Source organism: Pseudomonas sp. VD-NE ins (genome assembly GCF_031882575.1).
Classification (GTDB): Bacteria; Pseudomonadota; Gammaproteobacteria; order Pseudomonadales; family Pseudomonadaceae; genus Aquipseudomonas; species Aquipseudomonas fluorescens_BZ.
In genome coordinates, this window is the sequence record NZ_CP134772.1 from 6,073,999 (window position 1) to 6,189,341 (window position 115,343).

The following is a 115,343-nucleotide window of genomic DNA, read 5'->3' on the forward strand; positions in this document are numbered from 1 at the left end:
CCTCTCTCACCGAAGCGCTGCCGGAACATCCCGTGCCCGACCGAGTGTGGCAAGGCATTACCGCGCGGATCGAACCGCAAGTGCTGCATGTGCCCGAGAAGCGGCCGTTCTGGAACTGGCTACGGGTTACCGCTGCGCTGTGTTCGATCGTGTTGCTGGTCTTCCTCGGCTCGCTGTACAACCGCGACGACGCCCGCTACCGCGCCACCCTGCTGACCGCCGATGCGCAACCGGCGCTGAAGGTCGAAGCGCATGCGGATTACCTGCAAGTCGAGCCGTTGACGCTGGAGGCGGTTGATGCGGATCGCAGCCTTGAACTGTGGGCGATTCCGGCTGATGGAAAACCGATCTCGCTGGGGGTGATTCCGGCGGGGGGCAAAGGCAAGGTTGAGCTGAGCGAGGTGCAGAAAGCGTTGATCGGTAAACCGATTGCGCTGGCAGTAAGTCTTGAGCCTAAAGGTGGTTCGCCGACCGGGCAGCCGACTGGACCGGTTCTTTATCAGGGTGCTTTGGCAGCCCTCTAATTGCCAAGATCAAAAGATCGCAGCCTTCGGCAGCTCCTACATAAATCCCGTGTAGGAGCTGCCGAAGGCTGCGATCTTTTAGGCCATTTAGTGGCTTGACGAGCAAATCAATATTTCAAAATCATCTAGATACCTGTCAGATCTGACAGTAGGCGCCACTCATCATCCACGCGAACATTGCGGCTCCCATTTAAGTAACGGAGTACAAAATATGAAGATGAAAGTTGTCTCAGGTGTCCTGATGACGCTGGTCATGATGAGCACCGCCTATGCAGCTACTTGTCCAACAATCTCGGTGAGCCACTCCCAAGATGCCGAGGATTTCACCTTCACGTCTGCACGCCTCAAAGACAAAAATACTGCCAACTCGGTTGTCATTTGCCGGTATGAAGGCAAAAACAACGTCGGGGTGTCGGCCGGTTACAGGAATGACACCCCAGTTAAAGCCACTGGAAGCGGTTGGACAAATGATGAATGTGCCACGGCTGACGGTGACGCCAGCAAATGCGCATTCAAAGAAAAGAAAAAGTAAGGACCAAAAAAAGGCAATCCACCGGATTGCCCTTTTTTAAGTCGTACAACTTACGCCGCGCTGAACAACTTATGCGGATCAATCACAAACTTCTTCGGCACGCCCGCATCGAACTCGCCATACCCTTCCGGCGCCTGATCGAGGCTGATCACCTGCACGCCCACCACTTCGGCGATGTTGATGCGATCCCACATGATCGCCTGCATCAGTTGGCGGTTGTACTTCATCACTGGCGTCTGGCCAGTGTGGAAGCTATGCGACTTGGCCCAGCCCAGACCGAAGCGAATGCTCAGGCTGCCCATTTTCGCAGCGGCATCGACAGCACCCGGATCTTCGGTGACGTACAGGCCGGGGATACCGATCTTGCCAGCCACACGCACCACGCCCATCAGCGAGTTGAGCACAGTGGCTGGCGCTTCGGCTTTGACGCCGTCGTGGCCGTGGCCGCGTGCTTCGAAACCAACGCAGTCCACTGCGCAATCCACTTCCGGCTCGCCCAGCAATGCGGCGATCTGTTCGTGCAGCGGGGTGTCCTTGGACAGGTCGACGATTTCAAAACCTTGAGCCTTGGCGTGAGCCAGGCGGATGGTGTTGACGTCGCCGACGATCACCACCGCCGCCCCCAATAGACGCGCAGAAGCGGCAGCGGCCAGACCGACCGGACCGGCGCCGGCAATGTAAACGGTGCTGCCCGGACCAACGCCGGCAGTGACGGCGCCGTGGTAACCGGTCGGGAGGATGTCGGAGAGGCAGGTCAGGTCGCGGATTTTCTCCATGGCCTTGTCGCGGTCCGGCAGTTTCAGCAGGTTGAAGTCGGCGTACGGCACCAGCACGTACTCGGCCTGGCCACCGGTCCAGTCGCCCATGTCGACGTAACCGTAAGCACCGCCAGCTCGGGCCGGGTTGACGGTCAGGCAGACGCCGGTGTGTTGCTCTTTGCAGGAACGGCAGCGCCCGCAAGCCACGTTGAACGGTACGGAGACCAGGTCACCGATTTTCAGGTTCTCGACGTCGGAGCCTTTCTCGATCACCTCACCGGTGATCTCGTGGCCCAGCACCAGACCGGTCTGCGCCGTGGTACGGCCGCGCACCATGTGTTGGTCGGAGCCGCAGATGTTGGTAGAAACTACTTTGAGAATGACCCCGTGCTCGATCTTGCGACCGCGCGGGTCCTGCATTTTCGGATAGTCGATTTTCTGTACTTCGACCTTGCCAGCGCCGAGATACACCACACCACGATTGCCAGACATGCTTTCACCTCGCTGTTGTTTTTATGGAACCGCGTTGCCCAGGCAGGCAGCGCGTTGAGTGCTCGGGTACAGATGCTGTTTCTTGTGTTGCCTGTCAGGGCCTCATCGCTGGCAAGCCAGCTCCCACAGGGATTTGTGTCGTTTACAGAATTTGAATTCAACACCGAATCCTGTGGGAGCTGGCTTGCCAGCGATGGCGATCTAAAGAACGACCGTACGATTGGCGTTCAAAAACACCCTTCTTTCGATGTGATACCCAACCGCCCGCGCTAACGTCAGACCTTCAATATCGCGCCCCTTGGCAATCAGATCCTCAGGGTAATGACTGTGATCCACCGCCTCGACGCCCTGGGCAATGATCGGCCCTTCATCGAGGTCGTTATTGATGTAATGCGCTGTCGCGCCAACCAGTTTCACGCCCTTGTTGTAGGCCTGGTGATACGGCTTGGCGCCCTTGAAACCCGGCAGCAGCGAGTGATGAATGTTGATCGCCTTGCCATCGAGCTTGCGACACAGCTCCGGCGACAACACCTGCATATAGCGGGCGAGGATTACCAGTTCAGCGCCGGACTCTTCGATCACCTGCCACACCTGACGCTCCTGCGACGGTTTGTCGTTGGGGTCGAGGGGGAAATGGTAGTAGGGAATCTGGTGCCAGTCGGCCAGCGGTTTGAGGTCCGGGTGATTGGAGACCACCGCCGCGACGTCCATCGACAACTGGCCAATGCGCTGGCGGTAGAGCAAGTCGTTGAGGCAGTGATCGGCCTTGGAGACCATGATCACCACCTTTGGCCGGTAGTTCGGCGCGGTCAGTTCGAAGATCATGCCAAAGGCCTGGCCGCGTTCGGCGAGGCCGGCGCGGAAGGATTGTTCGTCGAAGCCGTCGGGCTGACGGAATTCCACGCGAATGAAAAAACGCCCGGAGAGGCGGTCATCGAACGAATGGTGCTCGGTGACGTAGCAGCCCTGCTCGAACAGAAAACGCGTGACCGCGTCCACGGTGCCGAGGACGCTGGGGCAGTCGGCGGTCAGAATCCATGTGTCTGGGGCGCGGCTCATGGTGCGGTGACTCCTGTTCTTTGTGCGGGGTGTCAGGTTTTTCCCTCACCCTAGCCCTCTCCCAGAGGGAGAGGGGACTGACCGAGGTGTTCTCTCGTGTTACGCCGACCTGAAATACCGAGCCGAATTCAAGCTCTGGAAAATCTATCGCGAGCCAGGCTCGGCTGTTGAAATCGCCCGAGATCGGCTCCCTTTCCCCCTCGCCCCCTTGGGGGCGGTCCGACGTTTCGGGAGGGCTGGGGTGAGGGGGTGGCTCTTGATCTTTTTCAGGCCTGAACGCTCAACCCGTACTCAGCCGAAGCATCCTGCAACCACAACCACCAGTAATCCGAAAAACTGCGACGAATCAGCAATTCCCAAGTGTCTTCAGCGGTATGCCGAATCATCAGTTGCGACTTGGCGAACACCGTGCCGACCGCTTTCCCGACCGGGAAGTTGTTCGGGTGCACGTCATAGCTGGTCGACTTCATCAGCACCTGACGTACATTCGGCCCGCTCAGTTCGAGCACTTGCTGGCCGCCGCTGACGTTGACGATCGCGATGTGCAGATCGCCCAGGGCTTCACGCAGTTTCTGTTCGGCGGCGAATTCCTCACCGCTCGGCACGATCAGCAGCCACTCATCCGGGCCCATCCATTGCAGGCTGGTTTCGCCTTTGACGATGACGCTCAGCGCGCCGGGCAATTCAATGCCCAGCGCTTTATGTACGCCAGCGGCGAAAGCGGCATCGTGGCCATCGCCACGAATGGTCAGATGGCCGAGGAGTTTCTTTTCACGCACGATCACGCCGGCGTTCTTGCGACCCTTGCCGACCAGGCTGGCGAGGTCGGCATGGTGCAGCGACGACTCGGCACGGGCACCGGTGGTCGGGCGTTGTTGGTAAACATTGGCTGTGGTCATAAAGCACCTTCCTGAATTCTGTTGGTTCCTGCGGTGGCTGATCTGCCGCTTTCGCGAGCAGGCTCGCTCCCACAGGGGAACGCGGTCGAATGTGGGAGCGAGCCTGCTCGCGAATAGCCGCCCGCCCACAGTTCTTGAGGCCGTCAGATGTTCTGGCGATCACCCTTCGGATCGAAGAACACCGAAGAAACGATTTCCGCCTCGATCACGCTGCCATCGGCCAGCGGTGCAAACACCCGCTCACCGAGGCGCTTCAGACCGCCCTTGACCACACCCATGGCAAACGAATAACCGAGGGAGTTGTGCGCGTAACTGGAAGTCACGTGGCCAACCATGGTCATCGGAATCGCCTGCTTGGTGTTGAACACCAACTGCGCACCTTCCGGCAACCACACGTTCGGATCGATCGGCTTCAGACCGACCAGTTGCTTACGTTGATCTTTCACGCAGTCTTCACGGTTCATGCCGCGTTGGCCGATCCACGAGAACGGTTTGGTGCGACCCACGCACCAGCCCATGTTCAAGTCGTCCGGGGTCATCGAGCCGTCAGTGTCCTGACCGACAATGATGAAACCCTTCTCGGCGCGCAGTACGTGCATGGTTTCAGTGCCGTAAGGGGTCAGGTTGTACTGCTTGCCCGCCTCGACGATTTTCTCCAGCACGCCCATCGCGTAGTCGGCCTGCACGTTGACTTCGTACGACAGCTCACCGGTGAACGAGATGCGGAACACCCGCGCCGGCACACCGCCGACCAGACCTTCTTTCCAGGTCATGAACGGGAACGCTTCGTTGCTCAAATCAATGTCAGTCACAGCACTGAGCAGCTTGCGGCTGTTCGGCCCGGACAGGGTCATGGTCGCCCAGTGGTCGGTGACGGAGGTGAAGTAAACCTTCATGTCCGGCCATTCGGTCTGGTGGTACAGCTCCAGCCATTGCAGCACGCGAGCCGCGCCGCCGGTGGTGGTGGTCATGACGAAATGGTTGTCCGCCAGGCACGCCGTCACGCCGTCGTCGAAGACCATGCCGTCTTCTTTGCACATCAAACCGTAGCGAGCCTTGCCCACGTCGAGCTTGGTCCAGGCGTTGGTGTACACGCGGTTGAGGAACTCGCGGGCATCCGGGCCTTGAATGTCGATCTTGCCGAGGGTCGAGGCGTCGAGCAGGCCGACGCTGTCGCGCACGGCTTTACATTCACGCTTGACGGCGGCATGCAGGTCTTCACCGTTTTTCGGGAAGTACCATGGACGCTTCCACTGACCGACGTCTTCAAACTCGGCGCCGTTCTTCACATGCCAGGCATGCAGCGCGGTGTGACGCACCGGTTCGAAGATGTGCCCACAGTGACGACCGGCCACGGCGCCGAAAGTCACCGGCGTGTAGTTCGGACGAAACATCGTGGTGCCCATCTGCGGGATGGTCACGTTCAGCGAACGCGCGGCGATGGCCAGACCGTTGACGTTGCCGAGCTTGCCCTGATCGGTGCCGAAGCCCAGCGCGGTGTAGCGTTTGACGTGCTCGACCGACTCGAAACCCTCGCGGGTTGCCAGTTCGATCGCCGCAGCGGTCACGTCGTTTTGCAGGTCGACGAATTGCTTCGGCGCCCGTGCGGTGTTCTTTTCGTGCGGCACCTGGAACAGCGCCAGCATCGGTTCTTCGTGACGGCTCAGGGCTTTTGGCAGCACGCCCTCAACGGTCTGGAAACCGGCTTCAGCGGCAGCACGCACGCCGCCTTCAAAACCGTCGGCGAGCGAATCACCGAGACCGTAAACGCCGTTGATACCACCGACGCACACGCGTTTCTGCGGAGCTTCGCCCGGTACGAAACCAAGGATATCTTCGCGCCAGGTCGGCTTGCCACCGAGGTGCGAAGCCAAGTGAACCACCGGGCTGTAACCACCGGAACTGGCAACCACATCGCAATCAAGCCATTCGCCTGGACTGGTCACGGCGTGCGCTTTGACGTCAATCGCAGCAACGCGGGCAGCGGTCACACGCTTGCTGCCACGGGCTTCGATCACGGCACTGCCAGTGAGAATCCGAATGCCTTTGGCGCGTGCTTCTTCCACCAATGCACCACGCGGATTGCTGCGCGCATCGGCGATGGCCACCACTTGCAGACTGGCGTCGAGCCAGTCCAGAGCAACGCGGTACGCGTGATCGTTGTTGGTGCTGAGGACAAGCTTCTTGCCCGGTGCTACGCCGTAGCGACGCACGTAAGTCGACACCGCACCGGCAAGCATGTTGCCCGGCACGTCGTTGTTGCCGTAGACCAGCGGACGCTCGCAAGCACCGGTCGCCAGCACGACACGCTTGGCGCGCACACGGTGAATGCGCTGACGTACCTGACCGATTGGCGCGCGGTCACCGAGGTGATCGGTAAGACGTTCGTGAATAGTCAGGAAGTTGTGGTCGTGGTAACCGTTGACCGTGGCGCGCGGCAACAGCAGCACGTCCGGGGTGTTCTTCAGTTCAGTGATGACACTGGCGACCCAGTCCATCGCCGGTTTGCCGTCGAGGCTTTCGCGCGAATCGAGCAGGCTGCCGCCGAACTCTTCCTGCTCATCGGCAAGGATCACTCGGGCACCGCTGCGTGCTGCGGCCAAGGCAGCGGCGAGACCGGCCGGGCCAGCGCCGACGATCAGCACGTCGCAGTGCTGGTTCATGTAGTCGTAGGTGTCCGGATCGTTCTCGGTCGGCGAACGGCCCAGACCGGCAGCCTTGCGAATGTACTTCTCGTAAGTCATCCAGAACGATTGCGGGTACATGAAGGTTTTGTAGTAGAAACCCGGCGGCATCAGCTTGCCGCCGACCTTGCCGAGAATGCCCATCATGTCGTTGTTGACGCTCGGCCAACCGTTGGTGCTGGTCGCAACCAGACCTTGATACAGCGCCTGTTGCGTGGCGCGCACGTTGGGGATCTGCGTGGCTTCGGTGGCACCGATCTGCAGCACTGCGTTCGGCTCTTCGGCACCGGCGGCGAAAATGCCACGAGGACGCGAGTACTTGAAGCTGCGGCCGATGATGTCGACGCCGTTGGCGATCAGCGCGGCGGCCAGCGAGTCACCCTCGAAGCCTTTGTAGCTCTGACCGTTGAAGGTGAAGCTCAGCACTTTGTTGCGGTCGATCCGTCCACCGTTGGACAGGCGATTGGTCTGGCTCATACCTTCTCTCCCAGCGCCGTCGTGGCTGTTTTCGCCGAATCAGCCTTGTCGGTGAATTGCGGCTTGGTGCCGATCTTGTAGGTTTCGAGAATCTCGTAGGTCACGGTGTCGCGGGTGACGTTGAAGTACTGACGGCAACCGGCAACGTGATCCCACAGCTCGTGGTGCAGACCGCGCGGGTTGTCGCGGAAGAACATGTAGTCGCCCCACTCCTCGTCGGTGCAGGCGCCTGGATCGAGCGGGCGCGGAATGTGCGCCTGACCGGATGCGTGGAATTCCTCTTCGGAGCGCAGTTCGCCGCAGTGAGGACAGAAGATATGCAACATGGGGATTTCTCCTGTTAGTGGGCAACCGCAGCAGCGCCGTGTTCATCGATCAACGCACCGTTGTGGAAACGGTCGATGGAGAAAGGTGCGGCCAACGGGTGCATTTCACCCTTGGCCAGACTCGCGGCAAATACGTTGCCCGAGCCAGGTGTGGCCTTGAAGCCGCCGGTGCCCCAACCGCAGTTGAAGAACATGTTCGGGACCGGGGTTTTCGAAATGATCGGGCAAGCGTCCGGCGTGGTGTCGACGATGCCGCCCCACTGGCGGTTCATGCGTACGCGGGACAGCACCGGGAACATCTCGACGATGGCCTGAATGGTGTGTTCGATCACCGGGTAGGAACCACGCTGGCCGTAGCCGTTGTAGCCGTCGATACCGGCGCCGATCACCAGGTCGCCCTTGTCGGACTGGCTGATGTAACCGTGCACGGCGTTGGACATGATCACGCTGTCGATAATCGGTTTGATCGGTTCCGACACCAGCGCTTGCAGCGGGTGGGATTCGATCGGCAGACGGAAACCGGCGAGTTTGGCCATGTGCCCGGAGTTACCGGCAGTGACCACACCGACGCGCTTGGCGCCGATGAAACCCTTGTTGGTTTCAACACCGATGCACACGCCGTTTTCCTTGCGGAAACCGATCACCTCGGTCTGTTGGATCAAGTCCACGCCCAAGGCATCGGCGGCACGGGCAAAGCCCCACGCCACGGCATCGTGACGGGCGACGCCGCCGCGACGCTGAACGGTGGCGCCCAACACTGGGTAGCGGGTATTTTTCGAGCAGTCGAGGTACGGAATCTCGTCAGCCACTTGCTTGGCGTTGAGCAGTTCGCCATCGACGCCGTTGAGGCGGTTGGCGCTGACCCGACGCTCGGAATCACGGATGTCCTGCAGGGTGTGGCACAGGTTGTAGACGCCACGCTGGGAGAACATCACGTTGTAGTTGAGGTCCTGCGACAGGCCTTCCCACAATTTCATCGCGTGTTCGTAGAGGTGCGCCGACTCGTCCCACAAATAGTTGGAGCGAACGATGGTAGTGTTGCGCGCGGTGTTACCACCGCCCAGCCAGCCCTTTTCGACCACGGCGACGTTGGTGATGCCGTGTTCTTTTGCCAAGTAGTAGGCAGTCGCCAGACCGTGCCCGCCGCCGCCGACGATGACCACGTCGTAGACCTTTTTCGGCGTCGGCGTGCGCCACATGCGCTGCCAGTTTTCGTGGTGGCTGAGGGAGTGTTTGAAGAGGCCGAAGCCCGAATAGCGTTGCATAGTCAGTTACTCCAGAACACTCAGCGATAAACCGGGAAGTCTGCGCACAGGGCCGACACTTGCTGGGCAACATTGGCCTCGACATCGGCATCACCGAGGTTGTCGAGGATGTCGCAGATCCAGCCAGCCAACACTTCGCACTGGGTCACCTTGAAACCGCGAGTAGTGACGGCCGGGGTGCCGATGCGCAGGCCCGAGGTCACGAACGGCGATTGCGGGTCGTTCGGCACGGCGTTCTTGTTGACGGTGATGTGCGCACGACCAAGGGCGGCGTCGGCGTCTTTGCCGGTCAGGCCCTGACGGATCAGGCTGACCAGGAACAAATGGTTGTCGGTGCCGCCGGACACTACATCGTAGCCACGTTTGATAAACACGCTGGCCATCGCCTGAGCGTTGTCGATCACTTGTTGCTGATAAGCCTTGAAGCCTGGTTCCAGCGCTTCTTTGAAGCACACCGCTTTACCGGCGATGACGTGCATCAGCGGGCCGCCCTGAGCGCCGGGGAACACGGCAGCGTTGAGCTTCTTCTCGATCTCTTCGTTGGACTTGGCCAGGATCAGTCCGCCACGTGGACCGCGCAGGGTTTTGTGCGTGGTGGTGGTGACCACGTCGGCGTACGGCAGCGGGTTCGGGTACAGACCGGCGGCGACCAGACCGGCAACGTGGGCCATGTCGACAAACAGCAGCGCACCGACTTTGTCAGCGATCTGACGGAAGCGCGGGAAATCCAGCGTCTTCGAGTAAGCGGAGAAACCGGCGACGATCATTTTCGGCTTGGATTCGACGGCCAGACGCTCGACTTCGTCGTAATCGATCAGCCCGGTGTCGGTGTTGATGCCGTACTGCACGGCGTTGTAGAGCTTGCCCGAAGACGACACTTTGGCGCCGTGGGTCAGGTGACCGCCGTGGGCCAGGCTCATGCCGAGGATGGTGTCGCCCGGCTGGATCAGCGCCAGGTACACGGCGCTGTTGGCCGACGAACCGGAGTGTGGCTGGACGTTGGCGTAATCGGCGCCGAACAGTTGCTTGGCGCGTTCGATGGCCAGCGCTTCGACTTTATCGACGTGCTCGCAGCCACCGTAGTAGCGCTTGCCCGGGTAGCCTTCGGCGTATTTGTTGGTCAGGCCGCTGCCTTGCGCTTGCATCACGCGTTTGCTGGTGTAGTTCTCCGACGCGATCAGCTCGATGTGATCTTCCTGACGTTGCTCCTCGGCATTCATCGCCGCCAGCAGTGCATCGTCGTAACCCTGGATCTGGTCTTGCTTGCTGAACATCGCGTCTCTCCCAGCGGCATCTGTGCGCCATTCGTCTCGGTAAGGCACTGGCAATGAAGGCAGTGCCCTTTGATGCCGATGGTATGACCGGCGCAGACAGCTCAAATGCCTGCGCGCGCCACGCAAAGGTGCGTTTACGACATGGCTGGAAATGCCATTGCCAGACTCGATCTCGAAAACACTGGAGAACCCTGTGGGAGCTGGCTTGCCAGCGATGGCGGCGGCACATCCGGCATTGATGGTGGCTGACCCACCGCTATCGCTGGCAAGCCAGCTCCCACAGAGTTATGCGGCGACCTGGCGGATAAGTAGCAGCAGAAGAAAATGCGCGGGATAAAGGGCGTAGCCCCAGCGCCGCATCGGTGGCGGCTGAAGATGTCGCGCATGTCGCAACAGGAACATTCCGAGCAGTGGCGCAAACAGACAGGTGGCAATACCAAGGATCGCAACGCTACTGCCGAACTTCGCCGAGTCGTACAGGACTTGCCATTGATTGGCAGCGAGACAGATCAATCCCGGTAGCAAGCTGAAATACCACGGAAGGCGAAATACCAGCAGCATCGCCAGCGGCAGCAGAACCCCGAAGAAGCCGAACATCAGTCGCTCCGGGAAAACAGCGGCCAACACCAGCGCAGCGACGCCCAGCAATCGCGATATGATCAAGGGATCCTGCCACCCCCGCGCCACCAACAACCCCAACGCCAGCGTCGGCATCACGTTCAACGTATCGGGATCAGGAATGTACAGTCGATAGGGAATCTCACTCACCGCACTGAACAGCAACAACCAGCCCAGATACCGCCACTCCATCCTCCGCGAACCATCGCGCGCCAGGTTCGCCGCCATCGCCAGACAAAACCACGGAAACGCCAACCGCCCCGGCACATACAACCAATCGGCGGAGAACCCGACATATCGCAGGTGATCGAGCAACATGCTCAACAGCGCCAGCCACTTGAGCAGATCCAGCGCGCCGTCGCGTTTAGTCAGGTGCATAATCGGCCTGCGTCCATGTAATGTTCTGACAGCGACATCCCGTGTGCTCCCCGGAAGATCTTCGGTAAAGTGCGCACCATCATTGACCACGAGCCTTCACAAGAGTCTCGACCACGGAAGCCGGCCATGACCGACAAGAGCCAACAATTCGCCAGCGACAACTACTCCGGTATCTGCCCTGAAGCCTGGGCTGCGATGGAGCAGGCCAACCACGGCCACCAGCGCGCGTATGGCGACGATGAATGGACCGCACGCGCGGCCGACCATTTCCGCAAACTGTTCGAAACCGACTGCGAAGTGTTCTTCGCCTTCAACGGCACCGCCGCCAACTCGCTGGCCCTGTCGTCGCTGTGCCAGAGTTACCACAGCGTGATCTGCTCGGAAACCGCCCACGTCGAAACCGACGAATGCGGCGCCCCGGAATTCTTCTCCAACGGCTCGAAACTGCTGATCGCCGGCACTGAAAACGGCAAGATCACCCCGCAATCGATCCGCGAAGTCGCCCTCAAGCGTCAGGATATTCACTACCCGAAACCGCGCGTTGTAACGCTGACTCAAGCCACTGAAGTCGGCAGCGTCTACACCCCGGAAGAAGTCCGCGCCATCAGCGCGACTTGCAAGGAACTCGGCCTGCACCTGCACATGGACGGCGCGCGCTTCTCCAACGCCTGCGCCTTCCTCGGCTGCTCGCCAGCCGATCTGACCTGGAAGGCTGGTGTTGACGTGCTGTGCTTTGGCGGCACGAAAAACGGCATGGCCGTGGGTGAAGCGATCCTGTTCTTCAACCACAAACTGGCGGAAGACTTCGACTATCGCTGCAAACAGGCCGGGCAACTGGCGTCGAAAATGCGCTTCCTCTCGGCGCCGTGGGTCGGCATCCTCGAAAACGACGCCTGGCTTAAATACGCCCGTCACGCCAACCACTGCGCGCAATTGCTGGCGGAACTGGTCAGCGACATTCCCGGCGTCGAACTGATGTTTCCGGTTCAGGCCAACGGCGTGTTCCTGCAACTGTCGGAACCGGCCATCGCCGCACTGACCGCGAAGAACTGGCGCTTCTACACCTTCATCGGCAAGGGCGGCGCGCGCTTCATGTGTTCCTGGGACACCGAAGAAGAACGCGTCCGCGAACTGGCCCGCGACATCCGCGAAGTCATGTCCGCCTGACCTGACTCCCGCGCACTGATCGTTCCCACGCTCCGCGTGGGAATGCCTCTCGGGACGCTCCGCGTTCCAGCCCCACCACAGACGTAAAGCTGAGCACCGCTATGACGCGGAGCGTCAGTGGCTGCATTCCCACGCGGAGCGTGGGAACGATCTTCGGTCGGGAATGATTTTTCCCACCGGCACTTCAGACTTCTCTGCTAGCGCGACCACTTCGTCCGCCTCACCCTGATCGTTCCCACGCTCCGCGTGGTAACGCATCCCGGGACGCTCCGCGTTCCATTCCCGTCGCACCACAAGATTCAAGGAAGAATCCCATGGGCCGCAGCCGCTACACCCTTACCGAAACTGACAAGCCGCATTTCCTGACCTGCACGGTCATGGAGTGGTTGCCGCTGTTCATCCGCCCCTACATCGTCGACCACCTGCTCAACTGCTGGCGTTATCAACAGACTCATCATGACTTGAAGCTGTACGGCTTCGTGATTCTGGAAAACCATCTTCACTTCGTCGCCCAAGCGCCCGACCTGAGTAAATGCCTGAGTCAGTTCAAGTCATTCACCGCTCGAAAGATTATTGATGACCTGCAAAGCAAAGGCGCTGACAAGGCTCTGCAACGGCTGCGCTTCAGCAAACGTGCACACAAGCAGGATCGCGCGTACCAGCTGTGGCAGGAAGGTTCTCACTCAGAGATGGTTTATAGCGAATCGGTCATGCGCCAGAAGCTTGAATACATCCACAACAATCCAGTGAAACGCGGATATGTGGACTTGCCGGAGCATTGGCGTTATTCGAGCGCCAGGAACTACGCGGGTATGGAGGGACTGATCGAGGTTCAGTGCTGGTATTGAAATGGGACGCAGAGCGTCCCGGGCTGCATTCCCACGCAGAGCGTAGGAACGATCAGATCTGACTCCACCCCACAGATCGTTCCCACGCTCCGCGTGGGAACGATCAAACGCCTTCCTTCTGCCCTGAAAGACTTGGTCTACATTGTCTGTCGAGCCCTCCGCTCACATAACAATAAGCAGGAGCATCGGCATGTCGTTACAAGGCAAAACCCTGTTCATCACCGGCGCCAGCCGTGGCATTGGCCGTGAGATTGCGCTGCGCGCCGCCAGGGACGGGGCCAACATCGTGATTGCGGCGAAGAGCGCCGAACCCCACGCCAAACTGCCCGGGACCATCCACAGCGTCGCCGCCGAAGTGGAAGCGGCGGGTGGCAAGGCCTTGGCGTTGCAACTGGATGTGCGTGATGAAGAAGCTGTGCGCAAAGCGCTCGCGCAGGCCAATGAGCACTTCGGCGGCATCGATGCGCTGGTGAACAACGCCGGGGCAATCAAGCTCACGGGTGTGCAACACATCGAACTCAAGCGTTTCGACCTGATGCACCAGATCAACACCCGCGCGGTGTTGCTCTGCAGCCAGGCCGCCCTGCCCTACCTGAAGAAATCCGGCGGGCACATTATCAACCTGTCGCCGCCGCTGAACATGGCGAACAAATGGTTTGCGCAGTTCAGCCCTTACACCGTGACCAAGTACGGCATGAGCATGCTGACGCTGGGGATGAGTGAGGAATTTGCCAGTTATGGGATCAGTGTGAATTCGTTGTGGCCGCAGACGATGATTGCTACGGCGGCGATTGAGTTTCAGTTGGGGAATCGGGAGTCGTTCAAGCAGGCGCGCCTGCCTTCGATCATGGCGGATGCGGCGCATGTGATTCTGGATAGTAGTGGACGGCAGATTACCGGGCGGTTGTTGATCGATGAGGAGATTTTGCGGGAGAGCGGCGTGACTGAGTTCGGTCAATATCGCTTTGATGGAGAAAGCGAGGCGGCACTAATGCCGGATTTGTTTATCGACTGAAAAGCCCCTCACCCTAGCCCTCTCCCAGAGGGAGAGGGAACTGATTGGGGGATATTTGAGAATTGCGCCGACCTGAATCTGCTTTGCCGAATCCATAGTCGACTCGATATCTCAAGTCGGTGTACCTCGTGAAAACAACTCGGTCAGTCCCTCTTCAAAAGAGAGAAGGGACTGATTGGGGGATATTTGAGAATTACGCCGACCTGAATCTGCTTTGCCGAATCCATAATCGACTCGATATCTCAAGTCGGTGTACCTCGTGAAAACAACTCGGTCAGTCCCTCTTCAAAAGAGAGAAGGGACTGATTGGGGGATATTTGAGAATTGCGCCGACCTGAATCTGCTTTGCCGAATCCATAATCGATAAGGTCTTTCAGGTCGATGTAGAACGCCAGGCACCTCCGTCGGCCCCCTCTCCCTCCGGGAGAGGGCTGGGGTGAGGGTTTACCAATCAGAAATCGATACGCACATCCCCTTTAGGCACACTGCAGCACGACAAGATAAACCCTTCGGCCTCATCGTCCTCGGTAATCCCGCCGTTGTGCTCCATCTCCACCTCGCCTCCCAGCTTCAACACCTTGCACGTTCCACAAATCCCCATCCCGCAGGCTTTCGGAATCATCAGCCCCAGCTTGGCCGCCGCCGCGTGCACGGTCTCACCCGGTGCCACACGAATGCTCTTGCCGGAGGAGGTGAATTCGACCTGATGCAGATCCGCCGCATCGATTTCCGGCGCGTCGGCTGCCTGCTCCGCCTGCTCCACCGCATCAGCACGGGCTTCCGGCGGCGTGGCACCGAACGATTCCTCGTGATAACGCGACATGTCGTACCCGGCCACTTCCAGCAACCGCTTGACCGCGTTCATGTACGGCGTCGGCCCGCAGCAGAACACCTCGCGCTCGAGGAAGTCCGGCACCATCAGTTCCAGCATCTTGTGATTCAGATACCCGCGATACCCGGCCCACGGTTCACCCAAGCCATGCTTTTCACAAATCAGATGCAGACTGAAGTTATCGATTCGCGACGCCATGTGCTCCAGCTCGCGGTGGTAGATGATGTCTTTCGGCGAGCGCGCGCTGTGGATAAAGGTCATGTCGACATTGGCGTTGGTGTCGTAAAACCAGCGCGCCATCGACATGCACGGCGTGATACCGACGCCGCCGCTCAGATACAGTACTTTCGGGCTCGGGAAATCGATGGCATTGAACAGCCCGACCGGCCCGTGCACCGCCAATTCCTGGCCTTCATGCAAGGTGTCGTGCAGCCAGTTGGAAACCTTGCCGCCCGGCACCCGTTTGATCGTCACCGAAAAGCTGTACGGCACCGACGGCGAACTGGAGATCGTGTACGAGCGCATGATCGGCTGGCCTTCGATTTCCAGCTCCAGGGTGACGAACTGCCCGGGCTTGAAGAAGAACAGGATCGGCTGGTCGGCCATAAAGCAGAAGGTGCGCACGTCCCAGGTTTCCTGGATGACTTTGACGCAACGGACGATGTGTCGGCCATTGGCCCAGGTCTGGGTGGTGACCGGATTCAGGAAGCTGTTGGACATGCTGTTCTCCACGGCCGACTGTCGGCCTTCATGTGGCGATTCTGCGTATAGCGCAGACCGCCCGTTTACCTATCCGCGACATCGGCATACTTATCGCGACCAGCCCCCAACCACCGGGGGTTGCGCGTCGGGAACAGATTGCACCATGTCGCCCATGGATAAGGTTCCGCCCTGCGCCGGCCCCACACTCGCCCCAACACCAAGACAGATTCTTTACACCTTGCGTAGCAACTGTTAGCAGCACACCTGATCAGCCACTTTTCGCCGGCCACGCAGATGGCCATGAGGATCACATCGATGGACGTCACCGCAAAAATCAGCCTGGGCGATCCGCTGGAACCCGCACGCAAGGCCACCGCACAAATGCTCCAGGAGCGCGAGCGGACGTTTTCGCTGCCGCAACCGTTTTACAGCGATGAGCGGCTGTTCGATATCGACATGCAGGAGATCTTCCAGAAAGAGTGGTTGATCGCCGGCATGACCTGCGAGATCCCGGCCAAGGGCAACTACCTGACGCTGCAGATCGGCAAGAACCCGATCATCGTCATTCGTGGCGCCGAGGGCGTGGTGCATGCGTTCCACAACGTCTGCCGCCACCGTGGTTCGCGCCTGTGCACCAGTGAAAAAGGCAAGGTCGCCAAACTGGTCTGCCACTACCACCAGTGGACGTACGAGCTGGACGGTCGCCTGCTGTTCGCCGGCACCGAAATGGGTGCCGACTTCGACATGAAGCAGTACGGCCTCAAACCGGTGAACGTGAAGACGGCCGGCGGCTACATCTTCATCAGCCTGGCCGAGAATCCACCGGCCATTGATGACTTCCTGTCGACGCTGAACCATTACATGGAACCGTACGACATGGAGAACACCAAGGTGGCGATCACCACCACCTTGATGGAAAAGGCCAACTGGAAACTGGTGCTGGAAAACAACCGCGAGTGCTACCACTGCAACGCGTCGCACCCGGAACTGCTGAAAACCCTGCTTGAATGGGACGACGTCACCGATCCGCGCGCCGATCAGGCGTTCAAGGATCACGTTGCTGCGTCCGCTGCTGCCTGGGAAGCCGAGAAGATCCCTTACGCTCACGCCAGCTTCGGCCTGCGCAACCGCATCGTACGCATGCCGCTGCTCAAGGGCACCGTGTCGATGACCCTCGACGGCAAACAGGGCTGCGCGAAACTGATGGGCCGGATCAAGAACCCGGATCTGGGTTCGATGCGCATCCTGCACCTGCCGCACTCGTGGAACCACTGCATGGGCGACCACATCATCGTCTTCACCGTGTGGCCGATCAGCGCGCAGGAAACCATGGTCACCACCAAGTGGATCGTGCACAAGGACGCGGTTGAGGGCGTGGATTACGACGTGGATCGTATGCGTCAGGTGTGGGATGCGACCAACGATCAGGATCGTCGTCTGGCCGAAGAGAACCAGCGCGGAATCAACTCCACCGCCTATCAGCCAGGGCCTTACTCCAAGACTTATGAGTTTGGCGTGGTCAACTTCGTTGATTGGTACAGCGAGCGCCTGTTGAGCAACCTCGGCGCCGAGCCGGCGCCGTACCTCAAAGGCGTCCCTGTCCAAGGCTAGAAAAACAGCTTCGAGATGATCGTTCCCACGCTCTGCGTGGGAATGCAGCCCGGGACGCTCTGCGTCCCAAAAGGCCGAACGCGGGGCGTCCGTTGAAGCGTTCCCACGCAGAGCGTGGGAACGATCAGTCAGTGTGATGACCACCTCATCGATCCATCCTCGCCAATAAACTCCTCAAATATCTCCTCCCCCACCAACCTGATTTTCGCGTACCCGTTCAACACCCGCAGCGGATACGCCGGGTCATTGGCATCCTGCGTCTCCGACCACAACACCCGTGAATGCCCGTTCAGCTCACTGGAATTGCCATACGGAATCGCCCCGTGCCCGGCACAACGCGCATGCAAACCACCCTGCTGCGCATAGACGATCCCGTTGTGCAGATGCCCCCAATACCAATAATCCGGCTCCCGGCCCAACGCATCGCACACCGGTTGATACAGCGCGGTCTTGTTGTGCCCGGAAATATCGAAGCCCTGATGATGGCTGAGCACCATGAGTTTCTTGCGTTTCGGCAGGCCTTTCATCCACTGGATCTGCGGCTCGTTCAAGGTGCCGTCCATGTACAGGTTCATCGCGTCCGACGCGTAGGCAGAATCCAGCCCGACCACCAGCCAGTCATCGTTGATCAAGGCGAAATAGCTGGTGCCCTGCTGCCCCGGAAAACGCTTGGCCAGTTCCTTGAAATAACCGTGGGCGCCGCTGTACATCTCGTGGTTGGAGTTGAGGGTGAATGAGCCATGGGTGCCCATGGGCCAACCGGCCATGTCGACGTCTTCCTGAGAATGACTGCCGGCGTAATACACATCGCCCAAATGAACAGTGAAATCGGCCTGAGCCAGTTGCATCTGATTGGCCACCGACACCGCCGGCGCGTGACTGTCGAACGGCCCGGTGCCCCAGTCGCCAGCGATCGCCAGGGTCACCTCGCGATCCATCTGCACCACCGCCGGGTCGGTGCCGAACGTCGCGTGATGGCGCAGGTTCTCGATCCACTTGAGCAATGCCTCACTCCACAACAGATCGAGCAATTCCCACTTGCGACAGCCGAGCAGGGTGCCGTCCTTCAGCACCCGGGTCGCCAGTTGATCGGGCGATTGCGGCAATGGCGTGGCATTGCCGATGCGCAGGATCGACAAGCCGTGGGACAACTCCCACGGCACCGCAGGCTCGTCGTCCGGCAACTCGCCATTTTTCAGCACGTACTGCGCCTGATCGTGCCCACGCTGCAACAGCTTGATGATCGCCTGAAACTCCTGCGGTTCCAGCTCGCTGATGAGCTTCATCCAAGCCATTTCCATGCGCGTGAACAAGCCGTGAATGCGCACTTTGACCTTGTCGTACTCGTGTTCCCAATGACTGACCAGTGACATGGCGTAATCCTCTCTCCGTAAGGGTTCACAGGGTTTTCATGAATTCGATCAGCGCGCGTTTGTCGTCGTCCGACAGGGTTGTGCCGTACAGGTGACCGCTGTTGTGGTTACCCTCCAGCCGCGTGTCGTATTTGAAGTCGGCCGAAGCTTTGGCCTGGGCGCCGCTGGTGACGAAACCGACGTTGACCGGGTCGTAGACATCGGAACCGGTGATGAACACCTGCGGACGTTTGTCCGGCGGTTGCAGCAAGTCCCACAGCGTCGGCACTGAGCCGTTGTGCAGGTAAGGCGCGCGCAGCCAGACACCGTCGGTGGGCGTGTTGCTGTAGCTCTGGGTCTTGCGATAGGCGCCGAAGTCGAACGGCGGTTTCTTGAAGGAATGGAACGCGGCGACCAGACCGGTGGTGAACGAGTCCAGCCGATGCGGATCGGTGCCGAGCTGGTCGATATTAGTGGTGACCTGACCGGTATCGGCACGACCAAAGTCATGACAAGCCGCGCAGTTGGCCTCCCAGATCGGTTTGCCCTGCGCGACTTTCGCTTGATCCAGCGCCCACGGCCACGCCGGTGCCTTGTGCCCGAGCAGCCAGTTGGTCACGCGATTGAAGCTCGGCGGCAGCACCGATTCCGGTGTCGCGCCCACGGCCATCGCGGCGGCGTAGTTACGTTCGTGGATCTTGTTGTTATTGCCGTCCCAGTGCAGGTACATCGATTCGCGCGGTTTCTGGTTCCACACTTGCGGCAGGTCGACAGTGCCAATGGTCGAGTCATCCGGGAAGCCGAACACCACCATTTTCGTCGGGTTGAAGGTGTCGGTTCGGCCCGGGCCCTGTTGCGGACGCAGCTTCTGCCAGGCGTAGGCCTGCTTCTGCTTGAGCAAGGCGCTTTTGGCCATCGGCATGATCAGGTAGCGGTTGTAGATTTTTTCGAAGAAGCCCAACTGGAACTTGCTGTTGATCGCCGTCATCACCGCGTCGGTGGTGAATTTCGGATCGCTGGCGCAATCGTAGGCGAACCACTGAAACGCTTGCAGTTGCAGGGTATTGGCCGGTGCGCTCGGGACATTGACGGCGACGTCGCTGGCATTCGCGCGGTAGGAACCGGTGTGGCACAGCGCGCAGTTCGGCTCGACAGTCGGGTAGCCGATCTGCCGTTTGGCCATGCCGATCGGCAGGTCCTTGCCGTTTTCGAAAAGGAAGCCGAACACCTCCCAGCCACCGGGTTTGGGCATTTTCTCCGGACACATCTGCGGCAAGACGGCGAACAGGTAATACGGGATGCGCGCTTCGATGCCGAGACCGATGGCGGCGTACTTGTAGTGGTCTTCGTCGGAGGCGTATTCCTGCTCCGGCACCACCCGCAGCATCTGATACCAGGCTTCGTAACCGATAAAACCGAGCACCGCGACCACCACCAGCGTGCCGACCTTGAAGGCGTGGCTTTGCCATTGCCGCGCCCACGCCGCACGCCATTCGCGCCAGCCATCGCAGAGCAGCGCCCACGGCCGGTTCTCCGGCGTGGTGCCCAAGTACAGCAGAATGCCAAGGATCAGAAAGAAGCTCAGATCACCCATCAGCATCGGCACGAACACCGAGCCCTGGATGCTGGTGTTGATCAAATAAATCCAGAACACCACAGCGATCAACCGCGTCAGCACACACAGCCAGGAATGCACCACGTAACGCGGCGCGTTGAAGCCCGACGGCATGTAAAACACGCTGATGCCGACCAGCAGCATTCCGGCGTTTTCCAGCCATGGGTCGGAGAGTTGCGGCGGCAGCCCGACCACCGATGTCAGCAACCCCGGCGCGAACAGCGCAGGGATGGCGAACACCATGTTCATCGCAATGCCTATCCAGATGAAGCGTTGAAACCAGCGGATGTAGCTGTCCATGTCATCCATTTCCTTGTGCAGACCGGAGAGATGTAGCGCCTGACCTTCAGCTATCGCTGGCAAGCCAGCTCCCACAGGGAAAGTGGTGCCTTTGTGGGAGCTGGCTTGCCAGCGATGCAGTCGACTCGGTTTCAAGTCAGCCGAGGGCAGTTTTCTCCAGGTGTTCAAGGATGATCGGATAGACATCGACCACCGCGTTCTTGCCGAACATGCAGTCGATGTGGCCGTAGCCCGGCACCACTTGTCGGCTGTAACGCTCTGGCCCGTGCATGTCGCACAAACGCTGGTAGGTCTTGAGAGTGCTTTCCGGCAAATAGCACTGGTTGTCGGCGCCACTGATAAAGCAGATCGGCATCGTCAGACGATCAAAGTGCGGCATGTACACATCGTTGCCTTTGAAATCCACCAGATGCCCTTTGCGCACGATCAGCGCCAGATGCTCAAACGTCTCGATGTTCGACTCGCCGAACAACTCGTGCAGGTTGTCGTGCAGGGTTTCGTTGAGGGTGTCGTGGCGATACAGCGACGCGTACATGAAGGTGATGCGGTGGCACACCGGGTTAGTGCAATAGCCCTGCGCTTCGATCCGCGCGTAGCCGTTAAGCGCTTTGTCGTAGAGTTTGTTGAACCAGTTTTCCTTGCTGTCGGCGTAAGCGGTCATCGACTTGATGCCGATGGCATCAAGCATGCCCGGCAAATGCAATCCGGCCTTCAACCCCGTCGCCGTGGCGACCACGGTGTCAGCGGCAATCTGCGAGCAGACCACCGAACGCACGCCCTGCAAACCGGCGAGCAGTGACATGAAAAACGTCGTCGCGCCGTAGCAATGCACCACGCACTGCACGTCTTTGGCGTTGGTCTCTTGCTGAATCTGCCCGATGGCAGCCTTGAAGTCGTATTGGGCGATCTGGTCGCCGTTCCATTCCTTCTTGCTCGCCGGCAGCAGAATGCTCACACGGAAATCCAGCAGCCAGACGTCGTAATCGTGCTTGCACAGGTACTCCAACAGGTTGGTCTGAATGGTGTCGGTGGAAAAGATATTCGAACCCACGCCCAGGCCATGTACCAGCATCACCGGGCCTTTGCTGCCGGCCTGATAACGAGTCAGGCGCAACTCGACACCGTCCTCGGTGGGGAAGAAATGCACCGCTGGCGTCGGCGCATCCAGCGGCCGTTTCAAGCGTGGCGGCGCATCGGGGTTGAAGTAGATATCCCCGGCAAACACCCCGCCATAGCTTTCCCAGAGAATCCCCGCGAAGAATTTGCCAAAGCGCGCCAGCCCTTCGATTCGCTCACGTTCGTTGCGCGCGTTGAGGACTTTCATGGTGGTCATCTGCTTGGCGAAATCGGTCGGATGAATGTGCATCACCCCGGAGCCGATCACCTCGCCAGTCTTGTCCGGCCCGCGATACAGCGTCACGTACAGCGTGCTGGTGTCGTGCCAGATGTTCAGCACGCCGTTGTCTTCCGGCACCGTTTTAAAGGCGCTGAAGAAATAGTCGTTACCGTCCTCGGCGGTGAGTTTCATGTCGTATTTCATGTGGCGCGTATCGACCTGTTGCTCGAATTGCTCGAACAGGTTGAACACACCGTTGCTCGCGGTCAGCGGCTGCGGTGACAGCGCTGGGGCGATCACCGTGCCGACGATGGTCGCCGCATGCTCGGGTTCCTTGATCATCCGGTTCATGTCGTTGGCGGTGATAGTCAGGGTGAAATCGATCGGTGAGTTATCCGCTTCGCCGCGTTTGGCCGCCGCTTCGTAGACTTTCAGATCGGTGCTTTGCGCAGCGGTGAAGGCGCGAGAGAAATAGCCCTTCATGGTTTCGGTGAACTGCACGCCGAGGGTTGGCGGCGCAACCGGTTTGCGCGGGGCCGACGGCAGTGTGTAGTCGATCTGCCAGCCACGGTCGGCGGCGAGCAGGCCCATGTTGCGTTCACTCACGGCAGAAATCGTCAGCAGCGGATTGACCGCCAGCGACGTCGGAATCACTGCGCCATCGGTCACGTACAAGTTGGCGTAAACATCCGTGCCGCTGGCACCGCTGAACACCTGCCCCTTGTGATTGACCACGCCTTGCGCCGCATCTTCGCCCATCACGCAACCGCCCAGCGGGTGCACCGAGACGATGCTGTGCCTGAGCAGTTTGGTCCAGATCGGATTCTCTACCCACACGCCACCGAGCGCTTTGGTGCTCTGCTGCAAACGCTCGTTGCCGAGTTTGAAGTTCTCCTGCTCGCCAACGCCCGGCCAGTCGATTCGCAACTGATCCTTGTTGTCGAGGACCATCCGCCCCTGGCCGCTGTCGTGGCTCATGATCAGGTAAGTCTGCATGTTGTGTAGCGCGCCGTAATACGGGCCGCGCAGGAAGCTTTCCGCTTCGCGTTCCTTGTACTTCACCTTGGCGCTGAAACTGTCATCGGTGGCCACGCCGATCATCTCGGCAAACCCGGCCATCGCCGGCACCATTGGCCGACCGAGGGCGCCGGGGATCGAGCCTTCCTCGATGACCATGCGGCTGCGCCAGTCGCCTTCGGTGCGCATGTCGATGACCGAGGTAATGCACGGGCCGACCGGGTGCAGTTCCTTGGCCGGGTGCGCGCCGAAACCGATGCCGTTGATGGTCTGCTCGCAGTTGTGGCCGAAGCCGAGGATGTCGCCATTGCCGCTCATGTTTTCGCCGAGCTGGCCAGACATCACCACGCCTTTGTCGCGTGAACGCAGGAGGATTTCGGTCGAGCCAAGCGTGCCGGCGGAGACTACAACGATATCGGCCTTCACAAACAACGTCGGCGCGCTGAACATCTCGCGACCACTGTCCAGATACTGGAAGTGCACGATCCAGCCATCGCCATCACGCTCCAGATGCCGTACTTCGGCCTGGCAGAAAATCTCCGCGCCGTGGTTCCAGGCGTCAGGCAGGTAGTTCATCAGCGTGGTGTTCTTGGCCTTGTTGTTACAGCCCGAAACGCAGTCGCCGCACTGGTTGCACGGCAGTTGCTCAACGCCGACATGGTTGAGGTTGTTCGGCAGTTTGTCGAAGGTCACGTTGATCGGCGGCTTGTAGAAATGCGCGCCTTGCTTGAGGTAATCCGCGGATTTCTTGTTGGCATCGAGTTTGGGCAGGGTCGGCGAAGTGCTCGGGTAAGGATTGGGTTTGAGCATCTCCCGGGCGCGCGCGTAACCGTCCTTGAGCAGCGTGTCGCGGTGTTCGCGCACCGCTTGCGGCCAGCGCGGGTCATCGAATACGCCGGGCTCCGGCTCGAGGGCAACGTTGGCATTGATCAGCGACGTGCCGCCGAGGCCGCAACCGACCACGACGTTCTGCTGGGCGTTGACGTGCAAGTCGAACAGCCCGGTGCGCGAGCCGATATGGCCATCCGGGTCATGCACCTGCAGTTCTTCAGTCGCGGCGATCATGGTGTTGGGGTATTCGCCGGGCTGGATTTCCCGACCGCGTTCGAGCAGGCACACACGCTTGCCGGCACGGGACAGGCGCGAGGCAGCAATGCCGCCGCCGTAGCCTGAGCCGATAACGATCACATCGTAGTGTTCCTTGATCTCGCTGATGGGCGTTGCGATCCGTGTCATGAGGTGGTTCCTCTAATCAGGCAGATGGGGCAACTCTGCGGTTGCCTGCAATCAATGGGCGAACGGGCACCTGGCCACCGGATGAAGTCCGGCGACAGCACAGCGGTCTGGCGGGTGTGGCGCGCTACAGGCGAGCGTGCTGATTGGCGGCGCGCCGGAGCGTGCGCTTGCGTGGCGAGGGCGGAGGGCGGTGCGGCTGGCTATCCATCATGCGTTCTCCCAGAACCAGATGTGGATAAGTGACGGCTGTCCTTGTGCCATTGCAGTGAAGACAGCGCAGGAATCGAAGTCAAGGCAATGCCTTAGAACTGTATGAAATCTGATCAAGTGCCGTTTGGACTATGGCGGGCGGGGTTTGCAGGGTTTGACGAACAAGTTATCCACATAGCCACCCACAGCAAATGGGGGTAACTGTGGATGACTGGAAAAATAACTCGCTGATTTGTGAAGAAAAATCGTGACTTATCCAGAAGGACGGTTTGTCGGACGCATTGGTTGTTTTTTAATCACATCTCCGTAAGCCACGTTGTTCATGGCCTGTAGCGGATGGCGAACACGTTATCCACAGAAGCGCCAACAGAGATCGGGGGTAACTTTGCCTTGTCTGTGGAAAAGCGTTGCAGGCTGTGTGAAATCGGGGTTTGTGTGGGGGTTTTCCATGGAAACAGACGAATTGACTGTTTTTTGATCACATCTTCGCACGCCACGTTTTGTATGGCTTTCAGACGATAGCGAACATCTTATCCACAGAAGCGCCAACAGAGATTGGGGGCAACTTGTTCAGTTATCCTGCCGAAAAAGCTCTGAAAATCCGTGACTTATGCTGGTTGTTTTTTGATCGGATGGCTGTAGGGCTTGATTGGCGTGGGGTCTAGAGAGGGGCGAACATGTTATCCACAGATCCGCCAACAGGGATTGTGGGTAAACCGCTTCCCTCACCCCAGCCCTCTCCCAAAGGGAGAGGGAGCCGACCGAGGTGTATTGGAAATTACAGTGACCTGCAAATTATGCGGTGACCTTGGCTGGGCCAAACTTGAGTTCGCGAAAATCTTTCAGGTCGATGTAACGCTTGAGTACGCCACCGTAGGTCCCCTCTCCCTCTGGGAGAGGGAGCCGACCGAGGTGTATTGGAAAAGTACAGTGACCTGCAAATTATGCGGTGACCTTGGCTGGGCCAAACTTGAGTTCGCGAAAATCTTTCAGGTCGATGTAACGCTTGAGTACACCACCGTAGGTCCCCTCTCCCTCTGGGAGAGGGAGCCGACCGAGGTGTATTGGAAAAGTACAGTGACCTGCAAATTATGCGGTGACCTTGGCTGGGCCAAACTTGAGTTCGCGAAAATCTTTCAGGTCGATGGAACGCTTGAGTACGCCACCGTAGATCCCCTCTCCCTTTGGGAGAGGGCTAGGGTGAGGGGCTTTTCAGCGGACAACGCCTTCTTCAATCAGCAACTTGAGGATCGCTTCAGCACCAGCCTCTGCGGTAACCCCCTTGAGCACTTGCCCCCCGCCACCACTGGCCTTGGCCGTCGCAGCCTTCATCCGATCCGCCCCGCTTTTGGCCTTGATCACCTTCAAGCGTTTCGGCCGTGGCTTGGCCGCTTGCAAAGTGGAGACCGCGAGCAACTCATCGTCCACCACTTCGACGTCTTCAGCCTGCAAGACCCCGCGTCGCGCGGGACCATACGCACTCTGCCGAGGCTTCGGCGCAGCGTTATCCACAGTCGCCACAAACGGCAGTTTCACCTTCAACCGGCGCCGCTGTCCGCGCGGCAAGGCTTGCAGCACCAACGCCGAGCCGTCGTTGATCGACTCAACCTGCGCCAGTCCGACCACCAACGGCCAGCCCAGTCCTTCGGCGAGCAAAAACGGCAACATCCCCGAACCTTCACCGGTTTCCGCTTGGCTGCCGGTCAGGACAACTTGCGCACCGGCATCGCGCAGATACGCGGTCAGCGCCGGCAGCGCATCGGCGCCAGCCGGTTGCTCCAGCACGTGCATCTGCTCAAGGCCCATGCCCAGATAGGCGCGCAACGCTGGTTCCGCAATGTCACCGGCATGCAGCACTTGCAGGTTTTCCCCAGCCAGTTGCAGGCCCAGTTCAACGGCGCGCGCATCCTGATCAGCTCGGCGTGGCCGGCCGGAAGTCGGGTGAGCGCCGATGGAAACCAGACTGATAACTTTCGTGTTCATAGCGTTTCCTTAAGCCGCATCGCGCTTGGCTTCGTTGCGGTAAGCCGCGACCGCTTCGATCAACGCCTGCAGAATCTCTGCGCTCTCGCCGATTACCGACAAATCGGCACGCTTGATCATGTCGCAACCCGGATCGAGATTGATTGCCACCACCTTGTCGCAGGCACCGATGCCTTGCAGGTGCTGAATCGCGCCAGAGATACCCACCGCGACATACACCCGCGCGGTGACCCAGGTGCCGGACGCGCCGACCTGACGATCACGGGCCATGAAGCCATCGTCCACTGCAACGCGGGAAGCGCCTTCGGTAGCACCGAGTGCCGCCGCCGTTTCGTGGAACAGCGCCCAGTCCTTGACCCCATTGCCGCCGGAGAAAATGAACTCCGCTTCGGCCATCGGAATTGCTGCCGGGTCGACCGCCACAGCGCCAAGATCTTCGATCCGCGACAAGCTACGCGCGACACTTGTGGATAACTCCACATGCAAGGCTTCATGTCGGGTTTCGCTGACCGGCTCGGCGCATTCGGCCGCAGCCAGAATCAACCGTGCGACGGGACGGGCAAGGTCTTGCAGCCCGGCGCCCGCACGGCCAATGCATTCCTGATCCTTGACCTGCCAGACCCGTGTGGCCGGGCGCTCGCCCAGTGCAGCGGCAAAACGGCGGCCGAGTTCGCCACCACCGCTGCGGCTATCCGGCAGCAGCCAATGACGTGGGTTGAACTGGTTATCCACAGCACGCAGGCCTTGCACGCGTTGTTCCGGTGCATAACCGCTGAACTGTTCGCCTTCGAGCACCAGCAAGCGATCAACGCCTGCGGTGGCGAAAGCGTTTTCCTTGTGCTCGCCAAAGACCACCGCCAACACCGCGCCGTCCTGGCCGGCGAGTTGATGGGCAAGGCCGAGCAAGTCGCGGTCGTGGCTGCTCAAGCGGCCGCCGACCATGTCCGGCACCACACAGATGTAAAACGCCGGGGCCGGCACCTGATGCAGCGGCAATTGCACTTCAACCGTGGCTGAACGTTTGACCGCCCCGCCCTGTTGCGCGCCGCTGCGGTCGATACGTTTGATGCCGTTAGGGCCGATAAAACCGATGCCGTGCAGGTTCTTGCGGATGATGCCGTTGGGACCCATCCAGCTGTGTTGTGCCGGTTGCATCGCCGCGTGCAGCGGGTGCAGGCGGTTACGCGCAATCCATTCGGCGCGCGGGTCGCGGCGGATAATGTCGCTCATCAGTGGGCCTCCGCAGGTTCACGTTTGGCCGGGGTGGCAGGCTTGCTTGGCGCAGCGTCTTCAAGCAACGCGTCGGCCACCAGTTCGGCGATGTCCTTGATCAGCGGACGCGGTTCGACCACGCCTTCGAGCATCGCCGTGCACTGTGGACAACCCACGGCCACCAGTTCGGCGCCGGTCTCGCGGATGTCTTCCATGCGCATATCGGGAATCCGCTGTTTACCCGGAATATCAGTGATCGGCGCCCCGCCACCGCCGCCGCAGCAGCGCGAACGGAAGCCGGAACGTTGCATCTCTTTGACTTCTATGCCGAGGGCACGCAGCACTTCGCGCGGCGCTTCGTACTCGCCGTTGTAGCGACCGAGGTAGCACGGATCGTGGTAGGTCACGCTGTTGCCTTTGTGCTCTCCGAGATTGAGCGCGCCGGCCTGGATGATTTCCGCCATATAGGTGCTGTGGTGCTGCACCAGATAGTTGCCGTCGAACGCGCCGTATTCGTTTTTCAACACATGAAAGCTGTGAGGATCGCAGGTGACAATGCGGTTGAAGCTGTATTTGGCCAGGGTCTGGATGTTGCGTTTGGCGAGCAACTGGAAGGTCGCTTCATCGCCGAGACGCCGGGCTACATCGCCGCTGTCGCGTTCTTCGAGACCGAGTACGGCGAAGTCGACTTTTGCCGCTTTCAGCACTTTGACGAAGGCGCGCAGGGTGCGCTGGTTACGCATGTCGAAGGCACCGTCGCCGACCCAGAACAGTACGTCGGTGGATTTTTTTTCGCTGAGCAGATTGAGGTTCAGATCCGCCGCCCAGTTCATCCGTCCGCCCGGGGCAAAACCGCCGGGGTTGTCGGTGGCGATCAGGTTTTCGAGGACTTCGGCGCCCTTGTTCGGCGTCGCGCCTTTTTCCAGGGTCAGGTGACGGCGCATGTCGACGATGGCGTCGACGTGCTCGATCATCATCGGGCATTCCTCGACACAGGCGCGGCAGGTGGTGCACGACCACAGGGTTTCGGCGTCGACCAGACCGTTGACGATGGGTTGATGGGGATTGCCTGAGTGTTCGCCGATGGGTTTGCCGGGATAAGGACTGCCGGCAAACTTGGCATCGGTGCCGCCAGCGAGGCCGACGACCATGTCCTGAATCAGTTTTTTCGGGTTCAGCGGCTGGCCGGCAGCGAAGGCCGGGCACGCCGCTTCGCACTTGCCGCACTGCACGCAGGCGTCGAAACCGAGCAACTGGTTCCAGGTGAAATCTTTGGGTTTTTCCACGCCCAGCGGCGCGCTCGGATCATTCAGATCCAGCGGTTTCAAACCGGTGGAGCGACCGCCGCCAAAACGCTCGGCGCGACGGTGCCAGGCCAGGTGCAAGGCACCAGCGAAGGCGTGCTTCATTGGCCCGCCCCAGGTCATGCCGAAGAACAGTTCCGACACGCCCCACAGCACACCGATCCCGAGGATCGCCGCGAGCACCCAGCCACCGAAGTTCTCCGGCAGAATCCCGGCCACCGGCAAGGTCAGCAGGAAGAACGACGCCGAGAACGCCAGCAGGCTCTTCGGCAGGCGCATCCACGGGCCTTTCGACAGCCGCGCCGGCGGGTTGCGCCGACGCAGGTAGACGAAGATCGCTCCGACGAACATCACCGCCGTCATCAGCAGCAAGGCGTAACCGAGGATGCGGTTATGCAGGCCGAAACCGTGGACCAGCAGCGCCAGCACAATCGACGCCACCGCACCGCCGGCCGTGGCCACGTGGGTGTTGGCGATGTACTTGTCCCGCGCCACGACATGGTGCAAGTCGACCATGTAGCGCTTGGGCATGGCCAACAGGCCGCCGATCAGATCGACCTTCGAGGCCCGGCCCCGACGCCACATGGCCACCCGCCGCAGCGCGCCGAGGACACCAAGGCCCAGAGCGGCGAACAACAGGATTGGAAGAAGGGTGTTCAACATCAGAGTCACCTCTGGCGAGGTGCAAGCTACAAGCTACAAGCTGCAAGAAAGAGCAGCAAAATCTGCCGGGCTTTTACTTGCGGCTTGAAGCTTATGGCTCGCAGCTGAGCCGTCAAAAATCCTTACAGAGCCGGAGTGCGTCATAAATGGCGGCGTGGGTGTTGCGCTGCGCCACGCAGTCGCCGATGCGGAACAGCAAGTAGCCGTCGCCGGTGGTGCTCAACGAGGGCTGCGGTTTGATTGCGAACAAGGCTTCGACGTCGATCTGGCCCTTGTTGCGCGAACCCTCTTTGAGCGCGTAGTAGATTTCCTCATCCGGACGCACGCCGTTTTCCACCACCACTTGATCGACCACCCGCTCCTCTTTGGCGCCGGTGTATTCGTTCTCCAGCACCGCGACCAGTTTGTCGCCTTCGCGGTAGACCTTCTCCAGCATCATGTCGCCGGTCATGATCACTTCTTTCGGGTACATGCTGCGGTAGTAGGTCGGGAACGACGTACCGCCGATGGCCACGCCCGGTTTGATGTCGTCGGTGACGATCTCGACCTGGCTGCCCTTGTCGGCAAGGAAGTCCGCGACCGACATCCCGGTGAACTCGCAAATGGTGTCGTAGACCAGCACGTTCTTGCCCGGCGCGACCTTGCCGTCGAGCACGTCCCAGCTGCTGACCACCAGCCCTTCGGCGGCGCCCCAGTGTTCGTTCTGTTCCAGGTACGGATGCCCGCCGACCGCCAGCACCACCACGTCCGGACGCAAGTCCATGATGGTCTCGGCATCGGCCGCCGTGCCCAGGCGCAAATCGACTTTCAGTCGCGCCAGTTCCAGCTGGAACCAGCGGGTGATACCGGCGATCTGGTCACGTTGCGGCGCTTTCGACGCCGTGGTGATCTGTCCGCCGATGAATTCTTTCTTCTCGAACAGGGTCACGTCGTGGCCACGTTCGGCGGCAACGCGGGCCGCTTCCATCCCGGCAGGGCCGGCACCAACAATCACAACCTTGCGTTTCGGCCCGGTGGATTTCTCGATGATGTGCGGCACGCCCATGTATTCACGGGACGTCGCGGCGTTCTGGATGCACAACACGTCGAGGCCTTGATACTGGCGGTCGATGCAATAGTTGGCGCCGACGCACTGTTTGATCTGGTCGATCTGGCCCATCTTGATCTTGGCGATCAGGTGCGGGTCAGCGATGTGCGCGCGGGTCATGCCGACCATGTCGACGTAACCGCCTTCAAGAATGCGCGTGGCCTGGTTCGGGTCCTTGATGTTCTGTGCGTGCAGCACCGGCACCTTGACCACTTCCTTGATCCCGGCGGCCAGATGCAGGAACGGCTCCGGTGGATAACTCATGTTCGGAATCACGTTGGCCAGGGTGTTGTGAGTGTCACAACCCGAGCCGACGACGCCGATGAAATCGAGCATGCCGGTGTCGTCGTAATACTTGGCGATCTGCTTCATGTCCTCGTGGGACAAGCCGTCCGGGTGGAACTCGTCACCGCACAGACGCATGCCCACGCAAAAGTCGTCACCGACCTCGGCGCGCACGGCTTTCAACACTTCCAGACCGAACTTCATCCGGCCTTCGAAGGTGCCGCCCCATTCGTCGGTACGCTTGTTGACGCGCGGGCTCCAGAACTGGTCGATCATGTGCTGGTGCACGGCGGACAGCTCAACGCCGTCAAGACCACCGGCCTTGGCCCGGCGCGCGGCCTGGGCGTAGTTGCCGATGACCCGCCAGATTTCTTCCGGCTCGATGGTTTTGCAAGTGGCGCGGTGTACCGGTTCACGGATGCCTGACGGCGACATCAGGGTCGGCCAGTTGAAGCCGTCCCAGCGCGAGCGACGGCCCATGTGGGTAATCTGAATCATGATCTTGGCGCCATGCTTGTGCATGGCGTCGGCCAGATTCTGGAAGTGCGGAATGATCCGGTCAGTCGACAGGTTGACCGAACTCCACCATTCCTGCGGGCTGTCGACGGCCACCACGGAGGAACCACCACAGATCGCCAGGCCGATGCCGCCCTTGGCTTTCTCTTCGTAATACTTGACGTAGCGGTCGGTGGTCATGCCGCCGTCCGTCGCGTAGACCTCGGCGTGCGCGGTGCTGAGCACGCGGTTGCGGATGGTCAGTTTGCCGATCTGGATCGGCTGGAACATTGCTTCGAAAGCCATGGCGGGTTCCTCGACTTACAACGGCTTGACGGTGAACAGGCCGTCGTCGTGGCCTTCTTCGGAGCCACCGTAGACTTGCTCGGCGACGGTGCGAATCTTGCTGCCGCGAGCCTCAAGAATCTGATCCATGGCCCCGGCAAACCAACCGGTGAACATGTAGTCGACCTTGCGCCCAACCTTGCCGTAGACGTAGACGAATGCCGAGTGTTCGAGCTTGACGCTCGCGGTGCCTTTGTCGAGGTCGATGTCCTGAATCTTGAACAGGCCCCAGCCGCGTTGCGACAGGCGCTTCATGTAGTGCTCGAACACCGCGACGCCTTCCAGGCCGTGGCATTCAGCTTCTTTCTCGCACCAGTGCCAGGCGGATTTGTAGCCGGCCTTGTAGAGGATCTCGGCGTAGGCGTCAGCACCCAAAACTTCCTCGATGCCCATGTGGTTATTCACGAAGAAGTGACGCGGCACGTAGAGCATTGGCAGGGCGTCGGAGGTCCAGACACCGGTCTCGCTGTCGACTTCGATTGGCAATTGCGGGGCGATCTTGGCCATGGAAACTTAACTCCAGAAAAATAGTGGATTCAGTGGTGACCGCTGCCCTCACCCCAGCCCTCTCCCACAGGAGAGGGGGCAGTTCGGCGGCGGTCTTGAGTCAGCGTTACTCGCCCCAGACGTCCTTGAGGACGTTGACCCAGTTCTCGCCCATGATCTTGCGCACGACGCGCTCGGGATGGCCGCGTTTGAGCAGGGTTTCGGTCAGGTTCGGGAACTCGCCGACGGTGCGGATGCCCAGCGGGTTGATGATCTTGCCGAAGCTGGTCAGACGGCGGGCGTAGCCCTTGTCGTGGGTCAGGTATTCGAAGAAGTCCTGGCCATGGCCTTGGGTGAAGTCGGTGCCGATGCCGATGGCGTCTTCGCCGACGATGTTCATGGTGTATTCGATCGCCTCGGCGTAGTCGTCGATGGTCGAATCAATGCCTTTGGCGAGGAACGGCGCGAACATGGTCACGCCGACGAAACCGCCGTGGTCGGCAATGAACTTCAGTTCTGCATCGGACTTGTTGCGCGGGTGCTCTTTGAGCCCCGACGGCAGGCAGTGGGAATAGCAGACCGGTTTTTTCGATTCGAGGATGACTTCTTCGGAAGTCTTGGAACCGACGTGGGACAGGTCGCACATGACGCCGACGCGGTTCATCTCGGCGACGATCTCGCGACCGAAACCCGACAGGCCGCCGTCACGCTCGTAGCAGCCGGTGCCGACCAGATTCTGGGTGTTGTAGCACATCTGCACGATGCCGACGCCGAGCTGCTTGAACACCTCGACATAGCCGATCTGGTCTTCAAACGCGTGGGCGTTCTGGAAGCCGAAGAGGATGCCGGTCTTGCCCTGCTCCTTGGCGCGACGGATGTCGACGGTGGTGCGCACCGGCATCACCAGGTCGCTGTTCTCGCGGATCAGCTTCTGGCTGGCAGCGATGTTGTTCACGGTCGCCTGAAAGCCTTCCCACACCGACACAGTGCAGTTGGCCGCCGTCAGACCGCCCTTGCGCATGTCTTCGAACAGCTCGCGGTTCCATTTGGCAATGATCAGACCGTCGATAACGATGCTGTCGGCGTGTAATTCGGCTGGGCTCATCAGGCGTCCCCTTATTGGCGATTCATGCGCCGAATCGTCTGCCGGCGCTTTGGGGCCAGCATATGCCTCGGTGCCGGGGCGACCGGGTGCAAAAACGACAGGGGAATTGCCGAAAGCGTCAATCCGCGACAAAGGGTCGCCAGACGCTCCGATCAGCTACCTGTTCAAGCCCGCAAGCTTGAGCCAGAATCTCCGGCATATTGGAAACACCACTGGATTAGAGCGGCGACAACAATGAAATCGATCTTCCTGGCTTTGGCTTTGATTGCGACCGGCGTACACGCCGCCGAAGAATCCGACAACAACCCCTGCGACGCCGTCGAAAACGACGTCCAGACCCTGGAATGCTCGACCTACAGCCGCACTACTGCCGAAGACCTGCTCAAGGACAACTACGCCAGCCTGACCGAACGCATGCAGACGGCGTATGGCAAGAACGCCACGCAATTGGCTGATATCACCGCCAAACTCAAGACCGCCCAGCAACAATGGCTGAAGACGCGGGACGCGGATTGCGCGGTGGAGGCGTTTCCGGCGACGGCGGGCAGCAAGGCATTCACGATTGCGCAGAATGACTGCGTGGCGCGGATGAGTGATGAACGGTCGGAGTTTTTGGAGTCGATTGGGCAGGAGTGATTCTGACCACTCGTAACATGCCGTCAATTATTGTTGATTGGCCTTGGGAGAAATATAAGCAAAGATTCTGAAATCTTATAAAAGACTTATATTTCTCCGAAAATGAAGTTATCCACAGATATACAAATCATCAACGACGCCGAGGGCAACCCCGCCTTCGTGGTCATTCCCTATGCGCAATATATTGCGCAAAAAATGCAGCCCGACCTGATACCCCATGAGGTCGTCAGTCGGATGGTCGATGGGGCAACACCGATCCGTGCCTGGCGTGAACACCTCAACCTGACTCAGGAAGACGTCGCCAATCGCATGGGTATTTCGCAACCGGCGTTTGCCCAGCAGGAAAGAGTCGCCAAGCCACGCAAGGCCACTCGCGAGAAAATTGCATCGGCGTTCGGCATCACCGCCAATCAGCTTGAGCTGTAAGCTGCCCTCTTCACTTCAAGGAATTTCCCATGAACATCTGCGGCATTGAAATCAAAGGCAGCGAAGCGATCATCGCCGTGGCCGCTCTCGACGGTTCGACCCTGAGCCACATTCCCCTTGCCACCAAGAAAATCGCCCTCGAAGACGATGACGAAGCGGCCAACGTGAAGCTGTTCGCGGCACAGGTAGCGTCGTTTGTGCGGGAGAATTCGGTTGACCGGATTGCGATCAAGAAGCGCAGCAAGAAGGGTGAATTTGCCGGCGGGCCGACGACGTTCAAGATTGAAGGGATTTTGCAGTTGCTCGATGGGTGTGAGGTGACGCTATTGTCGCCGCAGACGATCAATGCGCAGGCGAAGAAGCATAATTTCGAGCTGCCGGGGACGTTGAACAAGTATCAGCATGAGGCTTACAAGGCTGCGTGTTCGGCGCTGGTGAAGAAGTAACCAACAGCAAGATCAAAAGATCGCAGCCTTCGGCAGCTCCTACATTGGAATGCATTTCCCTGTAGGAGCTGCCGAAGGCTGCGATCTTTTGATTTTATGCCTGGGCGGTACGCCGGTCTTCGCGGGGGCAGCGGGCGAAACGTGCACGGTAGCTGCGGGTGAAGTAGGACGGTGATTCGAAGCCGCAGGCGATGCTGACTTCAAGCACGCTCATGTCGGTCTGGCGCAATAACTGCCGGGCTTTTTCCAGGCGCAGGCGCAGGTAGAAATTGCTCGGCGTGTCGTTCAGGTGCAGCCGAAACAAGCGCTCCAATTGCCGCCGCGTCACCTTGATCGATTCTGCCAATTGCAAAGTAGTCAGCGGCGGTTCGCTGTGTTGCTCCATCTCGCCGATCACCTGCACCAGTTTCTTGTTATTGATGCCGTAACGCGTGGCGACTTCCATGCGCTGGTGATCTTTGCGCGGACGGATGCGCCCCAGCACAAACTGCTCGCTGACCTGAATCGCCAGTTGCGGGCCGTGGGCCTGGGCGATCAGATCGAGCATTAAATCGATGGACGCGGTGCCGCCCGCCGAGGTGATGCGCCGACGGTCGATCTCGAACAGCTCTTGGGTCACGCTGAGCTGTGGATAAGACTCCTTGAACGCGTCGATGGCTTCCCAGTGCAAGGTCAGGCGATGGCCATCGAGCAGGCCCGCTTCAGCGAGGACAAAGCTGCCGGTGTCGATGGCACCGAGGGTTACGCCTTCGTTATCCAGCCGCCGCAACCAGTGTTCAAGGGTTGGCGTGGCGAACTTCAGCGGTTCAAACCCGGCCACCACCAACAACGTCGCGCCTTTCTTCAACGGCTCCAGCGCCGCGTCGGCGTTGACCGACATGCCGTTGCTCGCCAGCACCGCCCCGCCGTCGGCACTCAACACATGCCAGCGATACAACTCGCCACGAAAGCGGTTGGCCACACGCAGCGGTTCAATTGCAGAGATAAAGCCAATGGCGGAGAACCCCGGCATCAGCAAAAAGTAGAAATCCTGGGACATGTGCGCACTCGATTCGCGGGTAACGAGAGGGAGGGGAGCGTGGCTCGTTGATACGCCGATTGTCGTCAGCGTTCAAGCGCACAGGTCGCTACAGTGCAAATGCCAGTCGCCGCAGTGCGCTTTCACGGGGGCACAGCTGCGTAACTTTGCATCACCGGCGCATCAGACGCCGGGAACCACAATAAACGACCTGCCGAGGAACCCGACATGAAACGACTGATCAGCAGCTGTGTTCTTGCACTCAGCGGTACCGCTTTCTTCAGCGCCAGCGTCATGGCCGCCGAACCCGCCTCGTGCCAGAACGTGCGCATGGGCGTGGTCAACTGGACCGACGTGATCGCCACCAGTGCCATGACCCAGGTCCTGCTCGACGGCCTCGGCTACAACACCAAACAAACCAGCGCTTCCCAGCAAATTATCTTCGCCGGGATCCGCGATCAGCGCCTGGACCTGTTCCTCGGTTACTGGAACCCGTTGATGACCCAGACCATTACGCCGTTCGTCGACGCCAATCAGGTCAAAGTCCTCGAAGCGCCAAGCCTGAAAGATGCCCGTGCGACCCTCGCCGTGCCGACTTACCTGGCGGACAAGGGCCTGAAAACCTTCGCCGACATTGCCAAATTCGAGAAGGAACTGGGCGGCAAGATCTATGGCATCGAACCGGGTTCGGGCGCCAACACGCAGATCAAGGCAATGATCGCCAAGAACCAGTTTGGCCTCGGCAAGTTCCAGTTGGTCGAGTCCAGCGAGGCCGGCATGCTTGCTGCCGTCGACCGCGCCGTGCGCCGCAAGGAAGCCGTGGTGTTCTTCGGCTGGGCGCCGCACCCGATGAACGTCAACGTCAAGATGACTTATCTGACCGGCAGCGACGACGCCCTCGGCCCGAACGAAGGCATGGCCACCGTGTGGACAGTGACCGCGCCGAAATACGCCGAGCAGTGCCCGAACGTTGGTCGCCTGCTGACCAACCTGACGTTCACCGCCGAAGACGAGAGCCGGATGATGCAACCGCTGCTCGACCACAAGGACGCCTTCGAATCGGCCAGGCAATGGCTCAAGGATCACCCCGAAGACAAGCAGCGCTGGCTTGAGGGTGTGACCACGTTCGATGGCAAACCGGCGGCTGAAAACCTGCAGCTGACCAGCAAATAACCCTCTCATTTAAAAGCCCCTCACCCTAGCCCTCTCCCAAGGGGAGAGGGAACCGGACGAAGCTTCGCAACCCCGAAACGGGCTGCGGACAGATCCATCACGCCTGAAGGAAACCGCACCATGAACCACGACGTCATCATCACCTGCGCACTCACCGGTGCTGGCGACACGACCGCCAAGAGCCCGCACGTGCCGGTCACCCCGAAACAGATCGCAGCGGCGGCCGTTGAAGCGGCCAAGGCCGGCGCCACAGTCGTGCACTGCCATGTGCGCGATCCGCAGACCGGCAAGTTCAGCCGCGACGTGGCGCTGTACCGCGAAGTGATGGAGCGCATCCGCGAGGCGGACGTCGACATCATCGTCAACCTCACCGCCGGCATGGGCGGCGATCTGGAGATCGGCGCTGGCGAGAACCCGATGGAGTTCGGCCCGAACACCGATCTGGTCGGCCCGTTGACTCGTCTCGCCCACGTCGAAGAATTGCTGCCGGAAATCTGCACCCTCGATTGCGGCACCCTTAACTTCGGCGATGGCGACACCATTTACGTCTCCACCCCGGCGCAATTGCGCGCGGGTGCAAAGCGCATTACCGAGCTGGGTGTGAAGGCTGAACTGGAGATTTTCGACACCGGTCACCTGTGGTTCGCCAAGCAGATGATCAAAGAAGGGTTGCTGGATAACCCGCTGTTCCAGCTGTGCCTGGGCATCCCGTGGGGCGCACCGGCGGATACCACCACGATGAAAGCCATGGTCGATAACCTGCCCGCCGATGCGGTGTGGGCCGGGTTTGGGATTGGCCGGATGCAGATGCCGATGGCGGCGCAAGCGGTGTTGCTGGGCGGCAACGTGCGGGTCGGGCTGGAGGACAACCTGTGGCTGGACAAAGGCGTGCTGGCAACCAACGGCCAACTGGTCGAGCGCGCCACCGAGATTCTCAGCCGCCTCGGCGCCCGCGTGCTGACCCCGGCAGAGGGTCGCAAAAAAATGGGCCTGACCCAGCGCGGTTAAACCATCACTCATTTCCCCTGTGGGAGCGAGCCTGCTCGCGAAGAGGCCCGTACATCCGAAGCATGTTCATCAGCAGAGCCACCGCTTTCGCGAGCAGGCTCGCTCCCACAGTTGATCCCCGAACTATTCAGGAATGTCGCCATGAGCTTTATCACCGAAATCAAAACCTTCGCCGCGCTGGGCAGCGGTGTCATCGGCAGCGGCTGGGTTGCCCGCGCCCTCGCCCACGGTCTGGAAGTGGTGGCCTGGGACCCGGCACCCGGCGCCGAAGCGGCGCTGCGCAAACGCGTGGCCAATGCCTGGGGCGCGCTGGAGAAAAACGGTCTGGCACCGGGCGCTTCGCAGGATCGCCTGCGCTTTGTCGCGACCATCGAAGAGTGCGTGCGCGATGCCGACTTCATTCAGGAAAGCGCCCCGGAACGTCTGGAACTGAAACTCGATCTGCACAGCAAAATCAGCGCCGCGGCCAAACCCAATGCCTTGATTGGATCGAGTACTTCCGGCCTGCTGCCGAGCGAGTTCTACGAGAGTTCGACGCACCCGGAACGCTGCGTGGTCGGTCACCCGTTCAACCCGGTTTATCTGCTGCCGCTGGTGGAAGTGGTCGGTGGCAAGAACACCGCGCCGGAAGCTGTGCAAGCGGCGATGAAAGTCTACGAATCTCTCGGCATGCGTCCGTTGCATGTGCGCAAGGAAGTGCCGGGGTTTATCGCTGACCGCTTGCTTGAAGCGTTATGGCGTGAGGCGCTGCACCTGGTCAACGACGGTGTGGCGACTACTGGCGAGATCGACGATGCGATTCGGTTTGGTGCTGGTCTGCGCTGGTCGTTCATGGGCACGTTCCTGACTTATACGCTGGCCGGTGGTGATGCGGGCATGCGCCACTTCATGTCGCAATTCGGCCCGGCGTTGCAGTTGCCGTGGACGTATCTGCCAGCGCCGGAACTGACTGACAAGTTGATTGATGATGTGGTCGATGGCACCAGTGATCAGCTCGGCCGCCACAGCATTTCGGCGCTGGAACGCTATCGTGATGATTGCTTGCTGGCGGTGCTTGAGGCGGTGAAGACCACCAAGGAGAAGCATGGAATGAGTTTCAGCGAATGATGTGTCTGGCATGACATCGCTGCCCTCACCCTAGCCCTCTCCCGGAGGGAGAGGGGACCAACCGCGGTGTTTATGCGAGCTGCACCGACCTGATCTATCGAGCCGAACTCAAGTTTTGAAAGGCCCCCGATCTGCTCCCTTTCCCCCTCTCCCCCCTGGGGGAGAGGGCTGGGGTGAGGGGGTAGCTCTTGATCTTAACGACCCGCCAACTGCCGGAACCCAATCATGCCCACCCTCACCACCTACCAAACCAGAATCATCCCCGACTGGGTCGACTACAACGGCCACCTGCGTGACGCCTTCTACCTGCTGATTTTCAGCTACGCCACCGACGCCCTGATGGACCGCCTCGGTATGGACAGCAGCAACCGCGAAGCCAGCGGCCACTCACTGTTCACCCTCGAACTGCACCTCAACTATCTACACGAAGTGAAACTCGACACCGAGGTCGAAGTGCACACGCAAATCATCGGTCACGACAGCAAGCGCCTGCACCTCTATCACAGCCTGCACAAGGTTGGAGAGGATCAGGAGCTGGCCGGCAACGAACAAATGCTCTTGCACGTCGACCTCGCCGGCCCACGCTCGGCGCCGTTCGGTGCGCAAACCTTGAGCCGCCTGCAAAACATCGTCGCCGAGCAAAAAGACCTGCCCGCTCCCGCTTACATCGGCCGCGTTATCGCGTTGCCGTCTGCAAGGTAAATCCATCGATCGCAAGGAGCCGCCATGAACACCGCTGCCGCTGTTGCCGACTTCCGTACTTATCCGTTGATCAGCGCGCTTAGTGGCGTGCAGAGCCTGGCGGATCGCGTTGCCATCCAATGGGCTGACGGTCGCATCAGTCCGTTTCACCACGTCTGGTTGCGGGATAACTGCCCGTGTGAACGTTGCGTCTACAACGTCACCCGTGAGCAGGTGTTCGAGATCGTCGATGCCGCTGAAGACCTCAAGCCTGCCGCTGCGTATATCGACACCGATGGCTGCCTGCGCATCGATTGGCAGGACGGCCACCTCAGCCGTTTCGATCCCGGTTGGTTGCGCGCTCACGCCTATGACGACGAATCCCGCGCCGAACGCCTGGCCGGCAAACCCAAGCCTTATCTGTGGCGCAGCGATTTGCAGTTGCCGGTGTTCGACTATTCGGCGCTGATGAACGACAACGCCGCGTTGCTGCAATGGCTGCTCGCCGTACGCGACATTGGCCTGACGCAAGTGCACGGCGTGCCCACCGAACCCGGCTCGCTGAAACTTATCGCGCAGCGCATTTCCTTTATCCGCGAAAGCAATTTCGGCGTGCTGTTCAACGTGCAATCCAAGGCCGATGCCGACAGCAATGCCTACACCGCTTTCAACCTGCCGTTGCACACCGATCTGCCCACCCGCGAGCTGCAACCGGGGCTGCAATTTCTGCATTGCCTGGTGAATGACGCCGAAGGCGGCGAAAGCATTTTTGTCGATGGTTTTGCGATTGCCGATGCGCTGCGCAGTGAGGATCCGGCAGCGTTTCAGGCGCTGTGTGAAATCCCCGTGGAGTTTCGCAACAAGGATCGTCACAGCGATTATCGCTGCCTGGCGCCGATTATTGCTTTGGATGCCTTGGGTCGCGTGGCGGAAATTCGTATGGCGAATTTTTTGCGCGGGGCGTTTGATGCGTCGATGGAGCAGATGCCGTTGTTGTATCGGGCTTATCGGCGGTTTATTGCGATGACGCGCGAGCCACGGTTTCGGCTGATGCAGCGGCTCAACCCCGGTGAGCTGTGGTGCTTCGATAACCGCCGCACGTTGCATGCGCGCAACGCGTTTGATCCCGCCACGGGAGCACGACATTTTCAGGGTTGCTATGTCGATCGGGATGAGTTGTTGTCGGGCATCCTCGTGTTGCAAAGATAGACCGCGTTATCGTTCATCGCGGGCAAGCCCGCTCCCACAGGGTTCGGCGGCGTTTCACAAATATGCGACCAGACTCGAAACTTGTGGGAGCTGGCTTGCCAGCGATGACGTCGGCAGGAACAACAAATCTCTGACTGATTCACAGCCAAAAAAAAGCCCCGATGCAAGCCGTGACAGGATCGGGGCAGAGGGTACTGTTGAGGAGCTGCCAAGCGAGGGTGACCAAACCTTCGTGTTGCAAGCTGAGTTCAGTGTGCCCACTCCCTTGAGCGGCGAGTTAGCCGAAAGCGACCTGTTCATAGCCGTCGCAGCCACTGCGACAAAACGCCCTTGCCGTGCTCCCGCATGGCTACCAGAATCGAGCCACGACCTCCGTTACCGAAGAAGGATGCGCGTCATGATGTATGCCGATTTGATCGATCAGGAAGATTTGTTGGGCCAGCTCAAGGCGTTGGGTATTCAAGTGCCCAGTGGCACGACCGCCGATCAGGCTTGCGAGTGCGCTGTGCGCGGTCTGGATAATGTTCGCGCGTTTGAACTGCGCAAGATGGTCAAGGACATGTACACCAGCGGCGCCAGCATCCAGCCGGCGGTGCGTCAGGCGATCGACAAACAATTACTGCCGGCATTGGCGGACTATCAGCAAAGCCATAGCGCCTGACAGCAGATCAAAAGATCGCAGCCTTCGGCAGCTCCTACATTGGAACGCATATCCCTGTAGGAGCTGCCGCAGGCTGCGATCTTTTGCCTTACAGCCTTACGCTGGCAAACGTCGATTCATTACGCGCCTGACTCAACGCCGACATCGGCCCCGACAGCGGCGACATCACGATCGCCTGCGGCAGCGGCAGCATCGCCACTTGCTGGGTGGTGTTGGAGCCTACGCGCTCGTCACGCGGCGGAATGCCGAAGTACTCGCGGTAACACTTGGAGAAGTGCGGCGTGGAGACGAAACCACACACCGACGCCACTTCGATGATCGACATCGGCGTTTGCTTGAGCAGTTGTCGCGCGCGGATCAGGCGCAGCTTCAAGTAATAGCGCGACGGCGAGCAGTGCAGGTATTTCTGGAACAACCGCTCCAGCTGTCGACGCGACACGGCGACGTAAACCGCCAATTCGTCGAGGTCGATCGGCTCTTCGAGGTTGGCTTCCATCAGCGCGACGATTTCCTGCAGCTTCGGCTGGTTGGTGCCGAGCATGTGCTTGAGCGGCACGCGCTGGTGATCCTGTTCGTTGCGGATACGTTCGTAGACGAACATCTCCGAGATCGCGGCGGACAGTTCACGGCCGTGATCGCGGCTGATCAGGTGCAGCATCATGTCCAGCGGCGCGGTGCCGCCGGAGCTGGTGAAACGGTTACGGTCGAGGGTGAACAAACGGGTGCTCATGGCCACGCGCGGGAAAGCTTCCTGCATCGCCGCCAGACATTCCCAGTGCACGCTGCAATCGAAACCGTCGAGCAACCCGGCGCAAGCCAGCGCCCAACTGCCGGTGCACACGGCGCCGAGGCGCTTGGACTGTCGCGCCTGGCTTTGCAGCCATGAAACGTGTTCGCGGGTGACAGTGCGTTGGATACCGATACCACCGCAGACGATCACAGTGTCCAGTGGTGGCGCTTTGTGCATGGAGGCATCTGGTGTGATTTGCAAACCGTCACTGGCCCACACCTGGCCGCCATCGACGGTAAGGGTGCTCCAGCGATACAGCTCGCGACCGGACAATTGGTTGGCCATGCGTAGAGGTTCTACTGCGGAGGCCAGAGAAATCAGCGTGAAATTGTCCAGCAGCAGAAAGCCGATGGATTGAGGCGCACGGTTCTGGGGTTGGGCCCCGGAGTTGAACGACGTCATCGCGGTATCTCCTCACACAAAGCGGGTGATGGCCTCAGGCGGAGGCTCTTGTTATTGCCAGCGTTCTCGCGTGGGAGACGGGCTTTGTTATGACAGAGCAATTGCCATGCCTAAAATTGAATGGCTGTTCAATAACTCCTGAAAACGACGTCGCGACGTGTCTATACGAGCCGTCCGACGAAAGGTGTTTCGAAGTGCCATTAGTGTTGCTGAGCGCCCTGCCCCGAGGCGTGTGAGCAAATCGGTAGCACTTGTGGGAACTGGCCTGCGCGCAGTTTGTGGGGAGTGTCACCGCAAGCACGGGTGACGGACGGTAGGGGGTGCTGAATGCATGTAACAGCTGGGAAAGACTCTTATCTGTTTGCGACGCGCTAAAAGGTGGCGTGATTTATTGTCTGTGTTCACTTGATGAGCAATTTTGACTGGTCTGGCCCCATCGCTGGCAAGTCGAATCGTCGCACCGCAGCGCCCACATGGATTTTCTGTGTGATCAAGATATCTGTATCACCTCGGAACCTGTGGGAGCTGGCTTGCCAGCGATGGGGGCAACGCGGTCTCAGCACTCCACAGCACTGACCGCCAATCCACCACGCGATGTCTCTTTATACTTGTCATGCATGTCAGCACCGGTATCACGCATGGTGCGGATCACCCGGTCCAGCGAGATAAAATGCTGACCATCGCCGCGCAACGCCATCTGCGCCGCGTTGATGGCTTTCACCGCGGCGATCGCATTGCGCTCGATGCACGGCACTTGCACCAGGCCACCGACCGGATCGCAGGTCAGCCCAAGGTTATGCTCCAGGCCAATCTCCGCTGCGTTGCACAACTGCTCCGGCGTGGCGCCGAGAATCTCCGCCAGCCCCGCCGCCGCCATTGCGCAAGCCGAACCGACCTCACCCTGACAGCCAACCTCAGCGCCCGAGATCGACGCATTCTTCTTGCACAGAATCCCCACCGCCGCCGCACCGAGGAAGTAGTCGACCACGTTGGCGTCCGTCACCGCTTCGCTGAACTTCATAAAGTAATGCAACACCGCCGGAATGATCCCCGCCGCGCCATTGGTCGGCGCCGTGACCATGCGCCCGCCCGCCGCGTTCTCTTCATTAACCGCCAGGGCGAACAAGTTGACCCACTCCATGGCACTGAGGGTCGAGCCGATCACATTGGGCTTGCCCAATTCCTGAAGACTGCGGTGCAACTTCGCCGCACGCCGGCGCACATTCAAACCGCCGGGCAGGATGCCTTCGTGCTTGAGCCCCTGCTCGACGCAATCCTGCATCGCCCGCCACAGTTTCATCAGCCCGGCGCGAATCTCTTCTTCACTGCGCCAGACCTTTTCGTTGGCCATCATCAGTTCGGCGACGCGCAGGTTGTTCTTTTTGCACAGTTCCAGCAGCTCGACCGCGCTGGAAAAGTCGTAAGGCAGTTCAGTGCGATCCAGATCGACCACACCACTGGACGCTTGCGCTTGATCCACGACAAAGCCGCCGCCCACCGAATAGTAGGTGTCGCGGTGCAACTCGCCGTGATCGCCCTCGGCAACAATCGTCATCGCATTGGGGTGGAACGGCAGGTTCTCGTCGATCAGGCGCATGTCCCGCGCCCAGACAAACGGCACCGACAAGCGACCATCCAATAACAGTGTGTGAGTTTCACGCAGGGCCTGGATGCGCGGGCCGATCTGCGACGGGTCGATTGCGTCCGGCCACTCGCCCATCAAACCCATGATCACCGCGTTGTCGCTGCCGTGCCCAATACCCGTGGCCGACAGCGATCCGAACAATTGCACCTCTATACGGCGCACCTGTTCCAGCTGGTGCTTGTCCCGTAGCGACTCGACGAACAGCGCCGCGGCGCGCATGGGCCCGACGGTGTGGGAACTGGAAGGGCCGATGCCGATTTTGAACAGGTCGAAAACGCTGATAGCCATTGCTGCAGAGCTCCTGAGGATGCCGGTCCGGGGCGTGAAGCGCCCGCTGGCGGAGCTGCTACGCTCAAGCTGCGATCCGCCGGAATGCCCGCATCATCAGGCTTTTGTCGGAGCGCACGGCGTCTGACACCGACGCACTCATGTCCACCAGCGCCGCGCGGTTTTCGCCCCGGTTTTTCGCCGTTTTTATACGGTTCAGATGGCCATTGGGGGCTGAAAAAAGCTGTAAGCGACGTCACTGACACTGGATGCGACCATCCCTGTACTGGATACGACCCCCCCTGTAGGCGTCAGATTTTCACTGGTACATGATCGTTATGACTCGATTGCAAGGCGCCGTGGTAGAGCTGTCTCCAGAACGCCATCCAACCGCAACCTATAAGTGCGGTGGTCCACAGTCGGAACACTGCCAAAAAAAACACCAAGGAGTCCATCCATGAAAGGTTCCCCGTCGTTGTTGTTGGCCGCCATGCTGAGTCTGCCGTTACTGGCGCAAGCTGCAGAACCGGCGCAATGCAGTACCGTTAACTTCTCCGATGTCGGCTGGACTGACATCACCGCGACCACCGCCACCACCTCCGTTGTCCTCAACGCCCTCGGCTACAAGACCAAGACCACCATGATCTCCGTGCCCGTGACCTACAAGTCGCTGGCCGACGGCAAGAACATGGACGTGTTCCTCGGCAACTGGATGCCGACCATGGAAAACGACATCAAGGCCTACCGCGACGCTGGCACCGTGGAAACCGTGCGCACCAACCTCAAGGGCGCCAAGTACACCCTCGCCGTGCCGCAAGCCCTGTATGACAAAGGTCTGCATGACTTCGCCGACATCGCCAAATTCAAGAAAGAGCTCGACGGCAAGATCTACGGCATCGAGCCTGGCAACGACGGCAACCGGCTGATCCAAAGCATGATCGACAAGGACGCCTTCGGCCTGAAAACCGCCGGTTTCAAAGTGGTTGAATCATCGGAAGCGGGCATGCTTTCGCAAGTTGATCGCGCGCAAAAACGCGACACCGCCGTAGTCTTCCTCGGCTGGGCGCCACACCCGATGAACAAGCGCTTCAAGATTCAATACCTGACCGGTGGCGATGATTTCTTCGGCCCCGATTTCGGTGCTGCGACCGTGGCGACCAACACCCGCAAGGGTTACGCCGAGGAATGCAGCAACGTCGGTCAGTTACTGAAGAACCTGGAGTTCAACGTCGACATGGAAAGCGAACTGATGGGCAACATCCTCGACGACAAGATGAAGCCTGACGCGGCCGCCAAGGCCTGGCTGAAAAAGAATCCACAAGTGCTCGATACCTGGCTCGCTGGCGTGACCACCATTGACGGTAAACCTGGCCTGGAGGCCGTGAAAGCCAAGCTTCAGTAATCGCTTATGCCGGGTGGGCTCGCCCACCCAGGCTGTTTATTTCCTCGCATGCGGACGTTCACTACCATGCTGATTGATCAGAAAATACCTCTAGGCCAGTACATCGCGGGCTTCGTTGAATGGTTGACGCAACACGGCGCCAGCACTTTCGACGCAATCGCCGTGACACTGGAAACGATGATCCACGGCGTGACGTTTGCGCTCACCTGGTTCAACCCTTTTGTCTTGATCGGCCTCATCGCCCTGCTCGCGCATTTCATCCAGCGCAAATGGGGATTGACCGTTTTCGTCATCGCTTCCTTTCTGCTGATCCTCAATCTGGGGTACTGGCAGGAAACCATGGAAACCCTCGCCCAGGTCATGTTCGCGACCCTGGTCTGCGTGGTCATCGGCGTGCCGTTGGGCATCGTCGCCGCGCACAAACCGATGTTCTACACTTTAATGCGTCCGGTACTCGATCTGATGCAGACCGTACCGACCTTCGTTTACCTCATTCCTACCCTGACCCTCTTCGGGCTGGGTGTGGTACCGGGCCTGATCTCCACGGTGGTGTTCGCCATCGCTGCGCCGATCCGCCTGACCTACCTGGGCATCCGCGATGTCCCGCAAGAACTGATGGACGCCGGCAAGGCCTTCGGCTGCTCGCGTCGCCAACTGCTCTCACGGATCGAACTGCCTCACGCCATGCCGAGCATCGCGGCCGGCATCACCCAGTGCATCATGCTGTCGTTGTCGATGGTGGTGATCGCCGCGCTGGTGGGCGCCGACGGACTCGGCAAACCGGTGGTCAACGCACTGAACACTGCTGATATCGCCTTGGGCTTCGAAGCGGGCCTGGCGATCGTACTGCTGGCGATCATGCTCGACCGTATCTGCAAACAACCCGACGCTAAAGTAGGGGGTGACGCATGAGCATAATTCGCTTCGAAGACGTCGACGTAATCTTCTCCAAAGACCCGCGCGAGGCGCTCAAGCTGCTGGATCAGGGCATGACCCGCAACGAGATCCTGAAGAAGACCGGACAGATCGTCGGCGTGGAAAAAGCCACGCTGGACATCAACAAGGGCGAGATCTGCGTGCTGATGGGCTTGTCCGGTTCGGGCAAGTCGAGCCTGCTGCGCTGCATCAACGGCCTCAACACCGTGAGCCGCGGCAAGCTGTTCGTCGAGCATGAAAACCGCCAGATCGACATCGCCTCCTGCACCCCGGCCGAGCTGAAAATGATGCGCACCAAACGCATCGCCATGGTGTTCCAGAAGTTCGCCCTGATGCCGTGGCTGACGGTACGCGAGAACATCAGTTTCGGTCTGGAAATGCAGGGTCGTCCGGAGAAGGAACGCAAGAAGCTGGTCGATGAAAAACTCGAACTGGTTGGCCTGACCCAATGGCGCAACAAGAAGCCTGACGAACTCTCCGGCGGCATGCAGCAGCGTGTCGGTCTGGCGCGGGCGCTGGCGATGGATGCCGACATTCTGTTGATGGACGAACCGTTCTCGGCGCTCGATCCGCTGATCCGTCAAGGCCTGCAGGATGAACTGCTGGAACTGCAACGCAAGCTGAGCAAGACCATTGTCTTTGTGAGTCACGACCTCGACGAGGCGCTGAAACTCGGTAGCCGCATCGCGATCATGAAGGACGGCCGGATCATCCAGTACAGCGTGCCGGAAGAGATCGTGCTGAACCCGGCGGACGACTATGTGCGTACGTTCGTGGCGCACACCAATCCGCTCAATGTGCTCTGCGGTCGCAGCCTGATGCGCACACTGGACAAGTGCAAACGCATCAACGGTTCGGTGTGCCTGGATCCGGGCGGCGATTCGTGGCTGGATCTGGCCGAAGGCAACACCATCAAAGGCGCGCGGCAGAATGGTTCGGTGCTGAACCTGCAGAACTGGGCACCGGGGCAAGCGGTGGAGGGCCTGGAGCGCAAGCCGACGCTGGTGGATTCGAACATTGGTATGCGCGATGCGCTGCAGATTCGTTATCAGACCGGCAACAAGCTGGTGCTGCACGATGACAATCACGTGGTGGGGATTCTGGGCGACAGTGAGCTGTATCACGCGCTGCTGGGCAAGAATCTCGGGTAATGCGCCAGGTGGGATAACAAAAAGGGATCGCGGTGAGCGATCCCTTTTTGTTGGGTCAGGGAAAAGCCCCTCACCCTAGCCCTCTCCCAGAGGGAGAGGGGACTGACCGGGGGATGCTGCAGATCTACACCGACCTGATCTTGCTTCACCGAATCCATAATCGACTCGATCTTTCAAGTCGGCGTATAGCGCAAGACACCTCGGTCAGCTCCCTCTCCCTCCGGGCGGTCCGACGTTGCGGGTGGGTTGGGGTGAGGGGGTTGTGGCTGGCATTGAAATATTGAGTCGAACTCAGGCATTGAAAAGCCCCCGATCTGCTCCCTTTCCCCCTCTCCCTTAGGGAGAGGGCTGGGGTGAGGGGGCTTTTGACTTTAGCTATACACCCGGCCAAGGAGCTGCCGATGGCTTTCAAACTGATCGAGCACATCGCGTGTGATCTGATCCTGCGTGAAGCCCATCAGGTCGTAATCCTGGCTGCCGTTGTGCAGATACACCTCGGCGCGATAGTAACGCTGGCGCGCTTCATCGGACTGCGCCGATTCGGTCGGGGTCGCCAGATAGCCGTCCAGGCTGACTTCGTAAACGAAAGGGTTGCCCTCTTCCATCTCGACGCGCACACCCATGCAGCGCTTGGATTTACCCAACAACGTCTGCACTTCCAGACCCTGCGCACGCATTTGCGCGGTGGCATCTTCCAGCGCCGGGCTGACCTGCTTGTCCATAAAGCGCTGCACCACCGATTGGCTCGGTTGCAGGTCCAGTTGCGTCAGACGCTCGCTGAAACCACGACGACCGCGCTCCGCCAGTTGCGCCTGCTCTTGTTCGATCTGCACGTCCTGGCGCATCGCCTTGTGCAGGCCGAACATGAAGAACACCAGCACCACCGAGAACGGCAGACCGGCCAGTACCACCATGGTTTGCATGGCTTCAAAGTTACCGGCGAACAGAAGACCGATGGTCACCAGGGTGATCACCACCGACCAGAAAATCCGCAGCCAGTGCGGCGCATCTTCGTCAACGTTGCCGCCCTTGCAGGACAGATTCGCCATCATCACCGCGCCGGAGTCGGCCGGGGTCAGGAACAGCACGAAGCCAACAAAGATCGACACACCGATGACGACTTTCGACGCCGGGTAATGTTCAAGCAATTGATAGATCGCCATCGACGGCTGTTCCAGCGCCGTCTTGCCGAGTTCCACCGCCCCATGGTTCATCACCAGGTCCAGTGCCGAGTTACCGAAGATCGACAGCCAGGCCAGGGTGAAGCCCAGCGGAATCAACAGCACGCCAGCCACCAGTTCACGCACAGTACGACCACGGGAAATACGCGCGATGAACATGCCTACGAATGGCGCCCAGGAAATCCACCACGCCCAGTAGAACAGGGTCCACAGGCCCATCCAGCGCTCGGACTTGGCGTTATCGCCTTCGTACACATAAAGGTCGAAGGTTTTCAGCACGATGCCATTGAGGTAGTCACCGATGTTCTGCACGAAGCCGTTGAGCAGGTGCAAAGTCGGGCCAAACAACAGCACGAAAATCAGCAGACCGCTGAACAACACGATGTTCAGGTTGGACAGACGACGGATGCCGTTTTCCACGCCGGACACGGCAGCGATGGTCGCCACGGTGCTCATCACGATGATCACGATCAACAGGTTGGTATTGCTGTGTTCCATGCCAAACAGGTTTTCCAGCCCCGACGACACTTGCAGCGAACCAATCCCCAGGTTGGTCACCAGCCCCAGCAGGGTCACGAACATGCCGAAGCCGTCCACCGCGTGACCGGCCGCGCCTTTGACCCAACGCTCGCCCACCAGTGGATACAGCGCCGAACGCAGCGCCAGCGGCTGGTTATGACGGTAAGCAAAGTACGCCACGGCCAAGCCGACCAGTGCATAGATCGCCCAGCCGTGCAGGCCCCAGTGCAGGAAGGTCAGTTGTACTGCCTGACGCGCAGCCATGTTGCTGGCCGATGCGCCTTCCGGCGGATTGAAGTAGTGATCCAGTGGCTCGGATGCGCCGAAGTACAACAGCGAAATACCGATACCCGACGAGAACAGCATCCCCGCCCAGGCGCCGTAACTGAAATCCGGGGTGTCGTCCTTGCTGCCCAGTTTGAGTTTGCCGTACGAGGAAAACGCCAGGCCCACCACAAACACCAGGTAGGCGGCGATGACCACCATGTAGTACCAGCCGAAGCTGCGCGACAACCAGGCCTGGGCGATACCCAACAGTCTGCCGGCCTCTTGCGGGGCGATAATCAGAATGGCGGTCAACAACAGAATCAGCGCGGTAGAGGTGTAAAACACCCAACCGTTGACCGTCACCTTCTCGGGCGGGGTCTTTATAAGCGAGGCAGAACTCATGGCACAAATGCTCCAGGCAGTGCGAGAGAAGAACACAAGGCAACACGGAACCCGACCAATCGGTTAGTTGGCAGCCGACCGGCGGGTGATATAAAGACATCCCGAAAAAAGCCCGAACCTGCCGAAATGGCGCTGCGAATCGCTTTCGTGGCCGAAGGTGGACGGACGTTCATCCGAAACCTGGCCCTGAGCGTCTTGCCCTTTCAACACGTCCATCGAATCGCGAGCCGCGCCATGCCCCATACAGGTTTCGAGCATTTTTGGATGTCGGATTTATCGCCACTTACATGTAGGAAAAATCTGTAGGCAGCGACGATTTGTCGCAGATCTTATTCTTTGTTGATTGAACGTTCAATCAAAACAAAATAGACTGGCCGTCAATCCGATAGGCGTCATTCGCCGCTCGGAAGGCCTAAGGAGATGTGCAAGATGCCCAAGGTCGGTATGCAACCCATCCGCCGCCAACAACTGATCGAAGCCACTTTGCAGGCGGTCGATCAGGTCGGAATGGGGGACGCCAGCATTGCGCTGATCGCCCGTTTGGCCGGTGTCTCGAATGGCATCATCAGTCATTACTTTCAGGACAAGAACGGCCTGATTGCCGCCACGATGCGGTATCTGATGACCGCCCTCAGCGAGAGCGTCACCGCGCGCCGTCAGGCGCTGGCAGATGACAGCCCACGGGCGCATCTGCAGGTGATCATCGAAGGCAACTTCGACGCCAGCCAGGTCAATGGCCCGGCAATGAAAACCTGGCTGGCCTTCTGGGCCACCAGCATGCACCAGCCGTCTTTGCACAGGTTGCAGCGGATCAACGATCACCGTCTGTATTCCAACCTGTGCTGCGAGTTCCGCCGTGTGTTGCCGCTCGAAGATGCGCGCACCGCCGCGCGTGGCCTGGCAGCGTTGATTGACGGCTTGTGGTTGCGCGGCGCTTTGTCGGGAGACGCTTTCGACACGGCGCAGGCGCAACAGATCGCTTACGAATACATGGATTTCCAATTGGCCAAGAAGGTGAGCTAGAGCACACAGAAAACGCTCGGCCCCTGAACGCCACCGCAGCCTCACCGCGGTGGTCAACGCCAACCACCAATGCACTTGCGAGGACACTATGGCCCGTTTCGAACTGCAAAAACTTTACATCGATGGCGCGTACTCCGACGCCGGCAGCGATGCCACCTTCGAAGCCATCAACCCGGCTAACGGTGAAGTCCTCGCACTGGTGCAACGTGCGACCAAGGAAGACGTCGAGCGCGCCGTGGTCAGCGCTGAGAAAGGCCAGAAAATCTGGGCCGCGATGACCGCCATGGAGCGTTCGCGCATCCTGCGTCGTGCCGTCGACATCCTGCGCGAGCGCAACGATGAACTGGCCGCGCTGGAAACCCTGGACACTGGTAAATCCTTCTCCGAAACCAAGTACGTCGACATCGTTACCGGTGCTGACGTGCTGGAATATTACGCAGGCCTGGTGCCAGCGATCGAAGGCGAGCAGATCCCGCTGCGTGACACTTCGTTCGTCTACACCCGTCGCGAGCCGCTGGGCGTGGTCGCCGGTATCGGCGCATGGAACTACCCGATCCAGATCGCCCTGTGGAAATCCGCTCCAGCCCTGGCGGCCGGTAACGCGATGATCTTCAAGCCAAGCGAAGTCACCTCGCTGACCACCCTGAAACTGGCCGAGATCTACACCGAAGCCGGCGTTCCAAACGGTGTGTTCAACGTCCTGACCGGCAGCGGCCGTGAAGTCGGCACTTGGCTGACCGAGCACCCGCGCATCGAAAAAATCTCCTTCACCGGCGGCACCGACACCGGCAAGAAGGTTATGGCCAGCGCATCGGCTTCGTCGCTGAAAGACGTGACCATGGAACTGGGTGGCAAATCCCCGCTGATCATCTGCGACGACGCCGACCTCGATCGCGCTGCCGACACCGCGATGATGGCCAACTTCTACAGCTCGGGTCAGGTCTGCACCAACGGCACTCGCGTGTTCGTTCCGGCGCACCTGAAAGCCGCTTTCGAAGCCAAGATCGTTGAACGCGTTGCACGCATCCGCGTCGGCAACCCGGAAGACGAAAACACCAACTTCGGCCCACTGGTCAGCTTCGCACACATGGAAAGCGTGCTGGGCTACATCGCCAAGGGTAAAGAGCAAGGCGCTCGCGTGCTGTGCGGCGGCGACCGTCTGACCGACGGCGAATTCGCCAAAGGCGCATTCGTCGCGCCGACCGTGTTCACCGATTGCACCGACGACATGACCATCGTTCGTGAAGAAATCTTTGGCCCAGTGATGGCGATCCTCTCCTACGAGACCGAAGAAGAAGTGATCCGCCGCGCCAACGACACCGACTTCGGCCTGGCCGCCGGTATCGTCACCAAAGACCTGAACCGCGCCCACCGCGTGATTCATCAACTGGAAGCCGGTATCTGCTGGATCAACGCCTGGGGCGAGTCCGACGCAAAAATGCCGGTCGGCGGTTACAAGCAGTCGGGTGTTGGCCGTGAGAACGGGATCAGCTCGCTGAACAACTTCACCCGCATCAAATCGGTACAGGTCGAGCTGGGCGATTACGTTTCGGTGTTCTAACCCGAGATTTGCATTGCCCGCGAAGGCCTCTTCGCGGGCAAGCCCGCTCCCACAGGTTTGGAGTTGTCCATCCAATTTGTGGCAGCCCCCAATCCCTGTGGGAGTTGCGGTTCGACGGCTCGACTTGCCAGCGATTCGAGTGCACAGCACTCGCCAAGGTCCGACCTGACCACTATCAAAGAGGGTGCATTCAATGTCCCAAGAATTCGATTACATCATCATCGGTGCCGGCTCGGCCGGTAACACACTTGCGACCCGTCTGACTGAAGACGCCGGCGTCACCGTTCTGCTGCTTGAAGCAGGCGGCCCGGACTACCGTTTCGACTTCCGCACGCAGATGCCGGCAGCACTGGCATTCCCGCTGCAAGGTCGTCGCTACAACTGGGCGTACGAAACCGATCCAGAGCCACACATGGACGGTCGCCGGATGGAATGCGGTCGCGGCAAAGGCCTCGGCGGTTCTTCGCTGATCAACGGCATGTGCTACATCCGTGGCAACGCGATGGACTACGACGGCTGGGCAAAACTGCCAGGCCTGGAAAACTGGTCGTACCTCGACTGCCTGCCGTACTTCCGCAAAGCCGAAACCCGCGACATCGGCCCGAACGACTACCACGGTGGTGAAGGCCCGGTCAGCGTGACCACGCCGAAGGCTGGCAACAACCCGCTGTTCCACGCCATGGTTGAGGCTGGCGTACAGGCCGGTTACCCGCGCACCGAAGACTTGAACGGTTACCAGCAGGAAGGTTTCGGCCCGATGGACCGCACCGTCACGCCGAACGGCCGTCGTGCTTCCACCGCGCGTGGCTACCTCGACGTCGCCAAGAAGCGTTCGACCCTGACCATCGTCACCCACGCCCTGACCGACAAGATTCTGTTTGAAGGCAAGCGTGCCGTTGGCGTGCGTTACCTGGTCGGCGACGCCGAAGAGCGTGTTGAAGCCAAAGCACGCAAAGAAGTGCTGCTGTGCTCCGGCGCCATCGCTTCGCCGCAGATTCTGCAGCGTTCCGGTGTCGGCCCTGCCGAACTGCTGAAGTCGCTCGATATTCCAGTGGTTCACGACCTGCCGGGCGTCGGTGAAAACCTGCAGGATCACCTTGAGCTGTACCTGCAATACGCTTGCACCCAGCCGGTTTCGCTGTACCCGTCGCTGCTCTGGTACAACCAGCCAGCCATCGGTGCCGAGTGGCTGTTCAACGGCACCGGCATCGGCGCCAGCAACCAGTTCGAAGCCGGCGGTTTCATCCGTTCGCGTCCGGAATTCGAATGGCCGAACATTCAGTACCACTTCCTGCCGGTGGCGATTAACTACAACGGCAGCAACGGTGTGAAAGAGCACGGTTTCCAGGCGCACATGGGTTCCATGCGTTCGCCAAGCCGGGGTCGCATCCAGGCCAAGTCGAAAGACCCGCGCCAGCACCCGAGCATCCTGTTCAACTACATGGCCACCGAGCAAGACTGGCAGGAATTCCGCGACGGCATCCGCCTGACCCGTGAAATCATGCAGCAGCCGGCACTCGACGCCTTCCGTGGCCGCGAAATCAGCCCGGGCATCGAAGTGCAAACCGATGAGCAGCTGGACAAGTTCATCCGCGAGCACGCCGAAACTGCGTTCCACCCGTCCTGCTCGTGCAAGATGGGCACCGACGAGATGGCTGTAGTGGATGGCGAAGGTCGCGTGCACGGCATGCAGAGCCTGCGTGTGGTCGATGCCTCGATCATGCCGATCATCACCACCGGTAACCTGAACGCGCCGACGATCATGATCGCCGAGAAAATCGCCGACAAGATCCGTGGCCGCCAGCCACTGCCGCGTAGCACCGCGCCGTACTACGTTGCGGGCGATGCGCCGGTAAAGGGCAAGCCGATGCGTGATATCACCCCGGCTGCTCAGTAAGACTTGATAGCGCATCAAGGCTAATCGCTGGCAAGCCAGCTCCCACAGGGTTTTGTGTCGTACACACATAATGTGTTCAGCAAAAAACCTGTGGGAGCCTGGCTTGCCAGCGATGGGGCCCTGAGATTCAGCACAAATTCCCTCGCTGCACAGTAAATCCCCCTACACCCCCTCTTCACTTGATCCTACCCCCACGCAGGCCTACTCTAGACCTCGCGCAACCGTTTCACCCCCTCCCCGCCGCTGCTCTACCGCTTCCCCCTGACAAGGAGGTTCCCGAATGTTCGATTTTCACCCCCAGCTCAAGCAGCGCTTCGCTGCCTTGCGCACGGGCGCTGAGTTTTTTTCCCTGCGATACGTACGCGAATCCGGCCAGTATCTGTCGGTGCGTAAAAACGTCGCCGAACCGCCGAGCCTGAGCCGCGACGAAGGGGCGATGCTCACCGCTCGCGTCAACGGCGTTGAAGCCTATGCCGCGACCAATGACTTGTCGCAACAAGGCCTGCAAGCCGCCCTCGAGCGCGCCGAACAGCAAGCCCGCCGGCTCAAGCCGCACGCCTTGCTCGACCTGCGCGATCAGCCGGTGTCCAGCGATCGCGCTGATTACTTTTCGCCCAATCTCGAACAAGCCTTTCCATCCCTGAGCGAATGCTTCGAGCTGCTCGGCGCGGAATCCGCTTCGGTACCAAAGGATGAGCGCCTGGTGAATTGGGAAGTGAGCATCGGCATTACCCACGTCGAACAGATCTACCTGAGCAGCGCCGGGGCTGAATTGCGCCAGGCCCAGCGCTTCATTTATCCAGGCCTCGACGTCACCGCTTATGACGGCAACGACAGCCAGACCCGCAGCCTCGGCCGCGAGAACTTCGGCCAACAGGGCGGCGCTGACGTGATCAGTCGCTGCGGTTTGATCGGCGCCGGCCCGCAAGTTGCCGATCAGGCGCTGCAACTGCTGCTCGCGCCGAACACTCCGCCAGGCCCGCGCGACCTGCTGTTGATGCCGGATCAGATGATGCTGCAGATCCACGAATCCATCGGCCACCCGCTGGAACTCGACCGCATCCTCGGTGATGAACGCAATTACGCCGGCACCAGTTTCGTCAAAGCCAGCGACTTCGGCAGCCTGCAATACGGTTCCAAATTGTTGAACGTGACGTTCGATCCGGGCATTCCCGAAGAACTGGCCAGTTATGGTCACGATGACGACGGCAGCAAGGCCAGCAAACAATTCCTGATTCGTGATGGTTTACTGCTGCGTCCATTGGGCGGGGCGCTGTCGCAGTTCCGCGCCGGTCTCGATGGCGTTGCCAACAGCCGCGCCTGTGGCTGGAACCGTCCGCCGATCGACCGCATGGCCAACCTCAATATCGAACCGGGCGATCAGCCGCTGAACAAGCTGATCGAAGGCATCGAGCACGGCATTCTGATGAGCACCAACCGTTCGTGGTCGATTGACGATGCGCGCAACAAATTCCAGTTCGGCTGTGAATGGGGCCAGTTGATCGAAAACGGTGAACTGAAAGGTGTGGTGAAAAACCCGAACTACCGGGCGATTTCCGCGCATTTCTGGAAAAGCCTGCGCGCCGTCGGCGACGCCAACACCGTCAAGGTGCTGGGCACGCCGAACTGCGGCAAAGGCGAACCGAACCAGGTGATCCGCGTCGGCCACGCTTCGCCGGCCTGCGTTTTCAGCAACGTTGATGTATTTGGGGGAGACGCCTGATGAGCATTTCGAAGAGTCAGTCCGACGCCTTCAAGGTCATGGTCAATTGGCTGCGCGACAGCGTGCGCGAGCCGGAACAGTTCACCCTCAGCTTTGCCGCCGAATCCTCGGCGTTCGTGCGGTTCAATCACGCCAAGGTGCGTCAGGCCGGGCAAGTGCAGCAGGCCAACATCGTTCTGAAACTGATCAACGACGGGCGTCATGCCGACCTGCAAGTCACCCTTTCCGGTGATCAGGAAGGCGATCTGCGACGCCTCGCCGAAGGCCTGCAACAACTGCGCGAAACCCTGCCGTTGCTGCCGCAGGATCCGTATCTGCTGCTCAATCACAACGGCTGGCAGAGCAAAAATGTGCAGGAGCATCCGCTGCCGGACACCGAACAGGTTGTCGATGAAATCTGCACTGCCGCTGAAGGTCTGGATCTGGTGGGCTTCTATGCGGCCGGCCCGATCAGCCGTGGTTTCGCCAGTTCGGCGGGGGCGTTCGGCTGGCATCAGGCCAACAGCTTCAACTTCGATTTCAGCCTGTTCCACGAGAACGGCGAAGCGGTGAAAGCCAGCTACGCCGGGCATGACTGGAGCAGCGAAGGTTTCGCCAAGCGCTTCGGCCAGGCCCGCGAGCAACTGGAATTTCTCGGTCGTCCGCTGCGCACGTTGGCACCGGGGCAATACCGCGCGTACCTGGCGCCAGCGGCGCTGGAAGAAATCATGGGCATGCTGAGCTGGGGCGGTTTTTCGGCGCAGTCGATTGCCAGCAAGAGCAGCCCGTTGCAGAAGCTGTATGTCGGCGATCAGGCGTTCAGTCCGCTGCTGTCGCTGGATGAAAAAGTCAGCGAATCGTTGAGCCCGGCGTTTTCCGGCGAAGGTTATCCGCGCAGTGATCTGCGCCTGATCGTCGAAGGCAAGGCCGGTGATCAACTGGTTGGCTCGCGCAGTGCAGCCGAATATGGTCTGACCGCCAACGGCGCCGGCGGTGGTGAAATGCCGAGTGCGTTGAACATGGCGGCGGGCGATCTGTCGCAAGCAGAAATCCTCAAGCAGTTGGGCACCGGGCTGTACATCAGCAACCTGTGGTACCTGAACTACTCGGATCAACCGGCCGCGCGCATGACCGGCATGACCCGTTTCGCGACCTTCTGGGTCGAGAACGGCGAGATCCAGGCGCCGGTCAGCACCATGCGCTTTGACGACAGCGCTTACAGCCTGCTCGGTTCGCAGTTGGAAGCGTTGACCGCCGAGCGTGAGTTGTTGCTGTCGGCGAGTACGTACAGCCAGCGCAATACCTCGTCGGCATTGCTGCCGGGGGCGTTAGTTAGCCGACTCACGCTAACCCTCTGACAGCGATCGTTCCCACGCTCTGCGTGGGAATGCAGCCCGGGACGCTCTGCGTCCCAGCCAAAAGCGGACGCGGAGCGTCCGTTGAGGCATTCCCACGCAGAGTGTGGGAACGATCATCAAACAGACAACAAGAGGTTCCATGCCCAACCGCCCGCCTCTCGACGCCATCACCGCCCGCTGGTTGCCGTGGGTCGTCGCTATCGCTTTCTTCATGCAGTCCCTCGACGGGACCATCCTCAACACCGCACTGCCGGCCATGGCTCGCGATCTGGCCGAAAATCCGTTACGTATGCAGGGCGTAATCATCGCCTACATGCTCACCGTAGCGCTGTTGATCCCGGCCTCAGGCTGGATCGCCGACCGCTTCGGCACCAAGAAAATCTTCTTCGGCGCGATCCTGCTGTTCAGCTTCGGCTCACTGCTCTGCGCCTTGTCGAGCAGTCTGAGCATGCTGATCGGCGCCCGCGTCATTCAAGGTCTGGGCGGTGCACTGATGCTGCCGGTCGGGCGGCTGGTGGTCCTGCGCGCCTATCCGCGATCGGAACTGGTGCGGATCATGGGCTTCATCACCATCCCCGGCCTGCTCGGCCCGCTGATCGGCCCGACCATGGGCGGCTGGATGGTCGAGTACCTGACGTGGCACTGGATCTTCCTGATCAACCTGCCGGTCGGCGTCATCGGTTGCTATGCGGTGTGGAAATTCATTCCCGACCTGCGCGGCACCGAGCGCACACGTTTCGATAGCCTCGGCTTCCTGCTGTTCGGCGCGGCGATGATCCTGATCACCATCGCCATGGAAGGCCTCGGCGAATTGCACCTGCCGCATCTGCGCGTGATGTTGCTGCTGTTCGGTGGCATGGCCTGTCTGGCGGCGTACTGGTTGCGCGCCGGGCACATCGAGAACCCGCTGTTCGCACCGTCGCTGTTCAAGACCCGCACGTTTGCCGTTGGTATTCTCGGCAACCTCTTCGCGCGTTTGGGCAGCGGCGCCTTGCCGTTTCTGGTGCCGTTGCTGCTGCAAGTGGCGCTGGGCTATTCGCCGTCACAAGCGGGGATGAGCATGCTGCCGCTGGCCGCTGCGGCGATGTTCGCCAAATGGATGGCGCGACCGCTGATCGAACGCTTCGGCTATCGAATCGTGCTGACCGGCAACACCCTGGCGCTGGGGATCATGCTGGCGAGCATGGGCCTGGTCAGCGAGCAGACGCCGTATTGGTTGTTGCTGTGTCTGCTGGCGATTCTCGGCGCGATCAACTCGCTGCAATTCACCGCGATGAACACGGTGACGCTGATCGATCTCGACGATGCGAGCGCCAGCAGCGGCAACAGCTTGCTCTCGGTGGTCGCGCAGTTGTCGCTGAGTCTTGGGGTGGCGTGCGCCGGTGCGTTGCTCGGCGGGTTTACGGCAGAAATCGGTAACGATGGCGTGGAAACCGTGCTCGGCGCCTTCCAGCTGACCTTCGTCACCGTCGGCATCATGGCTATGCTTGCCGCGACGATCTTCTCGCAACTGTCGAAAGAAGACGGTCGCCGCGCCAAGCGCCCGGAAGAACACATCGAACATTAACCACTGTTCGTCCAGAACTTTCGAAGAAAGTGGCACGGGGCTGCTACACTGCGCGACATTTTGTTTTGCAGGCCAGTCCCGTGACCACCATCGCCACCGCTTTTAATACTCTGCCGCTGTCCGCCGCCATGCTGGCTAACCTCGAATCCCTCGGTTATGCCCAGATGACGCCGATCCAGGCGCAGAGCTTGCCGGTGATCCTCAAGGGGATGGACCTGATCGCCCAGGCCAAGACCGGCAGCGGCAAGACCGCCGCGTTCGGCATCGGCCTGCTCAACCCGATCAACCCGCGCTACTTCGGTTGCCAGGCACTGGTGATCTGCCCGACGCGCGAGCTGGCCGACCAGGTCGCCAAGGAAATCCGTCGTCTGGCCCGTGCCGAAGACAACATCAAGGTCCTGACCCTGTGCGGCGGCGTGTCGTTCGGCCCGCAGATCGCTTCGCTGGAACACGGCGCGCACATCATCGTCGGCACCCCGGGTCGCATTCAGCAGCACCTGCGCAAGGGTTCGCTGGTCCTCGACGGCCTGAACACGCTGATCCTCGACGAAGCCGACCGCATGCTCGACATGGGCTTCTACGACGCCATCGAAGACATCATCGTCAAGACTCCGGAGCGTCGTCAGACCCTGCTGTTCTCCGCGACTTACCCGGTGGGCATCAAGCAACTGGCCTCGAAATTCATGCGTGATCCGCAAACGGTGAAAGCCGAGGCGTTTCACGATGACACGCAGATCGAGCAGCGCTTCTACGAGATTTCCCCGGAAGATCGCATGAGCGCAGTGACCAAAGTCCTGCACCACTTCCGCCCGGCGTCGTGCGTGGCGTTCTGCTTCACCAAGCAGCAAGTGCAGGAAACCGTTGATCACCTGACCGCCAAAGGCATTTCCGCTGTCGGCCTGCACGGCGATCTGGAACAGCGTGATCGCGATCAGGTGCTGGCGATGTTCGCCAACCGCAGTACGTCGGTACTGGTCGCCACCGACGTCGCCGCCCGTGGTCTGGACATCGATGCGCTGGACATGGTGATCAACGTCGAACTGGCGCGCGATTCGGAAATCCACATTCACCGCGTCGGCCGTACCGGTCGTGCCGGCGAGAAAGGCATCGCGATCAGCCTGGTTGCTCCGGGTGAAGCGCACCGCGCGCAAGCCATTGAGCAGCTGCAGAAGTCGCCGCTGAACTGGGATCAGGTCGATAACCTCAAGTCCCAAGGCCTCGCCCCGCTGCAACCGCCGATGACCACGCTGTGCATCGGTGCTGGCCGTAAAGACAAGGTTCGTCCGGGCGACATTCTGGGTGCTTTGACTGGCGATGCCGGCATTCCCGGTGCGCAGGTGGGCAAGATCGCCATCTTCGACTTCCAGGCTTATGTAGCCGTGGACCGCACCGTGGCCATGCAGGCCTTGCAGCGTCTGAACGACGGCAAGATCAAGGGCCGTTCGTTGCGCGTCCGTATTTTGTAAACGATCTTCGCTCCAAAGAAGATCCCTGTGGGAGCGAGCCTGCTCGCGAATGCAATCTGTCAGTCGACATTCATGTTGAATGACACACCGCTTTCGCGAGCAGGCTCGCTCCCACAGTTTGTTTTGTAGCGACCCACCATGAGGACACCGTTTTGCGCTCTACCGAAGTCGTGATCATTGGCGCTGGCGCCGCTGGGTTGATGTGTGCACTGACCGCCGCCGGGCGTGGGCGTCAGGTGTTGCTGCTCGACCACGCGAACAAGGCCGGCAAGAAAATCCTGATGTCGGGCGGTGGCCGCTGCAACTTCACCAACATGTACACCGAGCCGAGCAATTTCCTCTCGCAGAACCCGCATTTCTGCAAATCCGCGCTGGCGCGCTACACCCAGTGGGATTTCATCGGCATGGTCGGCAAACACGCCGTGCCCTACCACGAGAAAAAACTCGGCCAGTTGTTTTGCGATAACAAATCCAGCGACATCCTCGAAATGCTCCTGACCGAATGCGATCAGGTCGGCGTCGAACTGCACCTAGACACGTCGATTCAAACGATTGAGAAAGTCGAGAGCGGTTACCTGCTCGACACCACACTCGGACAGGTTCAGTGCCAGTCGCTGGTGATCGCTACCGGCGGATTGTCGATCCCGACGCTGGGCGCCACCGGTTTCGGTTACCAAGTGGCCAAGCAGTTCGGCCACGAATTGCTGCCGACCCGTGCCGGGCTGGTGCCATTCACCATCACCGATCAGCTCAAGGAACTCTGCACCGAGCTGTCCGGAACGTCGGTGGATTGTCTGGTCAGCTGCAACGATCAGAGCTTTCGCGAGAACATCCTGTTCACTCACCGAGGCCTCAGCGGCCCGGCGATTTTGCAGATTTCCTCGTTCTGGGAATCCGGCGACACCGTGGAGATCAACCTGCTGCCGGATCACGACGCGGCGAGCTGGCTGCAACAGCAAGTGGCCGAGCGCCCGAACAGCGAGCTGAAAACCCTGCTCGGTGAAATTTTCACCAAGAAGATGGCCAATCTGCTGGCGGACAACTGGTTTGTGTCCAAGCCGATGAAGCAGTACACCCACGCCGAACTGGCGGAAATTGCCGAGAAGCTGGGCAGCTGGAAAGTGGTGCCGGCCGGCACCGAAGGTTATCGCACGGCCGAGGTAACGCTCGGTGGCGTCGATACCCGCGAGGTGTCGTCCAAGACCATGGAATCGCTGAAAAGCCCGGGCCTGTACTTTATCGGTGAAGTCCTCGATGTCACCGGCCACCTGGGCGGTTTCAACTTCCAGTGGGCCTGGGCCTCCGGCTACGCCGCCGCGCAGTACGCCTGATCCCATTCTTTCGAATGTGAAATGCAATCCCTGTGGGAGCTGGCTTGCCAGCGATGAGGCCGGTACATCCAACATCAATGTTGAATGTCAGACCGCCATCGCTGGCAAGTCGAATCGTCGCACCGCAGCTCCCACAAGGATATGTGCACCATTCAAGATTTAGTTCGGCACAAGATCTCAAAGGAACACTTTTTGCTGTCAGATGTGATCGGCGCCATTGCGTCGGCGTCATTACTGGCTCAATTTAGCGGCATCGCCTCGGAAGGCCTTCGCACTTCATGTCCTCGACCTCGTTTCGTCAGTCTTTGCGGCGCCTGTGGGCGCTGGATAAATTCAGCTACAGCGTGCGGGTGTTCATCGCCCTGACCGGCAGCATGGCGCTGTGTTGGTATCAGGATGAAATGGGCCTGCTGATCCCGTTGTTCCTCGGCATCATCGCCAGCGCCCTGGCCGAAACCGACGACAGTTGGCAGGGCCGCCTCAACGCCCTCGCGGTGACGCTGGTGTGTTTCAGCATCGCCGCGCTGTCGGTGGAATTGCTCTTCCCCTACCCCATCGTGTTTGCCATTGCTTTGGCGCTGGCCAGTTTCGGCCTGACCATGCTCGGTGCGCTCGGCGAGCGTTATGGCGCGATTGCCTCGGCGACGCTGATTCTGTCGGTGTACACGATGATCGGTGTTGACCAGCGCGGTGGCGCGGTCACCGATTTCTGGCACGAACCGATGCTGCTGGTCGCCGGCGCCGCGTGGTACGGCTTGCTCTCGGTGGTGTGGCAGGCGCTGTTTTCCAACCAGCCGGTACAGCAAAGTCTGGCGCGGTTGTTCCGTGAATTGGGTTTTTACCTGAAGCTGAAATCGTCGCTGTTCGAGCCGATCCGACAGATGGACGTCGAAGCGCGACGTCTGGAACTGGCCCAGCAAAACGGACGCGTGGTGGCGGCGCTGAACAGTGCCAAGGAAATCATCCTGCACCGCGTCGGCAACGGCCGCCCCGGCTCGAAAGTCAGCCGTTACCTGAAGCTGTACTTCCTTGCTCAGGACATCCACGAACGCGCCAGTTCCTCGCACTATCCGTACAACGCGCTGGCCGAAGCGTTCTTCCACAGTGACGTGCTGTTCCGCTGCCAGCGCCTGTTGCGCCAGCAGGGCAAGGCCTGCCGCGCGCTGGCCGAATCGATCCAGATGCGCCAGCCGTTCATTTACGACGCGAGTTTCGCCGAAGCCCTGAGCGACCTCGACGCCTCCCTCGAACATCTGCGCATCCAGAGCAACCCGGCATGGCGCGGATTGCTGCGCTCACTGCGCGCACTGGCGGCCAACCTCGGCACCCTCGACCGTTTGCTCAGCGACGCGAGTAATCCCGATGCCTTGGCCGACGCGACCGACAGCAGCCTGCTCGACCGCTCGCCGCGCAATCTCAAGGATGTGTGGATTCGCCTGCGCACGCAGCTGACGCCGACCTCTTTGTTGTTCCGTCATGCCCTGCGCCTGCCACTGGCGCTGAGTATCGGCTACGGCATGGTGCATCTGATTCACCCGTCGCAGGGTTACTGGATCATCCTCACCACCCTGTTCGTCTGCCAGCCAAACTACGGCGCGACGCGGCGCAAACTCGGCCAGCGGATTTTCGGCACGGCCATCGGCCTGACCGTGGCGTGGGCGCTGTTCGATCTGTTCCCGAGCCCGTTGGTGCAGTCCTGCTTCGCCATCGCTGCCGGGGTGGTGTTCTTTACCAACCGCACCACTCGCTACACCCTGGCGACGGCGGCGATCACCATCATGGTGCTGTTCTGCTTCAACCAGGTCGGTGACGGTTACGGACTGTTCCTGCCACGGTTGTTCGATACCTTGCTCGGCAGCCTGATCGCCGGCCTGACGGTATTCCTGTTCCTGCCGGACTGGCAGGGCCGACGCCTGAACAAAGTGCTGGCCAACACCCTGACCTGCAACAGCATCTACCTGCGCCAGATCATGCAGCAATACGCCGCTGGCAAAAGCGATGACCTCGCCTATCGTCTGGCCCGGCGCAATGCGCACAACGCCGATGCGGCGCTGTCGACGACGCTGGCGAACATGCTCATGGAACCGGGGCATTTCCGTAAGGAAGCGGATGTCGGATTCCGCTTTCTGGTGCTGTCGCACACCTTGCTGAGTTATCTGTCAGGGCTGGGTGCGCATCGCGAGACCCAGTTGCCGGCGGATGTGCGTGAGCATTTGATTGATGGCGCCGGGGTGAAGCTGGCAACGAGCATCGACGAAATCGCCCAAGGGCTGGCGAACAAGCAGCCGGTGGCGATTCAGAGTGACGAGGAAGAAGCGCTGGCCAATGAGCTGGAGCAGATGCCTGATGAAATTGATGAGGGACAGCGGTTGGTGCAGACGCAGTTGGCGTTGATTTGCCGGCAGTTGGGGCCATTGCGGACGCTAGCGGCGCATCTTATCAAGGACACCAGTGAGATCAGCGCTGGCTGACAGGACGCCTTCGCGAGCAAGCTCGCTCCCACATTTGTTCTGTGTCATTCACAAATCCAATGTGGGAGCGAGCTTGCTCGCGAAGAGGCCATCAGTCATACAGAGGATTCTGGATCAACCCTCACATCCCATGCTGCCTCAACAACTTGTCATAACTCCCATCCGCCTTCATCGCCGCAATCGCCTTATCAAACCCCGCGACAATCTGCTCATGCTGCGGATTCTTCAGGCTCACCAGAATGTGCAGGCTGTTCTCACTCAACGGCTTGGGCAAAAACTCCACTGAATTGCGCACCTTGGCGGATTCCCGCGCCAGGTAATATTTCGCCACATACTCATCTTCCAGCGTCAGCTTGACCCGATCCGCCGCGAGCATGCGCACGGCCATGGCGAAGTTATGCACAGGGACTTTCTGCAACGCCGTGTCGGCATCGAACGGCGCCGAATAGGCGTAGCCGCGCACCACCGCAATCGGATAAGTGTGCAGTTGCTGCAGATTGGAATAATCGAGTGGCGTGTCTTTGCGCTTGAGAAAACGGATGCGGTTGAGCAGGTATTCTCCGGAAAACTGGCCGAGCTTGGTCCGTTCATCGTTATACCAAGCGTTGACCAACACATCGTAGCGGCCCTCGCCTACACCCAGCAGCGCCCGCGCCCAAGGCACCTGTTCGTAACCGCTGGCATAACCGGCACGGGCCAGTGCGGTGCTGACGATGTCAGTGGCCAGGCCGCCATTGACCAGCGTGTCGTCGGTAAAGGGTGGCCAGATATCAAACACCAGCCGCAGCTTGTCCGCTGCAGCGGTCTGAGCCAGCAAGAGCAATCCGGTCAAAGCAAAGGCTCGATGCAAACGCGGCATGCTTGAAATCCTTAGCGGGCAGGTTGCCCAGCATGTTTTCAGTCAAAACCCCAAGGCCCCTTACCGGCAAAACCCAGGCCCTAACATTAGCTCATTGCAGCCAGTGCACAGGGCTCTCCAGCAGATTACACAAAGTCGCCGAGGCTGCGAGAAAGGAATGATGGCATTTTGACCTTTGTCACAGACTCTTACGCCATCAAGACATCTTTGCCGCAGGCGCTTAGTATCGGGCGACACGTTCAAGGAATCGGCAAATGACAATCGAATGGGTCTGCAAACATCACAGTGATCTGGGCAAGGAGCAGCTGTACGCGCTGTTGAAACTGCGCTCGGACGTGTTCGTGGTCGAACAGAAATGCGCCTATCCGGACCTCGACGGTCAGGATCTGGAAGGCGATACCTATCACCTGATGGGTTGGGAAGATGACCAGTTGATGGCGTATCTGCGCCTGCTGGATCCGGAATCCCAGGGCGGAGACGTAGTGATCGGCCGCGTGATTACCGCACCACAGGGACGCGGCAAAGGGCTGGGTCACGAGATGATGGAGCAGGCGCTGAAGCAGGCCGAGAAGCATTGGCCGCAAGTGCCTATCTATCTGTCGGCGCAGGCGCATTTGCAGGGGTATTACGGCAAGTACGGGTTTGTTGTGGCGGGTGAGGAGTATCTGGAGGATGACATTCCACATATCGGGATGCGTCGTGCCTGAAGAGCCCTCACCCTAGCCCTCTCCCAGTGGGAGAGGGGACTGACCGTGGTGTCTGAAGCCAGACGCCGACCTGAAAAACAGTGTCGATTATGGATTCACAGCAGCACTTTCAGGTCGGCGTACCTCTCCAATATCCCCCAATCAGTCCCCTCTCCCTCTGGGCGGTCCGACGTTTCGGGAGGGCTAGGGTGAGGGGCTCTTCAGGGATACTCAAGCACAGCCTTGATCTGCCGCAAATTCCTCTCGATCCACCCGCGATCAATCGCCCCCCACTCGCGAATCCGATAGCGCCCCGCATGATTACGTGCGCCCTCTTCCTGCTCGAATTCACAAACGATATCCAGATCCGCCAACGCGGCAATCGTGTCCTGCGCCGTGCGCCGGGGCATGCCGGTCACTTCGGTCAGCGTCGGCACACTCGGGGCCAGACCGCTGTCGATCAGGTACGCCACATACAAGCGGCGGTAGAAACTGCTTTTGGTCTTGCTGACGTCCATCCCCACCTTCCCGGTTGCGTACGGTTAAGCCTGCATATCGCGCCACGTCAGGTACACGCGCAGGTCAAACTCGACCTGGTGATACCCCGGCAGCATGTGCTCGCACAATTTATAGAACGCCTTGTTGTGATCAGATTCCTTGAAATGCGCCAGTTCATGCACGACGATCATTTTCAGAAAGTCCGGCGCGGCATCCTTGAACAACGAGGCGATACGAATCTCTTTCTTGGCCTTGAGCTTGCCGCCCTGCACCCGTGAAACCGTGGTGTGCAGACCCAGTGCACGGTGCGTCAGGTCGAGGCGGTTGTCGAACAGCACCTTGTCGATGGCCGGGGCGTTGCGCAGGTATTCCTGCTTCAGGTCCAGCGCGTAGCTGTACAGCGCTTTGTCGCTCTGCACATCGTGCCGCCCCGAATAGCGTTGATTCAGGTATTCACCCAGCCGCCCTTCGGCGATCAGTTGGCGCACCTGATCCTGCAATTGCGCGGGGTAGGCCTGGAGGTACTTCAACACAGTCATGGACGGGCGACACGGTTCGAAAAAGGTGCGCCAGTGTAGCGAATTCAACCGGGCAGCGCGCTCCAGTCAAACGGTTCGGCGAAGCTGACCGCGTCCTCGGCGATCAATGGCCGCGCAACGAGGAAGCCTTGCACGTACTCGCAGCCGTGAGCTTGCAGCCATTGGTATTGCTCAATGGTTTCGACACCTTCGGCAATCACCAGCAAGCCGTATTGTTTGCACAGACTGATCACCGTACTGACCAGCGAGGCGTCGCGTTTGGAGTCCGGCAATCGCGCAATGAGATGGCGATCCAGCTTGAGGGTATCCAGCTCCAGATCGCGCAAATGTGCCAGCGAGCAGGGCCCGGAGCCAAAGTCATCCAACGCCACGCGCACGCCCAGATTGCGCAGCAAACGCAGCTGTTTGCGGGTTTCGTCGGGGTTTTGCATCAACGCTTCTTCGGTGACCTCGACCTCCAGTTGCCGAGGCTGCAAGGCGTGCCGCTCCATGACCTGGCGCAACTCGGTGACCAGATTCGGCAGGCTGAACTGGGTGTTGCTCAAACTCACGCCGAGCACCAGGTCTTCGGCAAACAGGGTTTCCCAGGCTTTGCGCTGCCCGGCACCGCGATGATAAATCCAGCTGCCGAGGCGACTGATCAGCCGCGCCTCTTCCAGCAGCGGCAGAAACAATCCCGGCGGCACATCGCCAACGCTCGGATGCTGCCAGCGCAGCAAGGCTTCAAAACCGCGAATCTGGCCGCTGTCGATGGCCACTTGCGGCTGATACACCAAGTTGAAATCGCGATTCTCGATGGCGGCACGCACGCTCTCTTCAAGCATCAACCGCGAGCGCGCCCGGCCATTCATTTCATGATCGTAGAAACGATACTGCTGGCGCCCGGCGCGCTTGGCTTCGTACATAGCGATGTCGGAGGCGCGCAGCAATCCGTCGAGATTCGAGCCGCAGTCCGGATAGGTGGCGATGCCGATGCTGGCGCCGAGGGCGATGTCCAACCCTTCGATCTGCTGACAGATCGACACCCGCTCGATGAGTTTTTCGGCAATCTTCGCCGCTTGCTCGGGAAACTCCAGATCCAGCAGCGCGGTAAATTCATCACCACCCATGCGCGCAAGAATGTCGAACGGCCGCAGACAGGCCTTCAATTGCTCGGAAACCCAGCGCAACACCCGATCGCCAGCGTCGTGACCGAGGGAATCGTTGACCCGTTTGAAGCCGTCGAGGTCCAGATACAGCAAGACCCAACTGCTGTCGCTGCGCTCACCGCGCAGCAGCAGGTTTTCAACGGTCTGGTAAAACCCGCGGCGGTTAAGCAACCCGGTCAGTGGATCGGTCACCGCTTGAAATTCCAGTTGCTGGTGCAAGTGTCGAACCACCGACATGTCCAGCACAGTCACCACCATCGCATGTTGCTCAGAAGGCAATGCTGCGCAGGACAAGGCCACCGGCACTTGCTGGCCGGGCGCGGTGCGCAGCAAGGCATCGTGCAGTCTCAGGGTTTCGCCACGCTTGTAGCTGGCATAAAACTCGGAATCGGCCCACAGCGGAATGTGCGGCTTCTGTAGAAAATCGAGAAACTCTTTACCTTCCAGCTCCTTCACCGGCGCATTCAACAACCGCGAAATCGCCGGATTGGCAAAGCGGATCAAACCATCCTCGCCCACCACCAGAATGCCTTCGGCAGCGTTATCCAGCACCGAAGCATTGAAGGCGCGCGCTACTTCCAGGTCATGACTCAGGCGCTGCAACGCGCGGCGATTGCGCTGGTGTTCCAGCAACGCCTGCACTTTGGGCTTGAGGATCTGCGGGTCAAAGGGTTTGAACAGGTAATCCACCGCACCACTGGCATAGCCCTTGATCACGGCGTCCTGGGATTGCTCGTTGGCGGTCAGAAAGATGATCGGCGTCAGGCGCGTGCGCTGGCTGCCACGCATCAGGCGCGCCACCTCAAAGCCGTCCATGCCCGGCATCTGCACATCCAGCAGCACCAGGTCGACGTCGTGGGAGAGCAGAATATTGAGCGCTTCGAAGCCGGAAGCCGCAGTGAGGACGTGCCAATCCTGACGCTGCAGCAACGCGCGCATGCTGATCAGATTTTCAGGGTAATCATCAACGATCAAAAGGACAGAGCTGCCTTCACCTGGCGGGGGTTGCGCGCATTCCATGCTGCTTCTCTTGTCGGGACTTTCGGGCGGTTTCCGGTAAAAACCGCACACATACTGAGCCTTCACTCTAGTACTGGATCCAAGAAAGCAGAAGCTGTCATCAGGCCATCATTTAACCAAAGCGTGAGTTTGCCGACTAACGGTCACCGCTGAAGCCCCCGGAAACCGGCAGAGATGGCATTTCGACAGGATGTTGACGTCAATCATCTGCCAAACGGGCGTTAACAAATTTTCCCTCTACGCTTATAAAGGCCGCCCCAAAACGTGCGGGCTAGAGCTTCTGGCACGCACGTGCAGTGAAACTTGAGTGGAAGAACCGACATGATCGATCTCGCAACCTGGAACCTCAGCGTTCCCGTTGGCAGCCCGCCATACACCGTCGAAACCTCCAAACTGGTGAACGGCTTCAAAGATCAGTACTTCCATTCCGACACCGGCACCTTGTTCTTCTGGTCACCGGTTACCGGGTCAAAAACCGAAAACGCCATTTATCCGCGCACCGAACTGCGCGAAACCTACAGCAACGGCACCCTGCGCAACTGGTATTACCCAGACGCCGACAATTCATTGCGCGCGACCGTGACGGTGAACAAAGTACCGAGCTCCGGCAAGATCGTCATCGGCCAGATCCATGCTTATGAAAGCCAGAAGCCGATGGTCAAACTCGAATACCAGTACAAGACCAAAACTGAAACCGGCAACCTGGTGATCAAGGTGCGCATGCATCCGGATGAGGATGAAAGCCGTGTCATCACGCTGGCGACCGGGATCAAACTGGATCGCGAATTCAACTACCTCATCCACTTGAGTCCTGGCGGTGCGTTGGGTGTAAGTGCGGCGGGTTATCAGTGGGATTCACAGATCAGCGCGACTTGGCGCAACAAGCCGTTGTATTTCAAGGCTGGGGTTTATGTGCAGGACAACACGGGGTACACCAGTGAAGGTGGGCAGGTGACCTTCTCCAAACTCGACATCGATCACGACAAATAGTGATATCAACCAATCAAACGCAAAAAAACCCGCCGTTGGGCGGGTTAATTTTCTAAGTGAAAAGATATGACTCAACGCGAAAATAAAATCACTTAACACACTCGCCAACCAATATATTGCGAGTCAAGTAAAGGACTTGCATCACGATTGAGATCAACATTGTGTCGACGTTTACTTATACTTGCCCTTCCCAGCTGCAACAGCTGCCTTAATCGCATTGGCATTCGCTGCTCCGCCTCTTTGTTGAATTGCAATTTCAACCTTCTCAAAACTAGCAATCTCTTGATAAGGGACTGTTTGTTTTGGATCCGCCCCTAGCCCAATCAACAGAGAGGTTGGATCATTCTCTTCCACGATCCCCTCTATCTCTACGCCAGAATTACTGATGACTTTATATCGTGCACCGAATGTGAAGCTTGCTGCGCTGATACTCATGGCCGTACTCCTTTACGAGATTGAAGAGACTCTATCTTCAACTATAAACAACCCCAAGACACCTGTAATTTCTGACAGTTTTTTATACGATTTTGGAATTATCCAACTTCTAAATTGGCCGGTGAATTGCAGAACTCTGTACACAAAAGATAACAAACGCACTGCGGACCTGACGGTCTGCATTCAACAACGTTGTTTAAGCCATCCAGCGGTTACTTCCGGATGCCTACAACAGCTTGCGTCGTTGCCTACGGGTACGCCAGAATCCGCCGGCTTGTGCGCCTGGCGGGCCATCGGTAACTTGATTCGCGTCACTGATTTCCAGTGATCGGGTTTAGTAGCCCGTGGTTTCAAGCGTTGTGCACAAGCATCTGTCAGTCGGGTATTTCCATACCTGCGCTTGATGGTAGCTGTGCGCAGGGCACCTTCGGGTGCGCCGGCTTGCTCGAAACCCCGGTCTACTAACCTGCGTACAGTTGCCTCCCCTTTGATTTAGTAGCCAAAGCGGGGGCACTCCAATCAGGTTTCGAGCAAATGACAAAATCAACGCCGCACCCGCCAGAAACAGATCCCGCATCCCCCTACGAATCCCTCGATTCGAAAAAACTCAACGACGCCGCCGAACGCGCCCTCGACCATTACCTCAAACCGTCCGCCTTCATCATGGCCAGCACACATAAACCCGAACCCATGTACCTCGCCAATCCGAAGTACAACACCGAATCCCTGCTGGCCAACGCCAGCGAAACCCTGGGTTCAGCCAGCGAAATGCTCAACAACTTCGCCGCCATGCTCGATACCTCACACCGCAAGACCGCGCTAGGCATCGCGCAGGTGGTCATGCTTGGAGAACTGGCGGTGAATCAGGCGCTGGATCACGTTGAACTGAAGGAATAACCGCCCATAAAAAAACCCGCTTCATGGCGGGTTTCTTAAGCCAAATGGATTAAATGTTCCGCATACGCAACATCGACATCAAAATGTGACGGTAGCGCAACATGGAATGACTCTCCTTTAATCACCCGTCTCGGTATTCAACTACGCGAAAAACGTATAAATCGTGGCCTGACGCAGGCGCAGCTTGCCGACCTAGAAGGACTGACACGATACAATCGAATAAAGGGGACAAAGACACACAAAAGGGGACGAAATCTTGATAAATAAATCCGCCCCTTTTTTTTGCACTTTCACCGATATCTCAATCAAACAAATCCGTCCAATTTTGACATTATCTCCTTTTGCCACGTCCTTATTTATTAAAAAACCAGAATCCTTATAGCGAAAAAATATTAAAACCTGTCATTTATTACAGGTTACCCGCAAACACTTCTCACCTAATCTCATCGACGTAATACGAGACAACCCATATGACTTAATACTTGAATACACAAAAGGTAAATATCATGAAAAATTACAATGGCTTCGTATTTAACGCCGCCGGCGAGGAACATGCCGCCACACTCAGATTTGACGATCCAGCCCAGCAAACTGGCAACATAAGTAACGGCTACATGGACTATTGCGGACTTGACTTCGTCGTCACTGGCACCTGCACGAAATCCACTTGGGCTTTTAAGCTTCAAGCGAAATCAGATGCCAAAAATAGAGATGAGCTAAACCATGGCCCAAGCATTCTCAATATTGATATGAAATCAACTGATGGAACCGACAGGAACTTGGAAGGTACGGTTACCGTTAAAGCAGGCGGACCGTATGTAGGCCAATCCTTTGGAATCAGATTCACAAAAGGCTGACATCCTTTATTACCTATGAAACAGGGTGAATCAGTTAACCTTACATTCAGCTGACCCTTCAGATTACGCTGAGATTTCACCTCCAGCAAGATCGGCTTAATCTTCGAAGCATTATGGGTTGCTCTTACTTTTAGATGACTTCGTCAGGCGACAAAATCGCCCACAAAAAACCCGCCTCACGGCGGGTTTCTTTTAAAGCAGTCTAACGCTCAGGCTTAGTTAACCTTGGCGCTCAACTCACCCTTCAGATAACGCTGATACATCGCTTCCAGCGAGATCGGTTTGATCTTCGAAGCATTACCGGCAGTGCCGAACGCTTCATAACGAGCGATACACACATCACGCATTGCGGTCACGGTCGCGCCGAAGAATTTACGTGGGTCGAATTCGCTCGGGTTGGTGGCCATCAGGCGACGCATTGCGCCGGTGGAGGCCAGACGCAGGTCGGTGTCGATGTTGACCTTGCGCACGCCGTACTTGATGCCTTCGACGATTTCTTCAACCGGTACGCCGTAGGTTTCTTTGATGTCGCCGCCGTACTGGTTGATGATCGCCAGCCACTCTTGTGGCACCGAGGACGAACCGTGCATCACCAGGTGGGTGTTCGGGATGCGCTTGTGGATTTCCTTGATGCGGTCGATCGCCAGCACGTCACCGGTAGGTGGCTTGGTGAACTTGTAGGCGCCGTGGCTGGTGCCGATGGCGATGGCCAGGGCATCGACCTGGGTGCGCTTGACGAAGTCAGCGGCTTCTTCCGGGTCGGTCAGCATTTGGCTGTGATCCAGAACGCCTTCGGCGCCGATGCCGTCTTCTTCACCGGCCATGCCGGTTTCCAGCGAACCCAGGCAGCCCAGCTCGCCTTCTACCGAAACGCCGCAGGCGTGCGCCATGGCCACGGTTTGTTGGGTAACGCGGACGTTGTAGTCGTAGTCGGTCGGGGTCTTGCCGTCTTCGCCGAGGGAGCCGTCCATCATCACCGAGCTGAAGCCCAGTTGGATCGAGCGCTGGCAGACGTCGGGGCTGGTGCCGTGGTCCTGGTGCATGCACACCGGGATGTGCGGGAATTCTTCGATCGCGGCGAGGATCAGGTGACGCAGGAAAGGCGCGCCGGCGTATTTGCGAGCGCCGGCCGAAGCCTGGACGATCACCGGGGAGTCAGTCTTGTCAGCGGCTTCCATGATGGCGCGCATCTGCTCAAGGTTGTTGACGTTGAAGGCTGGAACGCCGTAGCCGAATTCGGCTGCGTGGTCCAACATCTGGCGCATGCTGATAAGTGCCATTGTGTGTGTCTCTCCCGGTTGAGGGTCGTTAATCGTGCCAGCCTGCCGGAGCGGCGGCGGCTATTCAAGTGATTGCAGATCGGGGGTTGAAGCCCGGTCTGGTGATTCGATAAAGCAAAATCCTGAGAACTGCACAGATCCCCTGTGGGAGCGAGCCTGCTCGCGAAAGCAATCTTGCAGTCGCTGATGCAGTGCCTGTCAGACCGCTTTCGCGAGCAGGCTCGCTCCCACATTAGAACTGTGGTGTGTCAATTACTGCGCTTTGCAGCCGCGGCCGATCAGGTCATTGGTGGCGACCCAGTACACCAGGCCTTCCTCTCCCTTGACTTGAAACGCCAGCATGCCGTCGCTGTACAGCGTGCCCGAAGCGCCTGGCTCTTCTTTCAGGCGATAGACCTGATCACCGCCACCCAGTCGCACGTCGACTTCCTTCTGACCGGCATCGGCGTAACGCCACAGCACCTTGGCCTGGCTGTCGCAGGTCCAGGTCGTCCAGTTGTCCGCCGGAGCAGACGATTGAAACAGGTTCAACTGCGCGCAACCGCCCAACAATGCCAACGCCGCAATGGCGAACAAGCCTTTCATCCGTGTTCCTCGACTGACGGCGCACGCCGCCAGCCCTGAGTTAAAGAGTCAGACCCGTCAAGGACAACCATGTTCCTTGGCCGGGGTTTGCGTCTCGTATTTGTCCAGACCGTCCGGCCCGGACCGCTTGTTCAGCACCGGGTTGGTTTCGGCCTGCCAGTCGGCCTGATAGCAGCCCTTCTGCGACTCGCTCGGCGCCGGCGTGGCTTCGGCCTTCGGGTTACTCCCGCAGGCCGCCAGCGTACCGGTCAGCAACAACAGTGCTAACGACTTGACCATGTAAACACTCCTTTGCCTGGCCAAACGGGCGGCCTCAGGCCTTGGCCCGGCTTTCCAGGACTTCAACGGCTGGCAGCACTTTGCCCTCGACGAATTCGAGGAACGCGCCACCTCCGGTGGAAATGTAGGAGATTTGTTCAGCCACGCCATATTTATCGATGGCGGCCAGGGTGTCGCCACCGCCAGCGATAGAGAACGCCGAGCTTTCAGCGATGGCCTGGGCCAGCACTTTGGTGCCGTTGCCGAACTGGTCGAATTCGAACACGCCGACCGGACCGTTCCACAGAATGGTTTTCGACGATTTCAGCAGTTCGGCGAAATTGGCTGCAGTTTGCGGGCCGATGTCCAGAATCATGTCGTCCGCCGCAACGTCAGCGATCAGCTTGACGGTGGCTTCTGCGGTTTCAGCGAATTCTTTGGCAACCACCACGTCAACCGGAAGCGGCACGCTGACTTTGGCTGCGATGGCGCGTGCGGTGTCGAGCAGATCCGGCTCGTACAGCGACTTGCCAACCGGGTGACCGGCAGCAGCGAGGAAGGTGTTGGCGATGCCGCCGCCGACGATCAGTTGATCGCAGATCTGGCTCAGGCTGTTCAGCACGTCGAGTTTGGTCGAGACCTTGGAGCCGGCAACAATGGCAGCCATTGGCTGAGCCGGTGCGCCAAGCGCTTTGCCCAGTGCATCCAGTTCAGCGGCCAGCAGCGGGCCAGCAGCAGCGACTTTGGCGAACTTGGCCACGCCGTGGGTCGAACCCTCGGCACGGTGAGCGGTGCCGAAGGCGTCCATCACGAACACGTCGCACAGGGCGGCGTATTGCTGGGCCAGTTCGTCAGCGTTCTTTTTCTCGCCCTTGTTGAAGCGCACGTTTTCGAACAGCACGATGTCGCCGGCCTTGACCTCGACGCCGCCCAGGTAATCAGCCACCAGTGGCACTTCGCGGCCCAAGGCCTTGCTCAGGTAGTCAGCGACTGGCTTGAGGCTGTTCTCGGCGGAGAATTCGCCTTCGGTCGGACGGCCAAGGTGCGAGCAGACCATCACGGCCGCGCCTTTTTCCAGGGCCAGCTTGATGGTCGGCAGCGAAGCCAGGATACGCGCATCGCTGGTGACAACACCGTCCTTGACTGGGACGTTGAGGTCTTCGCGGATCAATACGCGCTTACCTTGCAGATCGAGGTCGGACATCTTCAACACGGTCATGGGTCGCACTTCCTACGGTTTTTTTGAAGTTGCTGTTTGCAGATAGTGTTCTGCAACGTCCAGCATTCGGTTGGCAAAACCCCACTCGTTGTCGAACCAGGCCAGGATGTTCACCAGCTTGGGGCCGGAAACACGGGTCTGACTGGCATCGACGATGGCCGAATGTGGGTCATGGTTGAAATCACAACTGGCGTGCGGCAGCTCGGTATAAGCGAGCAGACCTTTGAGCGGGCCACTGGTGGCGGCTTCGCGCAGGATCCGGTTGACCTCGTTGGCGTCGGTCGCCGTGGCGGTCTGCATCGTGATGTCGAGGCAGGACACGTTGACCGTCGGCACGCGTACGGCTTTGGCCTGAATTCGCCCGGCAAGTTCCGGCAGCAGGCGCTCGATACCACGCGCCAGACCAGTGGACACCGGGATCACCGACTGGAACGCCGAACGGGTGCGGCGCAGGTCTTCGTGGTGATAGGCGTCGATCACTGGCTGATCGTTCATCGCCGAGTGAATGGTGGTGATCGACACATAATCGAGGCCGATCGCCTTGTCGAGCAGACGCAACAGCGGCACACCGCAATTGGTCGTACAGGAGGCGTTGGACACCAGCAGTTCGTCGCCGGTCAGGCAATCCTGATTGACGCCGTAAACGATGGTGGCGTCGACGTCCGCCTCGCTGGCCATCGGCTGCGAGAACAACACGCGTGGCGCACCGGCGTTAAGGAAACGCTGGCCGTCTTCACGGGTGTTGTAGGCGCCGGAGCATTCGAGCACCAGATCGACGCCGAGTGACGCCCAATCGATGCCTTCGGGGGTGGCACTGCGCAGGACCTTCACGCAGTCGCCATTAATATGCAGACAATCGCCTTCTACTCGCACTTCGCCCGGAAAACGGCCGTGGGTGGAGTCGAAGCGTGTCAGGTATTCGATGCTGGCCATGTCCGCCAGATCGTTGATCGCGACAATTTCAAACCCGGCTTTTTCGCCTCGCTCAAACAACGCACGCAAGACGCAACGACCAATCCGGCCGTAGCCGTTGAGTGCAACTTTGTAGGGACGCGGTTGAGGCATGGGGTTCTCGATTACCGTGGTGAATCAGGCAGTGCGACGTTGCCCGAACCAACGCTTTCGCGAGCAAGCTCGCTCCCACAGGGAAATGCATTCCAATGTGGGAGCGAGCTTGCTCGCGAAGGCGTCAGCTCAGACGACATCTTTTCTGGATCAGTCTTCCAGCAGCTCTTCAGCCTGACCCAGGATGTTTTCCAGGGTGAAGCCGAACTCTTCGAACAGTGCCGAAGCCGGAGCCGATTCGCCGTAGGTGGTCATGCCGATCACGCGACCTTCCAGACCCACGTACTTGAACCAGAAGTCGGCGTGAGCCGCTTCGATCGCGATACGCGCGCTGACCTGCAACGGCAGCACGGCTTGCTTGTAACCGGCGTCCTGAGCATCGAACACGCTGGTGCACGGCATGGAAACCACACGCACCTTGCGACCTTGTTCGGTCAGCTTGTCGAAGGCCTGAACCGCCAGACCGACTTCCGAACCGGTCGAAATCAGGATCAGCTCAGGCTCGCCTGCGCAGTCCTTCAACACGTAACCGCCACGGCTGATGTCGGCAATCTGCCCGGCATCGCGTTCCTGGTGTTGCAGGTTCTGACGCGAGAAGATCAGCGCCGAAGGGCCGTCCTTGCGCTCCAGAGCGTTTTTCCAGGCCACGGCCGATTCAACGGCATCGGCTGGACGCCAGGTGTCGAGGTTCGGTGTGGTACGCAGGCTGGTCAGCTGCTCGATCGGCTGGTGCGTCGGGCCGTCTTCGCCCAGACCGATGGAGTCGTGGGTGTAGACGTGGATCACCTGCTTCTTCATCAGCGCCGACATGCGCACGGCGTTGCGCGCATATTCCATGAACATCAGGAAGGTTGCGCCGTAAGGCACCAGGCCGCCGTGCAGGGTCACGCCGTTCATGATCGCGGTCATGCCGAATTCGCGCACGCCGTAGTACATGTAGTTGCCGCTGGCATCTTCAGCGCTGACGCCCTTGCAACCTTTCCACAGGGTCAGGTTGGAACCGGCCAGGTCAGCGGAGCCGCCGAGCAGTTCCGGCAGCAACGGGCCGAACGCGTTCAGGGTGTTCTGGCTGGCTTTACGGCTGGCGATGGTTTCGCCTTTGGCCGCGACTTCGGCGATGTAGGCCGAGGCTTTCTCGGAGAAGTCAGCCGGCAGCTCACCGCTCAGGCGACGCACCAGTTCGTTGGCTTCGGTCGGGAATGCAGCGGAGTAGGCAGCGAAACGCTGATCCCACTCGGCTTCGGTTGCGCGACCTTTTTCCTTGGCATCCCACTCGGCATAGATGTCGGCCGGGATTTCGAACGGACCGTGGTTCCAGTTCAGCGCCTGACGGGTCAGAGCGATTTCCGCGTCGCCCAATGGAGCGCCGTGGCAGTCTTCTTTGCCCTGCTTGTTCGGCGAACCGAAACCGATGGTGGTCTTGCAGCAGATCAGGGTCGGCAGCGGGCTCTTGCGCGCGGTCTCGATGGCGGTCTTGATCTCTTCCGGGTCGTGGCCGTCAACGTTGCGGATCACTTGCCAGTTGTAGGCTTCGAAACGCTTCGGGGTGTCATCGGTGAACCAGCCTTCGACTTCGCCGTCGATGGAGATGCCGTTGTCATCGTAGAAAGCGATCAGCTTGCCCAGACCCAGCGTACCTGCCAGAGAAGCGACTTCGTGGGAAATGCCTTCCATCATGCAGCCATCACCCAGGAACACATAGGTGTGGTGGTCGACGATGTTGTGGTTCGGACGGTTGAACTGCGCCGCCAGGACTTTTTCAGCGAGGGCGAAACCGACAGCGTTGGCCAGACCCTGACCTAGTGGGCCGGTGGTGGTTTCAACACCCGGGGTGTAACCGAATTCAGGGTGACCCGGGGTGCGGCTGTGCAGTTGACGGAACTGCTTGAGGTCGTCGATCGACAGGTCGTAACCGGTCAGGTGCAGCAGCGAATAGATCAACATCGAGCCATGGCCGTTGGACAGCACGAAGCGGTCACGGTCGGCGAACGATGGATTGCTCGGGTTGTGCTTGAGGTAGTCGCGCCAAAGCACTTCGGCAATATCTGCCATACCCATTGGGGCACCGGGATGGCCGCTGTTGGCTTTTTGCACGGCATCCATGCTGAGGGCACGAATGGCGTTGGCACGCTCACGACGGCTAGGCATCGCTGATCTCCTGGGTGTGAATAGATTGAAACGGAAAAAAGGAGGGCATTTTCCCTCACCGGAGCGCCTCGGGGCAATGACAGATAGTCATCCGGGGGCGTTTTTCCAATGGATAGCGGCGCTTTCTTTTGGTGAAACCTTTCCGCTACTCGTTTGTAGAGTTAACCGGTGAGTGAGAAGTGCAATAAAAAGCGCCATTGATCGAGCAATATCAAAACTTTTTGATATTGGCCTTGCGATGAATTCCCCCCGTCTCTAGACTGCGGCCCTATGAATTTACGCGTGCCTTCCATTCGCCATGACGATTGCGACGAGCTGGCGGCCCTGTGCAAGGCCGGCGGCGATCCGTTGCGGCTGAATGTCCTGCGCGCATTGGCCAACGATTCGTTCGGTGTTCTGGAACTGGCGCAGATTTTCGGCATTGGCCAGTCCGGCATGAGCCACCACCTCAAGGTACTGGCACAGGCTGATCTGGTAGCAACCCGCCGCGAAGGCAACGCGATTTTCTATCGCCGCGCCCTGCCCCACACCGAACTGCTCGGCGGCAAATTACACGCTGCATTGTTAGAAGAAGTCGACAACCTCGATCTGCCTGACGATGTGCAATTGCGGATCGAACAGGTTCACGGCCAACGTGCCGCGGCCAGTCAGGACTTTTTCGCCCGGGTCGCGGAGAAATTCCGTGCCCAGCAAGACTTGATCGCAGGCCTGCCGCAGTACCGCGAAAGCGTGCTGGCCCTGCTCGACAAACTGAACTTCAATGGTGCAGCCACGGCCATTGAAGTCGGCCCCGGCGATGGTGCTTTTCTGCCGGAACTGGCGCGTCGCTTCGGCACCGTAACCGCGCTGGACAACAGCCCGGCGATGCTCGAACTGGCGCGTCAGGTATGTGAACGTGAACAGCTGGCTAACGTCAGCCTGCAATTGGCCGATGCATTGAACGGCACAAGCCTTCAGGCCGATTGCGTAGTGTTGAACATGGTGTTGCACCATTTCGCCGCACCGGCCGATGCGCTCAAGCACATGGCCGACCTGCTGCAACCGGGCGGTAGCCTGCTCGTGACAGAGTTATGTAGCCACAACCAGAGTTGGGCCAGGGAGGCCTGCGGTGATCTGTGGTTGGGGTTTGAACAGGACGATTTGGCCCGTTGGGCCACCGCTGCGGGACTCGTTCCCGGGGAAAGCCTCTATGTAGGCTTACGTAATGGTTTCCAGATCCAGGTCCGCCATTTTCAGCGACCGGCTGGCGACACTCACCATCGGTAAATTCAGGAAAACATCGAGATGAGCGAATACTCCCTCTTCACCTCCGAGTCCGTGTCCGAAGGACATCCGGACAAAATCGCCGACCAGATTTCCGATGCGGTGCTGGACGCCATTATTGCCCAGGACAAACACGCACGCGTTGCTGTGGAAACTCTGGTCAAGACCGGCGTGGCCATCGTTGCCGGTGAAGTGACCACCAGCGCCTGGGTCGACCTGGAGCAGATCGTTCGTGACGTGATTTGCGACATCGGCTACACCAGTTCCGAAGTTGGCTTCGACGGCGCGACTTGCGGCGTGATGAACATCATCGGCAAGCAGTCCCCAGACATCAACCAGGGTGTTGACCGTGCCAAGCCTGAAGATCAGGGCGCCGGCGACCAGGGCCTGATGTTCGGCTACGCCAGCAACGAAACCGACGTTTTGATGCCAGCACCGATCACCTTCTCGCACCAACTGGTACAGCGCCAGGCCGAAGCCCGTAAATCGGGTCTGCTGCCTTGGCTGCGTCCGGACGCCAAGTCGCAAGTGACTTGCCGTTACGAAGGCGGCAAGGTTGTCGGTATCGACGCGGTTGTTCTGTCGACCCAGCACAACCCTGAAGTGTCGTACAAAGACCTGCGCGAAGGCGTGATGGAGCTGATCGTCAAGCACGTGCTGCCTGCCGAACTGCTGAGCAAAGACACCCAGTTCCACATCAACCCGACCGGCCAGTTCATCATTGGCGGCCCGGTAGGTGACTGCGGTCTGACCGGTCGCAAGATCATCGTCGACAGCTACGGCGGCATGGCCCGTCACGGCGGCGGCGCGTTCTCCGGTAAAGATCCATCGAAGGTTGACCGTTCGGCTGCGTACGCTGGCCGTTACGTTGCCAAGAACATCGTCGCGGCCGGCCTGGCCGAGCGTTGCGAGATCCAGGTTTCCTACGCGATCGGCGTGGCTCAGCCTACCTCGATCTCGCTGAACACCTTCGGCACCGGCAAGATCAGCGATGACAAGATCATCAAACTGGTGCGTGAAGTGTTCGACCTGCGTCCATACGCAATCACCACCATGCTCGACCTGCTGCACCCGATGTACCAGGAAACTGCAGCGTACGGCCACTTCGGTCGCGCGCCAGAGACCAAGACCGTTGGCGAAGACACCTTCACCACGTTCACCTGGGAAAAAACCGACCGCGCCGACGCACTGCGTTCTGCTGCTGGTCTGTAAGAACTTCCCGGCTGCACAAAAAGCCCCGCACGGCTCACGCCCTGCGGGGCTTTTTCATGCCTGAAACCGGGAGTTCAACTCAGAACGTTCAGGTCGATGCATATCCAGCAAACCACTCGGTCAGTCCCCTCTCCCCCGGGGAGAGGGTTAGGGTGAGGGGCTGTTTTTACTGCACAGAAACAAGCCGTAAAACACCCATCCGGCGGAGTAAATATCTTCGCCTAACCTTCAAGCATTCCCCCTGAGCAAGGACGCTCACGATGCTTGCCACGCTGCACCTGCTGTCTGTTTTCCTCGTCGCCTGTACGACCCTCAACGCCTACGCCGATTGCCCGCAATGGCCAGCCACTCAAGCAAAAAGCGAAATCGCCGCCCTGCAAAAACAGATAAACCAATGGGACGACGCCTACCACCGCGAAGGCCGCTCACTGATTGCCGATGAGCTCTACGATCAATCGCGCACACGCCTGAACGAATGGCGAGAGTGTTTCAAACTCCCCTCGCCACCCGACCCCTTGCGCACAGCCTCAGGCTCAAACGCCCACCCCATCGCCCATACCGGCCTGGATAAACTGCATAAGGCCGAGGCGGTGGAAACGTGGCTACGTGATCGCAAGGATGTCTGGATACAACCCAAAGTCGACGGCGTCGCAGTGACGCTGATTTACCGCGCAGGCGTTTTGCACCAGGCAATCAGTCGCGGTGACGGGGTTCGTGGGCAGGACTGGACGCCATCAGCGCAGAAGATCGGCGCCATTCCTCAACGCCTGAGACAACCGCTGGATATGCTGGTGCAGGGCGAACTCTATTGGCGCTTGAACGAGCACGTGCAAGCTCGATCCGGCAGCGTTAACGCTCGCTCCACCGTCGCGGGACTGATGGGACGCAAAACCCTGGATGCCGAGCAAGCCGCCGGTATCGGACTGTTCGTCTGGGACTGGCCACAAGGCCCAGCGCAGTTGCCCGAGCGAGTCGCCACGTTGGCGACGCTGGGTTTCGCCACGATTGAACCCTACAGTCATCCTGTCGCCGACTTTGCTGCAGCACAGAAATGGCGCGATCACTGGTATCGCTCACCCCTGCCCTTTGCCACTGACGGCGCGGTATTGCGCCAGAGCCAACGACCACCCGCCGAGCGCTGGCAGGCTCGCGCTCCGTATTGGGCAGTTGCGTGGAAGTATCCTTTTGCTCAAGCGCTGGCCGAAGTGCGCAAGGTCAACTTCAAGATCGGGCGCACCGGGCGTATCACGCCAGTACTCGAACTCAAACCCGTCATGCTCGATGACCGGGAAATCAAACGGGTCAGCGCCAGTTCCTTCAAGCGCTGGCAAGACCTGGATATCCGCCCCGGTGACCAAGTGGCAATCAGCCTCGCCGGCCTGACCATTCCACGGCTCGACAGCGTGGTGCTGCGCGCCGCCGAACGCACAAACCTCAACATCCCCAACGCCGACGACTTCCACGCATTGAGCTGCTGGCAACCCACGCCCGGCTGCGAAAGCCAGTTTCTCGCACGCCTGACCTGGCTCAGTGGCAAACAAGGGCTGGCGCTGCAACATGTCGGTCGTGGCACGTGGGAGAAACTTCTCGAAACACGCCGTGTGAACAACCTGCTGGATTGGTTGACCCTCGACGCGCCAGAGCTTGCTAACATTGCCGGCTTCGGCGAACGCAGCAGCGAACGCCTGATGAACAGCTTTCACAGCGCCCGCCAGCGACCGTTCACCCAATGGCTCAAAGCCTTGGGCTTGCCGCCAACCGGTCAGGCACAACTGCCTGATTCGTGGCAGGCGCTGGCACAACGCGATACCGAACAATGGCAGGCAGAAGCCGGTATCGGCCCGGGACGCGCAGCGCAATTGAGCGCATTCTTTCGCGATCCGCAGGTACTGGCCTTGAGCGAAACCTTACAGGCCGCCGGAATCGACGGTTTCTGACTACGCAATCCCGGCGCGCCGGGAACCCATCGGCCACCGAGGCGCTCCAACAGCGCAGTGCCTGACCGACCCGATTGCCTTTGCACATGGAGCTTTTATGAAATTTTTCGCACCGCTCGCCTTACTGACCCTTTGCGGCGTAATGGCCGCCCCTGTGATGGCCGACGAAGACGCCCCGGGCCTGACCGGCTGCGCTGCCAAGAAGCAGGGCATCATGAATCAGATCGAACAGGCGAAATCGCGCGGCAATGCCGATCAGCAGGCCGGCCTGCAAACGGCTCTGGATGAAGTGACGAAAAACTGCACCGACGCGGGGCTGAAGAAAGAACGCGAAAACAAGGTGCTCGACGCCAAGCACGAAGTGAGCAAGCGTCAGGCTGATCTCGACAAGGCCATGAAAAAAGGCGATCCGGAGAAGATCAACAAGCGCAAAGACAAGCTGGCTGAGTCGCGCAAAGAACTGCAAGACGCGCTGGACGAAATCGATAAGTAAAAATCAGAAGATCGCAGCCTGCGGCAGCTCCTACCCTGATCAATGCAGGAGCTACCGCAGGCTGCGATCTTTTAATTATCAATGATCGCGAAACTGTTTATGGCAAGCACTGCAGGCATCTTCAACTTTCTGCACCGCCGGCCCGAGATTGCTGGCCTTGTACGGCTGAACCTGACTGGCAATCACCAATTCACCGGTGGCCGCTTCAAGGTTGCGGGCCATTTCCTGAAAACGCGCCTGCTGCTTCCAGACATCGTCCTTGGCGCTGGTGTGATCTTCTTCACGCACCTGCGGAAAATGCTTCCACGGTTCATGGGACAACGCATCGAGTTTTACCGCGCCTTCGGCAAACTTCGGTCCGTCGAACGGAATGCGTCCACGCAACATGCCGCCCAGGTCTTCGCCGGTCTTGAGCATCTGCTTGAAGATCGCCTTGCGTTGGCCCAGCGGAGAATTCGGATCGACACCGCCACAGGCGGAAAGGGTCAGACAGGCCAGCAATACAACAGAAATTCGTTTAAGAGTCATGGTGGCTTCAGGTCACGGAATTCGGCGGCCAGTATCCTCGCGTCCCCGCCAAACACCAATAGCCCTATTAAAAATACGGGTTGTTCGAGCGCATGGAGCACTCGGCCAACCGGCACAGGAATCACTCCATGAACAGCCGCTTCCAGGCCTGGCGTCACCCGCTGATCGCAACCCTGCCACTGCTGGCAATCCTCGCCGGCTGCACCGGCGGTGACAGCGCCAAGCCAAAAACCCACGCACTGGCCACTTATTCCAGCGCCACCTGGGAAGCCTTGCCGGCAGTATCCGACAGCGATCTGGTCGCCGGCTTCGGTTCGTGGCGCAGCGCCTGCACCCGACTCAAGGCTGACGCCGTGTGGGGCACCACCTGCGCCGCCGCAGCCAACGTGCCGCAAAGTGCTGAAGAGATTCGCGCTTTCCTCAAACAGAATCTCGACGTGTTCGGCCTGCGCGCTGAAAACGACAACCCCAACGGATTGATCACCGGTTACTACGAACCGGTCTACCCCGGCAGCCTGACGCCTACCGACACGGCCAATGTACCGGTGTACGGCGTCCCGGAAGACATGATCATTGTCTCGCTGGACAGCATTTACCCGGAGCTGAAGGGAAAACGCCTGCGCGGTCGCCTTGAGGGCCGAGTGCTCAAGCCTTACGACGACGCCGCGACCATCGAATCCAAAGGTGTGAAAGCCCCTGTGGTCGCGTACCTGACCGATCCGATGAACCTGCAATTTCTGCAGATCCAGGGCTCCGGACGCATTCAGACAGAAGACGGCAAACAGCTGCGCATCGCCTACGCCGACCAGAACGGGCATCCGTATCGCCCAATCGGCCGCTGGCTGGTCGAGCAAGGCGAGCTGAAGAAAGAAGACGTGACCATGAGCGCGATCAGCAACTGGGCCAAGGCCAATCCTTCGCGCATCCCGGAACTGCTGGGCAGCAATCCGAGCTATGTGTTTTTCACCCGCAACCCGGACAGCAACGAAGGCCCGCGCGGTTCGCTGAACGTACCGTTGACGGCCGGCTACAGCGCGGCGGTGGATCGCAAGGTAATTCCGTTGGGCAGTCTGTTGTGGCTATCAACCACAAAACCAGATGGCACTGCACTGGTGCGCCCGGTGGCGGCGCAGGATACCGGCGGTGCGATTGCCGGCGAGGTGCGTGCGGATCTGTTCTGGGGTACGGGCGACGCGGCCGGGCAACTGGCCGGGGACATGAAGCAGCAAGGGCAGATCTGGATGCTCTGGCCAAAAGGTGCCGCGTTGCCGCAAGTGCCGCAGGTGGCGGATACAGAGAAGAAGTAACCCTTAGGATCTTTGTCGTCTGAACAATGGCTTTCGCGAGCAGGCTCGCTCCCACAGTTGGAATGCATATCCATGTGGGAGCGAGCCTGCTCGCGAAGAGGCCATCAGCAACACCCGAGAATCAGACCGACACAAAGAAGAACGAAGCAATCAGCCCCATCCCCACAAACCACACCAGCGAACGCAGGATCGCCCAGTCCGCCAGGTAGCAAATGATGTACAGCAGGCGACTGGTAATAAACATCACCGCCAGCACATTGACCGTCACCAACTGCGCGGTTCCCACCAGGTGCGCGACGATCACCGCCGCTGCAAACGCCGGCATCACCTCAAAGCTGTTCAGTTGCGCCGCGTGCGCCCGACGGGCCACACCGTTGAGACTTTCGAGAAAGTCGCGCGGATCGTGGTTATCACTCAACCGGTAGCCACCCACTGCTTTCGCCACGCCAGTGCAGATGTATGGCAGAAAAATCGCAATCAACACGCACCACAGAGCCACCGTCATAACGCCGTCCTTTTTTCGAGTTATAGAATTCGCGAGCGGTCAGAACTTCATCACCAGCATGCCGATCAGCACCAGCCCACAGGCTAAGAGCCGCGGGCGGCCGAAAGGTTCTTTCAAGTAGCGCATGCCGAACAGCACCACCAGAATCACGCTGATCTCGCGCAACGCTGCCGCTTCGGCAATAGAGCCCAACTGCATCGCCCACAGCACCAGAGCGTAGCTGGCCAACACGCAGACGCCCACCGCCAGGCCCAGCCTCCATTGCTCACGCCAGAACAGCATGAACGCCGGACGCTTGGCGACCCACGCCAGCAAGGGAAACGGCCAGGCACTGAGCAGCGTGACCCAGACCAGATAATCCAGTGGATGCGACCAGCGGCGCAGTGCCTGGCCATCGATGTAGGTGTAGCAACCGATGCACAGACCGATCAGCGCCACCACCGGCAGCATCGACCACGGCAAGTGCTTGCCACCGCCGCCCTGCCATAGCAAGCAAACCATGCCCAACGGAATCAGCATGATGCCGAATATCTGCTGGGTGGTGAGCACCTCGCCGGCGAAGATCAGTGTCAGCGCCAGCACTACCAGCGGCGACAAACCGCGCATCAGTGGATAGACCAAGCCGAGATCGCCGACCCGATACGCCTGAATCAGCAGGTAGCGATACAGCAATTCAAACGCTGCCGACGCCAGAATCCACGGCCAGATTTCCATGGGCGGCAAGCTCACGAATGGCAACGCGATGGCGACGACCAGCAGCGCCACGCTGTCCATGCACGCCACCACCAGCAACCGTTCGGCGCTGAACTTGATTAACGTATTCCACGTCGCATGCAACAGCGCCGCCATCAATACCAACCCCGTCGCCAGCACGTCTTACCCCTTATTTTTATGAGTCCCCATGTAGGAGCTGCCGCAGGCTCGGGCCTGCGGCAGCTCCTACAGTGAATCGTCGAATAGTCAGATTATTGATTCGCGATGTGTCAGCAGCTGTTTATACTGCAAGCGACCACGCCGCACTCAGTTGCGCACAGAAAAATACCAATAATTCCTGCCTGCACCGGCCTCTATCGAGATCGGTCGTCGGCCTGCGTATGCCTGATCAAAGCGTCAAGACTACCGACAGAGACCTTGCGCATGCCACTCGCCTTGCTTGCACTCGCTGTTGCCGCATTCGGCATCGGCACAACCGAATTCGTCATCATGGGCTTGCTGCCCGATGTCGCCCGCGACCTCGCCGTGAGCATTCCCCACGCCGGTCTGTTGATCACCGGTTATGCGTTGGGCGTAGTGTTCGGCGCGCCGATCCTCGCGATCGGTACCGCGAACATGCCACGTAAAGCAACGCTGCTGGGGATGACACTGATGTTCATCCTCGGCAATGTGCTCTGCGCCCTGGCGCCAAACTACGTCACGCTGATGGCTGCACGTGTGGTTACGGCGCTGTGCCACGGTGCGTTCTTCGGCATTGGCTCGGTGGTCGCCGCCGGACTGGTCGCACCGAACAAACGCGCGCAGGCGATTGCGATGATGTTCACCGGCCTGACCTTGGCCAACGTCCTCGGCGTACCGCTGGGCACGGCGCTCGGGCAATACGCCGGCTGGCGTTCGACGTTCTGGGCGGTGTCGGTGATTGGTGTGATTGCGGCGCTCGCGCAATGGTTGTGGCTGCCAAAACACATCCCGATGGACAAGGCCAACCTCGCCAGCGAATTCAAGGTACTGGGCAAGGTCAACGTGTTGCTGGCACTGGGCATGAGTGTGCTGGCGTCGACCAGCCTGTTCAGCGTGTTCACCTATATCGCGCCGATCCTGCAGGACATCACCGGCGTCAGCCCGCACGGCGTGACGGTGATGCTGCTGTTGTTCGGCGTCGGCTTGACCGGTGGCAGCATGCTCGGCGGGCGTCTGGCCGATAGCCGTTTGTTGCCGTCGCTGGTTGGTGTGGCCTTGGCCGTGGTGGTGATTCTGGCGGCGTTCAGCCAGACCAGTCGCTCGGTGGTGCCAGCGGCAATCACGCTGGTGCTGTGGGGGATTTTCGCTTTTGCGCTGTGTCCGATTCTGCAATTGCTGATCATCGATCAGGCGCATGAAGCGCCGAATCTGGGCTCGACGTTGAACCAGAGTGCATTCAACCTTGGCAACGCGGCGGGTGCGTGGATCGGCGGGCTGGTAGTTGCCAGTGGCGCGGATCTGGCGGACTTGCCGTGGACGGGTGCGATGGTCGGTGTATTGACGGTGCTGACGGCGCTTTTCTTTATCTATCTGCAACGTCGCGAAGCGGCTGCGGTCAATGTGTCCGGCTAATCGTGTTGTGCCAGACAGAGCCCTCACCCTAGCCCTCTCCCAGAGGGAGAGGGGACTGAATGGGGGATATTTGAGAGATACGCCGACGTGAACCCGCTTTGCTGAATCCATAATCGACTCGGTTATTCAGGTCGATGCATGCCACAGACCATAAGATCGGCTCCCTCTGGAAGAGGGGACTGATCGGGGGATGCTTCAGAAGTACGCCGACCTGACGCGCATTACCGAATCCATAATCGACTCGGTTATTCAGGTCAATGCATGCCGCAAGACAATAAGGTCGGCTCCCTCTCCCTCCGGGAGAGGGCTGGGGTGAGGGAAGCTTGTGCCCTCTGTCGCTCTCAGCCCATCAAACCCCTGCGCCCAAGCATCGGGCGCGCTCCACTCACCCCTCATCCAAAGGACCCCGGATGCTTGAACTTGTCGCCGCTTTCATCTGCCTCACCACCCTCCTCACCTTCGTCAACTTCCGCTTCATCGGCCTGCCGCCGACCATCGGCGTGATGGTCACCGCGCTGTTGTTCTCGCTGATCCTGCAAGGCCTGAGCGTGCTCGGTTACCCCGGTCTCGAAGAACGCGTGCAGCAACTGATCGGTCAGATCGACTTCGGCGATCTGCTGATGAACTGGATGCTCTCATTCCTGCTGTTCGCCGGCGCCCTGCACGTCAACCTGAATGACCTGCGCAGCTACCGCTGGCCCATCGGCCTGTTGGCGACTTTCGGCGTGTTGATTGCCACCACGGTCATCGGCAGCCTTGCCTATTACATTTTTGCCCTGTTCGGCTGGCACGTGAGTTTCTTGTATTGCCTGCTATTCGGCGCGCTGATTTCGCCGACCGACCCGATTGCGGTGCTCGGTGTACTGCGTACCGCCAACGCCTCGAAGCCACTGAAAACCACCATCGTCGGTGAGTCGCTGTTCAATGACGGCACGGCGGTAGTGGTGTTCACCGTGTTGCTGGGCATCGCCCAACTCGGCGAAACCCCGACCGTCAGTGCCACCGCCATGTTGTTCGTTCATGAAGCGATTGGCGGTGTGTTGTTCGGTGGGCTGATCGGTTATCTGGTCTATCGAATGATCAAGAGTGTCGAACAGCATCAGATCACCGTGATGCTGACCCTGGCGTTGGTCATCGGCGGTTCGGCGATGGCCACGGAGATTCACGTTTCCGCGCCGATTGCGATGGTCGTCGCCGGTCTGATCATCGGCAACGTCGGGCGTAATCTGGCGATGAACGACATGACCCGCCGCTACCTCGACGGTTTCTGGGAATTGCTCGATGACATGCTCAACGCGCTGCTGTTCGCGCTGATCGGCATGGAGCTGTTGCTGCTGCCGTTCAACTGGCTGCACGTGGCGGCGGCGAGTGTGTTGGCGGTGGCCATTCTGCTCTCGCGCCTGCTCACTGTGGCTCCGGCGATTCTGCTGCTGCGCCGCTGGCGGACAGTGCCCGCCGGCACCATCCGGATTCTGACCTGGGGCGGTTTGCGCGGCGGTGTCTCGGTGGCACTGGCGCTGGCCCTGCCGCTGGGCCCGGAGCGCGATCTGCTGCTGAGCATCACTTACATCGTGGTGCTGTCGTCAATCCTGTTGCAGGGGCTGACTATCGGCAAACTGGTCAAGCACGCGACTCGCAACGAGCCCGCGACCACCAGCGAACCTGCTCACCACTGATCATTTTTTGATCTGCTGCGGATCAGGTTTCTCGGCCTGATCCGCCGCATCCTTCGGCGCCCCGCTCTCACTGCGGATCTGCGCATGGCTGATCAGCGCAAAGATAAAGCTGCCACCAATGATGTTCCCCGCCAGCGTTGGCCCGGCGAAGACCATCCAGAAATCACTCCACGGCAGCTCGCCGGCAAACACCAGATACGACACCTCGGCCGAACCCACCACGATGTGAGTGAAGTCGCCGAGCGCCATCAGGTAGGTGATGAGGATGATGATCCACATCTTCGCGCTCTCCATGGACGGAATCATCCAGACCATGGTGGCGATCATCCAGCCGGAAACGATGCCCTTGGCGAACATTTGGCTGGCGTGGTTTTCCATGACCTTGCGGCCGATTTCGAGAAAGGCGTGGTCAGTCTTGGTGTCGAAGATCGGCAGTTCGAGCATCACGTACGCGACCAGAATCGTGCCGCACAGGTTGCCGACCAGCACCACTGTCCACAGACGGATAAGCCGGCCGAAGTTGCGAATGGTTGGTTTGGTCATGACCGGCAGCACGGCGGTCAGGGTGTTTTCGGTGAACAGTTGCTGACGGGCGAGGATCACTGCGAGAAAACCCGCGCAGTAGCCGAAGCTGGCGATCACTTTGAATTCATCACCGTCGGGCAGGCGCGAATTGAGCAGACCCATGCCCATCAGTGACAGACCCATGGTCAGCCCCGCCGCCAGCGCCGACCACCAGAGTGCGGCGATGCTGCGCTCCAGCTCCTGATCGCCTTGAGAGCGGATGATTTCGTGCAGAACGGCCGCGCGAGGCGGCTGGCTTTTCTCGACTTCGTGTTGCTCTTTGGCCGAGAGGTCGGGGGTCTTGCCGTCGGTAGGCGTGGTCATGGCGTGGGAACCGTGGGGGGTGGTGTTTACCTACGACCCCGGCGGCTTGGAATACGTTCTGTGAGCGCCACACTAATAGTGTAGGAGCTGCCGAAGGCTGCGATCTTTTGATCTGCTTTACAAAAAACAAAGTCAAAAGATCGTCCGATCGCGGCCCGAGCCTTCGGCAGCTCCTACAGGGGTTGCATTATTTGGTGACTAATTCATCTTCCTGGAACTGATCTTTCACATATTTGATCTCGGTGCGGCCGTGCGGCGCCGGCAAACCATCTTCACCGAGGTTCACAAACACCATTTTCTCAACGGTGAGAATGCTCTTGCGGGTGATCTTGTTGCGCACTTCGCAGGTCAGGGTGATCGAGGTGCGGCCGAACTCGGTGGCGGTGATGCCCAGTTCGATGATGTCGCCCTGGCGCGAGGCGCTGACGAAGTTGATTTCGGAAATGTACTTGGTCACCACGCGCTGATTGCCCAACTGGACGATCGCGTAAATCGCCGCTTCTTCGTCGATCCAGCGCAACAGGCTGCCACCGAACAGAGTGCCGTTGGGGTTGAGGTCTTCGGGTTTTACCCATTTGCGGGTGTGGAAATTCATCTTCACTCCTGAGTGTCTTGCCGAACGATGGACGGTATCTTGGCAGACTGAGCGGTCAGGCTCCATGCGGCTTCGACTATGGTCGTCATTAACGATCTTCATCTGGCCGACAGAAACCCTTTGGAAGATCAGTCTAGACGGCTATAATCGCCCCCGTTTCAAAACGGTCATCTTCAATTGATACCGTTTTCCCGCCACCTGTCCGAGGGGCGCTGCAGCAGGTTCAACCTGTCAGGCTCGGATGGGGCGTTGACCGGCCTTAGGCCGGACACTAAACGCACAACGGCGCCCATTCGCATACATTACGAATGGAGGCTCTTCATGAGCGCTGTTATCACGCCTGCAGATTTTAACGATTACAAAGTTGCCGACATGTCCCTGGCTGCCTGGGGCCGTCGCGAAACCATCATCGCCGAATCGGAAATGCCGGCTCTGATGGGTCTGCGTCGCAAGTACTCCGGCGAACAGCCGTTGAAAGGCGCCAAGATCCTCGGCTGCATCCACATGACCATTCAGACTGCCGTGCTGATCGAAACCCTGGTTGCCCTGGGTGCCGAAGTACGCTGGTCGTCGTGCAACATTTTCTCGACTCAGGATCAGGCCGCTGCCGCTATCGCTGCTGCCGGCATCCCGGTTTTCGCCTGGAAAGGCGAAACTGAAGAAGAGTACGAGTGGTGCCTGGAACAAACCATCCTGAAAGATGGCCAGCCATGGGACGCCAACATGATCCTCGACGACGGCGGCGACCTGACTCAGCTGCTGCACGACAAGTACCCACAAGTACTGGATCGCGTTCACGGCGTGACCGAAGAAACCACCACCGGCGTACACCGTCTGCTGGACATGCTGGCCAAGGGCGAGCTGAAAATCCCGGCCATCAACGTCAACGACTCGGTGACCAAGTCCAAGAACGACAACAAGTACGGCTGCCGTCACAGCCTGAACGACGCGATCAAACGCGGTACCGACCACCTGCTGTCCGGCAAGCAAGCGCTGGTCATCGGTTACGGTGACGTGGGCAAGGGTTCGGCTCAGTCGCTGCGTCAGGAAGGCATGATCGTTAAAGTCTCCGAAGTTGACCCGATCTGCGCCATGCAAGCATGCATGGACGGTTTCGAATTGGTTTCGCCGTTCATCGACGGTATCAACGACGGTTCCGAAGCGAGCATCGACAAAGCGCTGCTGGGCAAGATCGACCTGATCGTGACCACCACCGGTAACGTCAATGTTTGCGACGCGAACATGCTCAAAGCCCTGAAGAAGCGCGCTGTTGTCTGCAACATCGGTCACTTCGACAACGAAATCGACACCGCTTTCATGCGCAAGAACTGGGCATGGGAAGAAGTGAAGCCGCAGGTACACAAGATCCACCGTACCGGCCCGGGCGCTTTCGACGCGCAGAACGACGACTACCTGATCCTGCTGGCCGAAGGCCGTCTGGTGAACCTGGGCAATGCCACCGGTCACCCAAGCCGCATCATGGACGGTTCGTTCGCCAACCAGGTTCTGGCACAGATCTTCCTGTTCGGCCAGAAGTACGCCGACCTGTCGCCAGCCCAGAAAGCCGAGCGCCTGACCGTTGAAGTACTGCCGAAGAAGCTCGACGAAGAAGTGGCCCTGGAAATGGTTCGCGGCTTCGGCGGCGTGGTCACGCAACTGACCAAGCAACAGGCTGACTACATCGGCGTCACCGTCGAAGGCCCGTTCAAGCCGCACGCTTACCGTTATTAAAAGCAGCTGCGAGCTTCAAGCTGCAAGCGGCAAGTAGAAGCGGTTGGTTTACTTGCTGCCTGCGGCTGTCGCTGGCTTCTTCATCGTCATTATGCAGCCGCTGGCCGCAAGCTTCAGGCGCAAGGTTTGGGCGCTCCGCTCTCTTGCAGCTTGAAGCTTGCAGCTTGTAGCTGGAGGTCCCCTCCGATGTCTCAAGACCGTCGCTACAGCTTCGAGTTCTTTCCGACCAAGACCGATGCTGGGCATGAAAAACTGCTCGCCACTGCCCGTCAGTTGGCCACTTACAACCCCGATTTCTTTTCCTGCACCTATGGCGCTGGTGGTTCGACCCGTGATCGCACCCTCAACACCGTTCTGCAACTGGAAAGCGAAGTCAAAATCCCGGCCGCACCGCACCTGTCGTGCGTCGGCGACAGCAAGGACGACCTGCGCGGCCTGCTGAACGAGTACAAGGCGGCCGGCATCAAGCGTATCGTCGCCCTGCGTGGCGACCTGCCGTCCGGCATGGGCATGACCAGCGGTGAGCTGCGTCACGCCAATGAGCTGGTTGAATTCATTCGTGAAGAAACCGGTGACCATTTCCACATCGAAGTTGCCGCTTACCCGGAGATGCATCCGCAAGCACGCAACTACGAAGACGATCTGGCCAACTTCATCCGCAAGGCCAAGGCCGGCGCCAACAGCGCGATCACCCAGTACTTCTTCAACGCCGACAGTTATTTCTACTTCGTCGAGCGTTTGCAGGCGCAGGGTGTCGATCTGCCGATCGTTCCGGGGATCATGCCGATCACCAACTACAGCAAACTGGCGCGTTTCTCCGATGCCTGCGGTGCGGAAATCCCGCGCTGGATTCGCAAGCAACTGGAAGCCTACGGCGATGACACGCAAAGCATTCAGCGCTTTGGCGAGCAAGTCGTCAGCGAGATGTGCGAGCGTCTGTTACAGGGCGGCGCACCGGGGCTGCACTTCTATTCCATGAACCAGGCTGAGCCTAGTCTGGCGATCTGGAATAACCTGAAATTGCCGCGTTGAAGCAGCTACAAGCTTCAAGCTGAAAGCTACAAGCCAGATCAAAAGATCGCAGCCTGCGGCAGCTCCTACATTGGGATCTAGTTCACCCTGTAAGAGCTGCCGAAGGCTGCGATTTTTTGCTTTTAAAAGCCCGAGACAGAGCTTGTGCAGGCACTTTCTGGCTCTTTCGCGTTTCTCGTCGTAATCTCAAGCCATGCCTTTGATCACGCAGTTATTCGCCGTGCTGGTTTTTGCTTGCCTGAGCTTCGCTGCTCGGGGCGAGAAGTTGCGTATTGTCACCGAGCCATGGGCGCCTTACGTGTATGAAGAAGGTGGCAAGAACCTCGGGCTGGACTACGAAACCACGGCCATCGTCTTCAAACGTCTGGGCATCGAAGTCGAATGGCAATTCCTGCCGTGGAAGCGCTGCCTGTCGATGCTTGAAACCGGTCAGGCCGACGGTGCACTGGATATTTTTCACAGTGATGAACGCGACGCGACCCTGCTTTACCCAAGCGAGCCGCTGTCGGACGTCGAGTTCGTGATGTTCTACGCCAACGACCGGCCACACCCGTTCCGTAAACTCGAAGAGCTCAAAGGCCTGACCATCGGCACTTCGCCAGGCTATTTGTATAGCCCGGATTTCCGCGAATCGACCCTGTTTACCCGTGAGCCGGCACCGACCCACGAAGCCAACTTCGGCAAACTGGTGCGCGGTCGCATCGACTTGCTGATCACCGATCGCCGCGTCGGTCAGCATTTGCTCGATGAATTGAATATTCGCGATCAGATCACCGAAAATCCTACCGTGATTAGCCGCCAAAGCCAGTTTCTGGCGGTTCGGCGCAATGCCGGCATGGATCTTCTGGTGCAGCGTTTCGGTGCCGAACTCAAACGTTTCAAGCGTGAACCAGCCTACGCCGAGCTGAGCGCACGCTACGGCGCCGCCCCCGCCAGCAGCCCTTCAATGAATTCAGCCACGGCCAACCGCAAAACCGTTGAGCAGCAGGAAAGCAGCGCGCAGTGATTGCTCTGTTATACTCCGGCGTTCCCGCCAGGCTCACGCCCGGACGCCCGGAACCGTAACAGGCCTCTCGACCCGCTACAGCGCAGCTTTGCAGCCCGCGCGAGCGCTCCAGACGTGCCTTCGGAACCGCAGCAGGACCGGACGGGATTGCGTCCTCTTAAACGTGATTCGCGCCAGGCAAGACTCCCATTGGGCCAAGCCCTAACTAAAACAGGATTACTCATGTCCTTTGCTTCCCTCGGTCTCTCCGAGGCTTTAGTCCGCGCCATCGAAGATGCGGGCTATACCGAGCCTACTCCGGTGCAACAGCGGGCCATTCCCGCCGTGTTGCAAGGTCGCGACCTGATGGTGGCGGCTCAGACAGGTACCGGTAAAACCGGCGGTTTCGCCCTTCCGATCCTGGAGCGGTTGTTCCCCAACGGTCACCCGGACAAATCCCAGCGTCATGGCCCGCGCCAACCGCGCGTACTGGTCCTGACCCCGACCCGCGAACTCGCGGCCCAGGTTCACGAGAGCTTCAAGATCTACGCCCGTGACCTGAAATTCGTCAGCGCCTGCATCTTCGGCGGCGTCGGCATGAACCCGCAGGTTCAGGCCATGTCCCGTGGCGTTGACGTGCTCGTTGCCTGCCCGGGTCGTTTGCTCGATCTGTGTGGCCAGGGCAGCGTTGATCTGTCCCACGTGGAAATCCTCGTCCTCGACGAAGCCGACCGCATGCTCGACATGGGTTTTGTGCACGACGTAAAGAAAGTCCTCGCGCGCCTGCCGTCCAAGCGTCAGAACCTGCTGTTCTCGGCGACCTTCTCCAAGGACATCACCGACCTCGCCGGCAAGCTGCTGCACAACCCGGAACGCATCGAAGTGACGCCGCCGAACACCACGGTCGAGCGCATCGAACAACGCGTGTTCCGTCTGCCGGCCAGCCACAAGCGTGCGCTGCTGGCGCACCTGATCACCGCCGGCGCGTGGGAACAGGTGCTGGTCTTCACCCGCACCAAGCACGGCGCCAACCGTCTGGCCGAGTACCTGGACAAGCACGGCCTGCCGGCTGTGGCGATCCACGGTAACAAGAGCCAGAACGCGCGCACCAAAGCGCTGGCCGACTTCAAGGCCAACCAGGTACGCATCCTGGTTGCGACCGACATCGCCGCACGCGGTCTGGACATCGATCAGTTGCCACACGTGGTCAACTTCGAACTGCCGAACGTCGATGAAGACTACGTGCACCGTATCGGCCGTACTGGCCGTGCCGGTCGTTCGGGCGAGGCGATCTCGCTGGTCGCGCCGGACGAAGAAAAACTGCTGAAAAGCATCGAACGCATGACCAAGCAGAAAATCGCCGACGGCGACCTGATGGGCTTCGATTCGAGCACCATTGAAGCCGAGAAGCCGGAAGTCCGTGAGCGTCCGGACGTGCGCAATCCGCGCAATCCACGTGGCCCACGCGGTGATGGCCCGAATGGCGGCGGTGGTGGTGGCGGTCGTAAAGACAAAGGCAAAGACAAGGGCAAGGAAAAACCTGCCGGTGAACGTGGCGAGCGCCCTGCCCGTCAGCAGAAACCACGTGAAGGCACCCCAGCCCGCGAACAGCGTCCGAGCCAACCACCACGTGCGGCGGCTGATCGTGCACCGGACGAGTTCCTCGACGACGATGTGGATAACTTCGGTAACCGCGTTGACTACGTGCCCAAGCCTGCCCCGGCTGGCGGTCGCGGCCGTCGTCCAGGCGCACCGGCTCAAGGTGCTGGCGCAGGTTCGGGCGCACCACGCGGCGGTCAGTCGCAGGGTCGTCAGAACGGTCCGCGCAACAGCAACGGCTCGAGCACCGGCACCCCGCCAGCCAAACGCAGCGGCGGCCCGCGCAACGGCGCACCGCGTGATGGTCAGTCGGGTCGTCGCGACGACTCCGCCTCGTCCTCGCGCAACCGTCGTCCGGCCCGTGACGATCAGCCTCGTAGCGAGCCAGCCGTGCAGAACCCGCGCAGCAACGGCCCGAAGATCATGCACAAGGAATCGAAAGCCGACCGCTTCCCGACGCCTGAGCAGCTTGATCAACTGCCAAGCCGCCCGCGTGGCGAAAAACCAGCCTTGCTGACCCGCAATCGCTGAGTTAACGCCGCCCTAGAAGATGCCCCGCCTCGAAAGAGCCGGGGCATTTTTATGCCGCAACAAATCCCCCTGAATCACCGCATATCCCCTGTGGGAGCGAGCCTGCTCGCGAAAGCGGTCATTCAGCCAACATCATTGCTGACTGACCCGCCGCCTTCGCGAGCAGGCTCGCTCCCACAGGGGATGTGTGTGACAGGCAATAAAAAACGCCCCCGGCCTTTCGACCGGGGGCGTTTTTGTGTGGCGGGCGAAAGTTATTTAACTTTCACGCCTTCCAGCGAGATGTCCAGATCCGCAGTTTGCGAGGTAGGACCTGGGCCCTTGATCCCGAAATCGTTCAGGTTGAGGGTGGTCTTGGCGTTGAAGCCAGCACGCTCGCCGCCCCATGGATCCTTGCCTTCGCCGTTGAACGTAGCCTTGAAGGTCACAGGCTTGGTCACACCGTGCAGGGTCAGGTCGCCGGTCACGTCAGCCGTCTTTTCACCGGTCGACTTAACAGCGGTGGAGACGAACTTGGCATCAGCAAACTTGCCAACGTCCAGGAAGTCTTTGCTGGCGATGTGCTTGTCACGTTCAGCGTGGTTCGACCACAGGCTGGCGGTTTTCACATCAACCGAGATCTTGCTGGCTTCAGGCTTGGCCGAATCCCACGAGAAAGTACCGTCGAAATCTTTGAAGGTACCGTGGATGAAGCTGTAACCCAGGTGGCTGATTTTCCAGTCAACGAAGGCGTGCTGACCTTCCTTGTCGATTTTGTAGTCCGCTGCCATGGCCTGAGCCGAGAGCAGTGCAGAACCGATTGCCAGAGCGGCCAGAGTCTTTTTCAACATGCTTTCTTTTCCTTTGAGTCGAGGTTGAATTTCAGGCTTTGCGACCGAGCATTCGCTTCAGGGTCGCATCACGATCGATAAAGTGGTGCTTCAATGCTGCCAACGCATGGAGGCCGGAAAAAATTACCAGCGCCCACGCGAGCCAGAGATGAATCACCCCGGCGGTATCTGCCTGATCCGGTAGCCCGGAAACCAGTGCAGGAACTTCAAACAGGCCAAACACCGGGATCCCGACACCGTCTGCGGTGGAAATCAGGTAACCGGCAAGCATCACAGCGAACAGCGCCAGATACAGAAACCCGTGGCCGAACTTGGCGCCGATGCGGGTCATGCGGCTGTAGCTTTGCAGCGTCGGCGGCGGTGGGCTGATAAAGCGCCACAGCACCCGCAACACCATCACCCCCAACAGCACCAGACCGATGCTCTTGTGCAGATCCGGCGCCTCTTTGCGCCAGCTGCTGTAGTAATCCAGCCCGACCATCCACAGGCCCAGCGCGAACAGCCCGAAGACCACCAGCGCCACGCCCCAGTGCATGAAGATGCTGACCCAACCATAGCGCGAAGAAGAGTTACGTAGCTGCATTGCCCAAATCCTGTGAGAACTGCGAACCAAGACTAGCGAGTTATCTATCGAATTAAAGCGGAAAATTTTGCTTTGAAATATCGAGAAATACGATCAAGAGTCTGGAAGTGACGTGTTAAGGAAAGATTAAAGGCGATTACGGCGTGGGACGTCTGGACAAATGATCGTTGCTGAAACTCTCGGACGCCTGCACAAGCGCAAGCAAAGGTGGCCGAGGGAAACTGTCGAACGGGACAGAGTTATTCAAGTAACCGGCCCTCTATTCATGGCTGATTAGTTATGAAGTACCGGCGGCGGTTGCAGGCAATCGGCGCTGTACGGATCTATCTGGCATTTATGCGCGAGTTCTGAACTATAACCACCAGGAAAGAAACGCCCGTTGGAGCAACCGGGAAGTGCAATCAGCAAAAGTATGAGAGTGAACGTTTTCATCAAGTACCTCCTATTTTTCCCAGCATAGAATTGGCGCTGGGGCATCCGCTATCACCTCACTCTGAGTACTTTGTGGGAAGGCTCCGGTACACAAGTAAGCTCCGTGACCGGATGGCGAAGGACAAAAATGCAGAAAAAAAACGCGACCCGAAGGCCGCGTTCTTTATTGAAGCAAAGGCTTACTGCGCCTTGGTCTCGGTCGTTGCAGCAGGCTTGGCCGCTGGCTTCTTCGCCGGTTCGGCCTTTTTCGCTGCCGGTTTGGCCGGCGTCTTCTTCGCCTCGGTTTTAGCTGCAGGCTTCTTCGCCGCTGGCTTGGCCGCTGCTTTCTTCGCCGGTTCAGCTTTCACCGGGGCCGCTGGTTTCGGTGGTTCCACCGGAGCTGGCGCGGGTGCCGGAGTCGGCGCAGGCGCTGGAGCAACCGGAGCTGGAGCCGGCTCTGGCGCCTTCACAGGCTCAGGCTTCTTCTCGTCATCCGAACCACCGAACAGGTTGCTGAAGAAGTTGCCCTTCTTCGCCGCCACGGCACCCGCCGCGCCTGCCGCTGCTGCGGCCGGAACCACTTTAGCTGGCTCGAACGATTTGCCTGCCGCCAGATCTTCAACCTGACTGGCCGCACGCTGACCGGTGCGCAATGCGCCTTCCAGGGTGCCCGGGTACAAGGTGTCGGTGTGTTCGCCAGCGAACGTCACGCGTTGCAGCGGACGTTCCCACAGGCGCCAGAACTTGCTGATCTGGCCCGGGCCGTAGGCCAGGTACGCGCCGCCCATCGACGGGTCGGTGCTGTAGCGACGGATTTCATAACCAGTAAACGAACCACGGGCCTGTGGATAAAACGCGTGCAGACGAATCAGCACCTGATCGACCATTTGCTTGTCGCCGAACGCCTGCATCACGCGGGCATTGTCGCCGGACAGGTTGATCACCACATTGGCGCCGCCCTTCAGGGCAGGCTCGATCCACAACATGCCCAGACCAGTGTTGCTATAGATCTCGCCGGACATGCGCGCCTTGCTTTCCCACACTGGCGTCTTGAACTTCAGCATGATCTGGTCGCGCCAGCCGTAGTTGGTGCCCTTGATCGCAGCCATGTGCTGAGCATCCAGCGCCGGCGTCAGCGCAATCTTGTTCAGCGCGCGCAATGGCACGGCCAGCACAACGTAGTCAGCCTGGTAGCCAACACTGCCGACCTTGACGGTCACGCCGTCCTTGTCTTGATTGATGGCCGACACCGGCGAATTGGTCTTGATGGTTTTGATCTGTTTAACGAACGCCTGCGCCAGCACTTGGCTGCCGCCGACCAGACGCGAAGCGCGCAGATCACGGTCGGAGATGCCGCGATAGACACGGTTCTGCTGCGCGAAGTACAGCAGCGACAGACGCGAAGGTTCGTCGTAGTGGGTGCGGATGTCCTGGTTGATCAACTGGCGCGCGGTGGCCGGCAGATTCTGCTTGTCGAGCCAGCTCGATACGGTGATCTGGTCCAGCGCGTGCAGGGTGCTGGTCGCCGCCGGGTTCTGCGGATCGTCGATGGAACGCGCCAGATCGTCGAGGGTTTTCTGGTAGCGCTTCAAGGCATCAGCAGTGGCTGGTTGCTTGGTCGCCAGATCGGCGGCAGAGAAATACTCGCCGTCGATCAGGTAACCCGGGGTCCGCACGAATTCCGGAGCCGGCGTGGTGCCGAGCTTGAATGTCGACACGTACTTGTTCAGCACCGGCTGGGTCTTGTCGTTGCCGATCCACTCGCTGGTGGCCATACCGGAACGACCGCCCAGGCTCGGCTTGGCTTCCAGCAGCGTGACCTGCCAGCCTTTGTTTTGCAGCTCATAAGCAGCGGTCAGGCCCGACAGGCCACCGCCGATCACGATTGCAGTTTTATCCTTGGCCAGCGCTGTAACGCTGAACAGCCCCAACATCACCAGCGCACAGGCGCGCAGCCAACCGACAGACATTCAGCGAACTCCGGAAATACACGTAGGAAAAAGCAGTTTTGCGGGTCAGACGACCCAAAGAACCGCGAAGAATACGTTAGCCATCAAAACGCCGCCAGCGACGTCTATCGGCTCATACAAAGTAGCTCAATCGACACAATGGGTTGTCCCCGCGCGACGCATTGCATAGGCTTGCGCGATTGTTTGCCCGCGCCTGTCGCGAGCCGCCTCGAGGAGACTGTAAATGGGCCTGAATAACCAGTGGATGCAACGCGACCTCGCGGTGTTGTGGCATCCCTGCACCCAGATGAAAGACCACGAACAGCTGCCGCTGATCCCGATCAAGCGCGGTGAAGGCGTCTGGCTCGAAGACTTCGAAGGCAAGCGCTACCTCGACGCCGTCAGCTCGTGGTGGGTCAACGTGTTTGGCCACGCCAACCCGCGCATCAACCAGCGCATCAAGGACCAGGTCGATCAGTTGGAACACGTGATTCTGGCCGGCTTCAGCCATCAACCAGTGATCGAGCTGTCCGAGCGTCTGGTAAAGATGACGCCGGAGGGTCTGAACCGGGTGTTCTACGCCGATAACGGTTCGTCCTGCATCGAAGTCGCGCTGAAAATGAGCTTTCACTATTGGCTCAATCGCGGCCAGCCAAACAAAAAGCGCTTCGTCACCCTGACCAACAGCTACCACGGCGAAACCATGGCAGCGATGGCGGTCGGCGACGTGCCGCTGTTCACCGAAACCTACAAAGCGCTGCTGATGGACACCATCAAAGTGCCGAGCCCGGATTGCTACGGGCGCCCCGAAGGCATGAGCTGGGAAGAGCATTCGCGCAACATGTTCGCCGCCATGGAACAGACCTTGGCAGAAAATCATGACAGCGTCGCGGCAGTGATCGTCGAGCCGCTGATTCAGGGCGCCGGCGGCATGCGTATGTATCACCCGGTGTACCTCAAGCTGCTACGCGAATCCTGCGATCGCTACGGCGTGCATTTGATCCTCGACGAAATCGCTGTCGGCTTCGGCCGCACCGGGACCATGTTCGCCTGTGAACAGGCCGGCATCCGCCCGGATTTCCTCTGCCTGTCCAAGGCCCTGACCGGCGGCTACCTGCCGCTGGCGGCGTGCCTGACCACCGACGAGGTCTACAGCGCGTTCTACGACGACTATCCAACCCTGCGCGCCTTTCTCCATTCGCACAGCTACACCGGCAACCCGCTGGCGTGCGCGGCAGCACTGGCGACGCTGGATATCTTCGAGCAGGACAACGTCATCGAGAACAACAAGGCCCTGGCCCAGCGCATGGCCTCGGCGACGGCGCATCTTGTTGATCACCCAAACGTGTCGGAAGTACGCCAGACCGGGATGGTCCTGGCGATCGAGATGGTCAAGGATAAAGCCACGAAAGAGGCCTACCCTTGGCAGGAGCGCCGTGGCTTGAAGGTGTTCCAGCATGCGCTGGAACGTGGCGCGTTGCTGCGTCCGCTGGGCAGCGTGGTGTATTTCCTGCCGCCATACGTGATCACCCCGGAGCAGATCGACTTCCTTGCTGAAGTCGCCAGCGAAGGCATCGACATTGCCACGCGTGACAGCGTTAGCGTCGCCGTGCCGAAAGACTTCCACCCCGGCTTCCGCGACCCGGGCTAACCGTAACTTCTCGTTCCCACGCTCCGCGTGGGCATGCAGCCCGGGACGCTCCGCGTCCCAAAGCGGACGCAGAGCGTCCATTGAGGCATTCCCACGCAGAGCGTGGGAACGATCTAATCTGAGAGACCCGAAATGAGACTGTCCCGCTTCTTTATCGATGCCCCCCTGAGCACCGGCGAACACGAATTGCCGGAAGCCCAGGCGCATTACATCAGCCGCGTGCTGCGCATGACCGAGGGCGATGCAGTGCAGTTGTTCGACGGCTCTGGCCATGAGTTCCGCGGTGCTCTGCTGGAAGTCGGCAAGAAGCGCGTGACCGTACAGATCGACGAGCAATTCGCCGGTCAGGTCGAATCGCCGCTGCACATCCACCTCGGCCAGGGCCTGTCCCGTGGCGAGCGCATGGATTGGGCGATTCAGAAAGCCACCGAACTGGGCGTGAATGAAATCACGCCGATCTTCAGTGATCGTTGCGAAGTCCGCCTCAAGGACGAACGCGCCGACAAACGCCTGCTGCACTGGCGTCAGGTGGCGATCAGCGCCTGCGAGCAATGTGGGCGTTCGCGGGTGCCGGTGATTCATCCGCCGGTGTTGTTGGCGGACTGGATCAAGCAGACTGAAGCCGAGTTGAAACTGGTGTTGCATCCGGTGGCAGAGCCGTTGGTGAGTCATGCCAAACCGGCGACGCTGGCGTTTCTGATCGGGCCTGAAGGCGGTTTGACGGATGCCGAAGTCGAGCAGGCCAAAGGCAACGGCTTCCACGCCGCCCGCCTCGGTCCGCGCGTGCTGCGCACCGAGACGGCGCCGGTCGTGGCGTTGGCGGTAGCCCAACAATTGTGGGGTGATTTCTAGGACGCCATCGCTGGCAAGCCAGCTCCCACAGGTGCTTTGTTGGCCACAACATTTGTGAACAACACTGAACCCTGTGGGAGCTGGCTTGCCAGCGATTAGCCGCACCTCGGTCTACAAGACGTAAAACAGAATCGCGACAAAGTGCAGCAAACTCCCGGCGATCACGAACAGATGCCAGATCCCGTGCGCATGCCGCAACCGGTGATCAAGGGCAAAAAAGATAATCCCCACCGTATACAAAACCCCGCCCGACGCCAGCCAGGCAAAACCTGTCGTACCCAACGCCGCAATCAACGGCTTCACCGCCACCAACACAATCCAGCCCATCACCGCGTAAATCACTATCGACAGAATCCGCGCCTCCGAACGCGGTTTTATCTCTTGCAGGATGCCGATCAGCGCCAGCCCCCAGACAATCCCGAACAGCGTCCAGCCCCACGGCCCGCGCAGGGTGACCAGGCAGAACGGCGTGTAGCTACCGGCAATCAGCAGGTAGATCGAAAAGTGATCGACCTTCTTCATGATCGCTTTCTTGCGCCCGCGCACGCTGTGGTACACGGTCGAGGCGCTGTAAAGCACCAGCAGGGTGAAAGCGTAAATCGCCACACTGACAATCTTCCACGGGCTGCCGTCCAGGCAGGCAATCACCAACATCCAGACGCCGCCAACAAAAGCCGCCACCGCCCCGACCAGATGGGTCCAGGCGTTCAATCGTTCTCCGTGATACATGTATCGCTTACCTCATATTCATTACCGCAGCGCGCAAGGCTCGGGCCTTGCGCGTAAAAGCGCAATCAAAAGATCGCAGCCTTCGGCAGCTCCTACCTTCGAACACATTCCAATGTAGGAGCTGCCGAAGGCTGCGATCTTTTGATCTTCAAGGCACAATCGACGCATTCCAAAAAGAGTCCGCGCCATGCTGATCGACGAAGAATTGACCCTGAAAAAACTCGAGGTGTTCCTCGCTTTCATGCGCACCGGCAACCTCGCCCGCGCCGCCGCCGAGTTGCAGACCAGCAACGTCAGCGTGCATCGCGCGATTCACTCGCTGGAAAGCGCCCTGCGCTGCCCGCTGTTCAAACACGAAGGCCGCAACCTGACACCGCTGGAAAGTGCTTACGTCCTCGAAGAACGCGCACAGAAATTGATCAACGACGTCGTCGAAAGCGTACGTCTGACCCGCGAAGCCGCCGGGTTCTCCGCTGAACGCTTCAAACTCGGCTCGCTGTACTCGCTGACAGTGAAAACCGTACCGCAACTGATCATGGGCCTGAAGATTCGCCGCAGTGAACTCAATATCGACCTTATCCTCGGCTCGAACATCGACCTGCTCTACAAGCTGAAAAACATGGAAGTCGACGCGATTCTGGTGTCGCTGGACGACAGCATCAACGACCCGGATTGCGAGCAGATTGCGCTGTTTTCCGACGACATCTTCCTCGCCACCCCGGCGGATTCAAAGTTCGCCCAGCGCAGTGAGGTGGATCTGGCTGAGGTGCGCGATGAAACCTTCATCACCCTGACCCAAGGCTTTGCCACGCATCAGGACGGTAACCGGGTATTCAAGCAGGCGGGGTTCGAGCCGAAGGTGGCGATGCAGGTGAATGACATCTTCACGCTGTTGAGCATGGTCAGTTCGGGGGTGGGTTATGCGTTGCTGCCGGGAAGGATTGCAGCGGTGTATGAGAACCGGGTGAAGCTGATTCCGTTGCAGGAGAAGTACCGGTTGCAGCAGCACATTGGTGTGGTGTTTTTGAAAGCCAAGGAAAGGGACCCGAATTTGCTGGCGCTGTTGGCGGAGTGTCGGATGTATGCCAATCGGCAGTTGGCGGATTAACAGCAGATCAAGAGCTTACCCCCTCACCCCAGCCCTCTCCCCCAAGGGGGCGAGGGGGAAAGGGAGCAGATCTTCATGGGTTTCAAGACCTGAGTTCGACTCAGGACTTTCAGGTCGGCGTACCTCCAACATCCACCTCGGTCAGTCCCCTCTCCGCCAAAGGGTAGAGGGGGAAAGGGAACAGATCTCCGTGGGTTTCAAGCCTGAGTTTGACTCAGGACTTACAGGTCGGCGTACCTCCAACATCCAACGCGGTCAGTCCCCTCTCCCTACGGGCGGTCCGACGTTTCGGGAGGGCTAGGGTGAGGGGCTTTTGATCTTCAACCCACAATCCCGCGAACAATGAAAAACAACAGCGATGGCCCCAGCAAACACCCAAGCCCGGTATGAAACGTAGCCGTCAACGCCCCATAAGGCACCAACCGCCGATCCGTCGCCGCCAACCCAGCTGTAACGCCACTGACAGTCCCGGCCAAGCCACCAAACACCATCGCCGAACGCGGGTTATCCAGGCCCATCCAGCGCGCCGCGACCGGCGTGCCGACCATCACCAGAATCGCCTTGATCAACCCGGTGGCAATCGACAGCGCCATCACATCCGAGGTCGCGCCAATCGCCGCACCGGTCACTGGCCCAACAATGTAAGTCACCGCCCCGGCGCCAATGGTGGTCATGCTCACCGCATCACGATAACCAAACGCCCAGGCCATGCACGCGCCGACAATGAACGGCAGAATCGTGCCCAGCAGCAACGCGATCACACCAATCAACCCGGCCTTCTTCGCCTCGGTCGCCTGCACTTCAAACGCCGTGGCCACAATCGCAAAGTCACGCAGCATCGCCCCGCCCATCAGGCCGATACCGGAGAACAGTGTCAGATCCGCCAGACCTTTCTGCCCGCCGGTCATGGTGCCGCCGACCCACGCCAAAACCAGACCAATAACGATGGCGATCGCCGAGCCGTGAATGCGTCCGAACGTCAGGCGTTTGGACAGAACCACCGACACCCACATGATCACGCCGACAAAAGCGAATGCAGTGACCAGCCCGTTATGTTCCAGACCTTTCTCGATGAGATCCCACATATCAGCGACCCCCTACTGGCGTGCCGACCGGGGAGACTTCCGCCGGTTCGTCGGGCAATGGCTCGCCTTTATGCGTGCGGCTGATCAGGGCAATCGTGCAGCCACAAACCACCACCGAACCGATCGCCGCCAGCACCGCCACCGGGCCGCCGTGTAGCGCGGTGACAACGTTCTGTTGCGCCGCCATCGCCACCACCACCGGAATGTACATCGCGCCCCAGAAGCCGACGCCCATCTCGCATTCCTTGGTCATGCCGCCGCGCTTCTGCATCCACAACCGCGCGCAAATCAACAGGATCATGGCGATGCCGACCCCGCCGACATTGGATTTGACGCCCAACAACACGCCGAGCATGTCACCCATGATCACCCCTGCCAGCGTACAGATCGCGAGCAGCGCCACACCGTAAATAATCATTGTTGTAGTCCTCAAAGTGCATCGTCGAATGTTGTTTTTGTTGTTCGAAGCTTGAGTCGGCGGTTTTAGAGTTGGCGGCCACCCTCCTCTCGCAACAGCGCCTGCAAGGTGTCGAGGCGCGCACTGTCGAAGGCAGTCACGGTGCCTTGTTCGAACACCCGGCGCGCCAGCCCGGTCAGCACCGCACCGGGCGGCAGTTCGATCTGTAAACGTACGCCGCGCTCGTAAGCGCTTTGCACGGTGCCGCGCCAATCCACCACGCGGCACATGTTGAAGGCGAGGTCGTCGCGCAGCGCTTCAACTTTGGTCACAGGGCGCGCGCGGCTGCCGCTCAGGTAAGCGATTTTCGCGGTTGTCAGTTCAACCTTGGCGAACGCTTCGGCGAGGGTTTGCGCCGGTTTTTCCAGCAATGGGCAGTGCGACGGCACACTTACCGCCAGACGTTTTGCCAGACCGGCACCACGACTGCGCGCCAGATCCGCGACCGCTTGCATGGCCTTGTCACTGCCGGCAATCACCACCTGATTGTTTGCGTTGATGTTGGCCAGATACACAGGCGAATCCTCGCTGTGTACCTGCGCCAGCAGCGATTCGACTGTGGATAACTGCAGACCGATGATCGCGGTCATGCCGTAGCCTTGTGGATAAGCCTGCTGCATCAACTCACCGCGCAGGCTGACCAGATGCAACGCGTCGCTGAAGCTCAGCGCCCCGGCGACCACCGCTGCCGGGTAAGCGCCAATGGATAGACCGGCGACGTAATCCGCCGTGAGTCCGTCCTGCAACAACTGCCGCGAAGCAGCGACTCCGGCGATCAGCAAGCACAGCTGAACCGCCCTTGTCGTGCGCAATGCTTGAGCAGAGTCGAGCAGCAAAACATCCTCATCGAGCACATCACTGGCCTCGACCAAGGTTTCCCGAGGCAAGCGCTGAAGCATGCCCGCTTGCTGCGCGCCCTGGCCGGGGAACACCAGCAGACTGCTCACGCTGCCTGCTCCTGGGGGTTCCATGGATCGGTCACCAAGCAAGCCTGATGGGCATTTTTCAGCAGCACGCGCGCCGAACCGCTGGCCCATTCACGCAACGCCACAGCACCGAACGGCGTCTGCAACTGCAGGTCGACCCGGCACACAGCCTGATCAAAAAGCACGACCAGTTTGCGTGCCTGATTGCGGGTAATCAGTTGCGGCGTGCGCAGAATCAGATCGAGGTCACTAGCCGCGTGCATCGCTTTAAACCCACTGGCCAGTTCAAACCCGACACTGCCGCTGACACCCCAGACCCAACCGCAATCGTCGAGCATCGGCCGCAGTTGCTGGAGCGCGTGCATGACCGGCAGATCGCGCTCGCACTCAACGTGACAAAGCGCTTCCGGACTGACGCGACATGCAATCGAGTCGACCGCCATAAACGCTGCCAGCCGTTGCTCGCGTAACACGCCGCGCACGCCCACCGCGACAAAACCTTCAGCACTCAACGCCCGCCGCACTACCACCGGTTGGCCGGCGGCCAGCGACTCGACTGCCCACAACGGCGCATCCGCCGGCAACTGCGCCGGGGTCATGCCCCAGAGCAGGTCGTGGGCCAGAGGCGTGCTCACCACTGCGCCCTCAGCAGCTCGCGTACACGGCTGGAAGCAGCACGATTTTTAGCGCCGAGGCGATTGCTCAAGTCAGTGCTGGCGATATCGCCGATGGCCTGTTTCAGGCATTCGTTCACCCGTGCCAGATCCTCCGCCGTCGGCTGCTCAATCTGTTGCACCGACAGGGTTTCCCAGAGCAAACCGAGGCTCGCATAACTGTCGATGTCATAAGCCATCGGCGGCACACTGGCGGCCAGCGCTTCCAGTTCTTCAACACTGCGCAAGGTTACCCGCGCCGCCGAAGCCTTGCCCATCGCATGCACCATCACGCCGGGATCGCGCAGCGCAATCAAACGATTGGCCTGATAACCATGAGCCAGAAACGCCCCGGACATCGCTTTACCGACCAACAACGCAATCACCGGATGCCCAGCCAAACGCGCGCGGGCATAACTGTCCGCCGCACCGGCCAGCGCCTGATGAATGCCGAGGGCTTCTTCGCGCCGACCATAAGCCTGGCTCGGCACATCGACGATGGCGATGATCGGGCGCTTCTGCGCTTTATCGCGGTCAGCCGTGATCGCGTCATCCACGGCCTTGGCCAGACCCCAGCCTTCAAGCAAGCCGACTTCACCATTGCGCGCACGCAGAAAACGATTGTCCGGATCAGCGACCACAGCGATAAAACGCCCAAGTTCACCATCGGCAACCCGCAGCGATGGCGGCAAACCCTCAACGGCTTTCGCTCCGGTGCTCAAGGCGTCGAACCAGTTCAAACCGCGCAATGAATAACCGCTCATGAGCGCTCTCCTTGATACAGATCGCGAACCACCGACGGCTCGATTTGCGGGTCAGTGTTCAGACTGCTCAGGCGTTGCAGAAACCATTCGGCGCACTGGCTGCGTGGCTGTGTCGGCAAACCCTGCTGCAGTAATTCACCAACCTGCTGACGAATATTCGCCACGTCATCGGCCACATAACGATCCACCAGACCACTGGCAAACCGCTGCTCGCCACCGGTCAGGCTCCAAATGAATGGCCGGTCGCGCGAGTCGTATTCCTCGATCCCCGCTTCCTGCTCAATCACTTGCGGGCCGTTCAAACCGAGGCGCGCTTCCTGAGTCACCAGCAAATAGCTGCACAGCGCCGCCGCAATCGACATACCACCGAAACAACCAACGCTGCCAGCGACCACACCGACCACCGGTTGGTACTGCTGCAAATCGACAATCGCCGCATGAATATCAGCAATCGCCGCCAACCCGAGATTGGCCTCCTGCAAGCGCACACCACCGGTTTCCAGCAGCAACACCGCGCGGGTCGGAATGCCTTTGCGGTTGTCTTCAGCCGCCAGCTCCAGCGCGCCGGCAATTTTTGCTCCGCCGACTTCGCCAAGGCTGCCACCCTGAAACGCGCCTTCAATTGCGGCGATGACCACTGGCAAACCGTCGAGACTACCCTTGGCAATCACCACGCCGTCATCGGCCTGCGGCACCACGCCCTGACGTTCAAGCCACGGCGACATCACCCGTTGAAACGGATCGAGCAATTCGCGAAAACTGCCGGCATCGAGCAAGGCTTTCGCCCGTTGCCGCGCGCCGAGTTCGACGAAGCTGTGTTTGTTCAAAAGCGCTGCGCTGTCAGTCATGGCCGATCTCCTCGAAACCTTGTTCCAGACGCAAGCGCACCACCCCCGGCGTCGCGCCGAAGTCGTGGATATCGATGGCCATTGCCGGCGGCGTGGTGCCGTCGAACATCCGCGCAAACAGGTGCTGCCAGCGCAGTTGCGCGCCGTTGACCGAGGTCTGCACATTGATCGTCAGCTTGCCGGCCAGGCCCGGCTCGATCAGCACTTCCAGATCACCCGAGCCGACACAACCGACCAGCGCACGACCGCGTGGCGGCTGACCGGCGGGGAATTCAAACGATAGGGTTTCCATCAAAACGCTCCCTGAAGGATGCCGTCGCGCTCGATACGATCGAGCAGCAGCGTGGCGGCGAGCAAGTCGGCGGCGCCACCGGGCGAGGCATTCAATGCGATGAGTTGTTGATCCAGTTCGTGCAAGCGGCGGCGACCGCTGAGGCTGGCGCCGCCACCGGCGTCGAGCACTGCTTGCGCGCCGCTTTGCATGGCGTGCAGGCCCTCTTCGCCGGCGCGGTAGAGCACGCAGGTGTCGGCCAGATTCGTCATGATTGCGAGCAAGGCGTCGAGCCGGGCGTTCTGTTCGCCGTGGCCGTTGGCGCGGCTGCGTTTTAGTTGCGGCAGGCCGCGTTGCAGCACCGATGGGAAGCCGAGTTGCGCCTCTTCACGAGCGCCGCGTGCGCCGTAACGCAGGGCAACTTGGGCGCCGTGGCTCAACGGTTTGGGTGCGTGGCGATCATCCAGCAAGGCCAGACGTGCAGCGCGCAGAGAGACTGCGTTAGCACTAGAGGATTGTGGCTCCAGTGCAGCGGCCGTCACCAACAATCCCAGCGCCCAAATTGCACCGCGATGCGTGTTCACGCCGTTGGTGGTTGTGAGCATGGCTTGCTCGCCCTCACGTCCGATGCGGCCAATCGCTTCGCGCAAGGTTGAATCGACATTGCCGATTTCAACCGCCGCTTCCGCCATTTCCTTGAACGCCGGCCACAACGACAGCGCCGAAGCGTGCATCAGGCCCAGGTGCAGATCGGTGTGCGCGCCATTGCCGCGACGGTCGACCAGCGCCGGTTTCGGCGACAGATCAGCTTCGTCGATCAGCGCGTCCACCGCCAGATCGGCCAATCGATCAGCCAGGGACAGCGGTTTCGCTTGCAGATTAAGTGCGTGCATTACCAGCTCCTGAATTTGGCGGGCGGGTTGTACAGGCCGCCGGACCACTCGACCAGATCGGCCACGCTTTTCGCCGCGAGCAATTCGCGAGTTGCGTCGGTGCGGCGGATGCCGAGGTCTTCGGGCAAGGCGATCAGGCCTTCACGGCGCATGCGTTCGGTGTCTTTCGGGTTGTGGCGCAGGCCGATGGCGGTGACACCGGCGACTGCGGCGATCATCGCCTGGCGCTCTTCCAGCGAGCGCGCCTTGTACAGGTAGGCGATGCCTTCTTCGGTGAGCAGGTGGGTGACGTCGTCGCCGTAGATCATGATCGGCGCCAGCGGCATGCCGCTTTTCTTCGCCACTTCCACGGCGTCGAGGGTTTCGACGAAGGTCGGTTTGCCACCCTCCTGGAAGGTCTCGACCATTTGCACCACGAGTTTTTTACCGCGTTCGAGCATCGGTTGCTGCGAGTCGTCGTGGCGCATGTCCAGCCACGCCGGGGTGCCGTGACGGCGACCGCGCGGGTCGTGGCCCATGTTCGGCGCACCGCCGAAGCCGGCGAGGCGGCCTCGGGTCACGGTTGAGGAATGGCAATCGCCATCGACCTGCAACGTCGCGCCGATAAACAGATCCACCGCGTATTGCCCGGCGAGCTGACAGAACATCCGGTTGGAACGCAGCGAGCCGTCGCGACCGGTGAAGAACACGTCCGGGCGCGCGGCGATGTAATTTTCCATGCCCAGTTCGGTGCCGAAGCAATGCACGCTTTCGACCCAGCCGCTCTCTATCGCCGGGATCAGCGTCGGGTGCGGGTTGAGCGTCCAGTTGCGGCAGATCTTGCCTTTGAGGCCGAGGGATTCGCCGTAGGTCGGCAGGATCAATTCGATGGCGGCGGTGTTGAAACCGATGCCGTGATTGAGCGACTGCACGTTGTGTTTTTCGTAGATGCCACGGATCGCCATCATCGCCATCAACACGTGCACAGGCTTGATATGGCGTGGGTCGCGGGTGAACAGCGGTTCGATGTAGAACGGCTTGTCCGCCACCACGACGAAATCGACCCACGACGCAGGAATGTCCACTCGCGGCAGTTCGCTGACGTCGTCGACCAATTGGTTGACCTGGACGATGACGATGCCGTCGCTGAACGCGGCGGGTTCGATCAATGCCGGTGTGTCTTCGGTGCTCGGGCCAGTGTAGATGTTGCCGGCGCGGTCGGCCATGAAACCGGCCGAGAGCACGACGTTGGGGATCAGGTCCACCACCAGTCGGGCATAGAGTTCGATGTAAGTGTGGATCGCGCCGACTTCCAGCAGGCCGTCTTCGAGCAACTGGCTGATGCGCAGGCTTTGAGTGCCGGCGAAGGAGAAATCGAGTTTGCGGGCGATGCCACGTTCGAACAGGTCAAGGTGCTCAGAGCGACCGACGCTGGGCATGATCATGTGCAGGTCGTGGAGCTTTTCCGGATCGGCTTTGGCCAGCGAACGCGAAAGGAAATCCGCTTGCTTCTGGTTGTTGCCCTCGAGTACCACACGGTCGCCGGGGTGGATCAGCGCTTCGAGCGCGGCGACGATCTTGTCGGTGGGCAACACCACACCGTCGGCCAGCCCGCGCACCTTGTCGAGGCGGCGCTGCTTCTCATCGCGCCGCCGCGTCCAGCGCGAGTCGGGGGAAATTGTTGTTGTCATGCTCACTCCACGGGGTTCGCTGTCGTGGAGCTAAGGTAGGCGTGTGGGGTGGGGGCATCAATCAAGCGCGGTGGTGAATCGTTACGGTCAGGGTAACGATCAAGAGCCGCCCTCACCCTAGCCCTCTCCCGGAGGGAGAGGGGACCGATTGGGGGATATTCAGGAATTGCGCCGACCTGGGAATGTTGTACTGAATCCAGAATTTACTAGGTTCACCATATCCATAATCGACTCGGTTTTTCAGGTCGATGTACAACGCCAGACACCTCGGTCGGCCCCCTCTCCCTACGGGCGGTCCGACGTTTCGGGAGGGCTGGGGTGAGGGTCAGCTTTTAAGTCACTCCGTCGGCACCAACCTATCCAACAAACGGTTGACGGCCATTTCCGCCACCATCACCACCTGAGCAATACCCTGCACAGTCTTGCGGTGCGTACCTTCCACCATTGCCGCATGGTTGTTAAGCATCACCGTGGCCGAGCCGAGGGTTTCACTGGCGTCGGCCAGCAGGGATTCGGTGTCGGCATTGGGATTGGCCATGTACAGCGTGTTGGGGGTGTAAGGCGTGGCCATCAGATCGGCGTTGGTCGGGCCAAGGTAATGGTCGAGGGCGCGCTCGGCGGCTTCGTGGAATTTCTTCGAGTCGGGGGATTCGTAGGGGGATGCCGGGTCGGTGAGCGGGGGGTTAGGCGTAGGTTTAATCATTTTCAGGTTCCGAAATAAAGCTGGAACCGCTTCTCTGCTAAAAGAAGGGGTGGCAGCTGAACGCAGGTTAGCAGACCGGGGAACCTAAGGAAGCCGGCGCGCCGAAGCGCCCTGCGCACAGCCGCCATCGAATGCAGGCGCTAAGCCTGACGATGATGCACGTGCACCCTTAGATTAACCACAGGCTGCTAAACCCGATCACTGGAAATCAGTGACGGAATCAAATTACGCAGCATGCCAAAGGCGCACAAGCCGGCGGATTCTGGTGCATGCGTAGGCAGCGGCGCAAGGATTTGTAGGCTAGGGAGCCGTAACACAGAGTGTCTTTAAACAGCGGGCTGAAGGGTGTTTATTGCACTGCAGAAATCGAGGATTTGCCTGTAAGAATTTGCTTATGCAGCTAGCCCCATCGCTGGCAAGCCAGCTCCCACAGTGTCCGAGTTGTATTCGAATTCGGTGAACCACACAAAACCCTGTGGGAGCTGGCTTGCCAGCGATGAGGCCAGTCAGAGCAACACGAATTCTGGATCAATGGACCAGCCCCGCCTCCACCAACAACTCCTCCAGCCCCAACAAATCCGGCACCTTCGCCACTTGCTCCCCGACCTGCACCGCCGCCTGCTCCAGCGCACACAACGGCACATCGACATAACTCAACTGACTGTCGAGCTTGTACGACCGCGGAATCCCCT

Annotated in this window: 98 protein-coding genes, 1 pseudogene and 1 riboswitch (2 of these 100 only partly in view); of the genes and pseudogenes, 46 read left to right on the forward strand and 53 right to left on the reverse strand. The window is 59.7% G+C overall.

All coding sequences use genetic code 11. The annotated features are described in order from the left end of the window. Nucleotides 1-524, forward strand: partial view of an anti-sigma factor domain-containing protein gene (locus RMV17_RS27170; RefSeq protein ID WP_311883885.1) — the 3' portion only. Its footprint begins 151 nt before the window's first position; 524 of the gene's 675 nt are visible here — the last part of the coding sequence; the start codon falls outside the window, past its left edge; the stop codon is at nt 522-524. A 211-nt stretch (nt 525-735) separates the two neighbouring features. Beyond that, nucleotides 736-1,056, forward strand: a complete 321-nt coding sequence (locus RMV17_RS27175) for a hypothetical protein (protein ID WP_311883887.1) — start codon at nt 736-738, stop codon at nt 1,054-1,056. A 50-nt stretch (nt 1,057-1,106) separates the two neighbouring features. Here RMV17_RS27175 and fdhA read toward each other — a convergent pair whose 3' ends face one another. The 8 genes from fdhA to RMV17_RS27215 all read right to left on the reverse strand — a co-directional run bounded on the left by fdhA (nt 1,107) and on the right by RMV17_RS27215 (nt 11,286). Next, entirely contained in the window at nt 1,107-2,306 is a 1,200-nt protein-coding gene (gene fdhA / locus RMV17_RS27180; protein ID WP_093429915.1) for a formaldehyde dehydrogenase, glutathione-independent, read from the reverse strand. Between the two features lie 201 nt (nt 2,307-2,507). Next, a complete protein-coding gene (purU, locus tag RMV17_RS27185) occupies nt 2,508-3,365 on the reverse strand; it encodes a formyltetrahydrofolate deformylase (protein ID WP_008086918.1) in 858 nt (285 codons plus the stop codon). Nucleotides 3,366-3,631: 266 nt separating this feature from the next. Continuing rightward, on the reverse strand, nt 3,632-4,264 hold the full coding sequence (locus RMV17_RS27190) for a sarcosine oxidase subunit gamma (RefSeq protein ID WP_034155013.1): 633 nt from the start codon (nt 4,262-4,264) through the stop codon (nt 3,632-3,634). Between the two features lie 143 nt (nt 4,265-4,407). Further along, nucleotides 4,408-7,425 (reverse strand): sarcosine oxidase subunit alpha, encoded by a 3,018-nt coding sequence (locus tag RMV17_RS27195; protein WP_311883894.1) that lies wholly within the window; start codon nt 7,423-7,425, stop codon nt 4,408-4,410. Further along, a complete protein-coding gene (locus tag RMV17_RS27200; protein WP_007913119.1) occupies nt 7,422-7,751 on the reverse strand; it encodes a sarcosine oxidase subunit delta in 330 nt (109 codons plus the stop codon). Before RMV17_RS27200 ends, RMV17_RS27195 begins: the two co-directional genes overlap by 4 nt. 14 nt (nt 7,752-7,765) lie before the next feature. After that, complete coding sequence (locus RMV17_RS27205; protein ID WP_034155011.1) at nt 7,766-9,016, reverse strand: sarcosine oxidase subunit beta; 1,251 nt, start codon at nt 9,014-9,016, stop codon at nt 7,766-7,768. Nucleotides 9,017-9,036: 20 nt separating this feature from the next. Beyond that, a complete protein-coding gene (locus RMV17_RS27210) occupies nt 9,037-10,290 on the reverse strand; it encodes a serine hydroxymethyltransferase (protein ID WP_007913117.1) in 1,254 nt (417 codons plus the stop codon). A 285-nt stretch (nt 10,291-10,575) separates the two neighbouring features. Then, nucleotides 10,576-11,286: a TraX family protein gene (locus RMV17_RS27215; protein ID WP_311883899.1), complete on the reverse strand. Its 711-nt coding sequence runs from the start codon at nt 11,284-11,286 to the stop codon at nt 10,576-10,578. Nucleotides 11,287-11,412: 126 nt separating this feature from the next. Between RMV17_RS27215 and RMV17_RS27220 the strand changes: the two genes are divergently transcribed. The 3 genes from RMV17_RS27220 (at nt 11,413) to RMV17_RS27230 (ending at nt 14,316) form a co-directional block, all read left to right on the forward strand. Continuing rightward, nucleotides 11,413-12,453, forward strand: a complete 1,041-nt coding sequence (locus RMV17_RS27220) for a low specificity L-threonine aldolase (protein ID WP_016772826.1) — start codon at nt 11,413-11,415, stop codon at nt 12,451-12,453. Nucleotides 12,454-12,767: 314 nt separating this feature from the next. Then, a complete protein-coding gene (locus RMV17_RS27225) occupies nt 12,768-13,301 on the forward strand; it encodes an REP-associated tyrosine transposase (RefSeq protein ID WP_311883900.1) in 534 nt (177 codons plus the stop codon). A gap of 190 nt (nt 13,302-13,491) precedes the next feature. Beyond that, a complete protein-coding gene (locus RMV17_RS27230; protein WP_311883902.1) occupies nt 13,492-14,316 on the forward strand; it encodes an NAD(P)-dependent oxidoreductase in 825 nt (274 codons plus the stop codon). Nucleotides 14,317-14,767: 451 nt separating this feature from the next. Here the strand turns inward: RMV17_RS27230 and gbcB are convergent, their stop codons facing one another. Next, the gene (gbcB, locus tag RMV17_RS27235) at nt 14,768-15,868 is read right to left on the reverse strand and encodes a glycine-betaine demethylase subunit GbcB (RefSeq protein ID WP_007911227.1); all 1,101 of its coding nucleotides are present in this window, start codon (nt 15,866-15,868) and stop codon (nt 14,768-14,770) included. Between the two features lie 297 nt (nt 15,869-16,165). On the opposite strand from gbcB, the gene gbcA reads away from it, so the two are divergent. Next, the gene (gbcA, locus tag RMV17_RS27240) at nt 16,166-17,461 is read left to right on the forward strand and encodes a glycine-betaine demethylase subunit GbcA (RefSeq protein ID WP_034153581.1); all 1,296 of its coding nucleotides are present in this window, start codon (nt 16,166-16,168) and stop codon (nt 17,459-17,461) included. Between the two features lie 128 nt (nt 17,462-17,589). On the opposite strand, the gene RMV17_RS27245 is transcribed toward gbcA, so the two are convergent. The 9 genes from RMV17_RS27245 to RMV17_RS27285 form a co-directional block, all read right to left on the reverse strand. Beyond that, nucleotides 17,590-18,834, reverse strand: a complete 1,245-nt coding sequence (locus RMV17_RS27245) for a metallophosphoesterase (RefSeq protein ID WP_311883903.1) — start codon at nt 18,832-18,834, stop codon at nt 17,590-17,592. Between the two features lie 25 nt (nt 18,835-18,859). Then, the gene (locus RMV17_RS27250) at nt 18,860-20,728 is read right to left on the reverse strand and encodes a hypothetical protein (protein WP_311887092.1); all 1,869 of its coding nucleotides are present in this window, start codon (nt 20,726-20,728) and stop codon (nt 18,860-18,862) included. Between the two features lie 136 nt (nt 20,729-20,864). Then, nucleotides 20,865-24,317 carry a GMC oxidoreductase gene (locus tag RMV17_RS27255; RefSeq protein WP_311883905.1) on the reverse strand — a complete coding sequence of 1,151 codons (3,453 nt, stop codon included), beginning with the start codon at nt 24,315-24,317 and terminating at the stop codon, nt 20,865-20,867. A gap of 1,422 nt (nt 24,318-25,739) precedes the next feature. Beyond that, nucleotides 25,740-26,510 carry an electron transfer flavoprotein subunit beta gene (locus RMV17_RS27260; RefSeq protein WP_311883907.1) on the reverse strand — a complete coding sequence of 257 codons (771 nt, stop codon included), beginning with the start codon at nt 26,508-26,510 and terminating at the stop codon, nt 25,740-25,742. Between the two features lie 9 nt (nt 26,511-26,519). After that, entirely contained in the window at nt 26,520-27,740 is a 1,221-nt protein-coding gene (locus tag RMV17_RS27265) for an electron transfer flavoprotein subunit alpha/FixB family protein (RefSeq protein ID WP_311883909.1), read from the reverse strand. Beyond that, entirely contained in the window at nt 27,740-29,689 is a 1,950-nt protein-coding gene (gene dgcB / locus RMV17_RS27270) for a dimethylglycine demethylation protein DgcB (protein ID WP_311883910.1), read from the reverse strand. The genes RMV17_RS27265 and dgcB overlap by 1 nt, the downstream gene beginning before the upstream one ends. A 112-nt stretch (nt 29,690-29,801) precedes the next feature. Next, complete coding sequence (dgcA, locus tag RMV17_RS27275) at nt 29,802-31,862, reverse strand: dimethylglycine demethylation protein DgcA (protein WP_311883912.1); 2,061 nt, start codon at nt 31,860-31,862, stop codon at nt 29,802-29,804. Between the two features lie 15 nt (nt 31,863-31,877). Further along, complete coding sequence (locus tag RMV17_RS27280; protein ID WP_005792152.1) at nt 31,878-32,408, reverse strand: DUF5943 domain-containing protein; 531 nt, start codon at nt 32,406-32,408, stop codon at nt 31,878-31,880. A 106-nt stretch (nt 32,409-32,514) separates the two neighbouring features. Further along, nucleotides 32,515-33,492 carry a dipeptidase gene (locus RMV17_RS27285; RefSeq protein ID WP_311883913.1) on the reverse strand — a complete coding sequence of 326 codons (978 nt, stop codon included), beginning with the start codon at nt 33,490-33,492 and terminating at the stop codon, nt 32,515-32,517. 234 nt (nt 33,493-33,726) lie between these two features. Here RMV17_RS27285 and RMV17_RS27290 point away from each other — a divergent pair, with 234 nt between their 5' ends. From RMV17_RS27290 to RMV17_RS27300, 3 genes are all read left to right on the forward strand, one after another. Then, the gene (locus RMV17_RS27290; RefSeq protein WP_008083168.1) at nt 33,727-34,128 is read left to right on the forward strand and encodes a lysozyme inhibitor LprI family protein; all 402 of its coding nucleotides are present in this window, start codon (nt 33,727-33,729) and stop codon (nt 34,126-34,128) included. Between the two features lie 102 nt (nt 34,129-34,230). Then, on the forward strand, nt 34,231-34,554 hold the full coding sequence (locus RMV17_RS27295; protein WP_311883914.1) for a helix-turn-helix transcriptional regulator: 324 nt from the start codon (nt 34,231-34,233) through the stop codon (nt 34,552-34,554). A 29-nt stretch (nt 34,555-34,583) separates the two neighbouring features. Beyond that, entirely contained in the window at nt 34,584-35,000 is a 417-nt protein-coding gene (locus RMV17_RS27300) for a DUF3010 family protein (RefSeq protein WP_095050256.1), read from the forward strand. A 94-nt stretch (nt 35,001-35,094) separates the two neighbouring features. Here RMV17_RS27300 and RMV17_RS27305 read toward each other — a convergent pair whose 3' ends face one another. After that, complete coding sequence (locus tag RMV17_RS27305; protein WP_027610647.1) at nt 35,095-36,039, reverse strand: GlxA family transcriptional regulator; 945 nt, start codon at nt 36,037-36,039, stop codon at nt 35,095-35,097. A gap of 207 nt (nt 36,040-36,246) precedes the next feature. Between RMV17_RS27305 and RMV17_RS27310 the strand changes: the two genes are divergently transcribed. The 6 genes from RMV17_RS27310 (at nt 36,247) to RMV17_RS27335 (ending at nt 41,857) form a co-directional block, all read left to right on the forward strand. Further along, entirely contained in the window at nt 36,247-37,191 is a 945-nt protein-coding gene (locus RMV17_RS27310) for a choline ABC transporter substrate-binding protein (protein WP_311883917.1), read from the forward strand. Nucleotides 37,192-37,311: 120 nt separating this feature from the next. Next, nucleotides 37,312-38,199, forward strand: a complete 888-nt coding sequence (locus RMV17_RS27315; protein WP_016983621.1) for a 3-keto-5-aminohexanoate cleavage protein — start codon at nt 37,312-37,314, stop codon at nt 38,197-38,199. A 141-nt stretch (nt 38,200-38,340) separates the two neighbouring features. Continuing rightward, nucleotides 38,341-39,306: an L-carnitine dehydrogenase gene (locus tag RMV17_RS27320; RefSeq protein ID WP_158959825.1), complete on the forward strand. Its 966-nt coding sequence runs from the start codon at nt 38,341-38,343 to the stop codon at nt 39,304-39,306. Nucleotides 39,307-39,531: 225 nt separating this feature from the next. Beyond that, nucleotides 39,532-40,008 carry a thioesterase family protein gene (locus RMV17_RS27325; RefSeq protein WP_311883921.1) on the forward strand — a complete coding sequence of 159 codons (477 nt, stop codon included), beginning with the start codon at nt 39,532-39,534 and terminating at the stop codon, nt 40,006-40,008. Nucleotides 40,009-40,032: 24 nt separating this feature from the next. Continuing rightward, nucleotides 40,033-41,196 carry a gamma-butyrobetaine dioxygenase gene (locus RMV17_RS27330; RefSeq protein WP_311883923.1) on the forward strand — a complete coding sequence of 388 codons (1,164 nt, stop codon included), beginning with the start codon at nt 40,033-40,035 and terminating at the stop codon, nt 41,194-41,196. 397 nt (nt 41,197-41,593) lie between these two features. Beyond that, nucleotides 41,594-41,857, forward strand: coding sequence for a hypothetical protein (locus RMV17_RS27335; protein ID WP_016983943.1), 264 nt, complete (start codon nt 41,594-41,596; stop codon nt 41,855-41,857). A gap of 88 nt (nt 41,858-41,945) precedes the next feature. Here the strand turns inward: RMV17_RS27335 and RMV17_RS27340 are convergent, their stop codons facing one another. Together RMV17_RS27340 and RMV17_RS27345 are read right to left on the reverse strand one after the other, a co-directional pair. Continuing rightward, nucleotides 41,946-43,049: a GlxA family transcriptional regulator gene (locus tag RMV17_RS27340; protein ID WP_007949927.1), complete on the reverse strand. Its 1,104-nt coding sequence runs from the start codon at nt 43,047-43,049 to the stop codon at nt 41,946-41,948. 556 nt (nt 43,050-43,605) lie between these two features. After that, nucleotides 43,606-44,982 carry an L-serine ammonia-lyase gene (locus tag RMV17_RS27345; protein WP_034153599.1) on the reverse strand — a complete coding sequence of 459 codons (1,377 nt, stop codon included), beginning with the start codon at nt 44,980-44,982 and terminating at the stop codon, nt 43,606-43,608. Between the two features lie 436 nt (nt 44,983-45,418). On the opposite strand from RMV17_RS27345, the gene RMV17_RS27350 reads away from it, so the two are divergent. From RMV17_RS27350 to choV, 3 genes are all read left to right on the forward strand, one after another. Beyond that, nucleotides 45,419-46,363, forward strand: a complete 945-nt coding sequence (locus tag RMV17_RS27350; protein ID WP_034153600.1) for a choline ABC transporter substrate-binding protein — start codon at nt 45,419-45,421, stop codon at nt 46,361-46,363. Between the two features lie 66 nt (nt 46,364-46,429). Continuing rightward, a complete protein-coding gene (gene choW / locus RMV17_RS27355) occupies nt 46,430-47,275 on the forward strand; it encodes a choline ABC transporter permease subunit (protein ID WP_007962645.1) in 846 nt (281 codons plus the stop codon). Next, a complete protein-coding gene (choV, locus tag RMV17_RS27360; RefSeq protein WP_034153601.1) occupies nt 47,272-48,450 on the forward strand; it encodes a choline ABC transporter ATP-binding protein in 1,179 nt (392 codons plus the stop codon). The genes choW and choV overlap by 4 nt, the downstream gene beginning before the upstream one ends. 371 nt (nt 48,451-48,821) lie before the next feature. Here choV and RMV17_RS27365 read toward each other — a convergent pair whose 3' ends face one another. Next, a complete protein-coding gene (locus RMV17_RS27365) occupies nt 48,822-50,762 on the reverse strand; it encodes a BCCT family transporter (RefSeq protein WP_230669474.1) in 1,941 nt (646 codons plus the stop codon). Between the two features lie 486 nt (nt 50,763-51,248). On the opposite strand from RMV17_RS27365, the gene betI reads away from it, so the two are divergent. The 9 genes from betI to yccS all read left to right on the forward strand — a co-directional run bounded on the left by betI (nt 51,249) and on the right by yccS (nt 65,195). Continuing rightward, nucleotides 51,249-51,842, forward strand: coding sequence for a transcriptional regulator BetI (betI, locus tag RMV17_RS27370; protein ID WP_034153602.1), 594 nt, complete (start codon nt 51,249-51,251; stop codon nt 51,840-51,842). Between the two features lie 88 nt (nt 51,843-51,930). Next, nucleotides 51,931-53,403, forward strand: coding sequence for a betaine-aldehyde dehydrogenase (gene betB, locus RMV17_RS27375; RefSeq protein WP_077574839.1), 1,473 nt, complete (start codon nt 51,931-51,933; stop codon nt 53,401-53,403). A 193-nt stretch (nt 53,404-53,596) separates the two neighbouring features. Further along, nucleotides 53,597-55,300 carry a choline dehydrogenase gene (betA, locus tag RMV17_RS27380; RefSeq protein WP_077574840.1) on the forward strand — a complete coding sequence of 568 codons (1,704 nt, stop codon included), beginning with the start codon at nt 53,597-53,599 and terminating at the stop codon, nt 55,298-55,300. A gap of 280 nt (nt 55,301-55,580) precedes the next feature. Beyond that, on the forward strand, nt 55,581-57,023 hold the full coding sequence (locus tag RMV17_RS27385; protein WP_311883928.1) for a TldD/PmbA family protein: 1,443 nt from the start codon (nt 55,581-55,583) through the stop codon (nt 57,021-57,023). Continuing rightward, nucleotides 57,023-58,360 (forward strand): TldD/PmbA family protein, encoded by a 1,338-nt coding sequence (locus tag RMV17_RS27390; RefSeq protein ID WP_311883930.1) that lies wholly within the window; start codon nt 57,023-57,025, stop codon nt 58,358-58,360. Before RMV17_RS27385 ends, RMV17_RS27390 begins: the two co-directional genes overlap by 1 nt. A 139-nt stretch (nt 58,361-58,499) precedes the next feature. Then, nucleotides 58,500-59,927, forward strand: coding sequence for a multidrug transporter subunit MdtD (gene mdtD / locus RMV17_RS27395; protein ID WP_311883932.1), 1,428 nt, complete (start codon nt 58,500-58,502; stop codon nt 59,925-59,927). A gap of 128 nt (nt 59,928-60,055) precedes the next feature. Next, on the forward strand, nt 60,056-61,393 hold the full coding sequence (gene dbpA / locus RMV17_RS27400; protein WP_230669476.1) for an ATP-dependent RNA helicase DbpA: 1,338 nt from the start codon (nt 60,056-60,058) through the stop codon (nt 61,391-61,393). Nucleotides 61,394-61,545: 152 nt separating this feature from the next. Then, entirely contained in the window at nt 61,546-62,724 is a 1,179-nt protein-coding gene (locus tag RMV17_RS27405; RefSeq protein ID WP_150729903.1) for an NAD(P)/FAD-dependent oxidoreductase, read from the forward strand. Nucleotides 62,725-63,002: 278 nt separating this feature from the next. Then, nucleotides 63,003-65,195: a YccS family putative transporter gene (gene yccS / locus RMV17_RS27410; protein WP_034153609.1), complete on the forward strand. Its 2,193-nt coding sequence runs from the start codon at nt 63,003-63,005 to the stop codon at nt 65,193-65,195. A 121-nt stretch (nt 65,196-65,316) separates the two neighbouring features. On the opposite strand, the gene RMV17_RS27415 is transcribed toward yccS, so the two are convergent. Beyond that, nucleotides 65,317-66,054: an ABC transporter substrate-binding protein gene (locus tag RMV17_RS27415; RefSeq protein WP_108225107.1), complete on the reverse strand. Its 738-nt coding sequence runs from the start codon at nt 66,052-66,054 to the stop codon at nt 65,317-65,319. Nucleotides 66,055-66,308: 254 nt separating this feature from the next. Between RMV17_RS27415 and RMV17_RS27420 the strand changes: the two genes are divergently transcribed. After that, complete coding sequence (locus tag RMV17_RS27420) at nt 66,309-66,761, forward strand: GNAT family N-acetyltransferase (RefSeq protein WP_038358715.1); 453 nt, start codon at nt 66,309-66,311, stop codon at nt 66,759-66,761. A gap of 200 nt (nt 66,762-66,961) precedes the next feature. Here the strand turns inward: RMV17_RS27420 and RMV17_RS27425 are convergent, their stop codons facing one another. The 3 genes from RMV17_RS27425 to RMV17_RS27435 are packed head-to-tail and all read right to left on the reverse strand — an operon-like array spanning nt 66,962 to nt 69,945. Continuing rightward, nucleotides 66,962-67,258, reverse strand: a complete 297-nt coding sequence (locus tag RMV17_RS27425) for a helix-turn-helix domain-containing protein (protein ID WP_007913779.1) — start codon at nt 67,256-67,258, stop codon at nt 66,962-66,964. 24 nt (nt 67,259-67,282) lie between these two features. Further along, nucleotides 67,283-67,777, reverse strand: coding sequence for a M48 family metallopeptidase (locus RMV17_RS27430; RefSeq protein WP_034153713.1), 495 nt, complete (start codon nt 67,775-67,777; stop codon nt 67,283-67,285). A gap of 44 nt (nt 67,778-67,821) precedes the next feature. After that, nucleotides 67,822-69,945 (reverse strand): EAL domain-containing protein, encoded by a 2,124-nt coding sequence (locus RMV17_RS27435; RefSeq protein ID WP_311883937.1) that lies wholly within the window; start codon nt 69,943-69,945, stop codon nt 67,822-67,824. A gap of 321 nt (nt 69,946-70,266) precedes the next feature. Here RMV17_RS27435 and RMV17_RS27440 point away from each other — a divergent pair, with 321 nt between their 5' ends. Beyond that, the gene (locus tag RMV17_RS27440; protein ID WP_093429873.1) at nt 70,267-70,935 is read left to right on the forward strand and encodes a polysaccharide lyase family 7 protein; all 669 of its coding nucleotides are present in this window, start codon (nt 70,267-70,269) and stop codon (nt 70,933-70,935) included. 171 nt (nt 70,936-71,106) lie between these two features. Here RMV17_RS27440 and RMV17_RS27445 read toward each other — a convergent pair whose 3' ends face one another. Then, a complete protein-coding gene (locus tag RMV17_RS27445) occupies nt 71,107-71,370 on the reverse strand; it encodes a hypothetical protein (RefSeq protein WP_311883939.1) in 264 nt (87 codons plus the stop codon). A 534-nt stretch (nt 71,371-71,904) separates the two neighbouring features. On the opposite strand from RMV17_RS27445, the gene RMV17_RS27450 reads away from it, so the two are divergent. The 3 genes and pseudogenes from RMV17_RS27450 to RMV17_RS27460 all read left to right on the forward strand — a co-directional run bounded on the left by RMV17_RS27450 (nt 71,905) and on the right by RMV17_RS27460 (nt 73,124). Further along, nucleotides 71,905-72,267 carry a DUF6124 family protein gene (locus RMV17_RS27450; protein WP_007913768.1) on the forward strand — a complete coding sequence of 121 codons (363 nt, stop codon included), beginning with the start codon at nt 71,905-71,907 and terminating at the stop codon, nt 72,265-72,267. Between the two features lie 120 nt (nt 72,268-72,387). Next, nucleotides 72,388-72,498 (forward strand): annotated as a pseudogene (locus tag RMV17_RS27455) (transcriptional regulator); the annotation flags it as partial. A 275-nt stretch (nt 72,499-72,773) separates the two neighbouring features. Then, entirely contained in the window at nt 72,774-73,124 is a 351-nt protein-coding gene (locus tag RMV17_RS27460; protein ID WP_311883941.1) for a hypothetical protein, read from the forward strand. A 215-nt stretch (nt 73,125-73,339) separates the two neighbouring features. Here the strand turns inward: RMV17_RS27460 and fba are convergent, their stop codons facing one another. The 6 genes from fba to tkt all read right to left on the reverse strand — a co-directional run bounded on the left by fba (nt 73,340) and on the right by tkt (nt 79,679). Beyond that, complete coding sequence (fba, locus tag RMV17_RS27465) at nt 73,340-74,404, reverse strand: class II fructose-bisphosphate aldolase (RefSeq protein ID WP_311883943.1); 1,065 nt, start codon at nt 74,402-74,404, stop codon at nt 73,340-73,342. Nucleotides 74,405-74,656: 252 nt separating this feature from the next. Further along, a complete protein-coding gene (locus RMV17_RS27470) occupies nt 74,657-74,989 on the reverse strand; it encodes an MliC family protein (RefSeq protein WP_311883945.1) in 333 nt (110 codons plus the stop codon). A 57-nt stretch (nt 74,990-75,046) separates the two neighbouring features. Beyond that, nucleotides 75,047-75,268: a hypothetical protein gene (locus RMV17_RS27475; protein WP_007913756.1), complete on the reverse strand. Its 222-nt coding sequence runs from the start codon at nt 75,266-75,268 to the stop codon at nt 75,047-75,049. A 34-nt stretch (nt 75,269-75,302) separates the two neighbouring features. Then, nucleotides 75,303-76,466, reverse strand: coding sequence for a phosphoglycerate kinase (locus tag RMV17_RS27480; RefSeq protein ID WP_108225103.1), 1,164 nt, complete (start codon nt 76,464-76,466; stop codon nt 75,303-75,305). Between the two features lie 12 nt (nt 76,467-76,478). Then, nucleotides 76,479-77,531 carry an erythrose-4-phosphate dehydrogenase gene (epd, locus tag RMV17_RS27485; protein WP_034153619.1) on the reverse strand — a complete coding sequence of 351 codons (1,053 nt, stop codon included), beginning with the start codon at nt 77,529-77,531 and terminating at the stop codon, nt 76,479-76,481. A 150-nt stretch (nt 77,532-77,681) separates the two neighbouring features. Next, nucleotides 77,682-79,679: a transketolase gene (tkt, locus tag RMV17_RS27490; RefSeq protein WP_311883951.1), complete on the reverse strand. Its 1,998-nt coding sequence runs from the start codon at nt 79,677-79,679 to the stop codon at nt 77,682-77,684. 270 nt (nt 79,680-79,949) lie between these two features. Here tkt and RMV17_RS27495 point away from each other — a divergent pair, with 270 nt between their 5' ends. From RMV17_RS27495 to RMV17_RS27510, 4 genes are all read left to right on the forward strand, one after another. Next, nucleotides 79,950-80,945 carry a metalloregulator ArsR/SmtB family transcription factor gene (locus tag RMV17_RS27495; RefSeq protein ID WP_311883953.1) on the forward strand — a complete coding sequence of 332 codons (996 nt, stop codon included), beginning with the start codon at nt 79,950-79,952 and terminating at the stop codon, nt 80,943-80,945. A gap of 18 nt (nt 80,946-80,963) precedes the next feature. Then, nucleotides 80,964-82,154, forward strand: a complete 1,191-nt coding sequence (metK, locus tag RMV17_RS27500; protein WP_034153622.1) for a methionine adenosyltransferase — start codon at nt 80,964-80,966, stop codon at nt 82,152-82,154. Between the two features lie 260 nt (nt 82,155-82,414). Beyond that, nucleotides 82,415-84,091: an NAD-dependent DNA ligase LigB gene (gene ligB, locus RMV17_RS27505; RefSeq protein WP_311883956.1), complete on the forward strand. Its 1,677-nt coding sequence runs from the start codon at nt 82,415-82,417 to the stop codon at nt 84,089-84,091. A gap of 97 nt (nt 84,092-84,188) precedes the next feature. Beyond that, nucleotides 84,189-84,584: a DUF1090 domain-containing protein gene (locus RMV17_RS27510; protein ID WP_034153624.1), complete on the forward strand. Its 396-nt coding sequence runs from the start codon at nt 84,189-84,191 to the stop codon at nt 84,582-84,584. 78 nt (nt 84,585-84,662) lie between these two features. Here RMV17_RS27510 and RMV17_RS27515 read toward each other — a convergent pair whose 3' ends face one another. Further along, the gene (locus tag RMV17_RS27515; RefSeq protein WP_108225099.1) at nt 84,663-85,112 is read right to left on the reverse strand and encodes a cytochrome c; all 450 of its coding nucleotides are present in this window, start codon (nt 85,110-85,112) and stop codon (nt 84,663-84,665) included. 128 nt (nt 85,113-85,240) lie between these two features. Between RMV17_RS27515 and RMV17_RS27520 the strand changes: the two genes are divergently transcribed. Next, a complete protein-coding gene (locus tag RMV17_RS27520; RefSeq protein ID WP_034153626.1) occupies nt 85,241-86,419 on the forward strand; it encodes a murein transglycosylase A in 1,179 nt (392 codons plus the stop codon). A gap of 121 nt (nt 86,420-86,540) precedes the next feature. On the opposite strand, the gene RMV17_RS27525 is transcribed toward RMV17_RS27520, so the two are convergent. Both RMV17_RS27525 and RMV17_RS27530 read right to left on the reverse strand, forming a co-directional pair. Continuing rightward, entirely contained in the window at nt 86,541-86,924 is a 384-nt protein-coding gene (locus RMV17_RS27525; protein WP_016987225.1) for an MAPEG family protein, read from the reverse strand. 39 nt (nt 86,925-86,963) lie between these two features. Continuing rightward, the gene (locus RMV17_RS27530; protein ID WP_311883961.1) at nt 86,964-87,797 is read right to left on the reverse strand and encodes an EamA family transporter; all 834 of its coding nucleotides are present in this window, start codon (nt 87,795-87,797) and stop codon (nt 86,964-86,966) included. Between the two features lie 264 nt (nt 87,798-88,061). Here RMV17_RS27530 and RMV17_RS27535 point away from each other — a divergent pair, with 264 nt between their 5' ends. Further along, nucleotides 88,062-89,231 carry an MFS transporter gene (locus tag RMV17_RS27535; protein WP_311883963.1) on the forward strand — a complete coding sequence of 390 codons (1,170 nt, stop codon included), beginning with the start codon at nt 88,062-88,064 and terminating at the stop codon, nt 89,229-89,231. Between the two features lie 410 nt (nt 89,232-89,641). Beyond that, nucleotides 89,642-90,907, forward strand: coding sequence for a sodium:proton antiporter (locus RMV17_RS27540; protein WP_311883965.1), 1,266 nt, complete (start codon nt 89,642-89,644; stop codon nt 90,905-90,907). Here RMV17_RS27540 and RMV17_RS27545 read toward each other — a convergent pair whose 3' ends face one another. Together RMV17_RS27545 and RMV17_RS27550 are read right to left on the reverse strand one after the other, a co-directional pair. Beyond that, nucleotides 90,908-91,795 (reverse strand): formate/nitrite transporter family protein, encoded by an 888-nt coding sequence (locus RMV17_RS27545; RefSeq protein ID WP_311883967.1) that lies wholly within the window; start codon nt 91,793-91,795, stop codon nt 90,908-90,910. 187 nt (nt 91,796-91,982) lie between these two features. Then, on the reverse strand, nt 91,983-92,390 hold the full coding sequence (locus RMV17_RS27550) for an acyl-CoA thioesterase (RefSeq protein WP_016984776.1): 408 nt from the start codon (nt 92,388-92,390) through the stop codon (nt 91,983-91,985). 198 nt (nt 92,391-92,588) lie between these two features. After that, a riboswitch (S-adenosyl-L-homocysteine riboswitch) is annotated at nt 92,589-92,688 on the forward strand. A gap of 23 nt (nt 92,689-92,711) precedes the next feature. Here RMV17_RS27550 and ahcY point away from each other — a divergent pair. The 4 genes from ahcY to RMV17_RS27570 all read left to right on the forward strand — a co-directional run bounded on the left by ahcY (nt 92,712) and on the right by RMV17_RS27570 (nt 98,268). Continuing rightward, a complete protein-coding gene (gene ahcY / locus RMV17_RS27555) occupies nt 92,712-94,121 on the forward strand; it encodes an adenosylhomocysteinase (RefSeq protein WP_064388105.1) in 1,410 nt (469 codons plus the stop codon). A 186-nt stretch (nt 94,122-94,307) separates the two neighbouring features. Beyond that, complete coding sequence (metF, locus tag RMV17_RS27560; RefSeq protein WP_311883973.1) at nt 94,308-95,153, forward strand: methylenetetrahydrofolate reductase [NAD(P)H]; 846 nt, start codon at nt 94,308-94,310, stop codon at nt 95,151-95,153. Nucleotides 95,154-95,346: 193 nt separating this feature from the next. Next, nucleotides 95,347-96,159, forward strand: a complete 813-nt coding sequence (locus RMV17_RS27565; RefSeq protein ID WP_108225093.1) for an ABC transporter substrate-binding protein — start codon at nt 95,347-95,349, stop codon at nt 96,157-96,159. 222 nt (nt 96,160-96,381) lie between these two features. Then, complete coding sequence (locus RMV17_RS27570) at nt 96,382-98,268, forward strand: DEAD/DEAH box helicase (protein ID WP_034153634.1); 1,887 nt, start codon at nt 96,382-96,384, stop codon at nt 98,266-98,268. A gap of 254 nt (nt 98,269-98,522) precedes the next feature. On the opposite strand, the gene RMV17_RS27575 is transcribed toward RMV17_RS27570, so the two are convergent. The 3 genes from RMV17_RS27575 to RMV17_RS27585 all read right to left on the reverse strand — a co-directional run bounded on the left by RMV17_RS27575 (nt 98,523) and on the right by RMV17_RS27585 (nt 102,062). Then, a complete protein-coding gene (locus RMV17_RS27575; protein WP_007913714.1) occupies nt 98,523-99,098 on the reverse strand; it encodes a YceI family protein in 576 nt (191 codons plus the stop codon). A gap of 31 nt (nt 99,099-99,129) precedes the next feature. Then, nucleotides 99,130-99,681: a cytochrome b gene (locus tag RMV17_RS27580; protein ID WP_034153635.1), complete on the reverse strand. Its 552-nt coding sequence runs from the start codon at nt 99,679-99,681 to the stop codon at nt 99,130-99,132. 611 nt (nt 99,682-100,292) lie between these two features. After that, nucleotides 100,293-102,062: a flavin monoamine oxidase family protein gene (locus RMV17_RS27585; protein ID WP_311883980.1), complete on the reverse strand. Its 1,770-nt coding sequence runs from the start codon at nt 102,060-102,062 to the stop codon at nt 100,293-100,295. A 223-nt stretch (nt 102,063-102,285) separates the two neighbouring features. Between RMV17_RS27585 and RMV17_RS27590 the strand changes: the two genes are divergently transcribed. Both RMV17_RS27590 and RMV17_RS27595 read left to right on the forward strand, forming a co-directional pair. After that, the gene (locus RMV17_RS27590; protein WP_095112782.1) at nt 102,286-103,692 is read left to right on the forward strand and encodes an adenosylmethionine--8-amino-7-oxononanoate transaminase; all 1,407 of its coding nucleotides are present in this window, start codon (nt 102,286-102,288) and stop codon (nt 103,690-103,692) included. A 132-nt stretch (nt 103,693-103,824) separates the two neighbouring features. Further along, nucleotides 103,825-104,544 (forward strand): 16S rRNA (uracil(1498)-N(3))-methyltransferase, encoded by a 720-nt coding sequence (locus tag RMV17_RS27595; RefSeq protein ID WP_311883984.1) that lies wholly within the window; start codon nt 103,825-103,827, stop codon nt 104,542-104,544. A gap of 111 nt (nt 104,545-104,655) precedes the next feature. Here RMV17_RS27595 and trhA read toward each other — a convergent pair whose 3' ends face one another. Then, nucleotides 104,656-105,273, reverse strand: a complete 618-nt coding sequence (gene trhA, locus RMV17_RS27600) for a PAQR family membrane homeostasis protein TrhA (RefSeq protein WP_007913708.1) — start codon at nt 105,271-105,273, stop codon at nt 104,656-104,658. A gap of 187 nt (nt 105,274-105,460) precedes the next feature. Here trhA and RMV17_RS27605 point away from each other — a divergent pair, with 187 nt between their 5' ends. Further along, nucleotides 105,461-106,381 carry a LysR substrate-binding domain-containing protein gene (locus RMV17_RS27605; RefSeq protein ID WP_077574886.1) on the forward strand — a complete coding sequence of 307 codons (921 nt, stop codon included), beginning with the start codon at nt 105,461-105,463 and terminating at the stop codon, nt 106,379-106,381. Nucleotides 106,382-106,701: 320 nt separating this feature from the next. Here the strand turns inward: RMV17_RS27605 and madM are convergent, their stop codons facing one another. The 11 genes from madM to RMV17_RS27660 all read right to left on the reverse strand — a co-directional run. Further along, nucleotides 106,702-107,466, reverse strand: a complete 765-nt coding sequence (gene madM / locus RMV17_RS27610; RefSeq protein WP_007913704.1) for a malonate transporter subunit MadM — start codon at nt 107,464-107,466, stop codon at nt 106,702-106,704. Between the two features lies 1 nt (nt 107,467). Then, nucleotides 107,468-107,884, reverse strand: a complete 417-nt coding sequence (madL, locus tag RMV17_RS27615) for a malonate transporter subunit MadL (protein ID WP_095121489.1) — start codon at nt 107,882-107,884, stop codon at nt 107,468-107,470. Between the two features lie 65 nt (nt 107,885-107,949). Continuing rightward, complete coding sequence (gene mdcH / locus RMV17_RS27620; RefSeq protein ID WP_311883990.1) at nt 107,950-108,870, reverse strand: malonate decarboxylase subunit epsilon; 921 nt, start codon at nt 108,868-108,870, stop codon at nt 107,950-107,952. Next, nucleotides 108,867-109,487 (reverse strand): malonate decarboxylase holo-ACP synthase, encoded by a 621-nt coding sequence (locus tag RMV17_RS27625; RefSeq protein WP_311883991.1) that lies wholly within the window; start codon nt 109,485-109,487, stop codon nt 108,867-108,869. The genes mdcH and RMV17_RS27625 overlap by 4 nt, the downstream gene beginning before the upstream one ends. Further along, nucleotides 109,481-110,266 carry a biotin-independent malonate decarboxylase subunit gamma gene (gene mdcE / locus RMV17_RS27630; protein ID WP_311883994.1) on the reverse strand — a complete coding sequence of 262 codons (786 nt, stop codon included), beginning with the start codon at nt 110,264-110,266 and terminating at the stop codon, nt 109,481-109,483. The genes RMV17_RS27625 and mdcE overlap by 7 nt, the downstream gene beginning before the upstream one ends. Beyond that, entirely contained in the window at nt 110,263-111,114 is an 852-nt protein-coding gene (locus RMV17_RS27635; RefSeq protein ID WP_311883996.1) for a biotin-independent malonate decarboxylase subunit beta, read from the reverse strand. Before RMV17_RS27635 ends, mdcE begins: the two co-directional genes overlap by 4 nt. After that, nucleotides 111,107-111,406 carry a malonate decarboxylase subunit delta gene (locus RMV17_RS27640; protein ID WP_007913697.1) on the reverse strand — a complete coding sequence of 100 codons (300 nt, stop codon included), beginning with the start codon at nt 111,404-111,406 and terminating at the stop codon, nt 111,107-111,109. Before RMV17_RS27640 ends, RMV17_RS27635 begins: the two co-directional genes overlap by 8 nt. Continuing rightward, nucleotides 111,406-112,278, reverse strand: a complete 873-nt coding sequence (locus tag RMV17_RS27645; RefSeq protein ID WP_311883998.1) for a triphosphoribosyl-dephospho-CoA synthase — start codon at nt 112,276-112,278, stop codon at nt 111,406-111,408. Before RMV17_RS27645 ends, RMV17_RS27640 begins: the two co-directional genes overlap by 1 nt. Continuing rightward, nucleotides 112,278-113,948 carry a malonate decarboxylase subunit alpha gene (mdcA, locus tag RMV17_RS27650; RefSeq protein WP_311884000.1) on the reverse strand — a complete coding sequence of 557 codons (1,671 nt, stop codon included), beginning with the start codon at nt 113,946-113,948 and terminating at the stop codon, nt 112,278-112,280. The genes RMV17_RS27645 and mdcA overlap by 1 nt, the downstream gene beginning before the upstream one ends. Nucleotides 113,949-114,285: 337 nt before the next feature. After that, entirely contained in the window at nt 114,286-114,651 is a 366-nt protein-coding gene (locus RMV17_RS27655) for a DUF6124 family protein (protein WP_034153647.1), read from the reverse strand. A 528-nt stretch (nt 114,652-115,179) separates the two neighbouring features. Then, on the reverse strand, nt 115,180-115,343 hold the 3' portion of the coding sequence (locus tag RMV17_RS27660) for a chemotaxis protein CheW (RefSeq protein ID WP_311884003.1). Its footprint extends 307 nt past the window's final position; 164 of the gene's 471 nt are visible here — the last part of the coding sequence; its start codon lies beyond the right edge, outside the window; its stop codon occupies nt 115,180-115,182.

What these genes read in the sequence shown, in the direction of transcription:
- RMV17_RS27175 (WP_311883887.1), top strand. Translation starts at nt 736, where the DNA reads ATGAAGATGAAAGTTGTCTCAGGTGTCCTGATGACGCTGGTCATGATG.
- fdhA (WP_093429915.1), bottom strand. Translation starts at nt 2,306, where the DNA reads ATGTCTGGCAATCGTGGTGTGGTGTATCTCGGCGCTGGCAAGGTCGAA.
- purU (WP_008086918.1), bottom strand. Translation starts at nt 3,365, where the DNA reads ATGAGCCGCGCCCCAGACACATGGATTCTGACCGCCGACTGCCCCAGC.
- RMV17_RS27190 (WP_034155013.1), bottom strand. Translation starts at nt 4,264, where the DNA reads ATGACCACAGCCAATGTTTACCAACAACGCCCGACCACCGGTGCCCGT.
- RMV17_RS27195 (WP_311883894.1), bottom strand. Translation starts at nt 7,425, where the DNA reads ATGAGCCAGACCAATCGCCTGTCCAACGGTGGACGGATCGACCGCAAC.
- RMV17_RS27200 (WP_007913119.1), bottom strand. Translation starts at nt 7,751, where the DNA reads ATGTTGCATATCTTCTGTCCTCACTGCGGCGAACTGCGCTCCGAAGAG.
- RMV17_RS27205 (WP_034155011.1), bottom strand. Translation starts at nt 9,016, where the DNA reads ATGCAACGCTATTCGGGCTTCGGCCTCTTCAAACACTCCCTCAGCCAC.
- RMV17_RS27210 (WP_007913117.1), bottom strand. Translation starts at nt 10,290, where the DNA reads ATGTTCAGCAAGCAAGACCAGATCCAGGGTTACGACGATGCACTGCTG.
- RMV17_RS27215 (WP_311883899.1), bottom strand. Translation starts at nt 11,286, where the DNA reads ATGCACCTGACTAAACGCGACGGCGCGCTGGATCTGCTCAAGTGGCTG.
- RMV17_RS27220 (WP_016772826.1), top strand. Translation starts at nt 11,413, where the DNA reads ATGACCGACAAGAGCCAACAATTCGCCAGCGACAACTACTCCGGTATC.
- RMV17_RS27225 (WP_311883900.1), top strand. Translation starts at nt 12,768, where the DNA reads ATGGGCCGCAGCCGCTACACCCTTACCGAAACTGACAAGCCGCATTTC.
- RMV17_RS27230 (WP_311883902.1), top strand. Translation starts at nt 13,492, where the DNA reads ATGTCGTTACAAGGCAAAACCCTGTTCATCACCGGCGCCAGCCGTGGC.
- gbcB (WP_007911227.1), bottom strand. Translation starts at nt 15,868, where the DNA reads ATGTCCAACAGCTTCCTGAATCCGGTCACCACCCAGACCTGGGCCAAT.
- gbcA (WP_034153581.1), top strand. Translation starts at nt 16,166, where the DNA reads ATGGACGTCACCGCAAAAATCAGCCTGGGCGATCCGCTGGAACCCGCA.
- RMV17_RS27245 (WP_311883903.1), bottom strand. Translation starts at nt 18,834, where the DNA reads ATGTCACTGGTCAGTCATTGGGAACACGAGTACGACAAGGTCAAAGTG.
- RMV17_RS27250 (WP_311887092.1), bottom strand. Translation starts at nt 20,728, where the DNA reads ATGGACAGCTACATCCGCTGGTTTCAACGCTTCATCTGGATAGGCATT.
- RMV17_RS27255 (WP_311883905.1), bottom strand. Translation starts at nt 24,317, where the DNA reads ATGACACGGATCGCAACGCCCATCAGCGAGATCAAGGAACACTACGAT.
- RMV17_RS27260 (WP_311883907.1), bottom strand. Translation starts at nt 26,510, where the DNA reads ATGAACACGAAAGTTATCAGTCTGGTTTCCATCGGCGCTCACCCGACT.
- RMV17_RS27265 (WP_311883909.1), bottom strand. Translation starts at nt 27,740, where the DNA reads ATGAGCGACATTATCCGCCGCGACCCGCGCGCCGAATGGATTGCGCGT.
- dgcB (WP_311883910.1), bottom strand. Translation starts at nt 29,689, where the DNA reads ATGTTGAACACCCTTCTTCCAATCCTGTTGTTCGCCGCTCTGGGCCTT.
- dgcA (WP_311883912.1), bottom strand. Translation starts at nt 31,862, where the DNA reads ATGGCTTTCGAAGCAATGTTCCAGCCGATCCAGATCGGCAAACTGACC.
- RMV17_RS27280 (WP_005792152.1), bottom strand. Translation starts at nt 32,408, where the DNA reads ATGGCCAAGATCGCCCCGCAATTGCCAATCGAAGTCGACAGCGAGACC.
- RMV17_RS27285 (WP_311883913.1), bottom strand. Translation starts at nt 33,492, where the DNA reads ATGAGCCCAGCCGAATTACACGCCGACAGCATCGTTATCGACGGTCTG.
- RMV17_RS27290 (WP_008083168.1), top strand. Translation starts at nt 33,727, where the DNA reads ATGAAATCGATCTTCCTGGCTTTGGCTTTGATTGCGACCGGCGTACAC.
- RMV17_RS27295 (WP_311883914.1), top strand. Translation starts at nt 34,231, where the DNA reads ATGAAGTTATCCACAGATATACAAATCATCAACGACGCCGAGGGCAAC.
- RMV17_RS27300 (WP_095050256.1), top strand. Translation starts at nt 34,584, where the DNA reads ATGAACATCTGCGGCATTGAAATCAAAGGCAGCGAAGCGATCATCGCC.
- RMV17_RS27305 (WP_027610647.1), bottom strand. Translation starts at nt 36,039, where the DNA reads ATGTCCCAGGATTTCTACTTTTTGCTGATGCCGGGGTTCTCCGCCATT.
- RMV17_RS27310 (WP_311883917.1), top strand. Translation starts at nt 36,247, where the DNA reads ATGAAACGACTGATCAGCAGCTGTGTTCTTGCACTCAGCGGTACCGCT.
- RMV17_RS27315 (WP_016983621.1), top strand. Translation starts at nt 37,312, where the DNA reads ATGAACCACGACGTCATCATCACCTGCGCACTCACCGGTGCTGGCGAC.
- RMV17_RS27320 (WP_158959825.1), top strand. Translation starts at nt 38,341, where the DNA reads ATGAGCTTTATCACCGAAATCAAAACCTTCGCCGCGCTGGGCAGCGGT.
- RMV17_RS27325 (WP_311883921.1), top strand. Translation starts at nt 39,532, where the DNA reads ATGCCCACCCTCACCACCTACCAAACCAGAATCATCCCCGACTGGGTC.
- RMV17_RS27330 (WP_311883923.1), top strand. Translation starts at nt 40,033, where the DNA reads ATGAACACCGCTGCCGCTGTTGCCGACTTCCGTACTTATCCGTTGATC.
- RMV17_RS27335 (WP_016983943.1), top strand. Translation starts at nt 41,594, where the DNA reads ATGATGTATGCCGATTTGATCGATCAGGAAGATTTGTTGGGCCAGCTC.
- RMV17_RS27340 (WP_007949927.1), bottom strand. Translation starts at nt 43,049, where the DNA reads ATGACGTCGTTCAACTCCGGGGCCCAACCCCAGAACCGTGCGCCTCAA.
- RMV17_RS27345 (WP_034153599.1), bottom strand. Translation starts at nt 44,982, where the DNA reads ATGGCTATCAGCGTTTTCGACCTGTTCAAAATCGGCATCGGCCCTTCC.
- RMV17_RS27350 (WP_034153600.1), top strand. Translation starts at nt 45,419, where the DNA reads ATGAAAGGTTCCCCGTCGTTGTTGTTGGCCGCCATGCTGAGTCTGCCG.
- choW (WP_007962645.1), top strand. Translation starts at nt 46,430, where the DNA reads ATGCTGATTGATCAGAAAATACCTCTAGGCCAGTACATCGCGGGCTTC.
- choV (WP_034153601.1), top strand. Translation starts at nt 47,272, where the DNA reads ATGAGCATAATTCGCTTCGAAGACGTCGACGTAATCTTCTCCAAAGAC.
- betI (WP_034153602.1), top strand. Translation starts at nt 51,249, where the DNA reads ATGCCCAAGGTCGGTATGCAACCCATCCGCCGCCAACAACTGATCGAA.
- betB (WP_077574839.1), top strand. Translation starts at nt 51,931, where the DNA reads ATGGCCCGTTTCGAACTGCAAAAACTTTACATCGATGGCGCGTACTCC.
- betA (WP_077574840.1), top strand. Translation starts at nt 53,597, where the DNA reads ATGTCCCAAGAATTCGATTACATCATCATCGGTGCCGGCTCGGCCGGT.
- RMV17_RS27385 (WP_311883928.1), top strand. Translation starts at nt 55,581, where the DNA reads ATGTTCGATTTTCACCCCCAGCTCAAGCAGCGCTTCGCTGCCTTGCGC.
- RMV17_RS27390 (WP_311883930.1), top strand. Translation starts at nt 57,023, where the DNA reads ATGAGCATTTCGAAGAGTCAGTCCGACGCCTTCAAGGTCATGGTCAAT.
- mdtD (WP_311883932.1), top strand. Translation starts at nt 58,500, where the DNA reads ATGCCCAACCGCCCGCCTCTCGACGCCATCACCGCCCGCTGGTTGCCG.
- dbpA (WP_230669476.1), top strand. Translation starts at nt 60,056, where the DNA reads ATGCTGGCTAACCTCGAATCCCTCGGTTATGCCCAGATGACGCCGATC.
- yccS (WP_034153609.1), top strand. Translation starts at nt 63,003, where the DNA reads ATGTCCTCGACCTCGTTTCGTCAGTCTTTGCGGCGCCTGTGGGCGCTG.
- RMV17_RS27415 (WP_108225107.1), bottom strand. Translation starts at nt 66,054, where the DNA reads ATGCCGCGTTTGCATCGAGCCTTTGCTTTGACCGGATTGCTCTTGCTG.
- RMV17_RS27420 (WP_038358715.1), top strand. Translation starts at nt 66,309, where the DNA reads ATGACAATCGAATGGGTCTGCAAACATCACAGTGATCTGGGCAAGGAG.
- RMV17_RS27425 (WP_007913779.1), bottom strand. Translation starts at nt 67,258, where the DNA reads ATGGACGTCAGCAAGACCAAAAGCAGTTTCTACCGCCGCTTGTATGTG.
- RMV17_RS27430 (WP_034153713.1), bottom strand. Translation starts at nt 67,777, where the DNA reads ATGACTGTGTTGAAGTACCTCCAGGCCTACCCCGCGCAATTGCAGGAT.
- RMV17_RS27435 (WP_311883937.1), bottom strand. Translation starts at nt 69,945, where the DNA reads ATGGAATGCGCGCAACCCCCGCCAGGTGAAGGCAGCTCTGTCCTTTTG.
- RMV17_RS27440 (WP_093429873.1), top strand. Translation starts at nt 70,267, where the DNA reads ATGATCGATCTCGCAACCTGGAACCTCAGCGTTCCCGTTGGCAGCCCG.
- RMV17_RS27445 (WP_311883939.1), bottom strand. Translation starts at nt 71,370, where the DNA reads ATGAGTATCAGCGCAGCAAGCTTCACATTCGGTGCACGATATAAAGTC.
- RMV17_RS27450 (WP_007913768.1), top strand. Translation starts at nt 71,905, where the DNA reads ATGACAAAATCAACGCCGCACCCGCCAGAAACAGATCCCGCATCCCCC.
- RMV17_RS27460 (WP_311883941.1), top strand. Translation starts at nt 72,774, where the DNA reads ATGAAAAATTACAATGGCTTCGTATTTAACGCCGCCGGCGAGGAACAT.
- fba (WP_311883943.1), bottom strand. Translation starts at nt 74,404, where the DNA reads ATGGCACTTATCAGCATGCGCCAGATGTTGGACCACGCAGCCGAATTC.
- RMV17_RS27470 (WP_311883945.1), bottom strand. Translation starts at nt 74,989, where the DNA reads ATGAAAGGCTTGTTCGCCATTGCGGCGTTGGCATTGTTGGGCGGTTGC.
- RMV17_RS27475 (WP_007913756.1), bottom strand. Translation starts at nt 75,268, where the DNA reads ATGGTCAAGTCGTTAGCACTGTTGTTGCTGACCGGTACGCTGGCGGCC.
- RMV17_RS27480 (WP_108225103.1), bottom strand. Translation starts at nt 76,466, where the DNA reads ATGACCGTGTTGAAGATGTCCGACCTCGATCTGCAAGGTAAGCGCGTA.
- epd (WP_034153619.1), bottom strand. Translation starts at nt 77,531, where the DNA reads ATGCCTCAACCGCGTCCCTACAAAGTTGCACTCAACGGCTACGGCCGG.
- tkt (WP_311883951.1), bottom strand. Translation starts at nt 79,679, where the DNA reads ATGCCTAGCCGTCGTGAGCGTGCCAACGCCATTCGTGCCCTCAGCATG.
- RMV17_RS27495 (WP_311883953.1), top strand. Translation starts at nt 79,950, where the DNA reads ATGAATTTACGCGTGCCTTCCATTCGCCATGACGATTGCGACGAGCTG.
- metK (WP_034153622.1), top strand. Translation starts at nt 80,964, where the DNA reads ATGAGCGAATACTCCCTCTTCACCTCCGAGTCCGTGTCCGAAGGACAT.
- ligB (WP_311883956.1), top strand. Translation starts at nt 82,415, where the DNA reads ATGCTTGCCACGCTGCACCTGCTGTCTGTTTTCCTCGTCGCCTGTACG.
- RMV17_RS27510 (WP_034153624.1), top strand. Translation starts at nt 84,189, where the DNA reads ATGAAATTTTTCGCACCGCTCGCCTTACTGACCCTTTGCGGCGTAATG.
- RMV17_RS27515 (WP_108225099.1), bottom strand. Translation starts at nt 85,112, where the DNA reads ATGACTCTTAAACGAATTTCTGTTGTATTGCTGGCCTGTCTGACCCTT.
- RMV17_RS27520 (WP_034153626.1), top strand. Translation starts at nt 85,241, where the DNA reads ATGAACAGCCGCTTCCAGGCCTGGCGTCACCCGCTGATCGCAACCCTG.
- RMV17_RS27525 (WP_016987225.1), bottom strand. Translation starts at nt 86,924, where the DNA reads ATGACGGTGGCTCTGTGGTGCGTGTTGATTGCGATTTTTCTGCCATAC.
- RMV17_RS27535 (WP_311883963.1), top strand. Translation starts at nt 88,062, where the DNA reads ATGCCACTCGCCTTGCTTGCACTCGCTGTTGCCGCATTCGGCATCGGC.
- RMV17_RS27540 (WP_311883965.1), top strand. Translation starts at nt 89,642, where the DNA reads ATGCTTGAACTTGTCGCCGCTTTCATCTGCCTCACCACCCTCCTCACC.
- RMV17_RS27545 (WP_311883967.1), bottom strand. Translation starts at nt 91,795, where the DNA reads ATGACCACGCCTACCGACGGCAAGACCCCCGACCTCTCGGCCAAAGAG.
- RMV17_RS27550 (WP_016984776.1), bottom strand. Translation starts at nt 92,390, where the DNA reads ATGAATTTCCACACCCGCAAATGGGTAAAACCCGAAGACCTCAACCCC.
- ahcY (WP_064388105.1), top strand. Translation starts at nt 92,712, where the DNA reads ATGAGCGCTGTTATCACGCCTGCAGATTTTAACGATTACAAAGTTGCC.
- metF (WP_311883973.1), top strand. Translation starts at nt 94,308, where the DNA reads ATGTCTCAAGACCGTCGCTACAGCTTCGAGTTCTTTCCGACCAAGACC.
- RMV17_RS27565 (WP_108225093.1), top strand. Translation starts at nt 95,347, where the DNA reads ATGCCTTTGATCACGCAGTTATTCGCCGTGCTGGTTTTTGCTTGCCTG.
- RMV17_RS27570 (WP_034153634.1), top strand. Translation starts at nt 96,382, where the DNA reads ATGTCCTTTGCTTCCCTCGGTCTCTCCGAGGCTTTAGTCCGCGCCATC.
- RMV17_RS27575 (WP_007913714.1), bottom strand. Translation starts at nt 99,098, where the DNA reads ATGTTGAAAAAGACTCTGGCCGCTCTGGCAATCGGTTCTGCACTGCTC.
- RMV17_RS27580 (WP_034153635.1), bottom strand. Translation starts at nt 99,681, where the DNA reads ATGCAGCTACGTAACTCTTCTTCGCGCTATGGTTGGGTCAGCATCTTC.
- RMV17_RS27585 (WP_311883980.1), bottom strand. Translation starts at nt 102,062, where the DNA reads ATGTCTGTCGGTTGGCTGCGCGCCTGTGCGCTGGTGATGTTGGGGCTG.
- RMV17_RS27590 (WP_095112782.1), top strand. Translation starts at nt 102,286, where the DNA reads ATGGGCCTGAATAACCAGTGGATGCAACGCGACCTCGCGGTGTTGTGG.
- RMV17_RS27595 (WP_311883984.1), top strand. Translation starts at nt 103,825, where the DNA reads ATGAGACTGTCCCGCTTCTTTATCGATGCCCCCCTGAGCACCGGCGAA.
- trhA (WP_007913708.1), bottom strand. Translation starts at nt 105,273, where the DNA reads ATGTATCACGGAGAACGATTGAACGCCTGGACCCATCTGGTCGGGGCG.
- RMV17_RS27605 (WP_077574886.1), top strand. Translation starts at nt 105,461, where the DNA reads ATGCTGATCGACGAAGAATTGACCCTGAAAAAACTCGAGGTGTTCCTC.
- madM (WP_007913704.1), bottom strand. Translation starts at nt 107,466, where the DNA reads ATGTGGGATCTCATCGAGAAAGGTCTGGAACATAACGGGCTGGTCACT.
- madL (WP_095121489.1), bottom strand. Translation starts at nt 107,884, where the DNA reads ATGATTATTTACGGTGTGGCGCTGCTCGCGATCTGTACGCTGGCAGGG.
- mdcE (WP_311883994.1), bottom strand. Translation starts at nt 110,266, where the DNA reads ATGAGCGGTTATTCATTGCGCGGTTTGAACTGGTTCGACGCCTTGAGC.
- RMV17_RS27635 (WP_311883996.1), bottom strand. Translation starts at nt 111,114, where the DNA reads ATGACTGACAGCGCAGCGCTTTTGAACAAACACAGCTTCGTCGAACTC.
- RMV17_RS27640 (WP_007913697.1), bottom strand. Translation starts at nt 111,406, where the DNA reads ATGGAAACCCTATCGTTTGAATTCCCCGCCGGTCAGCCGCCACGCGGT.
- RMV17_RS27645 (WP_311883998.1), bottom strand. Translation starts at nt 112,278, where the DNA reads ATGCACGCACTTAATCTGCAAGCGAAACCGCTGTCCCTGGCTGATCGA.
- mdcA (WP_311884000.1), bottom strand. Translation starts at nt 113,948, where the DNA reads ATGACAACAACAATTTCCCCCGACTCGCGCTGGACGCGGCGGCGCGAT.
- RMV17_RS27655 (WP_034153647.1), bottom strand. Translation starts at nt 114,651, where the DNA reads ATGATTAAACCTACGCCTAACCCCCCGCTCACCGACCCGGCATCCCCC.